Here is an 88,032-nt window from a genome sequence, read left to right as displayed (position 1 = left end):
CCGTGAAGCTGGCAGCCAAGCGATTGGCCAGCGGCGAATGGTTGATCGTCATGACCAACACCGCCAAACCCAAACGTGCGCTCCAGCTCTATCGGCGACGCTGGGGGATCGAATGCTTGTTTGGCGATGCCAAGGCCCGCGGCCTCAACCTGGAAGATACCCACCTGACCGATCCGGCCAAGATCGAATTGCTGGTAGTCATCCTGACGCTGGCGATGACCTGGGTCTACAAAACCGCGACCGCCACGATGGGGTTGCGCTCCATCCCCCGAAAGGCCCATGCCCCCGAAAGGCCCATGGCCGGCGCCAGAAATCCTGGTTCCGCACCGGCCTCGACGCCCTGCGCAACGCCCTCATCTATGCCCCACACGACGCCGCGACATGGTGGGCCCAGAGCTGTCCAAAACGCCGCTCGGCCACCTGAGTCGTGTACCGTGATTAGCGCCTGCCCAGGAACCGGGAACATGCCCACCGAGACGGCCGCAGCCTTCACCAGCCGCGCCGGCCGGCCGAAAGCGGCCGCGAAGCGTGTCCCGATCTCGCCGCAAATCGATCCGGACGTTCTGGAAACCTTCAAGGCGACCGGACCTGGCTGGCAGACACGCATGCACGATGTCCTGCCCGAGGCGGCCCGGACGCGGAAGGCCGCCTGAGCCCTACTCCCCCCACCGCAACGCCGCCGCCGCCGCCAGCGTCCCGACCACCCCGGCCACCAGGCTGAGCGCCCCGAGGATCGCCAGCGGCGTCGTGAACGGCACGGTCCCGCCCAAAGCCGCATCCGCCGCCGAGACGCCGAAGATCAGGGTCGGCACCATCAGCGGCAGCACCACCACCGCGAGGATCAGGCCGCCGCGCCGGATCGAGGCGGTGAGCGCCGCGCCGACGGCGCCGATGAAGGTCAGCGCCGGGGTGCCGACGAGGAGCGTCAGGCTGGTGGCCGCCATGCCGGCAGGGCTCAAGGCGACGAGGAGCCCGAACAGCGGGGTGGCGAGCGCCAGCGGCAGGCCCGTGGTGAGCCAGTGCGCCGTGACCTTGGCCAGCACCAGGAGTTCGAGCGGGGCGGGGGCGCCGGTGAGGAGATCGAGGGAGCCGTCCTCCTCGTCGGCCTGGAACAGCCGGTCGAGGCCGATCAGGGTCGCCAGCACCGCGGCGATCCACAGGATTCCGGGGCCGATCCGGGCCAGCAGGTTGAGGTCGGGCCCGAGGCCGAACGGCACCAGGGCGACGATCATCAGGAAGAACACCAGGGACAGGGCCCCCGAGCCGCCGATGCGGCCGGCGAGCCGCAGGTCGCGGGCGACCACCGCCAGGAAGGCGCGACCCATCAGACAGCCTCCGCGAAGGGATCGGCGGCGGCTTCGGACCGGCCGGTGCGGAAGGCTTCCACGGACAGCTCCCGGGCGTCTCCTAAGCCGAGCGCCTGGTGAGTCGCGGCGATGACGAGGCCGCCTTGCGCCAGATGCCCCCGCATCAGCCCGGCGAGCGCGGCTTGGGAGGCGACGTCGAGGGCAGCGGTGGGCTCGTCGAGGAGCCAGAGCGGCCGCCGGCAGACGAGGAGCCGGGCGAGCGCGACGCGCCGGCGCTGGCCCGCCGAGAGATAGCCCACCGGCAGCCCCGCGGCGTGGGCGAGGCCCAGCCGGGCAAGCGCCTCGCGGGGGGCGAGATCGGCGTCTCCCAAAAGGTCGCGGGCGAAGGCGAGGTTCTCCTCGGCGGTCAAGGCGCCCTTCAGCCCGTCGCGGTGGCCGACGACGTGGAGGCATTCGGGGAGGGTGCGCTCGCCCACCGCCTCGGCCCTGAGGCGCCCGGCCTCCGGCCGCAGCCGCCCAGCCAGGATGGCGAGCAGCGACGATTTGCCGGCCCCGTTGCGGCCGGTGACGGTCAGCGCCTCGCCGGCTTCCAGGGTGAAGGACAGGCCGGCGAAGATGCGGCGGCCGGAGCGCCGGCAGGCGAGGTCCTCGGCGATCAGGCGCAAGGGCAAGGATCCACGGACAGGGGTCTCCGACTGGGGGGCGAAGCGGGGAGGGCGGTCCGCGTTTACGCCATGGCTGCCCCGGCGAGAATGACCGATTGCGCCGCCGACAGACCCGTAGCGGCCAGTTTCGAAGTGTTCTATACGCATCCCCGGCTGCGCCGCGCGACCTTCAGAGGCGTCCAAACCGTCCTTCGCGCATCCCAGTCCGGGCACCCCCGGGGCGGCGCGCGCACCGTCCGATTCCCGCCTTCAGGCGTGGGCGGGCGGCTAACGGGCGCGTTCCTTGCGTCAAGCAGGACCGACCCCGCAGCGCATCCGGCCGAACACTTTGGAGTGGCGCAGGCCCTGCCTGTGCCGTGTTCGACAACCCCTCGCGAGGACCACGCCGTGGCATCCATCGACAGCTTCAAGGCCCGCCAGACCCTCCAGGCCGGCGCGAAGACCTACACCATCTACTCGATCCCCCAGGCCGAGACGAATGGCCTGCCGGATGCGAGCCGCCTGCCCTTCTCGATGAAGGTGCTGCTCGAGAACCTGCTGCGCTACGAGGACGATCGCTCGGTCCGCAAGGCCGACATCGAGGCCGTGGTCGGCTGGCTCCAGAACCGCGGCAAGACCGAGGTCGAGATCGCCTTCCGTCCCGCCCGCGTGCTGATGCAGGACTTCACCGGCGTGCCGGCGGTGGTCGATCTCGCGGCGATGCGCGACGCCATGGTGGCGCTCGGCGGCGACCCGCAGAAGATCAATCCGCTCGTCCCGGTCGATCTCGTCATCGACCACTCGGTCATCGTCGACGAGTTCGGCACCCCGAAGGCGCTGGCCGACAACGTGGCGCTGGAATACGAGCGCAACGGCGAGCGCTACACCTTCCTGAAGTGGGGCCAGTCGGCCTTCGACAATTTTTCCGTCGTGCCCCCGGGCACCGGCATCTGCCACCAGGTCAACCTCGAATACCTGTCGCAGACGGTGTGGACCAAGCCCTTCGAGGGCACCGAGGTGGCCTACCCGGATTCGCTCGTCGGCACTGATTCGCACACCACGATGGTCAACGGCCTCGCCGTGCTCGGCTGGGGCGTCGGCGGCATCGAGGCCGAGGCCGCGATGCTCGGCCAGCCTTTATCGATGCTGATCCCCGAGGTCGTCGGCTTCAAGCTGTCGGGCAAGCTGCCCGAGGGCACCACCGCCACCGACCTCGTGCTCACCGTCACCCAGATGCTGCGCAAGAAGGGCGTGGTCGGCAAATTCGTGGAGTTCTACGGCCCGGGCCTCGACGACATGTCGGTCGCCGACCGCGCCACGATCTCCAACATGGCGCCGGAATACGGCGCGACCTGCGGCTTCTTCCCGGTCGACCGGAAGACCATCGACTTCCTGAAGGTCACCGGCCGCGCCGACGACCGCATCGCCCTGGTCGAGGCCTACGCCAAGGCGCAGGGGATGTGGCGCGACGCGACCACCCCGGACCCGGTCTTCACCGACACGCTCGAACTCGACATGGGCGACGTGAAGCCCTCGCTCGCCGGCCCAAAGCGGCCCCAGGACCGGGTGCTCCTCGACGGCGCCAAGCCCGGCTTCGCCCAGTCGATGGAGACCGAGTTCAGACGAGCGGCCGACATCGCCAAGCGTTATCCGGTCGAGGGCGCGAACTTCGACATCGGCCACGGCGACGTGGTGATCGCGGCGATCACCTCCTGCACCAACACCTCGAACCCGAGCGTGATGATCGGCGCCGGGCTGCTGGCCCGCAACGCGGTCGCCAAGGGCCTGCGCTCCAAGCCCTGGGTGAAGACCTCGCTCGCCCCCGGGTCCCAGGTCGTCGCCGAGTACCTGGAGAAGGCCGGCCTGCAATCGAGCCTCGACGCGCTCGGCTTCAACCTCGTCGGCTTCGGCTGCACCACCTGCATCGGCAATTCGGGTCCGCTGCCGGCGGCGATCTCGAAGTCGATCAACGACAACGACGTGGTGGCCGCCGCGGTACTCTCGGGCAACCGCAACTTCGAGGGCCGGGTGAACCCCGACGTGCGGGCGAACTACCTCGCCTCGCCGCCGCTCGTCGTCGCCTACGCGCTCGCCGGCTCGATGCAGGTCGACATCACCACGGAGCCCCTCGGCACCGGCTCGGACGGCAAGCCCGTCTACCTGAAGGACATCTGGCCCTCCACCGCCGAGGTCCAGGCCTTCATCGAGGCCAACATCACCTCGACCCTGTTCAAGTCGCGCTACGCCGACGTGTTCGGCGGTGACCAGAACTGGAAGGACGTCGAGGTCACCGAGGCCGAGACCTTCGCGTGGAACGGCGGCTCGACCTACGTCCAGAACCCGCCCTACTTTGTCGGCATGGAAAAGACTCCGAAGCCGGTGGAGGACGTGGTCAATGCCCGCATCCTCGGCCTGTTCCTCGACTCGATCACCACCGACCACATCTCGCCGGCCGGCAACATCCGGGCGGCGTCTCCGGCGGGCCACTACCTGCAGGAGCACCAGGTCCGGGTGCAGGACTTCAACCAGTACGGCACCCGCCGCGGCAACCACGAAGTCATGATGCGGGGTACCTTCGCCAACATCCGCATCAAGAACCAGATGGTGCGCGACGAGTCCGGCAACGTGGTCGAGGGTGGCTACACCCTCTACCAGCCGTCGGGCGAGCGGATGTTCATCTACGATGCCGCGATGCGCTACGAGCAGGAGGGCACCCCGCTGGTGGTGTTCGCCGGCAAGGAATACGGCACCGGCTCGTCGCGCGACTGGGCGGCGAAGGGCACCAAGCTGCTGGGCGTCCGCGCGGTGATCGCCGAGAGCTTCGAGCGCATCCACCGCTCGAACCTCGTCGGCATGGGCGTGGTGCCGCTGGTGTTCCAGGGCGACACCTCCTGGGCCTCGCTCGGCCTGAAGGGCGACGAGACCGTGACGATCGAGGGCCTGGCCGGCGAGCTGAAGCCGCGCCAGACGCTCACCGCCAAGATCACCTCGGCCGACGGCTCGGTGAAGGAGGTCCCGCTGACCTGCCGCATCGATACGCTCGACGAGCTCGAGTACTTCCGCAACGGCGGCATCCTGCCTTACGTGCTGCGCCAGCTCGCGGCGTAGGGATTGGTCCTCTCCCCACGGATGACAGCCGGAGGGAGAGGTTCCGGACACCCGGGGGCCCGTGACAGGGTCCCCGGGAACCGCCACCACGACGGGGGCCTTTCCGGCGGGAGAGGCCCCCTTCCTGTTCTCGTGAGAGCCTGCGATGAGCCCGGACGACAAGATCAACGGCCTGACGACGCTCTCGGCCCGCCACGGCGAGATGATCGCCCGGCTCTCCGAGGCGCAATCCGACGTCGCCGCCAAGCAGGTGGCCCTGCAGATGGCGGTGCGCTTCGTCGCCGGCATCCTGCGCGGAGTCGATTCCGACCATTACCGCCACCAGCTCGGCGGCTTCCTCGCCATGCTGGAGGACGCGCTGACCCGCGAGGACCCGGATTCCGACCTCGCCCGGCGGGTGCTCGACACCGTCAAGGCGACCCTGGAGCCGGAGGAGACCGAGGAGGAATAGTCCCCTCGCGCGATCACGTCTGCGCGAGACGATGGTGCGGCGACGCCGGCGCGAACCATAACCGGGCGGGGTTCCCGCGCATCGCGAGCCCCTGTTCGGTCCCCGGAGTTTCCATGACCCTTCTCAGGACGATCGCGGCCGCCGGCCTGACGCTCGCGGCCGGCGCTCCCTTCGGCGTCGCCCGGGCCGCCCCGCAGGTCGAGCGCCTGCGCGGCACGATCGAGCGCGTCGAGGCGGACGCGGTGACCATCCGTACCCGTGCCGGCACGACCGAGACGGTGCGCCTCGCCCCCGGGACGCGGGTGTCGCAGCTGGCGCCGGCGAGTCTCGACGAGGTCAAGGATGGCAGCTTCATCGGCACCGCCGCCAAGGCCGGCGCCGGTCCCGGCGATCCGCCGGTGGCCCTCGAAGTGCTGATCTTCCCCGAGGCCCTGCGCGGCTCCGGCGAGGGCCACTACCCCTGGGACCGCCTGCCGGACGGCGCCGCGAGCGGCCCGGTCGAGACGACGATGACCAACGGGACCGTCAAGGCACCGGAGGTCGAGACCACCATGACCAACGGCACCGTCGCGGGCGGCAAGGCTGCCGGCGGCGGCACCGGTCCCCGGACCCTCACGGTCTCCTACAAGGGCCAGACCCTCGCCGTCGCGGTGCCGCCGGGCACGCCGATCGTGACGCTGGAACCCGCCGACCGGGCCGTGCTCAAGCCCGGCGCCAAGGTCTTCGCCGCGGCTGTCCGCGACGGCGACCGGCTCGAGGCGCGCAGCATCTCGGTCGGCAAGGACGGCCTGACGCCGCCGATGTGAGGCGCAGACCGGAGGGACGAACGATATCCGGACGATTCTTCCGGACATCGTATCGCCGGCCCGGGACGGCGGAGCTTCGCTCCGCGCGCCTGAGCGAAGCCGATTTCCGCATCGCTCGGACATCGTATGACGCAGGAGAACCGCCGATGGCGGCCCCGTGCCACCGCGCGGGGCCGCTCTTGCTGCAGGGAAATGCCTGAAAATCGGGCGCAACTGCCTCGCCCAAGGCGCGTTGTTCCTGTCGAGCCGGTGTTTCGGCGCGATTTTTCACCCCGCGCGGTCCCCGATCCGCGCTCCGAGTCTCGTCGCTGTCCTTGCTGGAGCCGGGATTTTTCCCTGTTGGCGCGCCATGAAGCTGATTCCGAGCAATCACGCCGCGAGCTTCGGCCAGACGCATACCACTGCGTCATCGCTGGCGGATGCATTGCTGCTGGCCAAGCTCGGACACGACTTGCGGGCGATGTACACCACCGTCACCGACGAGCCGGTGCCGCAGGAACTCGACGCCCTGGTCGAGCGACTGTACGCGGTGCTGGGGGACGAGCCCCAAGGACAGCTTTAGAACACTGGCCGGGCCGCGGCAGGATTCCGGTTCTGTTCGCGATGCGGAGCGCGTGACTGTACCGCGGATGCGACAAGCCGTGCGAACGGGTCGGCCCCGCGCGATCACGCCTTGAGTGCGGGCGCGAAACAGTGTGGGGTGCGCGTCCCGACGCCAGACCCCCTGCCTCATGCCTTCGCTGACCCGCACCCGCCTCGCCCTTCCGCTCGCCCTCGCCCTCGCGGTGCTCGGCGGCGCGCCCGGCGCGGGGGCCGCCACGCCGCCCGCCCAGCCCAAGGAGGGGCCGGGCGGACAAGCCTACCTGGCCGCGACCGTGGTGAAGCGGGCCCTGGGCCGGGCCGGCGCGGTGACCCTGGCCTATTACGGCAACGGCGCCGCCCCCGCTCAGGGGAGGCCGGTGGCGGTGATGCTGCACGCCTGGGGCGCCGTGAACCCTCAGGCCTACGGCTCCTGGATCGAGCACCTCGCCCGCTCGGGCTACCTGGTGCTGTTCCCGCGCTTCCAGGAGGTGGGCCGCACCCGGCCGGTCGATGCGAGCACCATCGCGGCGAACCTCGTCAAGGACGCGCTCGCCGAGCTTGCCGGCGACCAGGAAGCCAAGCCCGATACGGGCCGGGTGGCGCTGATCGGCCACCTCGCCGGCGTGCCGCTGGCCGCCAACCTCGCGGCGCACGCGCGTGAGACCGGCCTGCCGGTGCCGCGGCTGATCTTCGGCGCGATGCCGGGCGGCATCGCCCGGGACGACAAGGCCCGCGGCATCGCGCTTCACGACCTCAACGCCATCGACCCCGCCACGCTGATCGTCACGGTGATCGGCGACCGCGACGCCCGGGCCGCCGACATCGCCGCCCGCCGGGTGATGCGTGAGGCGAGCGCGGTGCCGGTCGACCACAAGCTGATGGTCCGGGCGCTCTCGGACGATCACGGTTTCCCGGCGCTCTCCGCCACCCTGGCCTCGCCCGCCGGCGGAAACCCGGCCTACGACTTGGGCCAGATCAAGCTGCCCACCCCGGACCCGAAGCAGAAGCCGGCACCGTTCAAGTGGTCGGCCGACATGACCCTCACCGGCGAGCAGACCGTGCTGGTCGGGCAGATCAACGGCGCCGGCACGGACAGCCTCGATTACCTCGCCTACTGGAAGACCTTCGACCTCGCGGCCGCCGCGGCCTTCTCGGGCCAGACCGCCACGAGCCTGAAGAGCAACCCGCGCTTCATCGACATGGAGCGCTGGAGCGACGGCTGGCCGGTGCGCCGCCTCTCCGTCGAGACCCCGCGCCCGCCGGCCCCGGCAAAGCCCGCGGCGGCGAACGCGGCTCCGCCCGCGGCGCCCGGCAAGCCCGCGGCGAAGCCGGGCGCCCCGGCTCGGGGGCAGTGAGCGGGGGGTGAGCGCGGGACGGAGGACCTTGTCGCCCGGGTCGACGCTCCAGCGCCGTCATCCCGGGTCCCGGCTGCGCCGAGCCGCGGGATGACGTCGAGGGGAGAAATCCCGTCGACGAGATCACGATATGACGCGTCATAATCAACAAGACCGGAGGAACCCCATGAAGCTGTTCTACGCCAAGACCTCGCCCTTCGTCCGCAAGGTACTGGTCGTCGCCCACGAGCTGGGGCAGTTCGAGCGGATCGAGCTGCTGTCGGCGGCCGCCCACCCGATCAACCGGGACGCCACCATCCGGGCGCAGAACCCCCTCGCACAGGTGCCGACCCTCATCCTCGACGACGGTACGGCGTTGGCCGACAGCCGGGTGATCTGCGAGTATCTCGACCATCTGGGGCAGGGTGGGTTCTTCCCGGCCCCCGGCCCGGCCCGCTGGACGGCGCTCGCCGCGCAATCAACCGGCGACGGCCTGCTCGATGCGGCCCTGCTCTGCGTCTACGAGACCCGGGTGCGCCAGGAGGGCGAGCGCTCGCCGGCCTGGGTCGCCGGACAACGCGAGAAGATCGTCGACGCGCTCGGGCGGATCGACGCCGCGGCGCCCGGCTTCGGCGAGCGGGTCGACATCGCCACGATCACGTATGGCTGCGCCCTCGGTTACCTCGACCTGCGCCTGCCCGATCTCGGCTGGCGCGAGCGGGCGCCGGCGGCGGCGGAGTGGTACGCCACCTTCGGCGAGCGCCCGTCGATGCAGGCGACGCGGCCGGAATGAAGGACGGAACCGGCTGAAAGGATAGCTTGGCTTCACGCGGAGGATCGGACTGACTGACGGAGTTGGCGCGGCTCTTGCTCCGCCCGTTCCGTCCTCGACCGTGGGCCCTACGCCCGGGAACGACGTCTCATGAACGATTTCGTCGCGCTCCTCTCCGCCGCCCTGACCTTCTGCCTCGGCTATTGGGCCGCCGGCCTGGCGATCCGCCTGGCGGTCCGGTCCGGCCTCGGCCACGCTCATCTGGGGGAGGGCAGCCTCGCGCAGGTCGTCCTCGCGCTCGCACTCGCGCTCGCCGCCCGGCGGTGGATGCGGGGCGCGGCCGTCCAGGCCTGACCGGCGGGTCACGCCGGCCATCCATGCGGGCCGAGACTGGCGGCCCTGCTTTGCCGCCCGTTGCACGGACCCGGCATTTCTCGCGACTCTCCCGCGATCAGGGAGGCCGGGCCATGTCGACACGCCTGCTGAGGAAGATCGCGATCGTGTTCGGGGCGGGCTCCGCCGGGACCGGCTGGGGCAACGGCAAGGCCGTGGCCGTGGCTTTCGCCCGGGAGGGCGCCAAGGTGATCTGCGTCGACCGGGGGCTCGCCGCCGCCGAGGAGACGGCGCAGATCGTCGCCGAGGAGGGCAACGAGGCCGTGGCGCTCTGCGCCGACGTCACCGATTACGACGCGGTGGCGAAGGCGGTGGCCGCCGGCGAGGCCCGCTTCGGCCGCATCGACATCCTGCACAACAATGTCGGGCTGCCGGAGGCCGGCGGCCCGGAGGATCTCGACGAGGAGACCTGGCGCCGGGCGATCGAGGTCAATGTCGGCGGGGTCTGGCGCACCTGCAAGGCGGTGCTGCCGGGAATGCGGGCGCGGCGGTCCGGCGCGGTGGTCAACATCTCGTCGGTGGCGTCCGTGCGCTGGACCGGAGCGCCGGCCTTCGCCTACGCAGCCGCCAAGGCGGCGGTGAACCAGGCCACCGTCTCGGTGGCGATGCAGTATGCCCGCGACGGCATCCGCGCCAACGCGATCCTGCCGGGCCTGCTCGACACCACCCTCGCCGACGAGTGCCGCGGGGCCGGCACGCCCGAATCCGGCCGCGACCGCCGGGTGCCGCTCGGGCGCCTCGGCGAGGCCTGGGACATCGCGCACGCGGCCGTGTTCCTCGCCTCCGACGAGGCCCGCTTCATCACCGGCGTCTGCCTGCCTGTGGATGGCGGCCAGAGCTGCAGCATGGCGGCCCTGGCCTGAACCGCGCCGGTAGGGCCCCAGCCTGCGGAAACAATGTGGCCGAAGCGTTACAGCGCCGGACCAAGCGCACCCTGCCGCCAAGCTCGGCTTTCGGACCCGGGCGGCGAGGGTTAGTCTCTAGGGTATAACTGCGCGGCGTGATCCGGACGGGTCCGCCTCGCGCCGCCGGGAGTCGGCCTCCGGATTCCTCCAGACGGGGGTTCCGCGGAACCGGCTTCGCGCGATCCGGGAAAGCGACCGAATGCGGACGACACTCAGGGCTGCCTTGAACGCGCGGGCCGCCCGCCGCGTCGCGGCCATGGCGGGTTTGGTGGCGCTGGCGGGCTGCGCCACGCCGGTCCTGACCCAGACCGGCCTGCTGACGCGCTACGATCACCTGACATCGAGCGAGGCGACCGCCACCAAGTCGCGGATCTTCATCGACAAGGCGGCGATGGCCGGGGTGCGGACCGTCCGCATCATCCCGACCACCTTCACGGCGGCGGTCTCCGGCCCCGGGGTGACCGATCAGGAGCGCCGGGTCGTCGCCAACGCCGCCGACCGGGCGCTCTGCTACGAGCTGTCCCTGCGCTACGACGTGGTCTCGTCCGGCCCCGCCGATCTGACCGTGCGGGCGAGCATCACCCGGGCCGGCCTGACCAACGTGCCGGCCTCGGGCGTCGCGGTCGGCGCTTCGGCGGCGATCACCATCGCCGCGCAGGTCGGCGTCGGCTTCGCCGACACGATCGGCAAGGTGCCGGTGCCGCGCCTGCCGATCGGGCTCGGCGACCTCACGGTCGAGGCCGAGGCCCTGGATGCCCGCCGCCAGCAGCGCGCCGCGATGGTGTGGGCCGGGGGCGCCAACTCCTTCACCAACCAGGCCCGCTTCTCGCCCGTCGCCGACATCTACGACCTCGCCGGCGATTTCGGCCAGGATTTCGGCTCGTACCTCGCCACCGGCGAGGATCCGTTCGAGTCCGAGCTCACCATCCCGACCTACGAGCGCATCCGCGTGACGGCGCTCGGCGAGATGCCCCGCGACCCCGATTGCCAGGCCTTCGGCCGGGCGCCCGGCATCGACGGCATCATCGGCGATTCCTTCGGCCTGCCGCCGGACTGGACCGACAGGGGACCGACCGCCGGGCGCTGACGACGACGACCGGCTCGCCCGCGCCGACGACAAGGCCCGCCACGGAGAGGTGGCGGGCCTTTCGCGTTCGGCAATCCGCGGGGGCATCCGGCCCGCCAGAAGCGGGCCGGGCTCCCGGATCCTAGAAGTACGACTTCAGCGGGCCGCGCCGGCGCACATCGAGCGTGGCGCAGTGGAACGAGCCACCGAACGGACCGTAGGACAGGAACGGCGTCGGGATCGGGTCGAAGCCCCAGTCCTTGAGCGCCTTGATCAGCGTCGGCTGGCTCGCATCGACCACGATCTTCTTCTCGTCGATGGCGAGCACGTTGATCGAGGTCCAGGGCGAGCACATCGAGATCTTGCTCATGAAGCCCTCGACGGGGTCGGGGCGGGGCGCGATCAGCACGTCCCACTTCTTGAGCACCGCCGGCAGCTTCTCGACGTCGATGTAGTCGGGGTTGACCAGCACCTTGCCGGGGGCGAGGGGCATGAACGACGAATCGATGTGCATCGGCTGCGGGCAGCGGCTCTCGATCTCGTGGATGCGGAAACCCGGTCCGAGGTGGCGGCGCAGCCACTCGATGCCCATCAGGTTCGTGACGTTGGAGCGGGTCACGAACAGGTCGCGGCCGCAGCGCACGAAATCGGCCGCGTCGAAGACCGGCTCGAACTCGTTGACCGTGAACTGCATCGGCTCGCCGGCCTTCAGGTTCGGCACCCGGTAGTCGTAGTTGTAGAGGTCGTCGGTGAGCTGCGGCCGCGGCGCCGAGGTCCAGCGCGCGCCGGCCCGGAAGTATTCCTTGAACAGCGAGCGGTAGGCGTCGCCCTCGAAGTAGCGCGAGCGCCAGCACATCGGGCTCTCGATGATCTCGTCGCCGATCACCAGGTACGGATCGCGCGGGCAGGCGACGCAGAAGCCGCGCGAGGACCAGCGCGGCGCCTTGAACTTCTTCGAGAAGTCGACCGAATCCGGGCGGCGGATCTTCACGCCCTCGCCGGCCAGGATCTTGATGAAGCCGTCCAGCTCCTGCTGGGCCAGCTTCTTCATGAACTTCGGGTACTTCCAGCCGGAGGCGAGCCGGTAGAACGGCTGGGCGGCCCGCGGCAGGTTGAAGATCACCGTCAGGTGATGGGTCGGGATCGTGGCGCCGTCGAGCGAGCCGACGATCACCTCCTCGAGGGGATCCCACTCGTTCCAGGCCATGACCGGCGATTGTGGCGCGGGCGCCCGGCCGGCGCCGCCTTCCCCGAAGGAGGTCAAGTCGTGTGCGGCCAAGTTGTGCGCGGCAGTGTCGAGCGCGCCGCGCTCGGCCTCGAAGGTCGTCTCCCGATCCATGCCTCGTCCATCCCCTGACGGCCGTCGCGAGCGGCCTTCTCTCGCGCGCATCCGAGCCTCGCCGACCGGGTCCGGTGGGCAAGGAAGCTGCGCCATAACATAAGCTTGCGGCGATGCTTGAGTGGGCTCGCCGGGCCGGTGGAACATGCCGGTTTCGCCGGCACTGTGTCCGGGCGGTGATAGACAGCGCCCACCAAAGCTGCAACGTGCCGGGATGCAACGGCAGTGCTTTGTTTCACCTCCGTTGCCGGAATGGCGCGCCTCCGGGGTCGCTGCCGCTGCGACAGAAAGAGGGTCATGAAGCGACTGACGACACTGGGCCTGATCGCCGGCCTGTGCACCGTGATCGGCCTGTTCGTCTCCTCGGGGCCGGAGGCAGTCGCGGCGGCCCTGTGGGCGTCCGGCTGGGGCGCGGTACTGGTCGTCGTCGCGCGCTTCGTGGCCGTGGCCTGGGCGGGCCTCGGCTGGTGGGTGGTGTTTCCCCGCGGCGAGAGGCCGCTGCTGCGCGCCTGCGTCAGCGTGCGCTTCGTGCGCGAGGGCATCAACACGCTGCTCCCCGTGGCGCAGGTCGGCGGCGACCTGATCGGCGCACGCCTCCTCGCACAGCACCGGGTCCCGGGCGCGCTCTCGGGCGCCTCCACGCTCGTCGACCTGATGGTGCAGGCGCTCACCCAGTTCCTGTTCACGCTGGCCGGCCTCGGCATCCTGGTGGCCCTCGGCGGCGACGGGCCGATCGTCCACTATGTGGGCCTGGGCCTCGTCGTGGCGGCGCCGGCGCTCGTGGCCTTCTATCTGGTGCAGCGCCGCTTCGGGCAGAGCCTGCTCCAGGCTGCGATCAACCGTTTCGCCGGCGGGCGCGAATGGCGGATCTTCGGCGCGGTCGACGTGCTGTTCGAGCGCCTGCGCGGCCTCTACGCCGCCCGCGGCCGCATTCTCACCGCCATCGGCACGCATCTGCTCGGCTGGGTCATCGGCACCTTCGAGGTCTGGATCGCGCTGCGCTTCATGGGCTACGAGGTCGGCTTCCTCGAGGCGATCGTGATCGAGAGCCTGGCGCAGGCCGTGCGCGGCGCCGCCTTCGCGGTGCCGGGCGCGCTCGGCGCCCAGGAGGGCGGCCTGATCGCGCTCTGCGCGGTGTTCGGCATCCCGGCCGAGGCGGCGCTCGCCCTATCGCTGATCAAGCGGCTCGCCGACCTCGCGGTCGGCCTGCCGAGCCTGATGCTCTGGCACGCGATGGAAGACGGCAACGCCGAACAAAGCCGTCGTCCGGTCGCCGGGCTCGGCGCGGCCCTGCGGGCGTATATCCGCCCGCGCAGTCCCCACTTGCGCCCGGCTCACGAGCCCGCCTTCGGCTACGCCGCGGCGCCCGCTGACGGCAAAGGAGAGTGACCTGGTGCAGACCCGACGCGACATCCTGCGCAGCCTGACGATCGCCGGCCTCGTGCCGGCCGCGCTGCCGGCGCTCGCTCAATCCCCCGCCCCGGCGGGCGGGGAGGGCGACCCGGCGGTCGCCACCGTGCGGCGCATGACCGACGCCCTCGAGGCGGCGCTGAAGGCCGGCACCGTGCGCGAGCGGGCCGAGATCCTGTCCGGCCCGATGCAGCAGACCTTCGACCTGCCGGCGATGCTGCGCCTCGGCGTCGGCACCCGCTGGAAGGACATCCCGGCCGAGAAGCAGCAGGAGCTGATCGCGGCCTTCGGTCCCTACCTGGCGGCGACCTACGCCACCCGGCTCGGCGCCGCCAGCGGCAGCACCTTCGCCATCGACCCGAAGAGCGAGGCCCGCGGCCAGGGGCGCATCGTGCACGTCACGGTGACCGACGGCAGCGGCGACACCTCCCCGGTCGACTACGTGCTGAACGCCGAGAACCGCATCACCGACGTCTTCCTCCAGGGCACGGTCAGCGAGGCCGGCACCCTGCGCACCGGCTTCTCGGAGCCGCTGCAGGAGGGCGGGGCCGACGCCCTGCTCGCCCACCTGAAGAAATCGACCGAGACGATGCTCGCGGCCCCGGCCCCGAAGGCCAAACCCTGACATCCGCGGTCCGGCGGCCCCCGGGGGCCGTCGGCCGATGCCGGCGGCCGCCCGATCCTCCGACGGATCCCCGACCGGCCGCCGGACGGCCTCACCACCACAAGACAGCCCGCCGCGCATAGCGCCGCCAACTCTCCTCCCAGGGATCGCCCCTCGCCATGGAATGGACCTGGATCTCCGCCCTGCTGCTCGTCCTGGCGCTCGCCGGATGCGTCTACGGCCTGACGACCGCCTGGCTCGCCGGGCGTCTCGCCCGCCGCCCGGTGCCGCGGCTCGCCCCCGATGCCGTCCGTCCGTCGGTGACGCTGCTCAAGCCGCTCTGCGGCGACGAGCCGAACCTGCACGCCAACCTCACCACCTTCTGCAGCCAGGCCTATGCGGGCGCCGTGCAGGTGATCTTCGGCGTCCAGACCGCCGCCGACCCGGCGATCGCCGTGGTGCACCGGCTCCAGGCCGAGCACCCGTCCTTGCGCATCGACCTCGTGATCGACGCCCGCCAGCACGGCGCGAACCGCAAGGTCTCGAACCTGATCAACATGGGCGGCCTGATCGCCCACGAGGTCGTGGTGCTGGCCGACAGCGACATGGTGGTGGCGCCCGACTACCTGGAACGCCTCGTCGCCGAGCTGGCCCAGCCGGGCGTCGCCGGCGTCACCTGCCTCTACCATGGCGTCCCGGCCAATCGCGGCGTGTGGGCCCACCTCTCGGCGCTCGCCATCGACACGCAGTTCCTGCCCAACGTGCTGATGGGCACGTCCCTGGGCCTCGCCGATCCGTGCTTCGGCTCGACGATCGCGTTCCGCACCGAGCTGCTCGCGCGCATCGGCGGCTTCGAGGCGATCCGCAACGACCTCGCCGACGATTACGCCCTCGGGGCGGCTTTGCGGGCGCAGGGCGGCCTCGTGGCGATCCCGAGCTTCACCATCGGGCACACCTGCGTCGACACCTCGCTCGCCGGCCTGTGGCGGCACGAGACCCGCTGGAACCGCACCATCCGCAACCTCGATCCGGTCGGCTATGCCGGCACGCTCGTCACCCACGCGGTGCCGCTGGCGCTGATCGCGGCGTTGCTGCCGGATGCCGGGGTTTACACGCTCGCCACCGCGGCCCTCGCGCTCGCCTGCCGGATCGTGCTGTGCGCGCGGATCGAGCGGGCCTTCGGCCTCGAGCCGCACCCGTACTGGCTGTTGCCGATTCGTGACGTCCTGTCCTTCGCCGGCTTCGCCTGGTGCTTCGTCTCCGGCGCCGTGACTTGGAAAGGTCATGATTATCGGGTCGTTGCGGACGGCACGCTGATCCCGGAACCCGGCCTCGCCCGCGAGTCCGGCGCTCCCTCGACTTGAAAACTCATCGGGCCGCCAAGCGGCCCCACCGGCCGCGTCCGCGGCCTCCTCTCCTCAAGAGACGATCCTCCCGATGATGCGGACCCTCTTCCTCCAGGCCCCCACCTTCGACGGCTTCGACGGCGGCGCCGGCTCGCGCTACCAGGCCAAGCGCGAGATCAAGTCGTTCTGGTACCCGACCTGGCTCGCCCAGCCGGCCGCCCTGGTGCCGAACTCCAAGCTGATCGATGCGCCGCCGCACGACATCAAGCTGCCGGAGATCGTGGCCCAGGCCAACGATTTCGACCTCGTGGTGCTGCACACCTCGGTGCCGTCGTTCAAGTCGGACGTGAAGACCATCGAGGCGCTGAAGGCCGCCAACCCGAAGCTGATCGCCGGCCTGATCGGCGCCAAGGTCGCGGTGGACGCCGCCGGCTCGATGGCCCAGGCCCCGGTGGTCGATTTCTGCGCCCGCAACGAGTTCGACTTCACCGTCAAGGAGGTCGCCGACGGCGTGCCGATGGCGGAAATCAAGGGTCTCTCCTACCGCAACGCCGACGGTGTCGTGGTCCATAACCCGGACCGCGAGATCATGACCGACATGGACCAGCTGCCGTTCGTGACCTCGGTCTACAAGCGCGACCTGGAGATGGAGAAGTACTTCATCGGCTACCTCAAGCACCCCTACATCTCGTTCTATTCGGGCCGGGGCTGCAAGTCGCGCTGCACCTTCTGCCTGTGGCCGCAGACGGTCGGCGGCCATACCTACCGCACCCGCTCGGTCGCGCACGTGATCGAGGAGATCAAGTACTGCCTGAAGGAGTTCCCGCAGACCAAGGAATTCTTCTTCGACGACGACACCTTCACCGACAACCTGCCCCGCGCGGAAGAAATCGCCCGCGAGCTGGGCAAGCTCGGCGTGACCTGGTCGTGCAACGCCAAGGCCAACGTGCCGCGCGAGACCCTGAAGGTCCTGAAGGAGAACGGCCTGCGCCTACTGCTGGTCGGCTACGAGTCGGGCAACCAGCAGATCCTGCACAACATCAAGAAGGGCATGCGGGTCGAGGTCGCGGAGAAGTTCACGCAGGATTGCCACGATCTCGGCATCGCCATCCACGGCACCTTCATCCTCGGTCTGCCGGGCGAGACCAGGGAGACGATCCAGGAGACGATCGCCTTCGCCAAGCGGATCAACCCGCACACCATCCAAGTCTCGCTCGCCGCGCCCTATCCGGGCACCTTCCTGTACAAGCAGGCGGTCGAGAACGGTTGGCTCGACAAGGACAACGCCGAGCTGGTGGACGAGAACGGCGTGCAGATCGCCCCGCTGCACTACCCGCACCTGTCCCACACCGAGATCTTCAACTCGGTGGAGGAGTTCTACAAGAAGTTCTACTTCCGCGCCCCGAAGATCGCCTCGATCGTCAGCGAGATGGTGCGCTCGCCCGACATGATGAAGCGGCGCCTGCGCGAGGGCGTCGAGTTCTGGCACTTCCTGCGCGAGCGCCAGGGCGTCGCCAAGAAGGCGGCGTAATCGCTGCAGAACCGTTCCCCGCTTGAGAGCGGGCGCGAGCCTCCCCGTCCGGCCGGACGGGGAGGCTCTTTCGCGTCAAGAGACCGAGCATGAGCACATCTGAGACCGCCAAGCGCCTCGTCGTCACCTCGGACGATTTCGGCCTCTCGACCGAGGTCAACGCGGCGGTGGAGCAGGCCCACCGCGAGGGCATCCTGACGGCGGCGAGCCTGATGGTCTCGGCACCCGGCGCCGCCGATGCGGTGGCCCGCGCCCGCGCCCTGCCGTCCCTGCGGGTGGGCCTCCACCTCGTGATGGTCGAGGCCTGGCCGACCCTGCCGGCTGCCGACCTGCCCGACCTCACCGACGGCGCCGGGCTTTTGCGGGCCGACCAGGCGAAGCTCGGGCTCGACCTGGCGCTGAACGTCCGCGCGCGGCGCCAGCTGGCAGCCGAGATCCGGGCGCAGTTCGAGGCGTTTCGCGCGACGGGGCTGCCCCTCGACCACGTCAACGCGCACAAGCACTTCCACATCCACCCGATCATCGCCGGGATGGTTCTCCGCATCGGGCGCGACTACGGGATGCGGGCGATCCGGGTGCCGCGGGAATCGCGCGAGGCGTTGCGCCGCGCCGAGCCCGGGGCACGCCTCAGCCTTGCCCTCGACACCGCACCCTGGGCGGCCCTGCTGCGCGCCCGGGCCCGGCGCGCCGGCCTCCTGACCCCGGACGGGGTTCTCGGCCTCGCCTGGTCGGGGGCGATGACGCCGGCCCGGGTCGAGGGCCTGCTGCGTCACCTGCCGGACGGGCTGACCGAGCTCTACCTGCACCCGGCCACCGCGGGCGGCTTCCCGGGCGAGGCGCCGGGCTATGCCTACGCGGCGGAGCTGGCCGCCCTCGTGGCGCCCGGGAGCCGGGCGGCGCTGGCGGCATCGGGCGCGGCGACCGGCGGATTCTCGGATTTCGCTCGCTGAGTCGCCACCGGCTCGGGTACCGATGGGGCAGGGCCGGGCACGCGGCCCGCTCTCCGGGAGCCTCCGCCCATGCGCCGCGCCAAGACCTCGTCCCGGACCCTCAAGTCCTCGACCCGGGCCCTGAAACACGCGGGCCTCGGCGCCTGCCTCGCGCTCGCCCTGACCGCGCCGGCGCAGGCGGCCGAGGTCACGCTTCTGACCACCGGTGCCTACAAGCCCGTGGCGGCGGCGCTGGTGCCGGCTTTCGAGCGACGCACGGGCCACCGCGTCGCCATCCGCAACGAGACGGCAGGCGCCGTAGCGCAGGCGATCCGCGACGGGACGCGGGCCGACCTCGTGGTGCTCACCCCGGGCGGCCTCGACGCGCTGATCCGCGACGGCCGCCTCTCCGGGGCGCCTCCGGTGCCGCTCGCCAAGGTCGGGATCGGCGTCGCCATCCGCGACGGGGCGTCCGTGCCCGACATCGCCACGGTAGACGGCTTCCGCGCGGCGCTGCTGCGGGCGCGAAGCGTGGCGATGGTCGATCCCGCATCCGGCGGATCGAGCGGGATCTACCTCGCGGGCCTCTTCGAGCGCCTCGGCATCGCCGATCGGATGAAGGCCAAGCTCGTCCTGGTGCGCGGCGGCCTGGCCGCGTCGCGCCTCGTCACGGGCGAGGCGGATCTCGCCCTCCAGCAGACGAGCGAGCTGCTGGTCGTCGAGGGGGCACGCCTCGTCGGCCCGATCCCGGCGGAGCTACAGAACGAGACGATTTATGCCGGGATCGTCCCGGCGGGCGCGGCGGAGGCCGAGGCCGCGTCGGCGCTCCTGCGGGACCTCGCCGGTCCCGGGGCCGCGCCGGTCCTCTCCGAAAAGGGCATGGCGCCGCCCGGCCCGTGAGGCGCTGGCGGACCCACCACACTTTTCCCCGCCGCCCCCTCCTTGAAACCGTACCCGCGACCCCGCATGTAAATGTCGTTCACATTCACATCCTGCGGGAGATCGTGACGTGTCGTATTCCTCTGCCCCCTGGTCGAGCGGCCGCGCCTGCCGCAATGGCCCGTTCCCGCGCCGCTCGCTCGAGATCGGCGCGATCGTCATCGGTTTCATCTATGCGTGGCCGTTGGCCGCGGCCTACGTGGTGTGGAAGCTCATGGGATATCCGGCCCTGAACGAGATGAAGTCCTTCGCCGAACGGTCCTTCCGCACTGGGTTCCCGGGCTTCTCGGGCTTCGGCGCGGCCCGCCACGACAGCGGCAACTGGGCCTTCGAGGAGTATCGCCGCAAGGAGATCGAGCGTCTCGAAGAGGAGCGCCGCCGCCTCGAGGAGGAGAGCCGCGCCTTCACCGAGTTCGTGGACGAGCTCAAGCGCGCCCGCGACCGCGAGCAGTTCGACGCCTTCATGGCCCGCCGCCGCGCCGGCTCGAACTACTGACGCGGGGGTCCCGCTGCCCGGTCGATGGGCGGCGGGCGCCTTCCGCTTGAGCTTGACGGGCCGAATCGCCCGGGTCTACGCTCCACCAAGTCAAGCACTCGACAGGCTCTCCGCGGCCCCCGCGGGGAGCCTTCTCCGTTGAAGGACGGCGCGGCCGCATGACCAGTTCCAACCGCTCGACGCATATCCGGCTCACCTCGCATCCGGAGCCGGGCGCCGCCCGCTGGCCGATCCGCTGGGGCGCCGCCGACCCGCGCGAGCGGGGGCCGATCATCGGCACCGTGACCAACCCGGCCGACCGCAACGTGATCGGGGCCAATGGCGGGGCCTATTCGCTCTACCGGGCGCTCGCCATCGCCGGCCGGGCGATGAATCCGCTCGCGCGGCCGGACCTCACCAACACCCATCCGGTGGTCGAAATCGGCCCGCACCCGCAATGGGCCGACCCGGACAGGATCGTCTCGCTCGACCCCTGGGGCCATAAGCCCGGCGAGGTGTTTCGCGATGCGATCACCACCGGCACCGACATCCGGCCGACCATCGCGGTCACCAAGGCGCGGCTGAGCCTGCCGGAGATCCTGGCGGCGATGGGCGCCCATCGGCTGGCCGCCGACGGCACGGTGCTGCACACCACCGGCGACATCTCGGTCACCAAGATCGCGGTCGATCCGGTCTGGTACCTGCCCGGCGTCGCCGCCCGCTTCGGCACCAGCGAGACGGCGTTGCGCCGCACCCTGTTCGAGCAGACCGGCGGCATGTTCCCCGAGCTCGTCACGCGCCCCGACCTCCAGGTCTTCCTGCCGCCGATCGGCGGCTGCACCGTCTACGTGATGGGCGACGTGGCCGGCCTGTCCGATCCGCGCCGGCGCATCGCCTGCCGCGTCCACGACGAGTGCAACGGCTCGGACGTGTTCGGCTCCGACATCTGCACCTGCCGGCCCTACCTCACCCACGGCATCGAGGAATGCGTGCGCGAGGCGCAAGCCGGCGGCACCGGCGTCATCGTCTACAACCGCAAGGAGGGGCGGGCTCTCGGCGAGGTGACCAAGTTCCTGGTCTACAACGCCCGCAAGCGCCAGGAGGGGGGCGATTCCGCCGCCACCTATTTCGAGCGCACCGAATGCGTCGCCGGGGTGCAGGATGCCCGCTTCCAGCAGCTGATGCCGGACGTGCTGCACTGGCTCGGCATCCGCCGCATCGACCGGCTGATGTCGATGTCGAACATGAAGTACGACGCCATCACCGGATCGGGCATCGAGGTCGGCGAGCGGGTGCCGATCCCGCCGGAGCTGATCCCGCCGGATGCCTCGGTGGAGATGGAAGCCAAGAAGGCGGCAGGCTATTACGCGCCCGACGGCACCGCCGAACACCTCGACGCCGTGAAGGGCCGCGACCTCGAGCGGTTCTGACATCGCCGACGGTCGCGCGAACGATTCCTGGAGATGCCCGTGCCTGAGTTTTCGACCGCCCGCAGCCTGCTCTCGGCCCGGGCGGTGCGCGCCCGCGCCGAGACCCTGCTCCAGGCCGGGCTCGACGGGCGGCTCGACCATTTCGTGGTCGATCTCGACCGTCTGGGTCCTTGCGCCGACGCGGTGGTCGAGACCATCCGCGAAGCCTATCCGGACCTCGCCATCCCCTACCATGCCCGCTGGCGCCACTTCTCGGTCGGCGGGTTCGAGCGCTGGGGCTCCCTCGTCCATGCCGCGCCCTTCGAGGACCCGGCGGAGCAGGCCCGTGCCGCCTTCGACCTCGTGGTGGTGAGCGTGCTCCTCGATGCCGGCGCCGGCCCGACCTGGCGCTACGAGGAGGGCCGCACCGGCGAGACCTATGCCCGCTCCGAGGGGCTGGCGGTGGCGAGCTTCGACATGTTCGTGTCCGGGCTGTTTTCCTCCGCGCCCGAGGACCCGTTCCGCGCCGATGCCCGCGCCCTGGCGAGCCTGACCGAAGCCGAGCTCGCCGACGGCTTCCAGGTCTCGCCGACCAACCCCCTCGTCGGCCTGTCCGGCCGCACCGCGCTCCTCAACCGCCTCGGCCAGGTCGCGGCGGCCGATCCCGAGGGCTTCGGGCCGGATGCCCGGCCCGGCTTCCTGTTCGACCGCATCAAGGCGAGGGCCAAGGACGGCGAGGTGGCGGCCGAGACGGTGCTGGAGGTGCTGCTGACCCATCTCGGGCCGATCTGGCCCGGGCGCATCGTCCTCGACGGCGTCGATCTGGGGGATACCTGGCGCCATCCGCTCGCCGGCGGGGCCGGGCCGGCGGAGGGGCTGGTGCCGTTCCACAAGCTGTCGCAGTGGCTGGCCTATTCGCTGCTCGAGCCGCTGGAGGAGGCGGGCCTGACCGTCACCGGCCTCGATGCGCTGACCGGCCTGCCCGAATACCGCAACGGCGGCCTGTTCCTCGATACCGGGGTGCTGGCGCTTCGCCGGCCCGAGGAGGCCAGGCAGGCCCACGCCGTCGATTCGCGCCTCGTCGTCGAGTGGCGGGCGCTTACCGTGGCGCTCCTCGACCGGCTGGCGCCCCTGGTGCGCGAGCGGCTCGAGATCGAGGATCCGGCCGAGCTGCCGCTCGCCAAGGTGCTGGAGGGCGGCACCTGGGCCACCGGCCGGCGCCTGGCCAAGTCCTTGCGGCCGGAGGGCGCGCCGCCGCTGGCGATCGCGAGCGACGGCACGGTATTCTGAGTTCAAGTCGAGTGCGCGAGGCGAGTGCGCCAGTCGCGTGCGATCGTGCGAGTGGGTTCGTGACCAAGGAGACGGCGATGCAGGGTGCGGGTGCGCGCGGGGAGACGGGGGTGGCGCCGGTGACGGTGGTCGATCACCCGCTGGTGCAGCACAAGTTGACCCTGATGCGGGACAAGGCCCGCTCCACCAAGGGCTTCCGCCAGCTCCTGAACGAGATCGGGATGCTGCTCGCCTACGAGGTCACCCGCGACCTGCCGCTGGAGCCGGTCGAGATCGAGACCCCGATGGTCAAGATGCAGGGTTCGCAGATCGCCGGCAAGAAGCTCGTCCTGGCACCGATCCTGCGCGCCGGCGTCGGCTTCCTCGACGGGATGCTGTCGCTCCTGCCCTCGGCCCGCGTCGCCCATGTCGGGCTCTACCGCGATCCGGACTCGCTCGAAGCGGTGGAATACTACTTCAAGGCCCCGTCCGACCTCGCCGACCGCACCGTGCTGGTCCTCGATCCGATGCTGGCGACGGCGAACTCGGCCGTCGCCGCGGTCGACCGGCTGAAGGAGCGCGGCGCCCGCGACCTGCGCTTCGTCTGCCTGCTCGCCGCGCCGGAAGGGATCGCCAAGTTCCAGGGCGCGCATCCCGACGTCCCGGTCTGGACCGCGGCGATTGACAGCCATCTGAACGAGCACGGCTACATCCTGCCGGGCCTCGGGGATGCCGGCGACCGGATGTACGGGACGCGCTGACCCCTTGCCGGTCGCGCCGCCCCGCGGCAGGTAAGGGGCCACACCCCGGCAACACGGAGCCACCCCATGCCGTCGATCCCCGCCACCATGCGCCAAGTCCGCTTCAACGGGGCCGGCGGGCCGGAGGTGATCGGGATCGAGACCGTGCCGGTGCCGCGCCCGGGGCCGGGCCAGGTGCTGGTGGAGGTCGTGGCGGCCGGCGTGAACCGGCCCGATTGCCAGCAGCGCGCCGGCAAGTACCCGCCGCCGCCCGGCGCCACCGAGGTGCCGGGGCTGGAGATCGCCGGCCGCATCGTCGCCCTGGGCGAGGGCGTCGCGGATCTCGCCGAGGGCCAGGAGGTCTGCGCGCTGACGATCAGCGGCGGCTATGCCGAGTACTGCCTCGCCGACGCGTCGCTGTGCCTGCCGAAGCCCGGCCCGCTCTCGCTCGTCGAGGCGGCGGGCCTGCCGGAGAATTACTGGACGGTCTGGACCAACGTGTTCGAGCGCGGCCGCCTGCAGAAGGGCGAGCGCTTCCTGGTCCATGGCGGGTCGAGCGGCATCGGCTCGACGGCGATCCAGCTCGCGAAGCAGTTCGGCGCCACGGTCTACGCCACCGCCGGCTCGGCGGAGAAATGCGCCTTCTGCGAATCCCTCGGCGCCGACCACGCCATCAACTACCGCGAGGCCGACTTCGCCGCGGAGGTGAAGCGCCTGACCGACGGCAAGGGCGTCGACGTGATCCTCGACATGGTGGGCGCCGCCTATCTCGAGCGGAACGTGAAGTCGCTGGCGCTGGAAGGGCGGCTCGTCATCATCGCCTTCCTGCAGGGCTTCATGGCGGAGAACCTCAACCTGACCCCGGTGATGATCCGGCGCCTCACCGTGACCGGCTCGACCTTGCGCCCCCGCACCGTCGCCCAGAAGGCCGCCATCGCCGACGGCCTGCGCCGGGAGGTCTGGCCGCTGCTGGAGGCCGGGACCGTCAAGCCGGTGATCCACGCCACTTTCCAGCTGGACGAGGCGCGGGCCGCGCACGAGCTGATGGAATCGAGCGCCCATCTCGGCAAGATCATGCTGCTGACCGGCAAGTAGAGCCGGACCGGGAGCGCCCGCGACATCCGGGCGTGCGAGGAACCTCGGCCGATCGGTGACGTTGGCACCACGACACCGATCATCGCCCGGCCTATCCGCCGGGCCCGCAAGCGAGGTTCCCCATGGATCCCAACCGCACCGTCGAGACCCCGACCGCGGCCCGCCAGGGCGCGAAGGGCCGCCCCGTCCTCTACGTGCTGCTCGGCAGTCTCGCCCTCCTGGCGATCGCCATGGTCGGCTTGCTGAGCTGGAACGGCGCCAACTCGCCCAAGGACTACGCCAGCCAGAGCCAGGATGCCTCGCGCCAGCAGATCACCGGCTCGGCCAATGGCAGCGGCGGTACGTCGTCGTCCAACAGCGCAGCCGTGCCGGCCGGCAACCCGGCCTATCCGAGCCCGGCGGAGCCGAAGTCGACCGGCTCGACCAACGCGAAGTAAGGGTCAACGTCCGATGCGCGAAGGGCCGCTTCTCGGGAGGGAAGCGGCCCTTCGCCGTTCCGGACCCCCGATCGGCACGGGAATGTGATCCCCGCCGGCATCGCGCTGTTCGTAGGGTGTCGGGAGGTTGCCAGGGTGGAGCCGTCGCGATGCGACGCTTGATGAAGTTCCTTCACACGATGGGAGCCGTCGGGCTGATGGGCGCGATGGCGTCCCTGGTCGTGATGCTGGGTGTGGTTCCACCGCCATCTTCGGCACTCGCCGGCTACGCCCTGATGCGCGGGGCGATGGCGGCTGTGGCGACCTGGGTGTTCCTGCCGTCGCTGGCCCTGATGCTGGTGGCGGGCCTCTTGGCGATCGCGCTCAACCGGGCGTTCCAGAACGCCGGCTGGGCCTGGGTGAAGCTCGCCACCGGCGTGCTGATGTTCGAATACGGTTTCGTCGGCGTCCAGGGACCGATGCAGCTCGAGGCCGACCGCGCGGTAGCCGCACTGCTCGGCCGCGTCGATCCGGCAACATTGGCCGGGTCGCTCGGAGCCGAGCGCGGGACCTTGTGGGTGCTGCTGGCGATCGCGACGCTGAACGTGGGCTTAGGGGTCTGGCGACCGCGCATCATGCGGCGGCCGCAAGCCCGGGCCGAGGCGGTGCCTCAACGGGTCGGCACCGGCTCCGCGCCGCGGTAATCGTAGAAGCCGCGCTTGGTCTTGCGGCCGAGCCAGCCGGCCTCGACGTATTTCACCAGGAGCGGGCAGGGGCGGTATTTCGAATCGGCCAGGCCCTCGTAGAGCACCTGCATGATCGACAGGCAGGTATCGAGGCCGATGAAGTCGGCGAGCTGGAGCGGGCCCATCGGGTGGTTGGCGCCGAGCCGCATCGCGGTGTCGATCGAATCGACCGAGCCGACGCCCTCGTAGAGGGTGTAGATCGCCTCGTTGATCATCGGCAGCAGGATGCGGTTGACGATGAAGGCCGGGAAGTCCTCCGACACCGTCACGATCTTGCCGAGGCGCTTCACGAAGGCCTTGGCCGATTCGTAGGTCGGATCCTCGGTGGCGATGCCGCGGATCAGCTCGACGAGCTGCATCACCGGCACCGGGTTCATGAAGTGGATGCCGATGAAGCGCTCGGGCCGGTCGGTCGAGGCGGCGAGCCGGGTGATCGAGATCGACGAGGTGTTGGTCGCCACCATCGTCTCGGGCCGCAGCGACGGACACAACGCGCTGAAGATGCTGCGCTTGATCGCCTCGTCCTCGGTGGCCGCCTCGATCACGAGGTCGCAAGGGCCGAAATCGTCGAACGAATCGACCGCGATGATGTGCTCGATCGCGTCGCGGCGCTGGCCCTCGGTGATCGCGCCCTTCGAGACCTGGCGCTGCAGGTTGCCGTTGACGGTGGCCAGCCCGTTCTTCAGGCGCTCGGGATCGCGGTCGTTCATCCGCACGTCGAGCCCGGCCAGGGAGCAGACATGGGCGATGCCGCTGCCCATCTGACCGGCCCCGATGATGCCGACCGTCTTGATCTCGATGCCCATCACACCCTGCCTTCTCGCCGCGCCGATCCCCGAGCGTTCCTACCATCGCGGCTTCGCAGATGCGAAGGGTTCCAGCGAAGCCCGGCCCTTTGTGCCGCTCCCCGCGCGCCGCGCAGGGAGCGATGGTCCTTACCGGTCGCCGTCAGCCCTTGGCCTTGGCGATTTCCTGCTGGAGGTCCGGCACGACCTGGAAGAGGTCGCCGACCAGGCCGTAATCGGCGACCTGGAAGATCGGCGCTTCCTCGTCCTTGTTGATGGCGACGATGACCTTCGAGTCCTTCATGCCGGCGAGGTGCTGGATCGCCCCCGAGATGCCGACCGCGACGTAGAGGTCCGGCGCCACGACCTTGCCGGTCTGGCCGACCTGCCAGTCGTTCGGGGCGTAGCCGGCATCCACCGCCGCGCGCGACGCGCCGACCGCGGCTCCGAGCGAGTCGGCCAGCGGCTCGATCAGCTCCTTGAACTTGTCGGCCGATCCGAGCGAGCGGCCGCCCGACACGATGATCCGGGCACCCGCCAGCTCAGGACGGTCGGACTTGGCGATCTCCTCGCCCTTGAACGACGACTTCGCCTCGGGGGCGGCCGCCGCGGGCGCGGCCTCGACGGGAGCGGCTGCGCTGCCCTCGGGCGTCGCCTGGAAGGCGGCGGTGCGCACCGTGATCACCCGCTTGGCGTCGGTCGCCTGCACGGTCTGGATCGCGTTGCCGGCGTAGATCGGCCGCTCGAAGGTGTCGGGGCCGACCACCTTGATGATGTCCGAGATCTGGGCGACGTCGAGGAGGGCGGCGACGCGCGGCAGCACGTTCTTGCCCTCGGTCGAGGCGGCGGCGATCACGGTGTCGTAGGCGCCGGCCAGCCCCGCCACCAGGGCGGCGGTCGGCTCGGCGAGGAGGTGGTCGTAGGCGGCGTCGGAGGCCACCAGCACCTTCTCGACCCCGTCGAGCTTGGCGGCGGCCTCGGCCGCGCCCTGCGCGTCGGCGCCGACCACGAGGGCGTGGACCGGAGCGCCCAGTTGCTTGGCCGCCGTCAAGGCCTTGGTGCTGGCGTCCTTCACGGCGCCGCCGGCATGCTCGACCAGCAGGAGGGTGGTCATGGCGTGTCGTTCCTTCCTGTCTCAGGGATGCCCGTGCGTCCTCGTCAGAGGACGCCGGCCTCGACCTTCAGCTTGTTGACGAGTTCGGCGGCGCTGGCGACCTTGACGCCGGCCTTGCGGCCGCCCGGCTCGACGGTCTTGAGCACCTTGAGACGCGGCGCGACGTCGACACCGAGCGCCTCCGGCTCCACCGTATCGAGGGGCTTCTTCTTCGCCTTCATGATGTTGGGGAGCGACGCGTAGCGCGGCTCGTTGAGGCGCAGGTCCGTCGTGACGATCGCCGGCAGTTGCAGGTTCAGGGTCTGCAGGCCGCCGTCGATCTCGCGGGTCACGTCGAGGCTGCCCTCGGCCACTTCGAGCTTGAACGCGAACGTGCCCTGCGGCCAGCCGAGCAGGGCGGCGAGCATCTGGCCGGTCTGGTTCGAATCGTCGTCGATCGCCTGCTTGCCGAGGATGACGAGATCCGGGCTCTCCTTCTCCACCAGCGCCTTGAGGAGCTTGGCGACGGCGAGCGGCTCGACGGCGGCATCGGTCTTGACCAGGATGCCGCGGTCGGCGCCCATGGCGAGCGCGGTGCGGATCGTCTCCTGGGCGGCCTGCGGGCCGATCGAGACCGCGACGATCTCGGTGACCTTGCCCTTCTCCTTGAGACGGATCGCCTCCTCGACGGCGATCTCGTCGAAGGGGTTCATCGACATCTTGACGTTGGCGAGCTCGACGCCCGAGCCGTCCGGCTTGACCCGGATCTTGACGTTGTAGTCGACCACCCGCTTGACGGGCACCAGGACCTTCATGATCGTCGCATCCTTCAGGACGGAGAGACGATCGCGGCCGGGCCCTCCCTCGGCCGGTCCGCGATCATCCCCGATATGCAGCAAGGTGCGCGGACCGTAACGGCCGATTTTCCGACTTGTCAACGCAGCCGGAAGGCGGCTCCCCCAGCGTCCGGCGCGGGGCTCGGCGGGGAGGCCGAGCCGCGGCGGTCCAGGCGCGCGGCGGCTCGGCTGCGGGTGCTCGGGTGCGGATCTCCAGGGGCGGTTCTTCAGGTGCGGGTCTTGCCGGGCACCCACAGGACGTCGGCGGCCCCGCCGTCATTGGCGATCCGGGCGGCGACGAACAGGAAGTCGGACAGGCGGTTGAGATACTGGATCGCCACCGGCGACACGATCTCGCCGGGCGTTCCCGCGAGCGCCACCGCCAGTCGCTCGGCCCGGCGGCAGACGGTACGGGCGAGGTGCAGGGACGCCGCCGCCGCCGATCCGCCCGGCAGCACGAAGGAGCGCAAGGGGGAGAGGCCGGCATTGAGCGCGTCGATCTCGCGCTCCACCCGCTCGACCTGCGTCGCCACGATCCGCAGCGGCTCGTAGGACAGGGGTTCGCCGGTCTCCGGGGTCGCGAGGTCGGCACCGAGATCGAACAGGTCGTTCTGGATCCGCCCGAGCATCGCGTCGAGGTCGCCCGTGGTGTGCAGACGGGCGAGGCCGAGGCAGGCATTGGTCTCGTCGACGGTGCCGTAGGTCTCGACCCGCAGGTCGGCCTTCGAGCGGCGTGCGCCGCTGGCGAGCGCCGTGGTGCCGGAATCGCCGGTGCGGGTGTAGATGCGGTTGAGGACGACCACGGGCAGGCTCCCTTCGGCGGGCGCGCCCGCTCCGGCGGCGAGTTCTAGAGCAGTGCCCGATCGCGTTGCAATCGGACGCTGCTCCAGGCCTTTGGTCCAGCCGCATTTCCTGCGACGAGCCGGTACCCTCTTTCCCGGAAGACGCTCCCGCGTCGCCGCGCCGGCCCTCGGGCCGCCGTCAGAAAGTATAGGCGATCTTGCCGCCGAAATTGGTCAGGCCGCGATTCGTGACGCAGAGGCCGGCATTCGACATATGCTCGATCGTCGCCATCACGCTCCAGTGCTCGGTGAGGCGGAAGCCGACCGCGGCCGCCTCGCGGAACAGCGGCGAGCAGCCGAGCGCGTTGTAGATCTTGGGCACGTCGGCCTTCGGACCGGTATACCCGTTATGGAAGCCGGCGCCGAAGAAGCCCTCGACGAAGATCCGGTCGGTCACGTCGAAGGTCCAGGTGGCGCCGAGATAGGCGTAGCTGGTGCGGCCGTCGAAGTTGTAGCTGCCGCCGACGGTCGGGCGGGGGATCAGGGCATTCCAGAGCCGGTCGGCCACGGTGACCGGCCTGGCGAACAGAAACTCGCCGTTAATGTTGCTGGTGTTCTTCTCGTTGCTGCCCGGATCCTGGGCGGAGCCGCCGATGCGGAACTCCGATACGATGCTGAGGGGCTGGACCGGCGGAGTATAGGCCGGGACCGGGGCCGAGAGATCGGCGGCCTGTGCGGCCGGCGCGGCCAGGACGGCCGTCGTGACGATCGCCGCAGCGAGGCTCGGAAGGGTTACGCGCATCTGTCGAGGGGTCCACCGCCCCGTTGCTGGGGCGGGGCGACCCTAGACCCCGGCCGCGCGTCTCGTCTCGCCGCACGATCCGTCTCAGCGCGGTTTTCCACTCCCTGCGACCACCCCGCCACAGTCTCGCAGCGTCAGCCGCCGCGCCACCACAGCACCCCCATGATGACCAGGATCGCGACGAACTGGAGCACCACCCGCAGCCGCATCAGGCGCTGCGAGACGCTGGCGCTGCCGCCGCGCAGCATGTTGGCGAGGCCGAGCAGCAGCACCACGGCGACCGCGAGACAGGCGATGAGGACGATCGTGTTGGTGGACATCCGGCTTCGGGGGCTCGCGAGGGGGAACGGCCTGATAGGGCGGAACCGCCTCGGGCGGGGAGGCGGCCCCGCGCCGCAGGAGATGCCCGGCGCCGGTGACGGGACCCCGACACGCCGATTCGAGATCATGGTTAAGTCAATATTGCGCGCGGTATCCCGAGTTATTGTATTGTTTATATATCATTTGACCTATTAGTGTTGCTCAAAAGCGATGGACGCATCGAGCATGGCATGGTTACCTGCAACGGCTCGGGCACGCTCTCCTCCGGACCATGACGGGATCGACTGATCGAGCGCCCCAGAAAGACGATTCTCCCGGCCGACCCGGCACCGGCGGCCGCACGATGCTCCCTATAGTTCAGGAATGACTCGCGTGAAGTCCTCACTGCTCGCGGCCGGCGGCCTGTTGATGCTGGCGGGCGGCGCCTTCGCCGCCGACCTGCCGCGCCGCATGGCGCCGCCGGTCCTCGCCGCGCCCCCGGCCTTCACCTGGACCGGCTTCTATGCCGGCGTGAATGCCGGCGGTGCCGTGGGCGGCGATTTCCGGGCGCAGACGACGGCGCCGCGTCCCGCCGCGCTCCCGGCTTCCCGGGCCGAGGCCTCGGCCACCGGCTTCGTGGCGGGCGGCACCGTCGGCTACAATTACCAGTTCACGCCGAACAACGGCCTCGTCGTCGGCGTCGAGGCGGATGCCGGCTATTCCGACATCCACAACCAGTTCCGGGTCGCCGTCGGCACCGGCCGCTCGGCCGAGGGCGGCCTCCACACCGACACCTACTTCGCCACCATCCGCGGCCGCGTCGGCTATGCCTGGGGGCCGCTCCTCGCCTACGCCACCGGCGGCTGGGGCTTCACCGAGATCGGCGTGCGCGGCACCGCCACGCTGCCGGGGCTCGTCGCCCCGCTGGCGTTCAACGCCACCGTCCCGGTCGACGGCTACACCGTCGGCGCCGGCCTCGAATATCTCATCACTCCGGCGATCTCGGTGAAGGGCGAGTACCTGTACTCGGATTTCAGCCGCGACATCCGCTTCCGCGCGGTCGGCACCCAGTTCGGCGTGCGCACCGGGCTCGAGACCCATCAGCTGAAGATGGGCCTCAACTACCACTTCAACCTGTTCAACTGACCGGGATCGGCGGGTGGCACCGCCCCCCGCCGATCCCGGACGACGGCGCGGTCGCCACGGGCCGCGCCGTCGTCCTGTGATCGGGCCGCTCAGTTCCGCCGCAGCAGGCGCTCGAAGTAATCGAGCTCCTCCGCCGGGCGGCTCGGGTCGCCGAGCTTGCGCCGCAGTTCCTCCAGGATGCGCCGGGCGCGTTCGACGCCGGATTCCTCGGCGGTCGGCACCCGCACCCGGCCGTCGGAGAAGTCGCGGCTGCGCGTCGGGCGGCCGAGGGGGTCGCTGTCGCGGGCGCCCTGGCGGCCGGGCTGGTTCGGGTTGCCCTGGCCCTGCTGGCCGTCGGCCTGCTCGCCCTCGCCGTCCTGACCCATCTGCTGCATCTGCTGGGCCATGCCTTGCGCCCCGCGCTGTATCCCCTCGAGGGCGCGGCCCTGCGCGTCGACGGCGGAGCCGTCCTGGCCCTGGCCGATCGCGTTCTCGGCCTCGCGCATCGCCTGCTCGGCATCGGCGAGGCCCTGCTCGCCCTGCATGCCGAGTTCCTTCATCCGCCGCTGCAGGTCTTCCAGGCGCTGGCGCAGCGCCTGCTGGCGCTCACCCAAGCCTCCCTGTTGCCCGCCCTGCTGCTGGCCGCCCTGCTGGCCGCGCTGTCCCGGCTGCTGGCCCTCGCCCTGCTGCGGCTCGCCCCCGCGCTGACCCTGCTGGCCGCGCTGGCCCTGACCCTGCTGCGGCTGCTGGCCGCGATTGCCGAAGCGGCGCTCCTGGCCCTGGCGGAAGGTCTCGTCGCGCAAGCCCTGCTGCTCGCGCGCCATCGCCTCGAGGTCCTGCATCTGCCGGTTCATCTCGCGGGCGGTGGGATCCGACATGCGCGAGTTGGGCTGGGCGGTCTGCAGGTTCTCCAGGATGCCGCGGAGCTGGTCGAGCAGGCGCTGGGCCTCCGCCACGTCGCCGCGCTTCATCGCCTCCTGCATCTGATCGAGCATCTTCGACAGGTCGTCGGGCGTCACCGTGCGGTCGGCCTGCCGGCTCTGCTGCCCGGGATTCTGCGGGTTCTGCTGCTGGCGCTGGGCGAATTCCTTCAGGAAGCGGTCCATCGCCTGGCGCAGCTCGTCGGTGAGCTTGGCGATCTCCTGGTCGGAGGCGCCGCGGTCGATCGCGTCCTTCAAGCGCTCCTGCGCGGCGCGCAGGGCCTTCTCGGCGTCGGAGAGGTCGCCCTCCTCGATCTGCAGCGCCATGGCCCAGAGGAGGTCGGCCACCTCGGTCAGGTCCTCGTCGCTCCGCGCCGCCTGCAGGCGGCGCGCCGCCTCCTTGAGACCGAGGAACACGCCCCATTGCGGGGTGAAGCGCTCGGGCGCGATCAGCAGCGCGTCGAGGGAGGTCTCGACCCGGGCCCGGCCACCATCGGGATCGAGGACAAGGCGGCGGCGTTCCTCGGCGAGCGCCCGCGCCAGGGGCTTGGTGAAGAAGCGGCCCGGCAGGGTGATCGCCAGCGGCGCGGAGCGCCCCTCCTGGCCCGCCTCGTCCTTGGCCACCAGGGTCAGCAGCACCTTGGCGCCGGCCCAGGGGCTGTCGGTGAGGTCGATCAGGGTGCGGGTATCGCCGGTTCCCTGCGCGTCCGCCGGCAGGCTCAGGGCCAGGCGCGGCGGCGGTACGAGGGTACGCCCCTTCGTCTGCGGCTCGACCACGGCTTCCGCCGAGGCGATGCCGTAATCGTCCTTCGCCCGGTAGAGGATCGTGAAGGTGCCGCGTCCATTGGTCTCGGGGTTGCCCGCGAAGGCGATCTCCGGCGGCTTGTCGGGGATGGTCTCGATCGTCAGGCGATGACTGGTGGCGAAGCCCGTCTGCACCGCGACTTCGGCGGTGCCGCCCGTCAGCGTGAAACGCTCCTCGCGCAGGTCCTGCCGGGCCGGCGCGGTGGCGGGCAGGGCCTTGAGGCCGGCGCCCGGCGTCACCGTGGCGTCGCCGGCGCCGGCGATGCGCACCACCAGCGTCGCGTTCACCGGCGCCCGCAGGCGCTGGCCGGCCTCCGCCAGGGTCACGATCAGCGGCGGCATCCGGGTGTAGAGCGGCGGGTCGATCCAGCCGTCGACCCGGAAGGCGGGTACCGCGGCGGCCGGGCCGCGCCAGTCGAAAGCGGCGCGCAGGCGGTCGCCGGCCTCGGGGCCGGCCACGAAGGCGCCGGCCACCGCGGCGAGGATCGCGCCGGCACGCAACGCAAAGGGATCGCGCCGGGCCATCCCGGGGCGGGGCCCCGAGACCTTGAGGCGGGCGACCGTCGCGGCGGCGCGGCGGCGATGCAGGTCCCACAAGGCCCGGGCGCCGGGATCGTCGTGCCCGAGCGCCAGCGTGTCCTCGAGGGCGCGGGCCGGGCGATGGCTCAGGCCGGCATCGCGGTCGATGCGGGCGAGCGCCTCGGTCCGGGCGATCCGCCGCAGGCGCAGGAGTGGAAACAGGGACGCGACCAGGGCGAGGCCGAAGACGGCGACGCCGACCATGCGCAGGGTCGGCCCAGCATCGAGCCACAGCCCGAGCCAGGAGGCGGCCAGGAAGACCAGCACGACCGCGAGGCCGCGCCACAGGATCGGCCAGGCCCGCTCCCACAGCGTCACCCGCCCGGCGCGGGTCACCAGCCGGTCGAGCCCGGCGCGCACCGGATCGGGGCGGCCGTCGGCTGCGCCCCTCTGGGCGGGCGTGCTCCGCGCTGTGTCCGGCTCGGCCTTCGTCATGCCCTGCTCCCGAAACCCATCCTGGGATGGGCACAAGCGGGCAGGCTAGCATGCCGACCCGGCCGGGCCAGCGGGTCAAATCGGCTCAGGCGCTCCGGTCGTCGCGCCGCGGCGCCGGGGCGTGATCGACGCCGCCGACCTGCCGCGCCGCCGCCTCGCGCAGGGGCTGCACGGCACTGCGGGTCCGGGCCAGGGCGGCCTGGTTCTCGGCGACGATGCGGTACGCGCGCTCGACCACGGCCTCGGCACGGGCGAGCAGGTTGCCTTGCAGGTTGCCTTGGGGCGCCATCGCGTGGGGTCCTCCCGATGTCATGCCGGGACGCTAGACCGGGAGGACTGCCCGTCTCGTTCGGAAAATCCGTCGGATTTTAGCGATCGGCGCACCTCGCATCAGGCCGACAGCCACTCCGGCACCCGGTCGAGCCCGATCAGTTCCTCATAGGAGAGCCGCGGCCGGATCACCGCGTGGTCGGCCCCGCGCACCAGCACCTCGGGCACGAGCGGCCGGGTGTTGTAGGTGCAGGCCTGCACCGCGCCGTAGGCGCCGGCGGACATCACGGCGATCAGGTCGCCGGGCTTCACCTCCGGCATCTCGCGGCCGAGCGCCAGGTAGTCGCCGCTCTCGCAGACCGGGCCGACCACGTCGGCGGTGAGGCGGGCGGCGTCGGGCTTCGGCTCCGTCACCGGACGCAGGGCGTGGTAGGCCTCGTAGAGGGTCGGGCGGATCAGGTCGTTCATGCCTGCGTCGACGATGACGAAGGTGCGGCCCTCGCCGTGCTTCACGTACTGCACCCGCGTCACCAGCACGCCGGCATTGCCGGCGATCATCCGGCCGATCTCGAAGACGGGCTTCAGGCCGAGCGGCTTGAAATGCGGCCGCAGCACCGCCGCGAAGGCGGCCGGGTCCGGCGGGGGCGCGTTGTCGTCGCGGTAGGGGATGCCGAGGCCGCCGCCGAAATCGACGTGGTGGAGCGTGTGCCCCGCCGCCATCAGGTCGCGGGCGAGGCCGCAGAGCAGGGCGGCGGCGTTGTCGTAGGGCGCGAGGTCGGTGATCTGACTGCCGATATGCATGTCGACGCCGGAGACCGACAGGCCGGGCAGGGTCGCGGCCCGGGCATAGACCTCGCGGGCCCGCGAGATCGGGATGCCGAACTTGTTCTCCGACTTGCCGGTCGAGATCTTGGCGTGGGTGCGGGCGTCGACGTCCGGGTTGACCCGGATCGAGACCGGCGCCGTCATGCCCTTCGAGACCGCGACCCGGGAGAGCAGCTCCAGCTCGGGCTCGCTCTCGACGTTGAAGCACAGGATGCCGGCCTCGAGGGCCGCCGCCATCTCGCCCTCGGTCTTGCCGACGCCCGAGAACACGATCCGCTCGCCCGGCACGCCGGCGGCGAGCGCCCGGCGCAACTCGCCCTCCGATACGATGTCCATGCCGGCGCCGAGGCGCGCCAGGGTGGCGAGCACCGCCTGGTTCGAATTCGCCTTCATGGCGTAGCAGACGAGGGCGTCGTCGCCGGCGAAGGCCTCGGCGAAGACCCGGTAATGCCGCTCCAGGGTGGCGGAGGCGTAGCAGTAGAACGGGGTGCCGACCGCGCCCGCGAGCCGTGCCAGGTCGACGTCCTCGGCGTGGAGCACGCCGTCGCGGTAATGGAAATGGTGCATGGCAGGGTAACCTGGGAGGCGACCGACGTCCGGGCGCACGAGGCGCCGTCTACACGAAAGCGCCGGGGCTTTGCACCCTTCCCCTTCGCACCCTCCTGCCGCAGCGTCACAGCAGCGGGTCGAGGGGGAACGGGCCCTTGGGGATCACGTAGCCCTTGCGGCGCCGGGAGGAGGATTCGGTCGGGGCGGGGATCCCGGTCGGGGCCGCGACGGCGGAGGCCGGCAGCTCGTCCTCGGGGTCCGGGGCGGACCCGCCCGCCTGGAGCCCGACGCCGCCCGGCAGCGTGTTGACCGCGGCGTTCCCGCTCTTCGGCCGGCTGGTTCCGGCCGCGCCCCCGGCCTGGGGCTGGACGGCCGGCGCCGCGGCGGGCGGCGGCTCGAGCGGACCGCGGCGGCCGCAGGCGGCGGCCGAGAGGGCGATCAGGCCGAGGAGGACGAGAGGTCGGGTACGGAACACGGGCACAATCCGGGCACAAGCGTGGCGGCGGCACCATAGCGGTCCGCACCGCGCGAGGCGAGCCCGGCCGCACTCCGCGAGAAGAGGCCACGCCCCCCGCGAAGAGGCTACGCCCCGTGAGAAGAGGCCACGCCCCGGCGAGGCGAAGCGATGGGCCTGCGAGGCAAGGCCCGGAGTGTCGGCGGTTGCGCGGCATTCGAGCGCGGCCGTTAAGGCGGCGTTGGCGCGTGGACCGGGAGAGTATGATGCGGGCGCCATCCCGGAGGCCCGCCGATGCCCGGCCGACACACCGCCTGGACAAACGCCCCGCCGCCGGAGCCGGGTGGAGGATGCGGCAATCGTTTCGCTCGCCAATCCGTTAATGAACGGTTAAGCTTATTGCCGATCGCCGCGTCGGCTTCCGTCGCGTTTGTGAGTGTCCCGTGAGCCTTTCGACGGTGCGGCTGCACCAGCTCCTCGTCGCCGCGGCTTTCCTGGTGCCTTGCGTCGTCCTGCTGGGCGCGGCGTGGTGGAACCGGGCCGAGGTCCTGCGGGAGGAGGACAGCGCCGTCGTCCGTACCGCGGCGGTGATGCACGAGCACGCCTCGAAGGTGTTCGACACCGCCGAGCTGGCGATGGACCGGGTCGACGACTACATCTTCGACCGCAGCTGGAGCCAGATCTCGGCGAGCGCCACCGGCGGCTTCCTGGCGAGCCTCAAGGCGCCGCTGGCCCAGGCCCGGGCGGTCTGGGTCGTCGATCCGCGGGGGCGGATCGAGGCTTCGAGCCGCGCCGGCGACCTTGGCCGCGACCTTTCGGAACGCGACATCTTCTCGGTCCACCGCCCGCGCGACATCGGCATCTATGTCAGCCCCGCGGTGCGGGAGGCCGACGGCTCGACCGCCTTCATGGTGAGCCGCCGGCGCTCGACCGATGACGGCCGCTTCGACGGCGTGATCGTGATCGCGCTGGGCACCGAGTATTTCGCCCGCTTCTACGCCGAGATCGCCGCCCCGACCGATCACCGGGCGATGCTGGTGCGCGCCGACGGCGCGATCCTGGTGCGCGAGCCGCCGGGCCCGGAGGTCGACGAGCGGCTGGCGCCGGCCGATCCGCTGCTGCGGGCGATCCGCGCCCGGCCGCAGGGCGGCACGGCCTCCGGCACCCCGCCCGGCGAGGGCGAACGGCTCTATGCCTGGCGCCGCATCGGCGACTATCCCGTCGAGGTCGCGTTCTCGGTCGAGACCGCGATCGCCCTCGACCGCTGGTACGACAACTTGCGGGTCTACGGCCTCGTCGCCACCGTCTCGGCCCTGACCCTGGTGCTGATGGCCTGGCTGGCGCTGGCCCGGGCCCGGGCCGAGCAGCAGGCTTTGTCCGACCTCAAGCGCGAGCACGCCCAGCGGATCGCCGCCGAGAGCCAGCTGCGCCAGGCCCAGAAGATGGAGGCGGTGGGCCAGCTGACCGGCGGAATCGCCCACGACTTCAACAACCTGCTGGCGGTCATCACCGGCTCCCTGGAGCTGGTCCAGCGCCGCGTCGCCCGGGGCGATACCGATGTCGGCCGCTTCATCGCCGGCGCCCTCGACGGGACCGACCGGGCGGCCAAGCTCACGCACCGGCTCCTCGCCTTCGCCCGCCAGCAACCGCTGGAGCCGCGCCCGACCGATCCGAACCGCCTCGTCGCTGGCATGGTCGACCTGCTGCGGCGGACGCTGGGCGAGACCGTGCGGGTCGAGACCCGGCTGATGGCCGATCCGCCGGCGGTGTTCGTCGACCAGAACCAGCTCGAGAACGCGATCCTGAACCTCGCGGTCAATGCCCGCGACGCGATGCCGGGGGGCGGCCGGCTCGCCCTCGAGATTGCGCACGGCACCCTCGACGACGGCACGCCGGGGGTCTCGATCACGGTGCGCGACACCGGCACCGGGATGCCGCCCGACGTGGTGGCCCGCGCCTTCGAGCCGTTCTTCACCACCAAGCCCCAGGGGCGGGGCACGGGACTGGGGCTGAGCCAGGTCTACGGCTTCGTCACCCAGTCGGGCGGGCGGGTGCGCATCGACAGCCAGCCGGGGCAGGGCACCGCCATCGAGCTGACGCTTCCGGTGAGCCGGGACGGCGTGCCGGCCGAGGCGGCGGGCCGGTCGCGCCTCACGGCGCCGAACCCGGGCCGGGCGGTGCAGACCGTGCTGGTGGTGGAGGACGACGCGGCGGTCCGGCTCGCCAGCGCCGAGACGATCGGCGAACTCGGCTACCGCGCCCTGACGGCGCCGGACGGGGCGGCGGCGCTCGCCACCCTCGACGGCGAGCGCGAGGTGGCGGTGCTGTTCACCGACGTGGTGATGCCGGGCATCGACGGGCCGACGCTGGCGGCGGAAGCGCGGCGGCGGCGGCCCGGCCTGCGGGTGATCTTCACCACCGGCCATCCGCGGGACGAGGAGCAGGACGGCCCCCGGCCGGCGCCCGGCGAGACGGTCTTGCGCAAGCCCTTCACCATCGAGGCCCTGGCCGAGGCCCTGGACGCGGCGACCGCGGCGGCCGCGAGCCGGGCCGAGGCCTCGGCCTGAGACGCCGCGGCCCGGGCGCGTCCCCGCCCGGCCGGACCCGGGATCCGATTACTTGCGAGTCTGCTCGTAGTAGTCGATCGCCCGCTTGCAGTTGACCGAGATTTTCTTCATGTTCTTCTCGAAGCAAGCCTGCACCTCGGGACCGTCCGGCGGCAGGTTGCCGCAATAGGTCATATAGTCACCGGTGCAGTACTTCTTCAGATTGGGGTCGTCCCGCTGGGCCAACGCCGGGGCGGCGAGCAGCGTCAGGCTGCCGGCAGTCAGGAGAGCGAGCGACATCGGCCTGAGCATCATGTCTGTCGAAGCCTTGCAGAGGGTGGAAAGTTGCAGCGACATGGCCCGAAACCGGCGACCTGACAAGGGTCGCGGGGCGACGCAGGCGCGCCCATGGCATCGGCGCCATACCTGCCGGACGATCGCGCCGGGCAAGAAACCGTAACACCGGCAACCCCTTGCTCCGTGTTTCCAGGATGTGTCCGGGTCGGCGGGTCGCAGCCGCCGGTGTGCCGGCCCGCCCGCGATGTGCCCTGCGGCACATCGCGGGCGGGCGTCATCCTGCGGAGGCGGGCGTCGGGGTCTGCATCGGGGTCGCCGGTGGCATCCGGGGCTCCGCCCGGCCATGAGCCTGCATCAGGGCATCGGCCACCTCGGCGATCCGTCGCTCCAGGACCGCGTTCTGCGCCGCGACCTGCCCCGAGGGCGGGGCGCCGGCATTCCGCAGGGCCTCGCGCAGCCGGACGATCTCGGCCTGCGCCGCCTCGGCCTCGGCGGCGTGGCGGGCATTGAGGTCGGTCAGCGCATCCTCCAACGCCTGGATCTGCTCGCGGGCGGCGCTGGCGACGCTCTCGCCCGCCTCGGCGACGCGGCCGCGGGCCGCCCGCGCCTGCTCCTCGGCGACGCCCCGCGCCGCCTGCGCCTCGGCCTGACCGCGGCTGACGGTCTCGACCTCGGCCCGCAAGGCGGCGAGATCGGACAGGGCGCGCTGATAGGGGCCTTCCAGCGCCCGCATCGCCTCCTCGGCCGCCGCCCGGGCGGTGCGGGCCTCGGCGAGGTCGCCCTGCACCTGGGCGAGGCTGCCGCGGGCCTCGACGAGGTCGCGCTCGATCTCGACGAGGCGCGCGTCCCGGCGCTCGATCTCGGTCGCCAGCGTGCCGAGGCGCACGGTGGTCCGGCCCAGCTCCTCCATCCCGGCCCGCCGGGCGGCCTGCGCCTCCTCGACCCGCCGCTCGAGCTGGCGCTCGCGCACCGCGAACTCGGCCCGCAGGTGATCCTTCTCGGCGGTCAGCTCGACGATCGACATCGGGTAGAGCGCCTCCAGCCGGCGGCGCACCAGGCGCTCGGCCCGGGCGTTGAGCGCCGGCAGGACCAGCAGGGCGCACAGGCTGGCGCCGAGGAACCCCAGCGCCGCGAACATCAGGGATTCGATCACCCGGGCGATACTCTCTCGGCATCCGGGCGGGGAGGCCCCGCACGGACGGTTGCAACGGTCGACGACTCGGTCCCGGCCCCGGCCGCTCGCGTGGTCAGGGCCGCCTTTTCGCCGCGGCCGGACCCTGCCACGGGACGGCGGCGAGGACCAGCGTGGCGGTAAGCGCCGGGATCAGAACGGGTTCCAGGTCGGCGAATCGGTGAATTTCAGGTACCCGACATTGATGCCGAAGCGCGCCCCGACCCCGGCGCGGATCGGCACCACCACGATGTTGTCGGCCGTGACCGCCGACATGCCGAACCCGCCGACCACGTAGGCCGAGCCGTCCATGCCGACGAAGCGGCGGTAGAGCGCGTCGACCCGCGGCAGGTTGTAGATCAGCATCATGCTGCGGGCGCCGTCGCCGCCGACGTCGAAGCCCAGCGACGGGCCCTGCCAGAACACCTTGCGCTGGCCGGCATTGCGGGTGAACAGCGTGCCCTCGCCGAAGCGCACGCCGCCGATGATCGCCCCCGACGCCTCCTGGCCGAGGATGTAGCCGTTCGGCTCGCCCCAGCGGCGCGTCGCCTCCTGCACCGTCAGGGCGAGGCCGCGCGAGACCGAGCCGAAGAACTGGTGACCCGAATCGATGATCTCCCGCGGCTGGAACGTGCCGGGATCGCCGGGCCCGCGCCCCTGCGCCGCGGCGGGCAGGGCGGAGAGCGCCAGCGGCGCGGCGAGGAGGGCCGCGAGGGCGCGCCGGCGCGAGAGGCCGGCGGTCGGCAGGGCGGTGATCTGCGGCACCGGGATCTGCCGGACCTTGGGGGCGCGGGACCCGGGAGCGGAGGAGGCTGAGAGCATTCGTTAGGCATCCCGGCTTAGAAGGTCCTGGCCGAACCCGGTGAGGCCTGACGCCGCCGGGCCCCGGCGCGGACGGGCGGCGGGATGCCACAGATGCTGCGGATATGGGCAAGATTCGGTTAACGCGGCGCGGCCTGCTGTCGCTTCTGCCCACCCTGACCGTCCGGCCGGTCCGCGGCGAGACGCCGCTCGGCGTGGCGGTCCTCTACGCCGCCGATCCGCTGACCGGGCTGGCGCTTCGCGGCTTCGACCCGGTCTCCTACCGTCTCGGGCCCGAGCCGCTGCCCGGCTCCCCCGAGCACGAATTCACCTGGTCGGGCCTCGTCTGGCGCTTCACCGGGCCGGCGAATCGCGCGGCCTTCGCGCGCGACCCGGAGACCTACGCCCCCCGGCTCGGCGGCTGCGACCCGGAGGGCGTCGCGGCCGGCCGCCCGGTCGAGGCCGATCCCCTGGTGGCGGCCCTGCGCGAGGACCGGCTCTACCTGTTCCGCGATCCCGGGCGCCGGGCGCGGGCAACATCCACGCTCCTCGACGCCGCGGAGGATCGCTGGCCGGCGTTGCGGCGCGACGCCACGCTCGGCGACTGACGCGTCAGCCCCGTTTCGGGCTCGTGGCCGGCAGCACCGCGCGGCCGGCCTGGGACGGATCGCCGAAGGCCGCGAAGGGGCCGTTGCGGTACTGGCCCGGCCGGCGGCCGTAGCCGAAGGCGCGCCCGTCGGGGCCGATCAGGCAGCCGCCGGCCTGGGTCAGGATGTGGTCGCCGGCCGCGGTGTCCCACTCCATCGTCGGGCCGCAGCGGACGTAGACGTCGCCCTCGCCGCTGGCGAGGAGCCCGAATTTCAGCGCCGAGGAGACGCCGCGCCGCCGGCCGACGGGCAAGCCCGCCAGGCAGGCCTCGTCCGCCGCCTCGCCGTGGCTGCGGCTGACCAGGGCCGTCATGCCCTCGACCGGCAGCGGCCGCGCCGCGACCGGCCGGAAGGCGCCGGGACGGCCCTCGACGATCGGCGCCTCGACGGCCCCGGCACCGGCGGCCCAGACCCGGCCGAGGGCGGGGGCGGCCAAAGCCGCCGCGACCGGCCGTTCGCCGGCCACCAGCGCGATGTTGACCGTGTACTCGCCGGTGCCCTTCAGGAAGTCCTTGGTGCCGTCGAGGGGGTCGACCAGGAAGAACAGGGCGGCAGGGGCGGCCTCGGCGGCGGTCTCCTCGGCGATCACCGGGATGCCGGGCCAGGCCTGGGCCAGGTCGGCGACGATCTGCGCCTCGGCGGCGAGGTCGGCCTGGCTCGTCGGCGAGCCGTCCGGCTTGAGGTGGTGGCGGCAGCCGCCGCGCTCGTACTGCCTCAGGATCACGCCGGCGGCGGCGGCGATCCCGGCGAGCCGGAGCGCGATGGCGTCGCGCTCGGAAGGGCCGGGCACGGTGTCGAGTGCCAGGGTCGGTGTCATGGCCCGTCATGCCCGGCGGCGCCGGATTTGTCGATCCGTCGAAGGGCGTGACGCGCGCGGGTCAACTGATCAAGTCGCCTTTTCAAACAGCCGCGCGGCGGCTATCGGTGCCGGCAAACCGTGGCGGGAGCCGCCGCGACTCGATTCGAACCCGGCCCCGCGGAGCGCAGCCCATGACCACCGTCACCCTCGACGCCCTCGACCTCTCGGCGCTGCTCTGCTCGCGGGTCTGCCACGACGTCATCAGCCCGGTCGGCGCCATCGTGAACGGCCTCGAGGTGCTGGAGGACGAGGACAGCGCCGAGATGCGCGACTTCGCCCTCGACCTGATCCGCAAGAGCGCCCGGCAGGCCTCGGCCCGGCTGCAATTCGCCCGCATCGCCTTCGGGGCGGCGGGCTCGGCGGGCGCCAGCATCGACCTCGCCGACGCCGAGAACGTCGCCCGCGGCATGTTCGGCGACGAGAAGACCCAGCTGACCTGGAGCGCGCCGCGCGCCCTCTTTCCGAAGAACAAGGTCAAGCTGCTCCTGAACCTCGTCGTCATCGCGGTGACGGCGATTCCCCGCGGCGGCGTCATCGACGTCGCGGTGACCGGGGAGGGCGATGCACCGCTCTTCGTGCTGACCGCCAAGGGCGCGTATGCGCGCATCCCGCCCCATGTCGAGAAGCTGATCGCCGGGGAGCCGGAGAGCGGCACCGTCGACGCCCACGCGATCCAGCCGTTCTATGCCGGCCTCGTCGCCCGCGCCGCCGAGATGGGGGTGCGGTTCTCGATCCAGGGTGACACGGTGACGATCCGGGCCGAGGCCGCCGCCGCCGAGCCCGAGGTGCAGCCGGAGGCGGGCGAGGACGATAACGCCATCTAACCCCGCGACCTAACTCTGCGTCTCCCGGGCGGGGCGGACACCTCCCGGCGTTCCGTCCCGCGCGTTTCTGCTTCGACTCACTTCCCCGGATGCGGGTTCTTCGCACCCATCCCGAGGTTTTTCACCGGCCCGGCACCAAACATGACCGTGGCCGCGCCACTGTGATGATTTCCGGCAACGGATCTTAAAGGCTCGCATGGCACCGTCACACGGCGCAGAGATCCTGCGTGGATCGACGAGTGGCCGCGATGGACGATTTGTTGCGTGAGTTCCTGACAGAGACCGGCGAGCACCTGGACACTGTCGACCTCGAACTCGTCCGGTTCGAGCAGGATCCCAACAACCAGACGATCCTGCGGAATATCTTCCGCCTGGTCCACACCATCAAGGGCACCTGCGGCTTCCTCGGCCTGCCGCGCCTCGAGGCGCTGGCGCATGCCGCCGAGACCCTGATGGGCAAGTTCCGCGACGGCATGCCGGTGACGAGCCCGGCCGTCAGCCTGATCCTGCAGACCCTCGACCGGATCAAGCTGATCGTGGCCGAGCTGGAGCGCACCGCCGCCGAGCCGGTCGGGATCGACGAGGACCTGATCGGCGCCCTGGAACGCATGTCGGAGGCCCCGGCCCCCGCGCCCGAGCCCGTCGCCGCGCCGGCCCCCGCGACGGCCAGCGGCAACCTGGTGCCGCAGATCCTCGAGCGGGCCCTGAAGCCCGGCGAAGTCTCCCTCGACGATCTCGAGCGCGCCTTCCGCGACACGCCCGGCCCCGATCTCGACGCCGACTTCCAGGCCCCGGCGCTCCACGCCCCCGCACCCGCCCCGCTGCCGGCGCCCGAGCCGGTGCGGCCCGAGCCGGCGCGCGCCGAGGCGCCCGCTGCCGAGGCCGAGGGCACGCCGGTCAGCAAGGTGCAGACGATCCGGGTAAACGTCGACACCCTCGAGCACCTGATGACCATGGTGTCCGAGCTGGTGCTGACCCGCAACCAGCTGCTCGAGATCGCCCGCCGGCACGAGGACGGCAACTACAAGGTGCCGCTGCAGCGCCTGTCCCACGTCACCGCCGAGCTGCAGGAAGGGGTGATGAAGACCCGCATGCAGCCGATCGGCTCGGCCTGGCAGAAGCTGCCGCGGGTGGTGCGCGACCTGTCGTCGGAACTCGGCAAGAAGATCGACCTGGTGATGCAGGGCGCCGAGACCGAGCTGGACCGCCAGGTGCTCGAGGTCATCAAGGACCCGCTCACCCACATGGTGCGCAACTCGGCCGATCACGGCATCGAGTCGGGTACGGAGCGCAAGTCCGCCGGCAAGCCCGAGAAGGGCACGATCCGCCTCAACGCCTTCCACGAGGGCGGCACGATCACGATCGAGATCGCCGACGACGGCAAGGGCCTCGACCTGCAGGCGATCCGTCGCAAGGCGGTCGAGCGCGGCGTCGCCACGGAGGCCGAGGTCGAGCGGATGACCGACGCCCAGGTGGCGAAGTTCATCTTCCATGCCGGCTTCTCCACCGCCAAGGCGATCACCTCGGTCTCCGGCCGCGGCGTCGGCATGGACGTGGTGAAGACCAACATCGAGCTGATCGGCGGCACGATCGACATCCAGACCCAGCTCGGCCGCGGCACGACCTTCACGATCAAGATCCCGCTCACCCTCGCGATCGTCGCCGCGCTGATCGTCTCGGCCCGCGAGCACCGCTTCGCGATCCCGCAGGTCTCGGTGCTGGAACTGGTCCGGGTGCAGCCCGGCACCGACCACACCGTCGAGCGCATCAACGGCTCGCCGGTCCTGCGCCTGCGCGACCGCCTGCTGCCGATCGTGCCGGTGGCCGGCATGCTCGGCCTCGATGCGGCGGACGCTCCGGCCTCCACCGACGAGGGCTTCGTGGTGGTGAGCCAGGTCGGGCGCCAGCGCTTCGGCATCCTGGTCGACGGCGTCTTCCACACGGAGGAGATCGTCGTGAAGCCGATGTCCTCCAAGCTGCGGCACATCCCGCTCTTCTCGGGCAACACGATCCTCGGCGACGGGGCGGTGGTGCTGATCATCGACCCGAACGGCGTCGCCCGGATGGTCGGCTCCGGCACGGCGACCGGCCAGCAGGGCGAGATCGAGGCCGAGGCCGAGACCGAGGGCAGCGGCGCCGACCAGGCGGTGACGCTGCTGGTGTTCAAGGGCGGCGGCGACTCGCTCAAGGCGGTCCCGCTCTCGCTCGTCACCCGCCTCGAGGAGATCGACGCGGCCAAGATCGAGTGGGTCGGCGGACGCCCGCTGATCCAGTATCGCGGCCGCCTGATGCCGCTCGTCCCGGCCGATCCGGCGCAAGCCATGAAGCGCGAGGGCGCCCAGGCGCTGGTGGTGTTCTCGGACGGCGAGCGCTCGATGGGCCTCGTGGTCGACGAGATCGTCGACATCGTCGACGAGGTGCTCGACGTCGAGCTGGTGCACGAGCGCTCCGACCTGATCGGCTCGGCGGTGGTGCGCAACCGGGCGACCGAGATCGTCAACATCGCCCATTACCTGCCGCTCGCCCACGACGATTGGGGCCAGCCCTCGCACCGCGCGGTGCCCCAGGCCCCGAGCGTGCTGCTGGTCGACGACTCGGCCTTCTTCCGCGAGTTGCTGACGCCGGTGCTCAAGGCCGCGGGCTTCCGCGTGACGCAGGCCGGCGACGCCGACGAGGCCCTGCGCCATCTCGGCGGCGAGGGCCGGGTCGATCTCGTGGTCTGCGACCTCGAGATGCCGGGCCGTTCGGGCTTCGACCTGATCGAGGCGATGCGGAAGAGCGGCGGGCGCCTCGCGGCGATGCCGGTGGTGGCGCTCGCCGGCACCATGGCGCCCGACTCGCTCGCCCGCGCCCGGGCGCTCGGCGTCGCCGATTGCGTGGCGAAGTTCGACCGCTCCGGCCTGGTGGCGGCGGTCAACGAGATCGCCGGCGCCCCCCTCGACGCCGCGGCCTGACGACCGCGATGCCCCCGGACGCGGCCATCGCGTCCGGGGCGCCCTTGAGCCGCCCGACACGCCCTCCCGATCCCGAGCCTCCGCCCATGATGGCTGCCAACACCAACACCGCCGGGACTTCCGCGCCCGCCACCGGCGAGACCACCGACTACGTCACCGTGCTGCTCGGCGACGAATTGTTCGGCCTGCCGATCGACCGGGTGCACGACGTCTTCATCGCCACCAACCTGACCGACGTTCCCCTGTCGCCGCCGGAGATCAAGGGCCTGCTCAACCTGCGCGGCCGGGTCGTGACCGCCCTCTGCCTGCGCCGGCGCCTCGGCCTGCCCGACCGCACCGGCGACGGCCGCAACATGGCGGTCGGCCTGGAGCATGGCGGCGAGGCCTACGGCCTGCTCGTCGATCAGGTCGGCGAGGTGATGAAGCTCGCCGCCGATACCTACGAGCCGAACCCGGTCCATCTCGACAACCGCTGGCGCGCGGTCTCGCGCGGGGTGCACCGCCTCGACGGCCGCCTGCTGATCATCCTCGACGTCGAGGCGGTCCTCGCCTTCGGCGACGAGCGGCCGGCCGCCAGCGCGGCCTGAGCCCCGGGGGCCGGACGGCAAGGACCGCATGGAATGAAAACCTTCCTGATCGTCGACGACTCGGCGGTGATCCGCAAGGTGGCGCGCCGGATCATCGAGGGCCTGGGCTTCCGGGTCGCGGAGGCCGAGGACGGCCGCGAGGCGGTCGAGCAGTGCCGCTCGGCCATGCCGGACGCCGTCCTGCTCGACTGGAACATGCCCCACATGGACGGGTACGAGGTCCTGCGCGCCCTGCGGCGGCTGCCCTCGGGCGACCACCCCAAGGTGCTGTTCTGCACCATCGAGAACGACGTCGCATCGATCGCCCGGGCGCTGCATGCCGGAGCCGACGAGTACATCATGAAGCCCTTCGACCGGGACATCATGACCGCCAAGCTCCAGGCGGTAGGCCTCGCCTGAGGTCTACCGCGCAGTGGACCTCGCCTGAGGCCCACTGCGCCGTCAGCCTCGCCCGAGGGGCCGGCCCGCACGACCTCTAGAACGCCCGAGACGCCCCGGCCATGGACCGGGGCCCGATCCCCTCAAGGCCCGCCCCGCGGCGCGCCGACCGAGATACGCCATGGCCGCATCCGCCGCGCCCTCCACCCCGTCCCCGAGCGCCGGACCGCGCATCCGCGTCCTCGTCGCCGACGATTCTGTCGTGGTCCGCGGCCTGGTCTCGCGCTGGCTCGAGGAGGCGGGCTGCGAGATCGTCGCCACCGCCTCGAACGGCCGCATCGCCCTCGACGCCCTCGACCGGGTCCAGCCCGACATCGTGCTCCTCGACATCGAGATGCCGGAGCTCGACGGCACGCAGGCGCTGCCCCGGATGCTGGCCAAGCGCCCCGGGCTCCAGGTCGTCATGATGTCGACCCTGACCCAGCGCAACGCCGAGATCTCGCTCCGCTGCCTGGCGCTCGGCGCCATCGACTACCTGCCCAAGCCCGAGGGCAACCGCGGCGTCACCACCCAGGCGAGCTTTCGCGAGGACCTGGTCCAGAAGATCCGGATGCTCGGCGCCGACCTGCGCAACCGGCCGCGGGCGCGTCCGGCCGCGCCGGTCGAGCGACCCGGCCTGCCCGGGCGTCCCGCCGTCGCCGCGCCGCCCCCCCCGGCCCGTCCGGCTGCCGCCCCGGTGAGCGTGCGCCCGCGCCCCCTGCGCACCAGCCCGCCGCGCTGCCTCCTCGTCGGCGCCTCGACCGGCGGTCCCCGGGCGGTGGGGGAGGTGCTGGAGGGCATCGGCGCCGCCACCCTGAAGCGCATACCGATCCTGATCGTCCAGCACATGCCGCCGGTCTTCACCGCGGTCTTCGCCGAGCATCTCGGCGCCCGGATCGGCTTGCCGGCCGCGGAGGCCAAGCACGGCGAGCCGGTGCGTCCCGGCGTCGTCTACGTCGCCCCCGGCGGGCGCCATATGGGCCTGTCCGGCACGGCCGCGGAGGCGGTGATCCGGCTCAACGACGGCCCGCCGGTCAATTTCTGCCGGCCGGCGGTCGACGTGATGTTCCGCGACGCCGCCGAGGTCTACGGCGCCGCCACCCTGTCGGTGGTGCTCACCGGCATGGGCTCGGACGGCACCAAGGGCGCCCAGGCCCTGGTCGAGGCCGGCGGCACGATGCTGGCCCAGGACGAGGCGTCCTCGACCGTCTGGGGCATGCCGGGCAGCCTGGTCCGGGCCGGCTACGCCCACGAGATCCTGCCGCTCTCCGCGATCGGGCCGGCCCTGCGGACGGCGATCGCCGGGCCGAATGCCGGCCTGAACGGTGGACACTGATGCGCATCCTGCCACGGATCCGGGGGAGGATGCCGCGTCGATGACCGAGACCGAGTTCGATTTCCTGCGCTCCTACCTCAAGCAGCGCTCCGGCCTCGCCCTGACGGCGGAGAAGCGCTACCTGGTGGAGAGCCGCCTGTCGCCGGTCTGCCGGCGCTTCAACCTCGCCGGACTGCCCGAGCTGGTCGGCTGCCTGCGGCTCGCCCGCGACGGCGCCCTCGAGCGCGCGGTGGTCGAGGCGATGACCACCAACGAGACCTTCTTCTTCCGCGACCGCACGCCGTTCGACCTGTTTCGCGACGTGCTGCTCCCCGGAGCCCTCGCGGCGCGGGCGAACCAGCGCCGCCTGCGGATCTGGTGCGCCGCCGCCTCGACCGGCCAGGAGCCGTACTCGCTGGCGATGCTGCTCGCGGAGGCGGCGCCCCGGCTCGCCGGCTGGCGAATCGAGATCGTCGCCACCGATCTCTCGACCGAGGTGCTGGAGAAGGCCAAGCTCGGCCTCTACAACCAGTTCGAGGTCCAGCGCGGCCTGCCCGTGCAGCTGATGCTCAAGCACTTCACCCAGGTCGGGGAGCAGTGGCGCATCGCGGAAGCCCTGCGCCAGATGGTCGATTTCCGGCCCCTCAACCTACTGCAACCGTTCGAGCAGCTCGGCACCTTCGACATCGTCTATTGCCGCAACGTGCTGATCTATTTCGACACGCTGACCAAGGCCGACGTGCTGCGCCGCATCGCCGACCAGCTCGCCCCCGACGGCGCGGTGCTGCTCGGCGCCGCCGAGACGGTGATCGGCATCACCGAATCGCTGGTGCCCGACCCCGAGCATCGCGGCCTCTACCGCCACGGCCGCGCCGCAGCGCCGGTGAGTCTCGGCGCGCCGACCGCCGGCACGGCGGTCCTGGGAGGGCTGGCGCCGGCAAGCCTGCGCTGGGCGGCGCGCTGAGGCGCCGTCCGCGCCTGCGCGGACGGATCCGGGCCCGCCCACTCACAGGCCGGCAGGCGCCGCCGTGACGATGCGCCCCGACGCATCGTTTCCCCAGCTTTCGCGCGGCGAGGGCGGAGCCGGGCTCGGCGCGCGCGACGTCCGAAAGCCCTGCGCAAGGCGGGCAGGGAAGGATGCTCGCGATCCCGAGCAGCGCCCCCGATGCCCGGGCCCCGCCATCCCCATCTTCTTCCACGCTCGCCCGACACGGGCCGCTCGCGGCGATCGTCACGGGCGACCGACGCCGACAGGACCGGCTCCCGCCCCGTGATCCCCGGGCCGCGCGAGCGGAGCCCGGCATGGAGGGTCGCCGGCCCTCCAAGCAGGTGGGAGAAGCCGGGCGAGTGCGGGACACCGCGCCGACGGCGCTGCCGCCCGCCTTCCGGCGGGACACCACATCGACGGCGCTGCCGCCCGCCTTCCGGCGGGCATGGGCCACGCACCCTCCAGAATCCGTCCACCCACGAAAAAACCCCGCCGGAGCGGGGTTCTTTCGTCGTCCGGTCCTGGGGGGGCCGGTCTTCAGACCGCGATGCGATCCTCGGCCTCGCTCGGCTCGCGCAGCACGTAGCCGCGGCCCCACACCGTCTCGATGTAGTTCTTGCCCTGGCTGGCATTCGCCAGCTTCTTGCGGAGCTTGCAGATGAAGACGTCGATGATCTTCAGCTCGGGCTCGTCCATGCCGCCATAGAGATGGTTCAGGAACATCTCCTTGGTCAGCGTGGTGCCCTTGCGCAGGCTGAGGAGCTCCAGCATCTGGTACTCCTTGCCGGTGAGATGCACCCGGGCGCCCGACACCTCGACGGTCTTCTGGTCGAGGTTCACGATCAGGTCGCCGGTGGTGATCACCGACTGCGCGTGGCCCTTCGACCGGCGGACGATCGCGTGGATTCTCGCGACCAGTTCATCTTTGTGGAAAGGTTTGGTGAGGTAATCATCGGCTCCGAAGCCGAGGCCCTTCACCTTGTCCTCGATCCCGGCCATGCCGGAGAGGATCAGGATCGGGGTCTTGACCTTGGCCACCCGCAGGGAGCGCAGGACCTCGTAGCCCGACATGTCGGGCAGGTTCAGGTCGAGCAGGATGATGTCGTAGTCGTAGAGCTTCCCGAGATCGACACCTTCCTCGCCGAGATCGGTCGTATAGGTGTTGAAGTTCTCGGACTTGAGCATCAATTCGATGCTCTGCGCCGTGGCGCTGTCGTCCTCGATCAGAAGTACCCGCATCTCAGGTCCCCAAGCCCTGGCCCTCAAGGGTTAAGGCAAGCCCCCGCCGCCCGCTTCCCACCGGCCCGTGGGAAACGCCCGTTATCTTCCGAACCGCGACGCTATGCCTGAACGGTTAACAAACCCTGTTCCCGTCCCGCAAGCGGTAAGAAAACCGCGAGGCGGGCAGGTCCCTTGCGGGCTGTCGTTCCGTTCCGGTCGAATCGCGGTAGCATACCGTGATCCCGCTCCTGGGGTGCATGCCTAATTGGCTCATGCCAACGAGGCCCGCCCGCGATGTTGCGCCCGTGCCACGCGCCCGGAGAACCTCCGGGAGCCCGACCCGGATCCCATGCGCCTCAGTGTTAAGGAGAGGGGTAAATGGTTCGTTGATGGAATCCGGCAATGGCGACGGCACGAAACGGGAAAGCGCTTCGTATCAACAGGATGCTGCCGTGACCGGTGCGGGGCGGTTCGAGGCGGCCCGCGCCGCGCTCGCCGGCGTGGAGGAGGTCGAGACCTTCGGCCGGGTGGTGGCGGTGCGCGGCCTGCTGATCGAGGTCGCCGGCCCGGTCGCGGCGATGCGCCTCGGCGGCCGGCTCGACGTCGTGGTGAACGAGGCCGCCGGCACCGCGGTGCCCTGCGAGATCATCGGCTTCTCCGGTCCCCATGCGCTCGCCATGCCGTTCGGCTCGCTCCAGGGGGTGCGGCGGGGCTGCCCGGCCCAGGTGCGGGCGGACGGCGCCGGCGCGATCCGCCCGAGCCCCGCCTGGCTCGGCCGCGTCGTCGACGCGCTCGGGCGCCCGATCGACGGCCTCGGGCCGCTGCCGCAGGGCCCCGTGCCCTACGGCCTCCAGGCCGATCCGCCGCCCGCCCATGCCCGCCGCCGGGTCGGCCCGCCGCTCGATCTCGGCGTGCGCTGCATCAACACGTTTCTCACGATGTGCGCCGGCCAGCGCATGGGCATCTTCGCCGGCTCCGGCGTCGGCAAGTCGGTCCTGCTGTCGATGCTGGCGCGCTACACCGCCGCCGACGTGGCGGTGATCGGCCTCGTCGGCGAGCGCGGCCGCGAGGTGCAGGAATTCCTCCAGGACGATCTCGGCGCGGCCGGCCTCGCCCGCTCGGTGGTGGTGGTGGCGACCTCCGACGAGCCGGCGCTGATGCGCCGCAACGCGGCCTACGTCACCTTCGCGCTCGCCGAGTATTTTCGCGATTCCGGCGCGCAGGTCCTGTGCATGGTCGATTCGATCACCCGCTTCGCCATGGCCCAGCGCGACATCGGCCTCGCCGCCGGCGAGCCGCCGACCGCCAAGGGCTACACGCCGACCGTCTTCTCCGAATTGCCGCGCCTCCTGGAGCGGGCGGGCCCCGGAACCGGGGAGGGGGCGATCACCGGCCTGTTCACGGTGCTGGTCGAGGGCGACGACCACAACGAGCCGGTGGCCGACGCGGTGCGGGGCATCCTCGACGGGCACATCGTCATGGAGCGCGCCATCGCCGAGCGCGGCCGCTACCCGGCGATCAACGTGCTGCGCTCGGTCTCGCGCACCATGCCGCGCGCCTGCGACCCGGAATTCCTGCCCGTGGTGCGCCGCGCCCGCCGGGTGCTGTCGACCTATGCCGACATGGAGGAGCTGATTCGCCTCGGCGCCTACCGCCCCGGCAGCTCGCCGGAGGTCGACGAGGCCATCGGCCTGATGCCGGATCTGGAGGCTTTTCTGGGGCAGGGTAAGGAAGAAGCAACCTCCATCCGCGAGGGTTACGAACGCCTCGCCGCGATCGTCGGCGGGCCGTGAGGGCCGGTCGCGCGGCCCGCCCCGCGGCCGCGTGACGGCGCGAGGCGGGCGCAAAGCTCGGCCGCATGCCGCTGGCGGGAGTAGAGTACCAATGAAGTCGCGGGACACGCTCATCCGGCTGCGCCGCTTCCAGGCCGACGAGAAGCGCCGCAAAGTCGCGCAAATCGAGGCGATGATCGCCGATTTCGCCCGCATGGCCGCCGATCTCGACCGCGAGATCGGCCAGGAGGAGCAGCGGGCGGGGATCTCCGATCCGGCCCATTTCGCCTACCCGACCTATGCCCGCGCCGCAGCGCAGCGCCGCGATAACATCCGCCGCTCGGTCGAGGACCTCGACGTCCAGCTCGCGGCGGCCAAGGCGGCCCTCGCCGAGGCGTTCGAGGAGCTGAAGAAGGTCGAGATCCTCGACGACCGCGAGCGCACCAGCGAGCGCGCCGCCGAGAACGCCCGCGACCAGGCCAGCATGGATGCGATCGGGCTGGGCCGCGCCCGGGCCTGAGCGAGGCCGAAATCCGCGTCGCGACAGCGATCCAGCCGGATCGCCGGAAGCGAATCGTTCGGATTTCGTCTCACGCCCTACTCGGACAGGAGCGGGATCTGCCCGGCTGCATCGCGGGGCAGGTCACCCGTCAGCCTCGGATCCGGCGTCACCTCGATCGCCCGGGCGTAAGGCCGAAACCCCGAGCGCCGGTAGAACGCCACGGCGCCCGGATGGTCGAGGGTGCAGGTATGCACCCACAACCGTCCGATCGGCCGGGCGAAGGCGCGGCGCAGGGCCTCGTCCATCAGGCGCCGCCCGCGCCCCCGGCCGACCGAATCGGGCACCAGACCGAAATAAACCAGCTCCGCCTCGCCGGGCCGGCGCCAGTCGAGTTCGATGAGGCCGATGTCGCGCCCGTCCTCGGTAAGGGCCAGGGCCTCGACGTCCGGATCGCGCAAGATCGCCAGGAGCGCGTCGTCGGTCATGCGCGCGCGGCCGAACCACAGCCAGGATTCCCCGACGGCGCGGTAGAGCGCCCGGTAGCGGGCGACGTCCGGGCCGATGACGTCGAGCGGCAGCGGCTCGCCCGTGGGCAGGGCAGGGGACCCGGACAGCGGTCCGGCCGGCGGCTCGCGCATCTCCAGGTAGGTCACCACCGTGGCGACATGGGTCGGCGGAACCGGGGTGTAGCCGTCGAGGCACAGGCGCGGATCGTCGGTCGGGTGATCGCTCACGGCGGCATCGTCTCCCTCGAGAAGGCAGGCCGCGAGGGGGCGGGCCCGTTTCCCGTCTGTCAAGCTTTGTCGTGCGACCCTGCCGCGATGCGCGCCCCCTGCGCCGTTCGGACGACTGGGCGGACGGGGCGTGGCCGTTAGATAGAAGCCGGGCCGATTGCGGGACGGTTGAGAGGCACGACCATGCACGACGCATCCGCGCGGGACCGGCGCCGCTTCTCGGTCGTCACCGAGCCCCGCGCCCAGGTGACGCGCCGCATGATCGAGCGACGCGACGGGCCGGCCCTCGAATGGATCGAGGCGGAGCCGGCCGGCGAGCCCCGCGGCGCGCCGCTCCTGTTCGTGCACGGCGCCTTCGGCGGCGCGTGGATGTTCGAGGAGATCTTTCTCCCCCACCTCGCCCGGCGCGGGCGCCGTGCCGCGGCGGTCAGCCTGCGCGGCCACGGCCGCAGCGGGGGCGGGCGGGACCTGCGCACCGCCTCGCTGACCGACTACGTCGCCGATCTGGCGCTCGCCGTGGCGCAATGGGGCGAGCCGCCGGTGCTGGTCGGGCATTCGCTCGGCGGATTGCTGGCGCAGCGCCTCCTCGGCCGGGCCCCCCTGCGCGGCCTCGTCCTCATGGCCTCCCTGCCGCCCGAGGGCCTCGGCGTCGTCGGCCCGCGCATCGCGATGACCGATGCGGGGTTCTGGGTCGAGGCCCTGGCGGGTTCGCTCCTGCCCGGCCGCGAGCCGGCGGTGGCCCTCGCCCGGCACTGGCTGTTCTCGGAAGGCCTGCCGCTGGAGCGGGCGCAGAGCTACGCCGCCCGGATGTCGGCGGAGAGCCCGGTGGCGCTCGCCGAGGCGCATTGGCCGGCCCTGCCGCTCTCTGCGGCCTTCGCGGGCGTGCCGGCCCTGGTGCTCGGCGGTGCCGACGACCGCATGATCTGGCCGGCGACGACGTGGCGCACCGCGCTCTATCACGGCGCCGAGCACCGCTCGGTGCCGGGCATCGCCCACTTCCTGCAGCTCGATCTCGGCTCCGAGGGCGTGGCCCGCCTGCTGCTCGACTGGCTCGACCGGCGCGGCGCCTGAGGCGCCCGCCGCCGCGGAGCCGGCACGAAACCGTCACGATCCCATGACAGGAGGGGCCCGCCGGTGCGGCGCCGTCCTTGCGGTCGTACGCAGGGTCGGGCAGAAGCGCGCGCGAGAGATAGGGGACGCGACGGGACCGCGATGAAGAAGATCAAAGATTTCATCTGGCCGGTCATCGGCCTCGGGGCCGTCGTGGTCTCGGTCTACCTGCTGTGGCACCTGCTCAAGGGCCTGTCCTTCGCCGACGTGAAGGCCAGCCTCGCGGCGATCCCGCCGCACCGCTACGCGCTCGCCGTCGCATCCACCCTCGTCGCCTACGGCGCGCTCGCCTGGTACGACCGGATCGCGCTGCTGCATCTCGGCGTGAAGGGCATCTCCTGGATGTTCGTGTCGGTGTGCTCGTTCACCACCTACGCGCTGTCGCACAATATCGGCGCCTCGGTGTTCTCGGGCGCCGTGGTGCGCTACCGCGCCTACACCTCGAAAGGCCTCACCACCGCCCAGGTGGCGGTGCTGGTGGCGCTCTGCTCCTTCACCTTCGGCCTCGGCACCGCCTTCCTCGGCGGCCTGGTGCTGGTGCTCGAGCCGCAATTGCTGGAGCGCGTCAGCTCCCTGCTGCCGCCGGTGCTGGCGAGCCCGACCACCGCCCGCCTCGTCGGCTTCGGCCTGCTCGGCTTCGTCGCCCTCTACGTCATCGGCTCGATCCTGCATTTCCGGCCGCTGCACATCCGCTCGTTCAAGATCGAGTATCCGCGCCCCAACATCATGGCGCGTCAGCTGGTCGCCGCGCCGCTCGAACTGCTGGGCGCCGCCGGCATCATCTACTTCGCGCTGCCGGAGGCCGGGAATCCGGGCTTCCTCGTGGTGCTGGCGGTGTTCCTGGCCTCGTTCTCGGTGGCGCTGGTCTCCAACGCGCCGGGCGGCATCGGGGTGTTCGAACTCGTCTTCATCACGGCGATGCCGGACCTGCCGAAGACCGACGTGCTCGCCGCCGTCCTGATCTTCCGTCTGTTCTACCTGCTGGTGCCGTTCGCCCTGGCGATCGGCGTGGTGCTGCTGTTCGAGCGCGGCCGCCTCGCCGACACCCTGCGCAACAAGGCGCAATCGCCCGACACTGTGCCGCCGCCGCCGGTCGACGGCCCCGGCATCACCCCGGACCTGCGCGACGTGCGACTGCACGACACGAAGGTGCGCAAGGCGGTATGAGCCGCGCCCGCCTGCGCCGCGCCGGGCTCGGTCTCAGCACCCTGCTCGGAATCCGGCCGGGCGGCTTCCTGATCCCGTACCGGCACGCCGGTGCGGCGCGGGCGGAGGGCTACCCGGCCCTTCGCCCGATCTTTCTGGAGGCCGAGCCGGCCTTCCGGGCGGTGCTGGCCGCGATCGAGATGCAGGCCCCCGCTCTCGAGCGCATCGCCGCCGGCGGTCCGGGCCTCATCGGCGCGCGGCCGGCGCGCTTCACGCAGGACTGGTTCCCGCGTCTCGACGCGGCCGCCGCCTACGCCCTGGTGCTGCGCGAGCGGCCCGCCCGCATCGTCGAGATCGGCTCGGGGCATTCGACCCGGTTCCTGGCTCAGGCCGTTCACGACGGCGGCCTGCCGACCCGGATCACCTGTATCGACCCGACGCCGCGCGCGCCGCTCGCCGGGCTCCCCGTGCGGCACGAGGCGCGGCTGTTCGGGCCGCAGGACGCGGACGACGCGGCCTCGCTCGAACCCAGCGACATCCTGTTCATCGATTCGAGCCACGTCGCGATGCCGGGTACCGATGTCGATCGGCTCGTCCTCGACGTGCTGCCGCGCTTGCGCGCCGGCGTGCTCGTGCACATCCACGACGTCTTCCTGCCCGAAGCCTATCCGGCTTCCTGGGCCTGGCGCGGCTACAACGAGCAGTTGGTGGTGGGTGCGCTGCTCCAGGGTGGCGCCTGGGCGCCGCTCTTTGCCAGCCGCATCCTGGCCGGCCGGCCGCTCGATGGCGTCCTGGCGCGCCTGCCCCTGCCGCCCGGGGCGTTCGAGACCAGCCTGTGGCTGCGCAAGCGCTGAGGGGATTCGCGCCGATCCGTCGAATGCGAGCGATCGGTTGAGGCGGCGGGTTAACGCGTGCCGACGATCATTCCCCGCATCCGGTGGAGCGGGGTGAGGGTGATGCGCACAGGTCTGGTGGTCGGGCTCATCGCCGTGGGGATCGTCGCCCTGGGGATCGTCGCAGCCGCGAACCCCGCCGAGGCGCGAGGCCGGCGCAGCGGCGTCTTCTTCGTCGGCCCGAGCCACGCCGCGCCGGTGGCAGCCCCCGTGGCCCGCGCCCCGGAGACGCCGCGGATCCGCACGGCGGCGGCCGGCGAACCGGAGCCGATGACGACCGGGACCACCGCCCCGGTCGCCGCCGCGCCGGCCGCGCGGCAGGAGGCCGCCCCGGCGCCTGCCCCCGCCCCGGTACGGCCGTGGTGCACCGGCCGGGTCTTCGGTTCCGGCGCGGGCTTCTGCGCGATCAACTAGTCGGGGCGGACAGGCGCTCGACGTTGTTGCGGACGTGCTCGCGGTAGCGGTCGATCACCGCCTCCGGCGTGCCGCCGCCGAGCAGGGTGCCGGTCGCCTCGAGGGCGGCACCGATCTTCTCGCTCACCATCCGCTGCGCCTCGACCTGGCCGGCAAGGCCGCCCCAGGCGATCTTGACCATCCGCAGCTCGATGACCTTCTGCGATTCCATCGCGAGCATCGCCGTCGCGTACCAAGCGTCGAACATCCCGGTCTCCTTGAGCAGGGGGGCGGTCGGCGGTCCGGAGCGGGGCGCCCCGGGCCGTGGCGGCCGGCCCCGGTCCACGGGGCAGGCCTCATCGCCGCGGCACCCGTATGGGTGCCGAAGGGCCGTGTCGTCAGGCGGCGCGGGCCCGGGGCGGCACGAAGGCCGGGAACCGGCCCATCCGGCGGGCGAGGTCGGTCCAGCAGGCGAGCGCCGCGTCGAAAGCCCGGCTCACCTCGGCCGCCTGGATCTGGGCGAGATCGCCCGGCGTGCGGGCCGCGAGAGCCGCCTTCCAGAACGCCACGGCGGCCTGACCCTCGCCCTGCATGAAGGCGACCAGGCGGCCGTTGATCTCGATGAGGCCCTGCATTGCCGCGAGGGGGATCTCCTCCCCGTCGGAAGCGGGCTGCTCCGGCGTCTCGGACGCCGCCTCGGGCTGCGGCGCGGGGGCAGGAGTCCGGTCGTCGAGATCCGCGGCGGCAGGCACGGCCACGTCGGAAGCCGACGCGTCGGCGACCGGTTCGGTGACGGACGCTCCGTCGGTCGGAGCGACGGGCTCGCCGGCGGCCGCATGGGCGACCGGATCCTGCGCGACCGGCTCCTGGACGGCGGCCTCCGGGAGCGCGGGCTCGGTCTCCGAAGCTTGATGCTCCTGGGCGTCCGGGACGGTCCCGGCCGCCTGCGCGGATGGCGCCTGCATCACAGGCTCCTCCATGAGGGGCTCCTTCGCCGCGGGCTCCTCCATGGAAGGCTCCTTCACGGACGGCTCTTCCACCACGGGCTCGTCGGCGCTTGCGACCGGCACCCCGGCGTGAGCCTCTTCCGGTACGGCCTCCGTCTCGGGGCTGGTCGCGGACCCCGCGGACTCGATCGCGTCCGAAGCGGCCACGGCCTCGGGCTCGTCGATGACGGATTCGGGGGCGGTCTCGCCGGCCGGGATCTCGCCGGTCTTGGTGCTGTCGACCGGCCGGGCCGCCGGGCGGGCGGCGGGACGGCGGGGCGGCTTGCGGGTCTTGTCGATGCGGCGGGTGGTCATGGCTCGGCCTCCTCGGAGTGGCGGGCGTCGCGTCCCTGGCGCGTCACCCGGGGGCGGCCGCCCCCACCCGATGCGGGGGCGAGCGCGCAGGGCCGGAGTCCGGCAGGCTCGTCCGGGGTACCGACCGCACGGCGCGGGCAGGGCCGTGCGGCCCGCCCGGCGCATCGTGCGCACCACCGGTCTCGTTCGACGGTGTCGCGTCCCGGCAGGGGGCGGCATTGCCCGGCATCGGCTCGGCGGGCCGGGCTCCCGCCCCGCCGGACCGGCCGCGATCGTCGGGTTGCGGGGCCCGGCAGGCCGCGTCCCCGGCGGCGGCGAGTCCCTCGGGGCCTCGCCGCCGTCGGGCCGGCTTGCGCCGTCGCCTTACGACTTGGCCTGGGCCTTGTTCAGGTCAGCCTTGATCGAATCGGACAGGGTGGCGAATTCCTTCGCCTGGCTCTGCAGCGCGCTCATCTGGTTGCGCATGTACTCGCCCTGGAGTTCCAGCGCCTGCTTGACGTCGGTGGTGCGCACCAGCTTCTCGGCGAGGTCGAAGGTCGCGGAAGCGTGCTGCTCGGTGTAGTCGAAGCCGCGGGCCACCGCCGTCCCCATGCCGGTCTGCGAGGTATGGGTCGAGGTCTGCACGGTCTCGGCGAGCTTGCGGGCGGTGCCCAGGAAGGTGCCGAACGCCGTCCGGGCATTCTGCACGCCCTTCTCGGCGAAGTCGCGCATCTCGGTCGGGATCTCGAAGGGCTTCTGGGTGCTGGTCATGGGGGCGTTCCCTCTGGCAGTCGCGACGCGCGCCGCCCGTGAGGTTTTGTGCGACGCAGCAATCACGATGCTGCAACGCAATGCGCGAGTCAACGGGTTGCGCGCAGCCCAGCCTTGCGGATGACCGGCGCGGCGCTACTGCGTGAGCCGGAACTGGGCGATCGAGCTGCCGATGCTCTGGAAGGCCGGCTTGAGGTCGTCCGCCGTGATGACGTTGTAGAAGAAGCCGTCCTTCGTCGCGCAAGACTTCAGCATGTCGGCATTTCCATCGATCACCCGCACCGTGTAGATGGTGATGCCGGCGGCCTTGGCGGCGTTGCAGGCCGAGAGCGTGCGGGCATCGATGACGCTCGCATTGACACAGCCGGAGAAGAGGTCGGCGAGCCAGTTGCCGGTGCAGACGCTCTTCCAGCGGTTCTGCGTGTTCTGACCGTCGGTCAGCACGATCATGATCTTGCTGACCCGGTCGTTGGCGAGGCTCGTCGCGGTGGCGAGGGGGCCGTAGGGCGTCAGCGCCTCCAGGCCCCAGGCCACCCCGATGGTGACGTTGGTGTTGCCGCCGGCCGTCATGCCGTCGATGGCGGTGGCCAGCGTGCCGTAATCGGTGCCGAGGGGGCGGATCGGCGCCAGCGTCGGCCGGCCGTTCTGCGTCGTCGCGCAGGTGGTCGCCGGATAGGCGTCGGCGCCGGTGGGCTCGGTCGCCGGGACCTGCACGTCGTAGGGCTGGTCGCGGTCCGTGATGCAGCCCTGCCAGCTGGCGGCGCTCGTGGTGCCGGTCTTGGTGTAGTTGAGCCAGCCCGCGGCGGAGACGCTCGTACCGAGATTGACCTGGGTCGAGAACGGGATCAGGGCGACCTTGGCGTCGGCGCGGCTGACCACGACCTTGTCGAGATAGGTCAGAAAGTCCTTCGCCGCCTGCTTGAGGGCCGGGAGCTTGCCGGCATCGTTCATCGAGCCGGTATTGTCGAGCACGAGCGCGATCTCGACCGCCTTGCCGCCGGACATCGCCTGCGACGTGCCGGTGACCGCGAGCGGGCCCGGATGCATCAGGCGCCCTAGGGTCATGTCGACCTGCGCGGTGGCGCTCACCGTGACCAGGGTGCCGGAGCGGGTCGGCGTGAAGCTCGTCACCGTCACGCCCGCCTGGGACGGGAAGCTGGCATCGAAATAGGCCCGGGCGCGGGCCTGGAAGTCGGCGTCGGACTTCAGGGTCGGCGCCTCGCGGATCACCGCCAGCACCGCCGCGTCGGTGGCGGTCTGGAGCTTCGCCTGGATTCCGGCGCTGCGGGCATAATCCACGCCGGCCCCGACCAGGAAGGTCACCGGGATCATCGCCAGCGCCATGATCACCGCGACGCTGCCGCTGCGGTCGCGCCGGAAACGCACGCACAGCCGCTTCATGGAAGGACGGCCTCCTGACCCCGATCGCCTTGCTCTAACAAACAAGACCTAACATGTAGGAGGTTAAAGGAATCGCGCCGCTATCCGGCATTGCGAGACTTCGCCGGTCATACTTCGTTAGGGTTTCTCGCTGCGCGCCGCGGCAATAGGCCGTTAACGAAGACTCGCCATACTCGAAGACAGTCGTGTTCCCGGGTTCGGGACATCCTGGCCGTCCTGCGGCGGCCTACCGAGTACCTGACGAGGACTGCCGATGCGTACCCTGCGGTTCCGCCCCAACCCCGCCCTCCTCGCGGCCGGCATTCTCAGCCTCGGCACCCTGTCGGGCTGGGGCGCCTACGCCGTCTCCTCGTCGGGCAAGACCGCGCTCCGCGCCCAGCTGGCGGAGACCGAAGGCCAGCGCGACGCGCTCGCCGCGCGCTTCAAGCAGTTCCAGGACGTCGAGGCCGAGCTGCGCGATCGCCAGGCCAAGATCGCCGCGGCCCGGGACGAGATCGCCCAGCTCGGCACGACCCGCGACAAGGCCAAGGCGCAGCTCGCCGCCACGCAGCGCGACCTCGCCTCGCTGACCAAGCGCCTCGACCAGGCGAAGGACAAGGTGACCCAGACCGGCAGCATCACGCCGGCGGCGGCGGCTGAGCCGGCGAAGAAGCCGGCCCGGTAAACCTCGTGTCCGGTGGCGGACGCGCGGGATCACGCCGGACAGAACCCTCCTATTCGCACCTCGGGACGAGGTCGCGGATGGGCTGGAGTTCGGGAAGGGCCGGTCGGCGTCACGCCGGCACGCAATCGCGTTCCAGCTCTTGCGCCCGCGGATGCTGGAGCGCCGTCTCGGCCTCTCGGCGCGACAGGCTCTCGACCAGGGCGGCCCAGCGCATCCCGACCTCGTGCCAGACGGTGAGGCGACCCGCCTCGTCGTAGCGGCGCCAGCCGCAGCGCGACGCGCCGTCGGCGCCGACCTCGTCATAGGTCTCGTAGCGGGCCACCAGCCGGTCGCGCCGGTCGTATTCCCGGTGGAACCAGCAGATGCCGAACACCCGGCCGCCGCGGCCGAGCATTCCGTCGCTCTCCAACCGGTGTCCGCGCGGAATGCGGAAGATCGTTTCGAAGGCGGGGGGCGCGCAAGGCATCGGCAGTCTCCGTCGCGGGTCGGTCGAGGGAGCGGCGCCGAGAAGCGGGGGGACGCCAAGTCGAGGATGCGCGACAGCCGAGGACCGGCCCGGTCGCGGCCGAGCCGGTGACGGATCAGGCTCCGGGAGGACTCCCGGAGATCGCGCGTTATTTATTCCTAGGCAATTTGTGCGCTGCAACCATCCGGGGGTCAAGCCCGGATGATGCGCAGCGGGCGCGGCTCCCTCGCGGACGCTCGGGCGCCCGCGTCAGCGCCGGGTCGTCATCGCGTCGTCCTCATTGTCCCTTGGCGGCGATCGCCTCGGCCCAGGCGACGGAGCGGCGGGCCATCGGGATGTGCTGGCGCTCGAACATGCGGCCGTTGATCTGGATCGCGCCGCGCTTGGCGTTCTCCGGCCGCTCGAAGGCCTCGATCACGCTGCGGGCGACCGCGACCTCGGCCTCGGTCGGCGCGAAGGCGGTGTTGGCGAGCGTCACCTGGCTCGGATGGATCAGCGTCTTGCCGTCGAAGCCGAGCACCCGGGCCTGCTCGCATTCCTCGCGGCAGCCGTCGAGGTCGGAGAAGTTGTTGTAGACCCCGTCCAGGATGGTCAGGCCCTCGGCCCGGGCGCCGGCCAGCGCCGTCATCAGCCACGGCATCATCGGGGCGCGGCCGGGGACGATCTGCGTCCAGGTGTCCTTGGCGAGGTCGTTGGTGCCGAGCACGAAGCAGGTGAGCCGGGTGCCCGGATTGCGCCGCGCCGCGGCGATCGCCTGGATGTTGAGGATCGAGGCCGGAGTCTCGATCATCGCCCAGATCTTGATGCCGGCCGGCGCGTCGAGGGCCTCCAGCCGGTCGGCGATGCTCTCGAGCACCGCCGGGGAGGAGACCTTCGGCATCAGGATCGCGTCGGGCCGCGCCTCGATCGCGGCGCGCAGGTCCGCCTCGCCCCAGGGGGTCTGGGGAGCGTTGACGCGGATGATCAGCTCGCGGTCGCCGTAGCCGCCCTGGCGCACCGCGGCGCAGACCTGCTCGCGCGCCACCTCCTTGGCGTCCGGCGCGACCGCATCCTCGAGGTCGAGGATCAGGGCGTCGGCCGCCAGCGTGCGCGCCTTCTCGAGGGCGCGCTGGTTCGAGCCCGGCATGTAGAGCACGCTGCGGCGGAGGCGGAGGTCGATCATCGCGGACGTTTTCCTTACGGTCGTCCCCCTTGCTTAGTGCAGCGCCCGATCGCAGTGCAATCGCGCGCCGCATTGCGGCGCACCCCGACCCCGCCGCCTACTCGGCGGCGATGCGCCGGGGGCCGAGATCGAGGGCGGCGTGGCCGAGGGTCCCGGCCACCGCCGTCAGGGTGTGGGACAGGGCGTCGAAGCCGGGACGGGGCAGGAGCTTGCGCTCGTCCATGTAGAGGGCGCGGTTGACCTCGATCTGCAGGGCGTGGCGGCCGAGCGCCGGCTCGCCGTAATGCTCGGTGATGAAGCCGCCGGCATAGGGCTTGTTGCGCACCACCCGGAGGCCGTGGGCGCGGAACGCGGCCTCGGCGCAGTCGATCAGGTCCGGCGCGCAGGACGTGCCGAAGCGGTCGCCCAGCACCACGTCGACCGCCGGTCCCTCGTCGCGGGCGAGGCTGGTCGAGGGCATCGAGTGGCAGTCGATCAGCACCGCGTGGCCGAAGGTCCGTGCCGTGCGCGCCACCAGGTCCTTCAGGGCGCGGTGGTAGGGCTTGTACAGCTCCTCGATGCGCGCCAGCGCCTCCTCGACCGGCAGGCGGCCGCGATAGATCTCCTGGCCGTCCGCCACCACCCTGGGCACCGTGCCGAGGCCGCCCGCCACCCGCATCGAGCGGATGTTGACGAAGGGCGGCAGGCGCCCGTCGAACATCCGCGGGTCGAGCTCGTAGGGCTCGCGGTTCACGTCGAGATAGGCCCGCGGGAAGGCTGCCTGCATCAGGGGGGCGCCCAGGGCGACGACGGGCGCATAGAGCCGGTCGACGAAGGCGTCCTCCGAGCGGCGCAAGCCCACCGCGTCGAGCCGCGAGGCGGCGACGAAGGAGGCCGGGTAGACCGCCCCCGAATGGCCGGTGTTGTAGACGAAGGGCAGGGTCTGCCGCTCCGGCTCATCCACCCGGAAGGGCGGCGCGAACAGGCTGGCGGGAGAGACTCGGCTCATCCGGCCGCCCGGGGCAGGGGGCCGAGGGATACGCGATAGGCGGGAGGTGGTCGCACCGTCATCCGGCTAATCTGGCGTCCCGGCCCGGGCCTGTCCACTGCCGCGAGGGGGTGTGGCCCCGGCGAATCCCGCAGGGGGCAACCGCCCTCCGGGCGGCCGGCGTCAACACTCTGTTTACCAAGCGGCCGCTTTATGGAATGAACGCTCCGAATCGGTATCCGGGACTTTCGTTCATGAAGATCCTCCTCGCGGAAGACGACAACGACATGCGTCGCTTCCTCGCCAAGGCGCTCCAGAACGCGGGCTACGACGTGGCCTCGTTCGACAACGGGCTCTCGGCCTATAATCGCCTGCGCGAGGAGCCGTTCGAGCTCCTGCTCACCGACATCGTGATGCCCGAGATGGACGGCATCGAGCTGGCGCGCCGCGCCACCGAGCTCGACCCCGACATCAAGGTGATGTTCATCACCGGCTTCGCCGCGGTGGCGCTCAACCCCGATTCGAAGGCCCCGAAGGACGCCAAGGTCCTGTCGAAGCCGTTCCACCTGCGCGAGCTGGTGACCGAGGTCGAGAAGCTGATGGCGGCGTGACTCCCCGCTGGCGGCGCATGCCCCGGGCGCCTATATCGGGCGCTCCCTGGAGCCTCGCGCGAGCCGACGGATGCAGCCGGTCACGATCTACACCACCAGCTGGTGCCCCTATTGCTCGGCGGCGAAGTCGCTGCTGCAGGAGAAGGGCGTCGCCTTCACCGAGATCGACGTCGAGGCCAGGGCGGGCGCCCGCCGCGAGATGACCGACAAGGCCGGCGGGCGCACCAGCGTGCCGCAGATCTTCGTGGGCGAGACCCATGTCGGCGGCTGCGACGACCTCTACGCCCTCGACCGCTCCGGCCGCCTCGACCCGCTGCTCGCCGGCTGAATCCCTCCGCCCCCTGGCGGGGCGCGGCGGTTCGGGGCTATGGTTCCGGGACCCCTCGGAGTTGCAGCCCATGACCGCTCCCCGCTTCGTCGCCGCCTGCGTGCAGATGCGCTCCGGCCGCGACCCCGCGCAGAACCGCGACGCCGCGGTGGCGGGCATCCGCGAGGCGGCGGAACGCGGTGCGCATTACGTGCAGACCCCCGAGATGACGTCGCTCCTCGAGCGCGACCGGGAGAGCCTGTTCCGGAAGATCCGCGAGCCGGAGCACGATTCGACCCTCGGCGCGCTCCGCGACGTCGCCCGCGAGCGCGGGGTGGTCGTCCATGTCGGCTCGCTCGCCGTGAGGAACGGCGACAAGGTCGCCAACCGCGCCTTCGTGATCGACCGCGAGGGCGCGGTCCTCGCGGCCTACGACAAGCTCCACCTCTACGACGTCGATCTGCCGAACGGCGAGAGCTACCGGGAATCCGCCACCTATACCGGCGGCGCCCGGGCGGTCGTCGCCGACCTGCCCTGGGGCCGGCTGGGTGTCGCGATCTGCTACGACGTGCGTTTCCCCGCCCTCTACCGGGCGCTGGCCGAGGCCGGGGCCGAGATCCTGTCGGCGCCCGCCGCCTTCACCCGCCAGACCGGCGAGGCGCATTGGCACGTGCTGCAGCGCGCCCGGGCGATCGAGACCGGCTCGTTCATGATCTCGGCTGCGCAGGGCGGCCGGCACGAGGACGGGCGCGAGACCTACGGCCATTCCCTCATCGTCGATCCCTGGGGCCGGGTGCTGGCCGAGGCCGAGGGCAACGCCCCGGGCGTGATCCTGGCCGAGATCGACATGGCACTCGTGGCGGATGCCCGCGCCCGCATCCCGGCCCTGCGCCATGCCCGGCCGGTGACCGTCGAGGTCGCCCGACCTTAGGCCGCTTCTCAGCGGACCGGAATTCCGCCACATGGGACAGGTCATCGGAGGTCCGCAGCGTCGCACGGACCTCGCCGCCGCGCGCCCGACCACCGATATCCCGATCCATGATCCGCTACGCCCTGTCCTGCGATTCCGGCCACAGCTTCGAGAGCTGGTTCCCGTCGAGCGATTCCTACGATGAGCAGGCGCGGGCCGGCCTCGTGACCTGTCCGTTCTGCGACAGCCCGAAGGTCGCCAAGCGGATCATGGCGCCGTCGCTGGGCCGTGCCGCGACCCTGCCGGCCCCGGTCGAGGCGCCCGCCGCTGCGACGCCGGGCGTGCCGGCGGCACCCGCGGAGGCCCCGGTCAGCCTCGTCGCCGAGCCCGAGCGGCAACTGCGCGCGATGATCCGCGCCCTGCACGAGCACGTCGCCCGCACCGCCGACCATGTCGGCGCGGACTTCGCGGCCGAGGCGCGGCGGATGCATTACGGCGAGACCGAGCAGCGGGCGATCTACGGCGAGGCGAGCCTCACCGAGGCGCGCTCGCTCCTGGACGAGGGCATCGCGGTTCAGCCGCTGCCGGCCTTGCCGGACGATCGGAACTGAAGGGCGGTCGATCGAACTGGCGCACAGGCCGACATCCCTCCACGCCAGCCCGGAGGCCCGCCGCAGGCGAGAACCCGGGGTCGATGACAGCCGACGAGTTCCGGAACAGGCTGAGCGCGTCTCACCTCACCCGGCATCTCCGCCGTTGCGGATCCCGGGTTCCGCTGCGCGGCCCCGGGACACTCGCCAGGATCACCGGACCGGGATGACCGGGCCAAGACCGCCAGGAGGGTGGCAGGGCCGGTGCGCAGAGCGGTCCGCCGATAGGGCGCTCATTGCTCGTGCGCGTGTCAGCTTGCCAGAAGCAGCACCGACCTTTCGGCAGCCTCCAGCACCGCCTCCGCCACCGGCCCGAACGCCGCCCCCTCGCCGGCGCGGCGGGTGACGCCCATCACGACGAGGTCGTGATCGCCGGCCCTCGCCTGACGCAGGATCGCGCGCTCCGGCGTCCGGGTGGCATGCAGTTCAGTCCGCACCCGCAAGCCGGCCTGCTCGGCGAGATCGAGCACCTCGCGGAGCGCGACCGCGTCGCTCTGGCGCGGTCCGGCGAGACGGCGCCCGACCCCGTTGCCCTCGGACAGGAACAGCACCGTCAGCGGCGCGCCCGCGCCCCGCGCCAGGGTCACGGCGATCTCGGCGCCGCGGCGGGCGGCCTGGGTGCCGTCGACCACCGCCAGCACCGAGAGGGCGGCGCGCTCCGGGTCGGCGCGGTGGGCGCCCCGCGCCGCCGCCACCGCGAGGGGACCGTCGAACCGTTCCGCCGCTCCGGCCACCGCGTCGGCGAGGCCGCCCTCCGGCGCCACCGTCGGGTCGATGCCGACGATCAGGAGGTCGTAGCCCTTGGCGGCCTCCTCGCGCACGGCCTCCGCCGCGGGCTCGGGCCGCGCGAGCTCGGTGACCTCGACCGCACCGGTCTCCGGGTCCCGGGCTTCCTGCCGCGCGCCTTCCGCCGCCTGCGCCACCGTGCCGGACAGGACCGCATCGTCCGTCGCCTCGCCCCACCGGACCACCGTCACCGGCATCCCGCGCGAGCCGGCGACGAGCCCGGCGATCCGGGCGGCGAAGCGCCCCTTCGGCCCGTCATCGGCGGCGACCAGCAGGCGCTCGAGGTTGGCGACGAAGCCGCGCTCCTCCGCCGCCTCGTGCTCCAGCCGCTCCTTCTCCTCGCCCTTGAGCGGCAGGCGGTGGAGGGCCCAGCGCAGGGTGGGAGGCATCGCCAGGGTGGTGATCAGCGCCATCGCGACGATCATCGTGAACAGGTCCTGGCTCAGCGCCCCCATGCCGAGGCCGATCGAGGCGACGATCACCTCGGTCGAGCCGCGGGCATTCATGCCGCAGGCGAGCGCCAGGGATTCAGGGCTCCGCAGGCCCCCGAGCCGCCCGCCCGCGAAGGCGCCCGCGAACTTGCCCAGGCTCGCGATGGCGATGAGCCCGAGGGTGAGCAGCAGCAGGTGCGGGTCGCGCAGGATGGTGAGGTCGGCGCTCAGGCCCGCGAGGCCGAAGAAGATCGGCGCGAACAGGGCGGTGACGACGCCGCGCAGCTGCTCGTCGATCCGCCGGGTCAGGATCGGCGACTGGCCGACCAGCAGCCCGGCCACGAAGGCCCCCAGCACCGTGTGCACGCCGATGGCTTGCGTGATCAGCGCCATCACCCCCATCAGCACCAGGATCGCGGTGATCACCGCGGCCTCGCTGCGCAGCGAGTCGTTGGCCCAGCGGATCAGCCGGAAGACCAGGCGGCGCCCGACCGTGAGGCTGAGGGCCAGAAACACCAGGGTGCCGGCGAGGCTGCGGCCGACCGCCCACAGGTCGATGGCACCGGCCTGGGCCAGGCTGAAGATGACCGCGATGATCACCCAGCCGATCGTGTCGTCGATGATCGCCGAGGCGACGATGACCTGCCCGACGTTGCGGCGCAAAAAGTTCATCTCGCGCACCACCATCGCGACGATCTTGACCGACGAGATCGCGAGGGCGGTGCCGAGGAAGAGCGCCGTGACGAGGCGAAGCTCCGGATGCGGCAGCATCGCCTCGGGCAGGAACCACCCGAGCAGGAACCCGCAGGCGAAGGGCACGGCCACGCCGGTGACCGAGACGCTGAGCGCCGCACGCCGGACCTTGCGCACCAGGGCGAGGTCGGTCTCCATGCCGGTCATCAGCAGCAGGAGCAGGATCCCGAGCTGGGCGATGCCGTCGAGGAGCGCCCGCTGGTCGCGGCCGGGTGGAAACAGCCAGTGTTGCGCCTCCGGCCACAGGGCCCCGAGGAACGAGGGGCCGAGCAGGATGCCGGCCATGAGCTGGCCCATCACCGCCGGCTGGCCGATCCGCAGCATCGCCTCGCCGAGCAGGCGCCCGACGGTGAGGAGCAGCACGATCTGGACGAGGAGCACCACCTCGGACGGGCCGCCGGCCGCGCCGATCCCGGCGGCCTGCGCGGTGGCGGCGCTCGCGACGAACGCCAGGGCGGGGAGGGCGGTCCTCAGCCCGCCGAAGAGGGGCGACGAGGGCGCCGCGGGGCCGGTCTGTCGCGCTGTAATCTGTCGGCCCCTTCCGGTCGTGCGAGCGTCAACAGGAGGGTGCTACGCCGGTTCCGAACGGATCACCGGGCTGAGGCGAACCGCGCGGCCCCCGGCCGGGGGTGATGGGGCGGATAGGACCTCCCGAGGCGTCGGCGCGCCAGGCGCGGGACGTCGCCGGTCGTCGGCTCGGAGCCCCGCGCGCCCGCCCGTCGGTCGATCCGAACGACGAGGATTGCGGCGAGCGCCGCGCTCACCAGGCCGACCGTCAGGGCGGCGAGTCCGGCGGCGGCCGGACCGTCCTCGATCAGGAAGGTCGCCGCCGTCAGGCTGCCGCCGATCGCCGCCGTCAGGGTGAAGAACATCGTCTGGCTCCCGCATGCCGGGAGGAATGCGTCAAAGCCGGGCCGGTTCGTCCGACCCGCCGCCATGGTGTGCGGATCCTGAACGACATTGTGGAAAGCCGGGTGAGACTCTTTCTTAGGTGTCAGCGCCTAGTCTCGGCCGTGGTCAACCGTTCCTGAGTACCCGGCCGTGTCCCTGCGTACCAACCTCACCCTCGCGGCGATCGCGAGCCTCGGCTTCGCCGCGGTCTGCGCCGTCTGCTCGGCGCAGCTCGACCGCGAGCCGCCGCAGCTCGTCGCCGTCGCGAAACCCGCATCGCCCCTCGACGAGCCGGTCACCACCGGCTCGATCGTGCCGGCGCCCCCCGCCGCCAAGGTCGCTCGTCTGGCGAAGGTCGAGCCGAGACCGGAGCCGAAGAAGGATACCAAGAAGCCGAAGCCCGAGCCGGCCCTCGATTCCGAGCGCCTGGCGGCGCTGCTGGCCGAGCCGACGGTGATGAAGCCGAAGCGCTGAACCGCCCTCGGAGCCTTGTCCGACGACGTGGATCCCGCTGCGTCGAAGACCCACGCGACGGGATCGAGGACCGAAAAACTTTCGATCGCGCCGCGACCGGATGAGGCTCTACCGGCCGCGCAGGGCCCGCAGCGAGGCGGTCGCGGCCAGGGCCGCTAGGGCGAGCGAGATCAGGGCGTTGTAGCCGGCGAGCGAGATTCCGAGGAAGCGCCAGGCGGCGGCCGTGCAGTCGACCGGGCGGGTGGCTTCGAGGGATTTCAGGAAGTCGTTGACGCCGGCCGGCGCGGGTCCGGCACCGCCGCCGCAATCGCTCGGGCCGGGCCAGAACCCCCACTCGGCTCCGGCATGGTAGGCCCCGAGCCCGGCCCCGACCAGGAAGACGATCGCCACAAGCCCGAGCAGCGCGCCCGAGAGGCGGCGCGGCAGGAGAAGGGCGGCGGCGAGCAGCGGCAGGGCGAGGTAGTAGGGCTGACGCTCGGTCAGGCAGAGCTTGCACGGCACGTAGCCGAGGCCGTGCTGGAAGATCAGCGCACCGCCCACCGTGGCGGCGGCGCCGACGAGGAGCAGCAGGGCCGCCGGCCGGGGCGCGGTGAGGCGCCGGACGAGGACGTGAGCCGGAAGGGCATGAGCCGGAAAGGCCTGGGCCATGGACGTGCCTTCAGAACAGGTAGCGGAATCCGACGAAGCCGAGCACGCAGACCGCCCCGAACACCGCCGCCACGGCGTTCAGGTGCCGGTCGAGCACGGTGCGGATGCCGACGCCGTAGCGGCCGACGAGGCCCGCCAGGATGAAGAAGCGCAGACCCCGGGTGATCAGCGACAACACCACGAACCAGAACAGGTCGTAGCCGGCGAAGCCCGACGTGATGGTGACGAGCTTGTAGGGGATCGGGGTGAGGCCCTTGAGCAGGATCACCCAGTGGCCGTAATGCGCGTAGGCCTCCCGGAAGGAGTCGGCGCCCTTGTCGAGCCCGTAGAGGTGGAACAGCCAGGCGCCGAGCGAATCGTAGAGCAGCGCCCCGATGGCGTAGCCGGCGACCCCACCCGCCACCGAGGTCAGCGTCGCGATCAGCGCGTAGGTCCAGGCCTTCTCCGGCCGGGTCACCGCCATCGGCACCAGCATCACGTCCGGCGGGATCGGGAAGAACGAGCTCTCGGCGAAGGAGACCGCGCCGAGCGCGTAGGGGGCCGAGGGGCGCGCGGCGAGCGCGAGGATCCACTCGTAGAGGCGGCGCAGCATTGGTCTGGGAGAGCCCGTCTGATGAGGTGGGGCTCTTTGAGCACAGGATTGCGGCGCTGGCGAGAGCATCGGCGGCCACAGCGCCGAACGGACGACCGCCCCCGAAACGAAGGCGTGCGCGAAGCAGAACGTACGGCCGATCGTCGAAGCCCGGGTACGGAGACAGTCCGGACCGGCGCCATGACTCGGCCGAAAGGATTAAGCCCTTGCGCGAAAGCGGGTTTCTGCTTGACGAAACTGCGCGAATCCGTCCGATCCCCGAAACGACCGTCGTTCATCGATCGCGTCGAGTGTCCGCATCGAGTTTCACCGAGGCCCCGCGTGATGCCGCCCCTGCGCCCCATCCTCATCGCCGCGCTCATCGCCGCGGGCGCCGCTCCCGCCGCGGCCGACGATCTCGTCGCGCGCTGGCAGCGCGCCGATGCCGCCTGCGCCCTGCCGGTCTCGCCGCTGGCCGACCAGGCCTGCGAGGACCGCGACCGCTACGCCACGACGTTGCGCCGCCAGGGCTGGTGCGAAGCGCGCGCCACGACCGCCTACGATCATTGGGGCTGGCAGCGTTGCGCGCCCGCCGCGACGGCCCGGGTCACGCCCCGGCGCCGGGCCCGCCCGCACGCCTGATTCGTCCTGCAAACGGAGGATGCTCCGGCTCCCGGGGCGGTTGTAGGGTTGCGGCCTCTGGACCTCGACTCTCAAGCCCCGCCCGGCCCCCGCCACGGCGGGGCTTTTCTCGCGGCGCGAACGAACCCTCCCCCGCAGCAGAGGGGGAGGGTTTTCTCGCAGGCCCTGGACGATCGATTTCACGTGAGGCGCCGCCCGCCGAAGCGAGCGGCCAGACGTCCTACACCACCCGCAGCAGCACGTGCTTCTTGCGGCCGAAGGACAGCTTCACCACGCCCTCCGGGGTCACGTCGCCGGCGCCGATCACCGCGCGCTCGTCGGTGACCGGCGCGTCGTTGACCTTGAGCCCACCGCTCTTGACCTGCCGGCGCGCCTCGCTGGTCGAGGGGACGAGGGCCGCGTGATCCGGCCCGAAGGCCGAGAGCACGCCCAAGCCCGCCTCGATCGCGGCGCGGGGCACCTCGACGGTCGGCAGGCTCTGGGCGAGCGCGCCTTCCTCGAAGGTGCGCCGCGCGGTCTCGGCGGCGGCATCCGCCGCCTCGCGGCCGTGGAGGAGGGCGGTAGCCTCGGTCGCCAGCACCTTCTTGGCTTCGTTGATCTCCTGGCCGCCCAAGCTCTCGAGCCGCGCCACCTCGGCGAGGGGCATCAGGGTGAACAGGCGCAGGAAGCGGCCGACATCGGCATCCTCGGTGTTGCGCCAGAACTGCCAGTAATCGTAGGGGCTCAGCATGTCCGGGTTGAGCCAGACCGCGCCCGAGGCCGTCTTGCCCATCTTGGCGCCCGACGCCGTCGTCATCAGCGGGCAGGTCAGGGCGTGGAGCTGCGGCGTGCCGAGGCGCCGGCCGAGATCGATGCCGGTGACGATGTTGCCCCACTGGTCCGAGCCACCCATCTGCAGCGTCACGCCGTAGCGGCGGTTCAGCTCGGCGAAGTCGTAGGCCTGCAGGATCATGTAGTTGAATTCCAGGAACGACAGTTCCTGATCGCGCTCCAGCCGCAGCCGCACGCTGTCCATCGACAGCATCCGGTTGACCGAGAAGTGCCGGCCGATCTCGCGCAGCATCTCGATGTAGTTGAGCGTGGTCAGCCACTCGGCGTTGTCGGCCATCAGCGCCGCGTTGGCGCCGGTGCCGAAATCGAGGAAGCGCGAGAAGGTCTTGCCGATCTCGGCCTTGTTGGCCTCGATCTGGTCGAGAGTCAGGATCTTGCGGCTCTCGTCGCGGCCCGACGGGTCGCCGACGCGCGTGGTGCCGCCGCCCATCAGCGCCACCGGCTTGCCGCCGGTCGCCTGGAGCCAGTGCAGCATCATGATCGACAGCAGGTGGCCGATATGCAGCGACGGCGCCGTGCAATCGTAGCCGACATAGGCCGTCAGCCGGCCCTCGCGGGCGGCCTCGTCCACGCCCGCGAAATCGGAGCATTGGTGGACGTAGCCGCGCTCCAGGAGGACGCGGAGGAAGTCGGAACGCGGCGCGAAGTCGGTGGGCGCGGCCATGGAACTCTCGATCAGTCTCGTGAAGGCAATCTGCCGTGGGCTCGGCGACAGCGCGGCGCCGCCATGCTAGCTCCGTCGGATTCGGAACGGGTCGGTCCATAGCAAAGCCGGCCCCGAAAGGCACGGGGGCGATTCGGCATGACGATGCGGCGGGCGATCGGGCTGATGAGCGGCACCTCCCTCGACGGCGTCGACGTCGCGCTCATCGAGACCGACGGCGAGACGATCCGGGTCGAGCGCAGCCATAACGGCTACCTCGAGCCCCTGGGGCCGACGGGCTACCGCGCCTATTCCGACGACGACCGGGCGCTGCTGCGCCAGGCCCTCGTCGATGCGGAAGCCGTGACCGAGCGCAGCGAGCGGCCGGGCTGCCTGGGCGCGGCCGAGGAGCTGGTGACGCGGCTGCACGCCGAGGCGGTGGAGAATTTCCTGGCCGAGAACGGCCTGACCCCCGCCGAGATCGACGTGATCGGCTTCCACGGCCAGACCGTGGTGCACCGGCCCGACCAGAAGATGAGCGTGCAGATCGGCGACGGACGGGACTTGAGCCGCCGCCTCGGCATCAAGGTGGTGTCGGACCTGCGCCACGCCGACATCGAGGCGGGCGGGCAGGGGGCGCCGCTGGTGCCGGTCTTCCACCGGGCGCTGGCCCAGGCCTCGGGCTTCACCGAGAGCCTCGGCATCCTCAATATCGGGGGCGTGGCCAATGCCACCCTGATCGCCCGGGACGGCCGCATCCTCGCCTTCGATACCGGCCCCGGCAACGCGCTGATCGACGACTGGATGCGCGAGCGCACCGGCCACGCGCTGGACGACAACGGCCGCACCGCCGCCCGCGGCCGGCCCGACGAGCCGCTGCTGGCCTGGCTCCTGATCCACCCGTTCTTCTCGCGCCGGCCGCCGAAGTCGCTCGACCGCAACTGGTTCTCGCACAAGCTCGCCGGCCAGCTCTCGACCGAGGACGGCGCCGCGACGCTCACCGCCTTCACGGCGCGGGCCGTCGCCCGCGCCCTCGACCACGCCTCCGACCCGCCGGTCCGCTGGATCGTCGCCGGCGGCGGCGCCCGCAATGGCGAGTTGCTGCGCCAGCTCAACTACCACCTGCGCGCCGAGATCACGACCGCCGACGCGATCGGCTGGTCCTCCGCCTTCCTGGAAGCCCAGGCCTTCGCCTACCTGGCGGTGCGCTCGGTCGAGGGGCTGCCGATTACCTTCCCGTCGACGACCGGCGTGCGGGAGGCGATCGGCGGCGGGGTGCTGGCACGGCCGGACGAGTGACCCCGTCGCGCCGGGACGGCGCGACGGCGCGCGCGCCTGTCCGGTGCGGCACCGCAGGACGTTGCACGGACCCCGTCCCCGCCGCTAAGCGGGCGCGCATGAGCAGCACCTCCACCCTCAGCCTCGCACGCCCCGCGGCCTCCGTCGCGGCGGCCCCCCGGCCCCGCCGCGCGGTGCGGACCTGGCTCTTCGTCATGGCCGCCCTGGTGGTGGCGATGGTGGCGGTGGGCGGCGCGACGCGGCTGACCGGCTCCGGCCTGTCGATCACCGAGTGGAAGCCCGTCACCGGCGCGATCCCGCCGCTCTCGGGACAAGCCTGGGCAGAGGAATTCGCCAAGTACCAGGCGACGCCGCAATACCGGCTGCTCAACCAGGGCATGACCCTGTCGGAATTCCAGTTCATCTATGGTTGGGAATGGGGCCACCGGCTGCTCGGCCGCCTGATCGGCTTCGCCTTCTTCCTGCCGCTGCTGTTCTTCTGGTGGCGCGGCCAGCTCGACCGGCGCCTGTCCGTCAGCCTCCTCGGCCTCGGCCTCCTCGGCGGCCTGCAGGGGGCGGTCGGCTGGATCATGGTCGCCTCCGGCCTGCAGCCGGGCATGACGGCGGTGGCTCCGGTCAAGCTCGCCCTGCACCTGACGCTGGCGAGTGCGATCTATGCCGGCCTCGTCTGGCTCGCCTCCGGCCTCGACCGGCGGCGCGACGAGGCGGTGCCGGCGCGTGTCTCCGGCACGGCGCTCGCCCTGATGGCGCTGGTGCTGGTGCAGATCGCCCTCGGCGGCCTCGTCGCCGGCTCGAAGGCGGGGCTCACCTACAACACCTGGCCGCTGATGGATGGCGGGCTCGTCCCCGCAGGCCTGTTCTCCGGCTCGCCGTGGATCGAGAACTTCGTCGACAACGTCACCCTGGTGCAGTTCAACCACCGGCTCACCGCCTACGCGCTGCTGATCCTCGCGGTTCTCCACGCCGTCGACGTCCGGCGCACCCTGCCGGGCACCGGCGCGGCGCGGCGGGCCACGGCGCTCGTCGGCCTCGTCGCCGCGCAGGCGGCGCTCGGCATCATTACGCTGCTGCTGGTCGTACCGCTCTGGGCGGGCCTCGCCCACCAGGTCGCCGCGATGCTGGTGCTCGGCATGGCGACCGCCCATGCCCGACTCTGCCGCGCCCCCGCCCGGGCGGCCTTGCGGGCGGTCTGAGTGTCGCGGGAACGTTCGTCCCACGTTCATGCTTCCGCTTTAGTCTCGTTCGACCGGGAGGCCGTCTCCCGGAGTCGCGGAGCGGAGGCCCGATGTCTGCGCAGGAGCCAGCCCTGGACGTACCCTCAGCCCTGAACGCGCGCTTCGCGCCCGACGGGCGCCCCTTGAGCCTCGCCTGGACCTACACGCCCCGCGAATTGATGGCGGACGGCGTCGTGCACGTGGTCGGCGTGAGCCTGGGCGTGATCGGCGCCCTGGCGCTGACGATCAGCGCCGCCCTCTCGAACCTCGCCGTCTCCGAGAAGATCGCGGTCGGCGTCTATGCCGCCGGCCTGGTGGCGATGCTCGGTACCTCGGCGGCCTACAACATGTGCCCGGTCGGCCGGCTGAAATGGCGCCTGCGCCGGGCCGACCACGCCACCATCTTCCTGATGATCGCCGGCACCTACACGCCACTCGTGACCCTGGTCGGCACCGACAGCTTCGCCTTCGGGCTGCTCGGCGGGATCTGGCTCGTGGCGGTGGCGGGCGCCGCGGTGAAGCTGACCCTGCCGGGACGCTTCGACCGGCTGGCGATCGCGCTCTACCTGGCCTTGGGCTGGAGCGGCATCATGGCCTACGAATCGGTGATCGCCGCCCTGTCGCCGCCGGCCCTGTGGCTGCTCGGCGCCGGCGGCCTGCTCTACTCGCTCGGGGTCATCTTCCACGTCTGGCGGCAATTGCCGTTCCAGAACGCGATCTGGCACGGCTTCGTGCTGGCGGCGGCCGCCTGCCATTACGGGGCGGTGTTCCGGAGCGTGCTCGACGCGGGGACGTGAGGGACACGCGATCCCCCCCGGTCGAGTACGATTGCGGGATCGGTCAGTGGCCGGGTCGGAGCCGGGCTCGGGTCAGAGCCGGGCGGACCGCGTATCGCCGCTCAGGGCGAGCCGCACGCCCAGGCCGACCATCACGAGACCGGTGAACCGCTCCTGCCAGGCGATCAGGCCCGGATGGCGCGCCAGCCATCCCCCGATGCTTCCGGCCCCGACTGCGACGGCGGCCAGCACCGTGAAGCCGGACAGTTTCTGGATGCCGCCGAGCAGCAGCAATTGCGCGGCCACCGGCCAGCCGTTCGTCGGATCGACGAATTGCGGCAGGAAGGCCAGCATGAACATCAGGGGCTTCGGATTGGTGAGGTTGCTCACCATACCTTCGCGCAACGCGGTCCAATCCGACACGGGACCGGCCGCCCTGGCCGACACGTCGCGCTGCCCGGCCCGCGTGAGGATCCTGATCCCGAGCCACACGAGATAGGCCGCGCCGGTCCAGCGCAGGATCGCGAAGGCGACGGGGGATGCCTGCATGAGGGATGCGACGCCCAGCGCCAGGAGAGGCAGCTGGACGGCAGCGGCCAGGATCGTCGCGCCGGTCGCGGCCAGCAAGGCGACGCGGCGCCCCTGGCCGACCCCGCGCCCGAGAATGAGCAGCATATCCGGCCCGGGCGACATCTGGAGAGCGAGGACGGCGACGTAGAACGTCGCAAAGGTCGCGAGGCTGATCATCGCTCATGCGGACTTTTATGGATCGACGATCCATCCTGTCCCAGCGTCATGCCCGCTGCAAGCCAGATACGACGCCGCAATCCTTGTCACAGCGGCATCGGGGCAATTCCATGTCAGCCCGAACAAAGTCCCTGGCAAGGAGAGCGGATGCCGATCGAAGGCAGGGATGGACGGCAGCAGCGCGCGGCGGAGCCACGCGCGACCGGAGATGCCGACTATCCGGGCAACCGCTCTAGAACGGCGTGTAATCCCCGCCATCCGTGATCGTGTCGAGCGCCCGCTCGATCGACGTCACGGCGTCCAGCACCATCTGCACCGTGCGCTCGGTCTCCCCCCGCGGCCGGCCGAGGAAGGCGGCGCGGGCGCCGATGTCGTGCAGCTGCTCGGCGATCGTCACCAGATCGGAGACGACCGACGCGGTGGCGCGGGCGGCGGCATCGGGCGCCGGACGCGGGCGCAGCAGGGGAACGACGTTGCTCATCGGCCCGGACTCTCGCGCAAAGCTCCCGACTCCGCCAGCCGGAGAATCGCAGCCCTCCACACATTCCGCCGAACGCGGCGCGGGGGGCACAGGGGAGGGGTTTGCGGCGGTGGGCGGCGCCCGGCGCCTTGACGGGCGGTCGGGAGCCGGGCACCCCGGAAGCTCTGTCAGCGCCAGACGCCCGGCAACGGCGCCCCGAGTGCAAGACGCCCGAGAGAATCAGGACCGATCCATGCGTTTCCTTCGTGTCGCCGCGGCGCTCACCCTCGCGGGCCTCGCCGCCGCCTGCACCAGCGCCGGCGACCCGCGCGGCACCGGCCTCGCCGAGACCTTCGACACCAAGAACTACGTGCGCTCGAACGACACCAACGGGACGCAGCGCCGCCCCGACGTCAACCGTGCCTTCACCCAGCCGTCGATCCCGAGCATCTCGAACCGCGGCTTCTGACCGAATCGGGCCCGGCGGCCAGCCGCCGGGCCTCCGCTCTCAGCGCCCGCGGAACAGCGGGTGCTCGACCTTGTCGCCCGCGTGCAGCCCGAGGCGCGCGGCGGTGCCGGCATTGAGCTCGAGCACGCCCAGCACCGGCTCGCCCGATTCGATGGTGCGGGTCGAGAGCGGCTCGGTATCGCTGGCGATGCGCGCCACCGTGCCGTTGGGGCGGATGAACAGCATGTCGAGCGGCAGGTAGGTGTTCTTCATCCACATCGCCACCGGGGCGTTGCGCTCGAAGTCGAACAGCATGCCGCGATCCGGCGCCATGGTACGGCGGAACATCAGGCCCTGAGCGCGCCCGGCATCGTCGCGCATCACCTCGACCTGGAAGGTGTGGCGGCCGGAGCGCGAGACGATCGTCAGCGGCTCGAACGGGCCGTCGGCGAGGGCGGCCGACGGCGCGAGCGCCGGCAGCAGCAGCAGGACGAGCGCGGCGAGGAGGCGGCGCGGCGAGGCGGCGAGGGGCCGTGCGAGGCGGAGCGACATGACGCGTGAGCTAGCGCATTGTCCGACGAAAGGGATGGGAATTCACCGCCGGAAACACCGGCGAATCCAAAATGTGACCGGTCCCCGGCCCAAACGAGGGGATCAATGGGAGGAGGGCGGCCCCGCTTCGGTCAGCAGGCGCACCTCGGCGGCCATCAGGCCCTTCGAGCCGTCGCCGTAGCGCACCATGACGTGCTCGCCGGGCTTGAGCTCGGCGATGCCGTAGCGCCGGAGGGTCTCCATGTGGACGAAGATGTCCGGCGTGCCGTCGCCACGGCTCAGGAAGCCGAAGCCGCGCAGGCGGTTGAACCACTTCACGACCGCGGTCTCGAGCCCGCTCGTCGGCACCACGGTGACGTGGGTGCGCGGCATCGGCAGCTCGGCCGGGTGGGTCGCCGTCGTCTGGTCGAGGGAGATGACCCGGAAGGCCTGCCAGCCGCGGGTGCGCTGCACCGCCTCGACGACGATGCGGGCGCCCTCGCTGGCGCTCTGGTAGCCGTCGCGGCGCAGGCAGGTGACGTGGAGCAGCACGTCGGCCGCGCCGCTATCCGGCACGATGAAGCCGAAGCCCTTGGCGACGTCGAACCATTTGATGCGGCCGCTGACCTCGACGAGTTCGGTCGGGCGCTCCGCTGCGGCGTCGAGCCCGGACCGGATGTCGCGCGCGCTCTCCCCGAACGCGCCCGCCAGCCGCTCCCCGGCCGTGGCTGAACCGTACTCGTCCGACATCGTAAGCAACCCACTCGAATCGCGTCGCGCGCTTCCCCATCAGATTAACGAAGTCATGACTCCGGGGAAGCCCAAATCCGCCGAGTTGAGACTCCTCCCGGGTGATGTCCCTCACCGAATTCGCCTCCCTGCCGCGCATTCTGCAATCCCGGGAGGCAGGTTCCGAGGGCGCCGCGCTTCGGTTGTGGCGCGGAAGGGGGATCCGCGTCCCGCACTGCGCGTTTTCGCCGCAGGGGCGGGCAGGGGCGTCGGCCTCGGCTATGAGGGCGCCGGGAGACCCTCTTGCGTCACCCGTGTCCGAGCCCGCTTCCGGAGAGCCGCGATTCAGACCCCGATGCCCCCCGCGACGCCCCGCCGCCTCGCGCTCGTCGATCTCGCCCGCGGCGTCGCCCTTGCGGCGATGACCCTCTACCACGTCACCTGGGATCTCGGCTTCCTGCGGCTGACGCCCGAGAACGCCGCCCTCTCCCCGGTCGGGCGCGCGGCGGCGCACGGCATCGCCGGCAGCTTCCTGGCGCTGGTCGGGGTGAGCCTCGTCCTGGCACGGGGCCGGGGCGGCTGGCGCCCGTATCTCGCGCGGCTCGGGCGCATCGCCCTCGCTGCGGCGGCGATCTCGCTCGCGACCTTCTGGCTGTTTCCCGGCGCCTGGATCTTCTTCGGCATCCTGCACTGCATCGCCCTGTCGAGCGTGCTGGCCCTGCCGGCGCTGGCGGCGCCGCTGCCGGTGGTCGGGCTCGCGGCGGCCCTTTTCCTCGCCGGACCGACGCTCGCGGCGCTCGCCGGCGCGCCGGCCTTTCTCGATGCGCCGGGGCTGCTGTTCCTCGGGCTCGGCGCCACGGTGCCGACCTCGAACGACTACGTACCGCTCTTCCCCTGGTTCGGCTTCGTGCTGGCGGGTGTCTGCCTCGGCCGGCTCGGGCGCGGGCGGCTCGCGGCCTCGCGGCTCGGGGCGTGGGCGCCGCGCAGCGCACCGGCGCGGGTCGCGGCGGCGGCCGGGCGGCACAGCCTCGCGGTCTATCTCGTGCACCAGCCGCTGCTGCTCGGGCTGCTCTACGGGGTCGCGGCGCTCACCGGGCCGCATCCGCGGGCGGGGGAGGCGTCGTTCCTGCGCGAGTACCGGGCGAATTGCGCCGAGGCCGGCGGCAGCGCGGCGGTCTGCCGGGTGGCGGCGCGCTGCGTGCTGGTGCGACTGCGCGGCGAGGGCCTGTGGCGGGCGGGCGACGGCTACACGGCGGAGGAGCAGGCCCGGGCGATCACGGTGTCCCGGGCCTGCTTCCGGGAGGCGGGCGGGGGCTGAAAGCCCCGACCCGATGCCCGGGCGATCGGTCCTCGGGGATCAGTCCTTGGCGCGCTCGACGTAGGAGCCGTCCGCCGTCATCACGACGATGCGGGTGCCGGTGCCGATATGCGGCGGCACCAGGGTCCGGATGCCGTTCGACAGGGTGGCGGGCTTGTAGGACGAGGAGGCGGTCTGGCCCTTGGTCACCGGCTCGGTGTCCGTCACCTCGAGGGTGACGCGCTGCGGCAGCTCGAGCGCCAGCGGCACGCCGTTATGGGTCGAGAGCATCACCGCCATGCCCTCCTGGAGGTAGGGGGCCTGATCGCCGATCACGTCCTCCGGCACCGCGAGCTGCTCGTAGGATTCGGGGTTCATGAAATGGTACCCCTCGCCGTCGCTGTACAGGAAGGTGTGCTCCCGGTCCTCGACATAGGCGCGCTCGACCTGCTCGGTGGTGCGGTAGCGCTCCGAGACCTTCACGCCGTCGGTGATCCGGCGCATGTCGAGCTGGGTGACCGGGGTGCCCTTGCCGGGGTGGATGTTCTCGGCGGAGAGGATCACGTAGAGCCGGCCGTCCTTGTCGACGACGTTGCCTTTGCGGAGTGAGCTGGCGATGACCTTCGGCACGGGGCGAATCCTGACCTGGAAGCGTTGACAGAGAGCGGCGGCGTCCGCCAAGCCGCGCACGTTCGCGCGCCGCGCCGGCAGAGGATGCCTTCCGGCCCGCCCTATCGCATCTCAGGCGCGACCGCCAGTCGCCCGCCACCCGATCGATGTCCGCACCATGACCTCCGCCACATGACTCGCGCCTCGCCCTGGTGGGCCCCCCACGTCCATGCCGACCGCCGGCCGCGGCTCCTCGCGCGCAACCGCGTCGTCGCAGCGCTACGGGCCTGGTTCGCCGAGCGGGACTTCGTCGAGATCGAGGCCGCCGCCCTCCAGGTCTCGCCCGGGAACGAGGCGCATCTGTCCGCCTTCGCCACCACGGCGATCGGGCCGGACGGGCTGCCGCACCCGCTCTACCTGCACACCTCGCCGGAATTCGCCTGCAAGAAGCTCCTGGCGGCGGGCGAGACGCGGCTGTTCAGCCTCGGCCCCGTCTACCGCAACCGCGAGCGCGGGGCCCTGCACCAGCCCGAATTCACCATGCTCGAATGGTACCGGGCGGGCGAGACCTACGACAGCCTGATGGGCGACTGCGCCGCCTTGCTGGCGCTGGCCGCCGAGACCGCCGGCGCCAGGAGCTTTGCCTGGCGCGGGATCGAGGCCGACCCGTTCGCGGCGCCGGAGCGGCTCACCGTGGCGGAGGCCTTCCGGCGCCATGCCGGCATCGACCTCCTGGCGACGGTGGCGCCGGATGCCGGGACCGACCGGCCGGCGCTGGCCGCCGCGCTCACGCAGGCCGGCCTCCGCACCGCCCCCGACGATACCTGGTCCGACCTGTTCAGCCGCGTCATGGTCGAGCGGATCGAGCCGGCGCTCGGCCGCGGCCGGGCGACGATCCTGTGCGAGTACCCGATCCCGGAAGCCGCGCTCGCCCGGCCGAGCCCCGCCGACCCGCGGGTGGCGGAACGCTTCGAGCTCTATTGCTGCGGCGTCGAACTCGCCAACGCCTTCGGGGAACTGACCGACGCGGCCGAGCAGCGCCGGCGCTTCTCCGCCGAGATGGACGAGAAGGAGCGCGTCTACGGCGAGCGCTATCCTCTCGACGAGGACTTCCTGGCGGCGCTGGCGCAGATGCCGGAGGCGAGCGGGATCGCGCTCGGCTTCGACCGGCTCGTCATGCTGGCGACCGGCGCCCGCCGGGTCGACGAGGTGATCTGGACGCCGGTCGCCGACCATCCCGATGCCCAGGGGGCCCGGTGAGCGGGTCGATCCGCAATGCGGCCGGGCTCGCGGAGAGCGGCCTGGTGCCGGCGGAGCGGCTCCCGGCCCTCGAACGGGTGGCGGCGCGCTACGCCGTGTCGATCACCCCCGAGATCGCCGGGCTGATCGCCGACGCGGATGACGGCATCGGCCGCCAGTTCGTGCCGCGGGCGGAGGAACTGGTCACCGCCCCCGAGGAGCGGGCCGACCCGATCGGCGACGAGACCCATTCGCCCCTGCCCGGCATCGTCCACCGCTACCCCGACCGGGTGCTGCTCAAGCCCCTCCACGTCTGCCCGGTCTATTGCCGCTTCTGCTTTCGCCGCGAGGTGGTGGGGCCGGAGGGGCAGGGCAGCCTCACCGACGCGGAGCTCGATGCGGCCCTCGCCTACATCGCCGCCCGGCCGGAGATCTGGGAGGTGGTGGTCACCGGCGGCGATCCCCTGGTGCTGTCGCCCCGGCGCCTCGGCCGCATCGCCTCCGGCCTGAGGGACATCCCGCATGTCCGGGTGCTGCGCCTCCATACCCGCGTGCCGGTGGTCGATCCGGGCCGGGTCGACGACGGCCTGGTCGCGGCGCTGAAGCGCTTCGAGGGCGCGGTGTTCGTGGCGCTCCACGCCAACCATCCGCGGGAATTCTCGGGCAGCGCCCGCGCGGCGATCGCCCGGCTCGTCGATGCCGGGATCCCGATGGTGAGCCAGTCGGTGCTGCTCGCCGGCGTCAACGACGATTCCGACACGCTCGCCGCCCTGATGCGCGCCTTCGTCGAGAACCGGGTCAAGCCCTATTACCTGCATCACGGCGACCTCGCCCCGGGCACCGGCCACCTGCGCACCACGCTCGATCACGGCCAGGCGCTGGTGCGTCGCTTGCGCGGCCGGGTCTCGGGACTGGCGCAGCCGACCTACATCCTCGACATCCCGGGCGGATACGGCAAGGTTCCGGTGGGCCCGGGCTACCTGACCGGCGGCCCGGCGGGCTGGACCGTCGCCGACCCGACGGGCCGGGAACACGCCTACCCGCCGATATCGGAGGAGGAGACGCCATGCGCAGGCTCTGGGGACGGCTGAGCTCCGTCAACGTGCAGAAGGCGGTGTGGGGACTCGAGGAGCTGGGGCTTGCTTACGAGCGGGTCGAGGCCGGCGGCGCCTTCGGGCGGGTGCGCGATCCGGACTACCTGGCGCTCAATCCCAACGGCCTCGTGCCGGTGATGGAGGAGGACGGCTTCGTCCTCTGGGAATCGAACGCGATCCTGCGCTACCTCGCCCGCGGCCACGGCGCGGGGAGCCTGTGGCCGGAGGATCCGCGGGACGCCGCCCTCGTCGACCAGTGGCTCGACTGGCAGGCGACCCGCTTCACGCCCGCGACCCGGGACGCGTTCTGGCAGACCGTGCGCATGCCGGCCGAGCAGCGCGACCCGGCGGCCATCGACCGCTCGGTGGCGGCCTCGGAGGAGTGCGCGGCGATCCTCGACGCGCACCTGATGGGGCGTCCCTTCATGGTCGGCGACCGCTTCACCGCGGCCGACATCGCGGCCGGCGCCGCGGCGCATCGCTGGCTCCACCTCGACGTGCCGCGCGTCGAGCGGCCGGCCTTGCAGGCCTGGTACGAGCGGATCAGGGCGCGGCCGGCGGCGGGCGCGGCGCTGCCGCCGTTGAGCTGAGCCTCGGCGAGGGCCATGCATCCCGAGGCGTGGCCGCCCGGCCCCGGATCGGCTAAGCCGAGTTCGCAGAGGCGGCCGCCGGTTCCGCGATAAAAATCTGCGGCGAGACAAGAACCTAGGCGGATGAGGCGTTGGCCTGCCGACGCGAGTCTGCTTAGGTCTCGCCCCGTCCCTTTTCCCCACACGCCCCCGAAGGCCCGATGCCGCTCGACAAGACGCTCCTCGACGCCCTGCAGGCCGTCACCACCGCCACCCTCACCACGGTGCTCCTGAAGAAGGGCATCCGCCGCTGCTGGATGCGCGGGCCGATGCCCCGCTTCGCCGCCGGGCAGCGGGTGGTCGGCCCGGCCTTCACCTTACGCTTCGTGCCGGCCCGCGAGGACCTGGCGACGCCCGAATCCTGGTCGAGCCCGACCTCGACCCGGGCGGCGATCGAGGCGATGCCCGAGGGTTGCATCGCGGTGGTCGACGCGATGGGGGTGCAGGATGCCGGCATCTTCGGCGACATCCTGTGCGCCCGGATGAAGAAGCGCGGCGTCGCGGCGCTCGTCACCGACGGCGTCGTGCGCGACGGCGAGGGCGTCGACGGCACCGGCCTGCCGGTCTGGTGCTCCGGCGTGGCGGCGCCGGCCTCGGTGTCGGGCCTGACCTTCGTCGGCTGGGGCGAGCCGGTCGGCTGCGGCGGCGTCGCGGTCTATCCAAATGACATCGTGGTGGCCGACGGCGACGGCGCGGTGCTGATCCCGGCGGCTTTGGCCGAGGAGGTGGCGCTGGCCGCCGTCGAGCAGGAGCGCCTCGAGCTCTGGATCATGCGGGAGGTCGACAAGGGCGTCGCCCTGCCGGGCCTCTATCCGCCGAACGCCGAGACCCGCGCCCGCTACGAGGCCGAGACCAGCAAGGCCTGATCCGAGCCCGAGCCGGGACGATCCCGGTGTTCTTCGTGCTCTCGAAGGTGCTGTGGTTCCTCACGGCACCGTCGAACCTGCTCCTGCTCCTGGTTCTCGCCGGGGCAGGGCTCGCGGGTTCAGGACGTTCCTTGCGCTGGCGGCGCCTCGGCCTCGGGCTCGTCGCCGGCGCCGGCCTCGTCCTCCTGGTCGGCGGGGTCTCGCCGCTCGCCTCCCTGGTCTTCGGCCCGCTCGAGAACCGCTTCCCGGAATTCCGCGACGACGGCGCACCGCTCGCCGGCATCGTGGTGCTCGGCGGCGCGGTCGAGACCGGGCTGTCGGCTGCCCGCAAGCAGCTCGTCGTCAACGACGCCGGCGAGCGCATGATCGCGCTCGGCGACCTCGCCCGGCGCTATCCGCAGGCGACGGTGGTGTTTTCCGGCGGCTCCGGCCGGCTCACCGGCGACGGCGCGGTGTCCGAATCGGACATCGTCCGGCGCCACGCCGCCTCGCTCGGCGTCGCGCCGGAGCGGATCACCTACGAGGACCGCTCCCGCAACACCCGCGAGAACGCCGCCTTCAGCGCCGAACTGGTCACGCCGAAGCCCGGCGAGCGCTGGCTCCTCGTCACCTCGGCCTGGCACATGCCGCGGGCGGTGGGCTGCTTCCGGCGGGCCGGCTTCACGGTGACCGCCTACCCGGTCGATTACCGCACCGGGCCCGGCGCCGTCGCGCTCCATTCGACGGCCGGGGACGGGCTGTTCGAGCTGGACGTCGCGGTGCGCGAATGGCTCGGCCTCGTGGCGTACCGGGCGTCGGGCTACACCGAGTCGGTGTTTCCGGCGCCCTGATCCGCCGATCGCGGCAGCGACAGCCGGTAGACCCCGCGAAAATCGTCCGGATCGTCCACCACCTTGCCCTTGCGCAGGATGGCGATGCGGCCCTGCTTCATCAGGCGCACCGCCTGGCGGCGGACCGGCTGCATCAGGGGGCCCCAGCCGTCCGGATGGGGGCCGCCGAGGGCGCGAGCGACCTCGGAGGGGCAGACGGTCTTGTCGGCCCCGCGTTCGGTGACGAGGCGCATCAGGGTGAGTTCGAGCTCGAAATCGTCAGGGATCATCGTGGTCCTGCAGGGCCCGGCGGGCGTCGGAGGCGAACTGGCGCTGCCACATCACGGTGAGCACCATCGCGGTGGTGACGAACAGCACATAGGCGCTGACGAACCACCCGAGATACGCGAGGGCGAAGAAGAACGCACGCTGGCCGCGGTTGAAGTGGCCGCCCGCCACCACGTTCATGGCGGCCGCCCGCCGCGCCGCCCGCTCGATCGCCGCCGGGTCGCCCTCCCGCGGCGGCACCGCGCCGATCAGGATGGCGCCGTAATTGAACAGCCGGTAGGCCCAGGCGAACTTGAAGAAGGCGTAGACGAAGATCAGGGCGAGGCCCGCGACCTTGATCTCCCACACCGCCCGGGTCATCGGCGCGCCGAAGGGCAGGGTGGAGAACAACGTGAGCGCGTCGTCGGCGGAGCGCGACAGGGTCAGCGCGCTCCCCAAGGCGATCAGCGCCGTCGAGGCGAAGAAGGCGGTGCCGTTCTGCAGGGAGGCGTTGATGGTGGTGTCCACCACCCGGTTCTCGCGCACGATCTGCTGGTCGGCCCAGGCGTGGCGATAACGGTTCATCATGCCGTTGAGGCTGCGCTTGCCGCCCGACAGGTGCTCGACCGCGTAGGAATAGCCCCACCACGCCGCCAGGAAGCAGAGGAGGGCGGCGAGGTCGAGGAGCGAGAAGCTGTTCAGGCCCAGATCCGGGTGCATGCCGGGTCCCGTCAGGCGGTCGGCAGGATCTGCACGCCGCGTGCGGCCGCGGCCGCCTCGCCGACCGTCAGCTCCGCCACAGGCAAATCCTGCACCTGCAGATCCTGGACCCGGGCGCCGGGCGGTCCCTCGCGGCAGGCCTCGATCATCGCCGCCACGGCCTCCTCCGGCCCGGCGAGATGCGCCTCGACGCTGCCGTCCGGCCGGTTGCGCACGGTGCCGGCGAGGCCCCGCGCCTCGGCGACGCCCTTGGTCCAGGCCCGGTAGCCGACGCCCTGGACCCGGCCCCGGACGACGATTGCCACGCTGCGCTGCCCGCTCACGATCCTCCGCTCCCCGAATGGTTTCCGACCGGGCGGGGTCTAGAGCATTTCCCCGCGCCAAGGGAGAGGAAAGGGAGAGAAGCGGCGTCAGGCGCTCGCGGCGACGAGCGGGCGGATCGCGGCGACCGAGCGCGGCGCCGGGGCGCGCAGGCGCACCAGCTCGGCGAGCGGCACGAAGGCGTCCGGAGCGGCGCCGCCGACCCGGGTGCCGAAGCCCAGCGCGAAGGAGAGGGTGAGCTTGCGGTCGGGCGCGATGCCGAAGGCCTGGAGCGCGGCCGAGAACGCCTCGCGGAAGCTGCGCACGCCGCACCAGCTCTTCTCCGAGAGGTGAAGCGGCCATTCCCAGTAGCCGTCCGGCCGGCGGGCGCTCAAGGCGTCGCGGTCGATGAAGTAGCCGGTCTCCCGGTGCTCGAGCCCGTCCGCGTGGAGGCGCCAGTCCCGGTTCTCGAACAGCGGGGCAGCCTCGGCCGCGACGTCGTCCAGGCGGGTGGTCTCCATGCCGGTCTCCCCAGGTTCCGCTGCGACGCCGCGCCGCCTCCCGGGTCGGATCATCGTGTGGAACATTTCCGGAACACTGGTCTGATTTGCACAGGCCGTCAACAGGTTTCGGCGGAACTTTCGCGGGGCGGGACGCGGTTGCCAAAGGCTGCCCCGGATGCCACCTCAGCCGGATGAGAGCGAGGAACGAGATGGAGCGCAGCCGCAAGGGGCAGGAGCCGGAGTCCCGGGAGGTGGGATCGGACGTCGAGGCGCTCAAGCGGCTC

The 88,032-nt window shown here is 71.7% G+C and carries 96 protein-coding genes (1 of these 96 cut by a window edge); 56 read left to right on the top strand and 40 right to left on the bottom strand.

Annotated features, from left to right (window positions below; genetic code table 11):
* A partial coding sequence (locus G4G93_RS23905; protein ID WP_165087933.1) for a BrnA antitoxin family protein occupies positions 1 to 653 on the top strand: 653 nt, incomplete at its 5' end.
* A gap of 3 nt (positions 654 to 656) precedes the next feature.
* On the opposite strand, the gene ccmB is transcribed toward G4G93_RS23905, so the two are convergent.
* On the bottom strand, positions 657 to 1,325 hold the full coding sequence (ccmB, locus tag G4G93_RS23900) for a heme exporter protein CcmB (protein ID WP_165087931.1): 669 nt from the start codon (positions 1,323 to 1,325) through the stop codon (positions 657 to 659).
* On the bottom strand, positions 1,325 to 1,972 hold the full coding sequence (gene ccmA, locus G4G93_RS23895; RefSeq protein ID WP_165087928.1) for a heme ABC exporter ATP-binding protein CcmA: 648 nt from the start codon (positions 1,970 to 1,972) through the stop codon (positions 1,325 to 1,327). Before ccmA ends, ccmB begins: the two co-directional genes overlap by 1 nt.
* Positions 1,973 to 2,359: 387 nt before the next feature.
* On the opposite strand from ccmA, the gene acnA reads away from it, so the two are divergent.
* The 9 genes from acnA (at position 2,360) to G4G93_RS23850 (ending at position 11,389) form a co-directional block, all read left to right on the top strand.
* The gene (gene acnA / locus G4G93_RS23890; protein ID WP_165087925.1) at positions 2,360 to 5,059 is read left to right on the top strand and encodes an aconitate hydratase AcnA; all 2,700 of its coding nucleotides are present in this window, start codon (positions 2,360 to 2,362) and stop codon (positions 5,057 to 5,059) included.
* A gap of 145 nt (positions 5,060 to 5,204) precedes the next feature.
* Positions 5,205 to 5,510 (top strand): hypothetical protein, encoded by a 306-nt coding sequence (locus G4G93_RS23885; RefSeq protein WP_165087922.1) that lies wholly within the window; start codon positions 5,205 to 5,207, stop codon positions 5,508 to 5,510.
* 113 nt (positions 5,511 to 5,623) lie between these two features.
* Positions 5,624 to 6,316: a metal ABC transporter permease gene (locus G4G93_RS23880; protein ID WP_165087919.1), complete on the top strand. Its 693-nt coding sequence runs from the start codon at positions 5,624 to 5,626 to the stop codon at positions 6,314 to 6,316.
* A gap of 349 nt (positions 6,317 to 6,665) precedes the next feature.
* Complete coding sequence (locus G4G93_RS23875; RefSeq protein WP_165087916.1) at positions 6,666 to 6,878, top strand: NepR family anti-sigma factor; 213 nt, start codon at positions 6,666 to 6,668, stop codon at positions 6,876 to 6,878.
* Between the two features lie 169 nt (positions 6,879 to 7,047).
* Complete coding sequence (locus tag G4G93_RS23870) at positions 7,048 to 8,253, top strand: alpha/beta hydrolase (RefSeq protein WP_165087914.1); 1,206 nt, start codon at positions 7,048 to 7,050, stop codon at positions 8,251 to 8,253.
* Between the two features lie 166 nt (positions 8,254 to 8,419).
* Complete coding sequence (locus G4G93_RS23865) at positions 8,420 to 9,025, top strand: glutathione S-transferase family protein (RefSeq protein WP_165087911.1); 606 nt, start codon at positions 8,420 to 8,422, stop codon at positions 9,023 to 9,025.
* A gap of 129 nt (positions 9,026 to 9,154) precedes the next feature.
* Entirely contained in the window at positions 9,155 to 9,358 is a 204-nt protein-coding gene (locus G4G93_RS23860; protein WP_165087908.1) for a hypothetical protein, read from the top strand.
* Between the two features lie 113 nt (positions 9,359 to 9,471).
* A complete protein-coding gene (locus G4G93_RS23855; protein WP_165087905.1) occupies positions 9,472 to 10,260 on the top strand; it encodes an SDR family NAD(P)-dependent oxidoreductase in 789 nt (262 codons plus the stop codon).
* A 241-nt stretch (positions 10,261 to 10,501) separates the two neighbouring features.
* Positions 10,502 to 11,389, top strand: a complete 888-nt coding sequence (locus tag G4G93_RS23850; RefSeq protein WP_165087903.1) for a DUF3313 domain-containing protein — start codon at positions 10,502 to 10,504, stop codon at positions 11,387 to 11,389.
* Positions 11,390 to 11,510: 121 nt separating this feature from the next.
* Here G4G93_RS23850 and G4G93_RS23845 read toward each other — a convergent pair whose 3' ends face one another.
* A complete protein-coding gene (locus G4G93_RS23845) occupies positions 11,511 to 12,575 on the bottom strand; it encodes an amidinotransferase (RefSeq protein WP_246736979.1) in 1,065 nt (354 codons plus the stop codon).
* 429 nt (positions 12,576 to 13,004) lie between these two features.
* Here G4G93_RS23845 and G4G93_RS23840 point away from each other — a divergent pair, with 429 nt between their 5' ends.
* From G4G93_RS23840 to G4G93_RS23780, 13 genes are all read left to right on the top strand, one after another.
* Positions 13,005 to 14,096 carry a lysylphosphatidylglycerol synthase domain-containing protein gene (locus G4G93_RS23840; RefSeq protein ID WP_165087897.1) on the top strand — a complete coding sequence of 364 codons (1,092 nt, stop codon included), beginning with the start codon at positions 13,005 to 13,007 and terminating at the stop codon, positions 14,094 to 14,096.
* Between the two features lie 4 nt (positions 14,097 to 14,100).
* The gene (locus tag G4G93_RS23835; protein WP_312892247.1) at positions 14,101 to 14,742 is read left to right on the top strand and encodes an ABC transporter substrate-binding protein; all 642 of its coding nucleotides are present in this window, start codon (positions 14,101 to 14,103) and stop codon (positions 14,740 to 14,742) included.
* Positions 14,743 to 14,900: 158 nt separating this feature from the next.
* Positions 14,901 to 16,085 carry a bacteriohopanetetrol glucosamine biosynthesis glycosyltransferase HpnI gene (gene hpnI / locus G4G93_RS23830; protein ID WP_165087894.1) on the top strand — a complete coding sequence of 395 codons (1,185 nt, stop codon included), beginning with the start codon at positions 14,901 to 14,903 and terminating at the stop codon, positions 16,083 to 16,085.
* Between the two features lie 76 nt (positions 16,086 to 16,161).
* Positions 16,162 to 17,598, top strand: a complete 1,437-nt coding sequence (gene hpnJ, locus G4G93_RS23825; RefSeq protein WP_165087977.1) for a hopanoid biosynthesis associated radical SAM protein HpnJ — start codon at positions 16,162 to 16,164, stop codon at positions 17,596 to 17,598.
* A gap of 89 nt (positions 17,599 to 17,687) precedes the next feature.
* Complete coding sequence (gene hpnK, locus G4G93_RS23820) at positions 17,688 to 18,548, top strand: hopanoid biosynthesis-associated protein HpnK (RefSeq protein WP_165087891.1); 861 nt, start codon at positions 17,688 to 17,690, stop codon at positions 18,546 to 18,548.
* A 69-nt stretch (positions 18,549 to 18,617) separates the two neighbouring features.
* On the top strand, positions 18,618 to 19,427 hold the full coding sequence (locus tag G4G93_RS23815) for a molybdate ABC transporter substrate-binding protein (protein ID WP_165087888.1): 810 nt from the start codon (positions 18,618 to 18,620) through the stop codon (positions 19,425 to 19,427).
* A gap of 109 nt (positions 19,428 to 19,536) precedes the next feature.
* Positions 19,537 to 19,962, top strand: coding sequence for a DUF2852 domain-containing protein (locus G4G93_RS23810; RefSeq protein WP_165087884.1), 426 nt, complete (start codon positions 19,537 to 19,539; stop codon positions 19,960 to 19,962).
* Positions 19,963 to 20,120: 158 nt separating this feature from the next.
* Positions 20,121 to 21,371 (top strand): GTP cyclohydrolase II, encoded by a 1,251-nt coding sequence (locus G4G93_RS23805; RefSeq protein ID WP_165087881.1) that lies wholly within the window; start codon positions 20,121 to 20,123, stop codon positions 21,369 to 21,371.
* A gap of 39 nt (positions 21,372 to 21,410) precedes the next feature.
* The gene (locus G4G93_RS23800) at positions 21,411 to 22,640 is read left to right on the top strand and encodes a URC4/urg3 family protein (RefSeq protein ID WP_312892246.1); all 1,230 of its coding nucleotides are present in this window, start codon (positions 21,411 to 21,413) and stop codon (positions 22,638 to 22,640) included.
* A gap of 77 nt (positions 22,641 to 22,717) precedes the next feature.
* Positions 22,718 to 23,380, top strand: a complete 663-nt coding sequence (upp, locus tag G4G93_RS23795; RefSeq protein ID WP_165087974.1) for a uracil phosphoribosyltransferase — start codon at positions 22,718 to 22,720, stop codon at positions 23,378 to 23,380.
* Between the two features lie 66 nt (positions 23,381 to 23,446).
* Positions 23,447 to 24,454, top strand: coding sequence for an NAD(P)H-quinone oxidoreductase (locus tag G4G93_RS23790; protein ID WP_165087876.1), 1,008 nt, complete (start codon positions 23,447 to 23,449; stop codon positions 24,452 to 24,454).
* 122 nt (positions 24,455 to 24,576) lie between these two features.
* Positions 24,577 to 24,891 (top strand): hypothetical protein, encoded by a 315-nt coding sequence (locus tag G4G93_RS23785; protein WP_165087873.1) that lies wholly within the window; start codon positions 24,577 to 24,579, stop codon positions 24,889 to 24,891.
* Positions 24,892 to 25,040: 149 nt separating this feature from the next.
* Positions 25,041 to 25,574: a hypothetical protein gene (locus tag G4G93_RS23780; protein ID WP_165087870.1), complete on the top strand. Its 534-nt coding sequence runs from the start codon at positions 25,041 to 25,043 to the stop codon at positions 25,572 to 25,574.
* Here G4G93_RS23780 and G4G93_RS23775 read toward each other — a convergent pair.
* From G4G93_RS23775 to G4G93_RS23750, 6 genes are all read right to left on the bottom strand, one after another.
* A complete protein-coding gene (locus G4G93_RS23775) occupies positions 25,541 to 26,422 on the bottom strand; it encodes a 3-hydroxybutyryl-CoA dehydrogenase (RefSeq protein WP_165087867.1) in 882 nt (293 codons plus the stop codon). The two genes, G4G93_RS23780 and G4G93_RS23775, sit on opposite strands and share 34 nt — an antisense overlap.
* 142 nt (positions 26,423 to 26,564) lie before the next feature.
* Positions 26,565 to 27,515: an electron transfer flavoprotein subunit alpha/FixB family protein gene (locus tag G4G93_RS23770; protein ID WP_165087865.1), complete on the bottom strand. Its 951-nt coding sequence runs from the start codon at positions 27,513 to 27,515 to the stop codon at positions 26,565 to 26,567.
* Positions 27,516 to 27,559: 44 nt separating this feature from the next.
* Positions 27,560 to 28,309 (bottom strand): electron transfer flavoprotein subunit beta/FixA family protein, encoded by a 750-nt coding sequence (locus G4G93_RS23765; RefSeq protein WP_165087862.1) that lies wholly within the window; start codon positions 28,307 to 28,309, stop codon positions 27,560 to 27,562.
* Positions 28,310 to 28,557: 248 nt separating this feature from the next.
* Entirely contained in the window at positions 28,558 to 29,133 is a 576-nt protein-coding gene (locus G4G93_RS23760; RefSeq protein ID WP_165087859.1) for a cob(I)yrinic acid a,c-diamide adenosyltransferase, read from the bottom strand.
* A 178-nt stretch (positions 29,134 to 29,311) separates the two neighbouring features.
* Positions 29,312 to 29,914, bottom strand: a complete 603-nt coding sequence (locus G4G93_RS23755; protein WP_165087856.1) for an acyloxyacyl hydrolase — start codon at positions 29,912 to 29,914, stop codon at positions 29,312 to 29,314.
* Positions 29,915 to 30,048: 134 nt separating this feature from the next.
* Positions 30,049 to 30,234, bottom strand: a complete 186-nt coding sequence (locus G4G93_RS23750; protein ID WP_165087853.1) for a twin transmembrane helix small protein — start codon at positions 30,232 to 30,234, stop codon at positions 30,049 to 30,051.
* Positions 30,235 to 30,607: 373 nt separating this feature from the next.
* Here G4G93_RS23750 and G4G93_RS23745 point away from each other — a divergent pair, with 373 nt between their 5' ends.
* Positions 30,608 to 31,360, top strand: a complete 753-nt coding sequence (locus G4G93_RS23745; protein WP_165087850.1) for an outer membrane protein — start codon at positions 30,608 to 30,610, stop codon at positions 31,358 to 31,360.
* An 89-nt stretch (positions 31,361 to 31,449) separates the two neighbouring features.
* Here the strand turns inward: G4G93_RS23745 and G4G93_RS23740 are convergent, their stop codons facing one another.
* The 4 genes from G4G93_RS23740 to lptM all read right to left on the bottom strand — a co-directional run bounded on the left by G4G93_RS23740 (position 31,450) and on the right by lptM (position 36,196).
* The gene (locus G4G93_RS23740; protein ID WP_165087848.1) at positions 31,450 to 34,077 is read right to left on the bottom strand and encodes a TIGR02302 family protein; all 2,628 of its coding nucleotides are present in this window, start codon (positions 34,075 to 34,077) and stop codon (positions 31,450 to 31,452) included.
* An 85-nt stretch (positions 34,078 to 34,162) separates the two neighbouring features.
* Positions 34,163 to 34,366, bottom strand: a complete 204-nt coding sequence (locus tag G4G93_RS23735) for a hypothetical protein (RefSeq protein WP_165087845.1) — start codon at positions 34,364 to 34,366, stop codon at positions 34,163 to 34,165.
* Between the two features lie 101 nt (positions 34,367 to 34,467).
* On the bottom strand, positions 34,468 to 35,739 hold the full coding sequence (gene lysA / locus G4G93_RS23730; RefSeq protein WP_165087842.1) for a diaminopimelate decarboxylase: 1,272 nt from the start codon (positions 35,737 to 35,739) through the stop codon (positions 34,468 to 34,470).
* A 106-nt stretch (positions 35,740 to 35,845) separates the two neighbouring features.
* A complete protein-coding gene (lptM, locus tag G4G93_RS23725) occupies positions 35,846 to 36,196 on the bottom strand; it encodes an LPS translocon maturation chaperone LptM (protein WP_312892244.1) in 351 nt (116 codons plus the stop codon).
* A gap of 422 nt (positions 36,197 to 36,618) precedes the next feature.
* On the opposite strand from lptM, the gene G4G93_RS23720 reads away from it, so the two are divergent.
* The gene (locus G4G93_RS23720; protein ID WP_165087839.1) at positions 36,619 to 38,742 is read left to right on the top strand and encodes a hybrid sensor histidine kinase/response regulator; all 2,124 of its coding nucleotides are present in this window, start codon (positions 36,619 to 36,621) and stop codon (positions 38,740 to 38,742) included.
* A 48-nt stretch (positions 38,743 to 38,790) separates the two neighbouring features.
* Here G4G93_RS23720 and G4G93_RS23715 read toward each other — a convergent pair whose 3' ends face one another.
* From G4G93_RS23715 to G4G93_RS23705, 3 genes are all read right to left on the bottom strand, one after another.
* Positions 38,791 to 39,036, bottom strand: a complete 246-nt coding sequence (locus tag G4G93_RS23715) for a 3',5'-cyclic-nucleotide phosphodiesterase (protein WP_165087969.1) — start codon at positions 39,034 to 39,036, stop codon at positions 38,791 to 38,793.
* 256 nt (positions 39,037 to 39,292) lie between these two features.
* Positions 39,293 to 40,171 (bottom strand): hypothetical protein, encoded by an 879-nt coding sequence (locus tag G4G93_RS23710; protein ID WP_165087837.1) that lies wholly within the window; start codon positions 40,169 to 40,171, stop codon positions 39,293 to 39,295.
* A 171-nt stretch (positions 40,172 to 40,342) separates the two neighbouring features.
* Positions 40,343 to 41,011 (bottom strand): DUF1134 domain-containing protein, encoded by a 669-nt coding sequence (locus G4G93_RS23705; protein ID WP_246736966.1) that lies wholly within the window; start codon positions 41,009 to 41,011, stop codon positions 40,343 to 40,345.
* Positions 41,012 to 41,115: 104 nt separating this feature from the next.
* On the opposite strand from G4G93_RS23705, the gene G4G93_RS23700 reads away from it, so the two are divergent.
* Positions 41,116 to 41,598 carry a hypothetical protein gene (locus G4G93_RS23700; protein ID WP_165087834.1) on the top strand — a complete coding sequence of 161 codons (483 nt, stop codon included), beginning with the start codon at positions 41,116 to 41,118 and terminating at the stop codon, positions 41,596 to 41,598.
* Positions 41,599 to 41,602: 4 nt separating this feature from the next.
* Here the strand turns inward: G4G93_RS23700 and G4G93_RS23695 are convergent, their stop codons facing one another.
* On the bottom strand, positions 41,603 to 42,454 hold the full coding sequence (locus G4G93_RS23695) for a 3'(2'),5'-bisphosphate nucleotidase CysQ (RefSeq protein ID WP_165087832.1): 852 nt from the start codon (positions 42,452 to 42,454) through the stop codon (positions 41,603 to 41,605).
* Positions 42,455 to 42,627: 173 nt separating this feature from the next.
* On the opposite strand from G4G93_RS23695, the gene chpT reads away from it, so the two are divergent.
* The 6 genes from chpT to G4G93_RS23665 all read left to right on the top strand — a co-directional run bounded on the left by chpT (position 42,628) and on the right by G4G93_RS23665 (position 49,557).
* Complete coding sequence (chpT, locus tag G4G93_RS23690) at positions 42,628 to 43,320, top strand: histidine phosphotransferase ChpT (protein ID WP_165087830.1); 693 nt, start codon at positions 42,628 to 42,630, stop codon at positions 43,318 to 43,320.
* A 248-nt stretch (positions 43,321 to 43,568) separates the two neighbouring features.
* Positions 43,569 to 46,274: a hybrid sensor histidine kinase/response regulator gene (locus G4G93_RS23685; RefSeq protein ID WP_165087828.1), complete on the top strand. Its 2,706-nt coding sequence runs from the start codon at positions 43,569 to 43,571 to the stop codon at positions 46,272 to 46,274.
* Between the two features lie 86 nt (positions 46,275 to 46,360).
* The gene (locus G4G93_RS23680) at positions 46,361 to 46,861 is read left to right on the top strand and encodes a chemotaxis protein CheW (RefSeq protein WP_165087826.1); all 501 of its coding nucleotides are present in this window, start codon (positions 46,361 to 46,363) and stop codon (positions 46,859 to 46,861) included.
* Positions 46,862 to 46,894: 33 nt separating this feature from the next.
* Positions 46,895 to 47,260: a PleD family two-component system response regulator gene (locus tag G4G93_RS23675; RefSeq protein ID WP_165087824.1), complete on the top strand. Its 366-nt coding sequence runs from the start codon at positions 46,895 to 46,897 to the stop codon at positions 47,258 to 47,260.
* Between the two features lie 160 nt (positions 47,261 to 47,420).
* Positions 47,421 to 48,614, top strand: coding sequence for a chemotaxis response regulator protein-glutamate methylesterase (locus G4G93_RS23670; protein WP_165087821.1), 1,194 nt, complete (start codon positions 47,421 to 47,423; stop codon positions 48,612 to 48,614).
* 40 nt (positions 48,615 to 48,654) lie between these two features.
* Positions 48,655 to 49,557, top strand: coding sequence for a CheR family methyltransferase (locus G4G93_RS23665; protein ID WP_165087820.1), 903 nt, complete (start codon positions 48,655 to 48,657; stop codon positions 49,555 to 49,557).
* Positions 49,558 to 50,118: 561 nt separating this feature from the next.
* On the opposite strand, the gene ctrA is transcribed toward G4G93_RS23665, so the two are convergent.
* Complete coding sequence (ctrA, locus tag G4G93_RS23660; protein ID WP_165087817.1) at positions 50,119 to 50,820, bottom strand: response regulator transcription factor CtrA; 702 nt, start codon at positions 50,818 to 50,820, stop codon at positions 50,119 to 50,121.
* 434 nt (positions 50,821 to 51,254) lie between these two features.
* On the opposite strand from ctrA, the gene fliI reads away from it, so the two are divergent.
* Positions 51,255 to 52,595 carry a flagellar protein export ATPase FliI gene (fliI, locus tag G4G93_RS23655; protein WP_312892241.1) on the top strand — a complete coding sequence of 447 codons (1,341 nt, stop codon included), beginning with the start codon at positions 51,255 to 51,257 and terminating at the stop codon, positions 52,593 to 52,595.
* Between the two features lie 91 nt (positions 52,596 to 52,686).
* Entirely contained in the window at positions 52,687 to 53,094 is a 408-nt protein-coding gene (gene fliJ, locus G4G93_RS23650; protein WP_165087812.1) for a flagellar export protein FliJ, read from the top strand.
* Positions 53,095 to 53,171: 77 nt separating this feature from the next.
* Here fliJ and G4G93_RS23645 read toward each other — a convergent pair whose 3' ends face one another.
* Positions 53,172 to 53,810, bottom strand: a complete 639-nt coding sequence (locus G4G93_RS23645; RefSeq protein WP_312892240.1) for a GNAT family N-acetyltransferase — start codon at positions 53,808 to 53,810, stop codon at positions 53,172 to 53,174.
* 183 nt (positions 53,811 to 53,993) lie between these two features.
* Here G4G93_RS23645 and G4G93_RS23640 point away from each other — a divergent pair, with 183 nt between their 5' ends.
* From G4G93_RS23640 to G4G93_RS23625, 4 genes are all read left to right on the top strand, one after another.
* Positions 53,994 to 54,881: an alpha/beta fold hydrolase gene (locus G4G93_RS23640; protein ID WP_165087809.1), complete on the top strand. Its 888-nt coding sequence runs from the start codon at positions 53,994 to 53,996 to the stop codon at positions 54,879 to 54,881.
* A 141-nt stretch (positions 54,882 to 55,022) separates the two neighbouring features.
* Positions 55,023 to 56,087: a lysylphosphatidylglycerol synthase domain-containing protein gene (locus tag G4G93_RS23635; protein ID WP_165087806.1), complete on the top strand. Its 1,065-nt coding sequence runs from the start codon at positions 55,023 to 55,025 to the stop codon at positions 56,085 to 56,087.
* Positions 56,084 to 56,920: a class I SAM-dependent methyltransferase gene (locus G4G93_RS23630; RefSeq protein WP_165087803.1), complete on the top strand. Its 837-nt coding sequence runs from the start codon at positions 56,084 to 56,086 to the stop codon at positions 56,918 to 56,920. Before G4G93_RS23635 ends, G4G93_RS23630 begins: the two co-directional genes overlap by 4 nt.
* Before the next feature lie 102 nt (positions 56,921 to 57,022).
* The gene (locus tag G4G93_RS23625; protein ID WP_165087801.1) at positions 57,023 to 57,373 is read left to right on the top strand and encodes a hypothetical protein; all 351 of its coding nucleotides are present in this window, start codon (positions 57,023 to 57,025) and stop codon (positions 57,371 to 57,373) included.
* Here G4G93_RS23625 and G4G93_RS23620 read toward each other — a convergent pair.
* The 4 genes from G4G93_RS23620 to G4G93_RS23605 all read right to left on the bottom strand — a co-directional run bounded on the left by G4G93_RS23620 (position 57,366) and on the right by G4G93_RS23605 (position 60,804).
* The gene (locus tag G4G93_RS23620) at positions 57,366 to 57,620 is read right to left on the bottom strand and encodes a hypothetical protein (RefSeq protein ID WP_165087798.1); all 255 of its coding nucleotides are present in this window, start codon (positions 57,618 to 57,620) and stop codon (positions 57,366 to 57,368) included. The two genes, G4G93_RS23625 and G4G93_RS23620, sit on opposite strands and share 8 nt — an antisense overlap.
* A gap of 130 nt (positions 57,621 to 57,750) precedes the next feature.
* Positions 57,751 to 58,653: a hypothetical protein gene (locus G4G93_RS23615; protein WP_165087796.1), complete on the bottom strand. Its 903-nt coding sequence runs from the start codon at positions 58,651 to 58,653 to the stop codon at positions 57,751 to 57,753.
* A 363-nt stretch (positions 58,654 to 59,016) separates the two neighbouring features.
* Positions 59,017 to 59,403 (bottom strand): phasin, encoded by a 387-nt coding sequence (locus tag G4G93_RS23610; protein ID WP_165087793.1) that lies wholly within the window; start codon positions 59,401 to 59,403, stop codon positions 59,017 to 59,019.
* 135 nt (positions 59,404 to 59,538) lie between these two features.
* Complete coding sequence (locus G4G93_RS23605) at positions 59,539 to 60,804, bottom strand: pilus assembly protein (protein WP_165087790.1); 1,266 nt, start codon at positions 60,802 to 60,804, stop codon at positions 59,539 to 59,541.
* 253 nt (positions 60,805 to 61,057) lie between these two features.
* Between G4G93_RS23605 and G4G93_RS23600 the strand changes: the two genes are divergently transcribed.
* Positions 61,058 to 61,468 (top strand): hypothetical protein, encoded by a 411-nt coding sequence (locus tag G4G93_RS23600; RefSeq protein WP_165087788.1) that lies wholly within the window; start codon positions 61,058 to 61,060, stop codon positions 61,466 to 61,468.
* A 109-nt stretch (positions 61,469 to 61,577) separates the two neighbouring features.
* On the opposite strand, the gene G4G93_RS23595 is transcribed toward G4G93_RS23600, so the two are convergent.
* The 3 genes from G4G93_RS23595 to G4G93_RS23585 form a co-directional block, all read right to left on the bottom strand.
* Positions 61,578 to 61,862, bottom strand: coding sequence for a hypothetical protein (locus tag G4G93_RS23595; protein WP_246736965.1), 285 nt, complete (start codon positions 61,860 to 61,862; stop codon positions 61,578 to 61,580).
* 349 nt (positions 61,863 to 62,211) lie between these two features.
* Positions 62,212 to 63,096, bottom strand: coding sequence for a CoA ester lyase (locus G4G93_RS23590; protein WP_165087782.1), 885 nt, complete (start codon positions 63,094 to 63,096; stop codon positions 62,212 to 62,214).
* A 97-nt stretch (positions 63,097 to 63,193) separates the two neighbouring features.
* The gene (locus G4G93_RS23585; RefSeq protein WP_165087780.1) at positions 63,194 to 64,084 is read right to left on the bottom strand and encodes an N-formylglutamate amidohydrolase; all 891 of its coding nucleotides are present in this window, start codon (positions 64,082 to 64,084) and stop codon (positions 63,194 to 63,196) included.
* A gap of 233 nt (positions 64,085 to 64,317) precedes the next feature.
* Here G4G93_RS23585 and cpdR point away from each other — a divergent pair, with 233 nt between their 5' ends.
* The 4 genes from cpdR to G4G93_RS23565 all read left to right on the top strand — a co-directional run bounded on the left by cpdR (position 64,318) and on the right by G4G93_RS23565 (position 66,502).
* Complete coding sequence (cpdR, locus tag G4G93_RS23580) at positions 64,318 to 64,674, top strand: cell cycle two-component system response regulator CpdR (protein WP_048427828.1); 357 nt, start codon at positions 64,318 to 64,320, stop codon at positions 64,672 to 64,674.
* A gap of 70 nt (positions 64,675 to 64,744) precedes the next feature.
* A complete protein-coding gene (grxC, locus tag G4G93_RS23575; protein ID WP_165087777.1) occupies positions 64,745 to 65,002 on the top strand; it encodes a glutaredoxin 3 in 258 nt (85 codons plus the stop codon).
* 70 nt (positions 65,003 to 65,072) lie between these two features.
* Complete coding sequence (locus G4G93_RS23570) at positions 65,073 to 65,912, top strand: carbon-nitrogen hydrolase family protein (protein ID WP_165087774.1); 840 nt, start codon at positions 65,073 to 65,075, stop codon at positions 65,910 to 65,912.
* Between the two features lie 107 nt (positions 65,913 to 66,019).
* The gene (locus G4G93_RS23565) at positions 66,020 to 66,502 is read left to right on the top strand and encodes a DUF1178 family protein (protein WP_165087771.1); all 483 of its coding nucleotides are present in this window, start codon (positions 66,020 to 66,022) and stop codon (positions 66,500 to 66,502) included.
* A gap of 290 nt (positions 66,503 to 66,792) precedes the next feature.
* Here G4G93_RS23565 and G4G93_RS23560 read toward each other — a convergent pair whose 3' ends face one another.
* Together G4G93_RS23560 and G4G93_RS23555 are read right to left on the bottom strand one after the other, a co-directional pair.
* The gene (locus tag G4G93_RS23560) at positions 66,793 to 68,985 is read right to left on the bottom strand and encodes a cation:proton antiporter (RefSeq protein WP_165087960.1); all 2,193 of its coding nucleotides are present in this window, start codon (positions 68,983 to 68,985) and stop codon (positions 66,793 to 66,795) included.
* 116 nt (positions 68,986 to 69,101) lie between these two features.
* Complete coding sequence (locus G4G93_RS23555; protein ID WP_165087768.1) at positions 69,102 to 69,383, bottom strand: hypothetical protein; 282 nt, start codon at positions 69,381 to 69,383, stop codon at positions 69,102 to 69,104.
* Between the two features lie 169 nt (positions 69,384 to 69,552).
* Here G4G93_RS23555 and G4G93_RS23550 point away from each other — a divergent pair, with 169 nt between their 5' ends.
* Entirely contained in the window at positions 69,553 to 69,876 is a 324-nt protein-coding gene (locus G4G93_RS23550) for a hypothetical protein (RefSeq protein WP_165087766.1), read from the top strand.
* Positions 69,877 to 69,984: 108 nt separating this feature from the next.
* Here the strand turns inward: G4G93_RS23550 and G4G93_RS23545 are convergent, their stop codons facing one another.
* A complete protein-coding gene (locus G4G93_RS23545; protein ID WP_165087763.1) occupies positions 69,985 to 70,524 on the bottom strand; it encodes a disulfide bond formation protein B in 540 nt (179 codons plus the stop codon).
* Between the two features lie 10 nt (positions 70,525 to 70,534).
* Positions 70,535 to 71,116: a YqaA family protein gene (locus G4G93_RS23540; protein WP_165087760.1), complete on the bottom strand. Its 582-nt coding sequence runs from the start codon at positions 71,114 to 71,116 to the stop codon at positions 70,535 to 70,537.
* Between the two features lie 324 nt (positions 71,117 to 71,440).
* Here G4G93_RS23540 and G4G93_RS23535 point away from each other — a divergent pair, with 324 nt between their 5' ends.
* The gene (locus G4G93_RS23535; protein ID WP_165087757.1) at positions 71,441 to 71,737 is read left to right on the top strand and encodes a hypothetical protein; all 297 of its coding nucleotides are present in this window, start codon (positions 71,441 to 71,443) and stop codon (positions 71,735 to 71,737) included.
* Positions 71,738 to 71,957: 220 nt separating this feature from the next.
* Here G4G93_RS23535 and tyrS read toward each other — a convergent pair whose 3' ends face one another.
* Positions 71,958 to 73,232 carry a tyrosine--tRNA ligase gene (gene tyrS / locus G4G93_RS23530; protein WP_165087754.1) on the bottom strand — a complete coding sequence of 425 codons (1,275 nt, stop codon included), beginning with the start codon at positions 73,230 to 73,232 and terminating at the stop codon, positions 71,958 to 71,960.
* Positions 73,233 to 73,370: 138 nt separating this feature from the next.
* On the opposite strand from tyrS, the gene G4G93_RS23525 reads away from it, so the two are divergent.
* From G4G93_RS23525 to trhA, 3 genes are all read left to right on the top strand, one after another.
* Complete coding sequence (locus G4G93_RS23525; protein WP_206289971.1) at positions 73,371 to 74,510, top strand: anhydro-N-acetylmuramic acid kinase; 1,140 nt, start codon at positions 73,371 to 73,373, stop codon at positions 74,508 to 74,510.
* A gap of 98 nt (positions 74,511 to 74,608) precedes the next feature.
* On the top strand, positions 74,609 to 75,703 hold the full coding sequence (locus tag G4G93_RS23520; protein WP_165087751.1) for a COX15/CtaA family protein: 1,095 nt from the start codon (positions 74,609 to 74,611) through the stop codon (positions 75,701 to 75,703).
* Positions 75,704 to 75,795: 92 nt separating this feature from the next.
* Positions 75,796 to 76,521 carry a PAQR family membrane homeostasis protein TrhA gene (gene trhA / locus G4G93_RS23515; protein ID WP_165087749.1) on the top strand — a complete coding sequence of 242 codons (726 nt, stop codon included), beginning with the start codon at positions 75,796 to 75,798 and terminating at the stop codon, positions 76,519 to 76,521.
* A 72-nt stretch (positions 76,522 to 76,593) separates the two neighbouring features.
* Here the strand turns inward: trhA and G4G93_RS23510 are convergent, their stop codons facing one another.
* On the bottom strand, positions 76,594 to 77,247 hold the full coding sequence (locus G4G93_RS23510) for a LysE family translocator (RefSeq protein ID WP_165087746.1): 654 nt from the start codon (positions 77,245 to 77,247) through the stop codon (positions 76,594 to 76,596).
* 232 nt (positions 77,248 to 77,479) lie between these two features.
* A complete protein-coding gene (locus G4G93_RS23505; protein ID WP_109959306.1) occupies positions 77,480 to 77,728 on the bottom strand; it encodes a hypothetical protein in 249 nt (82 codons plus the stop codon).
* A 232-nt stretch (positions 77,729 to 77,960) separates the two neighbouring features.
* Between G4G93_RS23505 and G4G93_RS23500 the strand changes: the two genes are divergently transcribed.
* Positions 77,961 to 78,176: a hypothetical protein gene (locus tag G4G93_RS23500; RefSeq protein ID WP_165087743.1), complete on the top strand. Its 216-nt coding sequence runs from the start codon at positions 77,961 to 77,963 to the stop codon at positions 78,174 to 78,176.
* 39 nt (positions 78,177 to 78,215) lie between these two features.
* On the opposite strand, the gene G4G93_RS23495 is transcribed toward G4G93_RS23500, so the two are convergent.
* Entirely contained in the window at positions 78,216 to 78,707 is a 492-nt protein-coding gene (locus G4G93_RS23495) for a DUF192 domain-containing protein (protein ID WP_165087740.1), read from the bottom strand.
* A gap of 102 nt (positions 78,708 to 78,809) precedes the next feature.
* Complete coding sequence (locus tag G4G93_RS23490) at positions 78,810 to 79,436, bottom strand: cold-shock protein (RefSeq protein WP_165087737.1); 627 nt, start codon at positions 79,434 to 79,436, stop codon at positions 78,810 to 78,812.
* Between the two features lie 334 nt (positions 79,437 to 79,770).
* Here G4G93_RS23490 and G4G93_RS23485 point away from each other — a divergent pair, with 334 nt between their 5' ends.
* Positions 79,771 to 80,733 carry a DUF1624 domain-containing protein gene (locus tag G4G93_RS23485; RefSeq protein WP_165087734.1) on the top strand — a complete coding sequence of 321 codons (963 nt, stop codon included), beginning with the start codon at positions 79,771 to 79,773 and terminating at the stop codon, positions 80,731 to 80,733.
* Positions 80,734 to 80,772: 39 nt separating this feature from the next.
* On the opposite strand, the gene efp is transcribed toward G4G93_RS23485, so the two are convergent.
* A complete protein-coding gene (gene efp, locus G4G93_RS23480) occupies positions 80,773 to 81,342 on the bottom strand; it encodes an elongation factor P (RefSeq protein ID WP_165087731.1) in 570 nt (189 codons plus the stop codon).
* Positions 81,343 to 81,513: 171 nt separating this feature from the next.
* Between efp and epmA the strand changes: the two genes are divergently transcribed.
* From epmA to G4G93_RS23455, 5 genes are all read left to right on the top strand, one after another.
* On the top strand, positions 81,514 to 82,581 hold the full coding sequence (gene epmA, locus G4G93_RS23475; RefSeq protein WP_165087728.1) for an EF-P lysine aminoacylase EpmA: 1,068 nt from the start codon (positions 81,514 to 81,516) through the stop codon (positions 82,579 to 82,581).
* On the top strand, positions 82,578 to 83,651 hold the full coding sequence (locus tag G4G93_RS23470) for a lysine-2,3-aminomutase-like protein (RefSeq protein ID WP_165087725.1): 1,074 nt from the start codon (positions 82,578 to 82,580) through the stop codon (positions 83,649 to 83,651). Before epmA ends, G4G93_RS23470 begins: the two co-directional genes overlap by 4 nt.
* Entirely contained in the window at positions 83,627 to 84,244 is a 618-nt protein-coding gene (locus G4G93_RS23465) for a glutathione S-transferase family protein (RefSeq protein ID WP_165087722.1), read from the top strand. Before G4G93_RS23470 ends, G4G93_RS23465 begins: the two co-directional genes overlap by 25 nt.
* 200 nt (positions 84,245 to 84,444) lie before the next feature.
* Positions 84,445 to 85,149, top strand: coding sequence for a ribonuclease activity regulator RraA (locus tag G4G93_RS23460; RefSeq protein WP_165087720.1), 705 nt, complete (start codon positions 84,445 to 84,447; stop codon positions 85,147 to 85,149).
* 26 nt (positions 85,150 to 85,175) lie between these two features.
* Positions 85,176 to 85,979 carry a YdcF family protein gene (locus G4G93_RS23455; protein WP_165087717.1) on the top strand — a complete coding sequence of 268 codons (804 nt, stop codon included), beginning with the start codon at positions 85,176 to 85,178 and terminating at the stop codon, positions 85,977 to 85,979.
* Here G4G93_RS23455 and G4G93_RS23450 read toward each other — a convergent pair.
* The 4 genes from G4G93_RS23450 to G4G93_RS23435 all read right to left on the bottom strand — a co-directional run bounded on the left by G4G93_RS23450 (position 85,949) and on the right by G4G93_RS23435 (position 87,766).
* Positions 85,949 to 86,248, bottom strand: a complete 300-nt coding sequence (locus tag G4G93_RS23450) for a DUF3253 domain-containing protein (RefSeq protein WP_165087714.1) — start codon at positions 86,246 to 86,248, stop codon at positions 85,949 to 85,951. The genes G4G93_RS23455 and G4G93_RS23450 overlap by 31 nt on opposite strands.
* A complete protein-coding gene (locus G4G93_RS23445) occupies positions 86,238 to 86,945 on the bottom strand; it encodes a DUF599 domain-containing protein (RefSeq protein ID WP_165087711.1) in 708 nt (235 codons plus the stop codon). The genes G4G93_RS23450 and G4G93_RS23445 overlap by 11 nt, the downstream gene beginning before the upstream one ends.
* 11 nt (positions 86,946 to 86,956) lie before the next feature.
* On the bottom strand, positions 86,957 to 87,268 hold the full coding sequence (locus G4G93_RS23440) for an acylphosphatase (RefSeq protein ID WP_165087708.1): 312 nt from the start codon (positions 87,266 to 87,268) through the stop codon (positions 86,957 to 86,959).
* 87 nt (positions 87,269 to 87,355) lie between these two features.
* On the bottom strand, positions 87,356 to 87,766 hold the full coding sequence (locus G4G93_RS23435) for a hypothetical protein (RefSeq protein WP_165087705.1): 411 nt from the start codon (positions 87,764 to 87,766) through the stop codon (positions 87,356 to 87,358).
* Positions 87,767 to 87,957: 191 nt separating this feature from the next.
* Here G4G93_RS23435 and G4G93_RS23430 point away from each other — a divergent pair, with 191 nt between their 5' ends.
* On the top strand, positions 87,958 to 88,032 hold the beginning of the coding sequence (locus tag G4G93_RS23430; protein WP_165087702.1) for a hypothetical protein. The gene runs 252 nt beyond the window's last position; 75 of the gene's 327 nt are visible here — the first part of the coding sequence; it begins with the start codon at positions 87,958 to 87,960; the stop codon falls past the right edge of the window.

The sequence above is a fragment of the Methylobacterium sp. DB0501 genome, from assembly GCF_011043735.1.
In the GTDB taxonomy this organism is placed as follows: domain Bacteria; phylum Pseudomonadota; class Alphaproteobacteria; order Rhizobiales; family Beijerinckiaceae; genus Methylobacterium; species Methylobacterium alsaeris.
This window is presented reverse-complemented; position numbering and strand designations above follow the sequence as displayed.

What these genes read in the sequence shown, in the direction of transcription:
- G4G93_RS23770 (WP_165087865.1), bottom strand. Translation starts at nt 27,515, where the DNA reads ATGACCACCCTCCTGCTGGTCGAGCATGCCGGCGGCGCCGTGAAGGAC.
- G4G93_RS23435 (WP_165087705.1), bottom strand. Translation starts at nt 87,766, where the DNA reads ATGGAGACCACCCGCCTGGACGACGTCGCGGCCGAGGCTGCCCCGCTG.
- cpdR (WP_048427828.1), top strand. Translation starts at nt 64,318, where the DNA reads ATGAAGATCCTCCTCGCGGAAGACGACAACGACATGCGTCGCTTCCTC.
- G4G93_RS23445 (WP_165087711.1), bottom strand. Translation starts at nt 86,945, where the DNA reads ATGCACCCGGATCTGGGCCTGAACAGCTTCTCGCTCCTCGACCTCGCC.
- G4G93_RS23595 (WP_246736965.1), bottom strand. Translation starts at nt 61,862, where the DNA reads ATGCTCGGCCGCGGCGGCCGGGTGTTCGGCATCTGCTGGTTCCACCGG.
- G4G93_RS23545 (WP_165087763.1), bottom strand. Translation starts at nt 70,524, where the DNA reads ATGGCCCAGGCCTTTCCGGCTCATGCCCTTCCGGCTCACGTCCTCGTC.
- G4G93_RS23585 (WP_165087780.1), bottom strand. Translation starts at nt 64,084, where the DNA reads ATGAGCCGAGTCTCTCCCGCCAGCCTGTTCGCGCCGCCCTTCCGGGTG.
- G4G93_RS23860 (WP_165087908.1), top strand. Translation starts at nt 9,155, where the DNA reads ATGAACGATTTCGTCGCGCTCCTCTCCGCCGCCCTGACCTTCTGCCTC.
- G4G93_RS23450 (WP_165087714.1), bottom strand. Translation starts at nt 86,248, where the DNA reads ATGATCCCTGACGATTTCGAGCTCGAACTCACCCTGATGCGCCTCGTC.
- upp (WP_165087974.1), top strand. Translation starts at nt 22,718, where the DNA reads ATGCAGGGTGCGGGTGCGCGCGGGGAGACGGGGGTGGCGCCGGTGACG.
- G4G93_RS23555 (WP_165087768.1), bottom strand. Translation starts at nt 69,383, where the DNA reads ATGTTCTTCACCCTGACGGCGGCGATCGGCGGCAGCCTGACGGCGGCG.
- G4G93_RS23460 (WP_165087720.1), top strand. Translation starts at nt 84,445, where the DNA reads ATGCCGCTCGACAAGACGCTCCTCGACGCCCTGCAGGCCGTCACCACC.
- G4G93_RS23780 (WP_165087870.1), top strand. Translation starts at nt 25,041, where the DNA reads ATGCGACGCTTGATGAAGTTCCTTCACACGATGGGAGCCGTCGGGCTG.
- G4G93_RS23600 (WP_165087788.1), top strand. Translation starts at nt 61,058, where the DNA reads ATGCGTACCCTGCGGTTCCGCCCCAACCCCGCCCTCCTCGCGGCCGGC.
- G4G93_RS23705 (WP_246736966.1), bottom strand. Translation starts at nt 41,011, where the DNA reads ATGCTCTCAGCCTCCTCCGCTCCCGGGTCCCGCGCCCCCAAGGTCCGG.
- G4G93_RS23465 (WP_165087722.1), top strand. Translation starts at nt 83,627, where the DNA reads ATGCGCAGGCTCTGGGGACGGCTGAGCTCCGTCAACGTGCAGAAGGCG.
- G4G93_RS23735 (WP_165087845.1), bottom strand. Translation starts at nt 34,366, where the DNA reads ATGGCGCCCCAAGGCAACCTGCAAGGCAACCTGCTCGCCCGTGCCGAG.
- G4G93_RS23535 (WP_165087757.1), top strand. Translation starts at nt 71,441, where the DNA reads ATGCCGCCCCTGCGCCCCATCCTCATCGCCGCGCTCATCGCCGCGGGC.
- G4G93_RS23635 (WP_165087806.1), top strand. Translation starts at nt 55,023, where the DNA reads ATGAAGAAGATCAAAGATTTCATCTGGCCGGTCATCGGCCTCGGGGCC.
- G4G93_RS23525 (WP_206289971.1), top strand. Translation starts at nt 73,371, where the DNA reads ATGACGATGCGGCGGGCGATCGGGCTGATGAGCGGCACCTCCCTCGAC.
- G4G93_RS23750 (WP_165087853.1), bottom strand. Translation starts at nt 30,234, where the DNA reads ATGTCCACCAACACGATCGTCCTCATCGCCTGTCTCGCGGTCGCCGTG.
- G4G93_RS23540 (WP_165087760.1), bottom strand. Translation starts at nt 71,116, where the DNA reads ATGCTGCGCCGCCTCTACGAGTGGATCCTCGCGCTCGCCGCGCGCCCC.
- G4G93_RS23490 (WP_165087737.1), bottom strand. Translation starts at nt 79,436, where the DNA reads ATGTCGGACGAGTACGGTTCAGCCACGGCCGGGGAGCGGCTGGCGGGC.
- G4G93_RS23615 (WP_165087796.1), bottom strand. Translation starts at nt 58,653, where the DNA reads ATGACCACCCGCCGCATCGACAAGACCCGCAAGCCGCCCCGCCGTCCC.
- G4G93_RS23675 (WP_165087824.1), top strand. Translation starts at nt 46,895, where the DNA reads ATGAAAACCTTCCTGATCGTCGACGACTCGGCGGTGATCCGCAAGGTG.
- chpT (WP_165087830.1), top strand. Translation starts at nt 42,628, where the DNA reads ATGACCACCGTCACCCTCGACGCCCTCGACCTCTCGGCGCTGCTCTGC.
- G4G93_RS23845 (WP_246736979.1), bottom strand. Translation starts at nt 12,575, where the DNA reads ATGGCCTGGAACGAGTGGGATCCCCTCGAGGAGGTGATCGTCGGCTCG.
- G4G93_RS23790 (WP_165087876.1), top strand. Translation starts at nt 23,447, where the DNA reads ATGCCGTCGATCCCCGCCACCATGCGCCAAGTCCGCTTCAACGGGGCC.
- G4G93_RS23775 (WP_165087867.1), bottom strand. Translation starts at nt 26,422, where the DNA reads ATGGGCATCGAGATCAAGACGGTCGGCATCATCGGGGCCGGTCAGATG.
- tyrS (WP_165087754.1), bottom strand. Translation starts at nt 73,232, where the DNA reads ATGGCCGCGCCCACCGACTTCGCGCCGCGTTCCGACTTCCTCCGCGTC.
- G4G93_RS23570 (WP_165087774.1), top strand. Translation starts at nt 65,073, where the DNA reads ATGACCGCTCCCCGCTTCGTCGCCGCCTGCGTGCAGATGCGCTCCGGC.
- fliJ (WP_165087812.1), top strand. Translation starts at nt 52,687, where the DNA reads ATGAAGTCGCGGGACACGCTCATCCGGCTGCGCCGCTTCCAGGCCGAC.
- G4G93_RS23715 (WP_165087969.1), bottom strand. Translation starts at nt 39,036, where the DNA reads ATGATGCTCAGGCCGATGTCGCTCGCTCTCCTGACTGCCGGCAGCCTG.
- G4G93_RS23700 (WP_165087834.1), top strand. Translation starts at nt 41,116, where the DNA reads ATGGGCAAGATTCGGTTAACGCGGCGCGGCCTGCTGTCGCTTCTGCCC.
- G4G93_RS23625 (WP_165087801.1), top strand. Translation starts at nt 57,023, where the DNA reads ATGCGCACAGGTCTGGTGGTCGGGCTCATCGCCGTGGGGATCGTCGCC.
- G4G93_RS23510 (WP_165087746.1), bottom strand. Translation starts at nt 77,247, where the DNA reads ATGATCAGCCTCGCGACCTTTGCGACGTTCTACGTCGCCGTCCTCGCT.
- G4G93_RS23500 (WP_165087743.1), top strand. Translation starts at nt 77,961, where the DNA reads ATGCGTTTCCTTCGTGTCGCCGCGGCGCTCACCCTCGCGGGCCTCGCC.
- G4G93_RS23610 (WP_165087793.1), bottom strand. Translation starts at nt 59,403, where the DNA reads ATGACCAGCACCCAGAAGCCCTTCGAGATCCCGACCGAGATGCGCGAC.
- trhA (WP_165087749.1), top strand. Translation starts at nt 75,796, where the DNA reads ATGTCTGCGCAGGAGCCAGCCCTGGACGTACCCTCAGCCCTGAACGCG.
- G4G93_RS23755 (WP_165087856.1), bottom strand. Translation starts at nt 29,914, where the DNA reads ATGCGCGTAACCCTTCCGAGCCTCGCTGCGGCGATCGTCACGACGGCC.
- G4G93_RS23870 (WP_165087914.1), top strand. Translation starts at nt 7,048, where the DNA reads ATGCCTTCGCTGACCCGCACCCGCCTCGCCCTTCCGCTCGCCCTCGCC.
- G4G93_RS23590 (WP_165087782.1), bottom strand. Translation starts at nt 63,096, where the DNA reads ATGATCGACCTCCGCCTCCGCCGCAGCGTGCTCTACATGCCGGGCTCG.
- G4G93_RS23695 (WP_165087832.1), bottom strand. Translation starts at nt 42,454, where the DNA reads ATGACACCGACCCTGGCACTCGACACCGTGCCCGGCCCTTCCGAGCGC.
- hpnI (WP_165087894.1), top strand. Translation starts at nt 14,901, where the DNA reads ATGGAATGGACCTGGATCTCCGCCCTGCTGCTCGTCCTGGCGCTCGCC.
- hpnJ (WP_165087977.1), top strand. Translation starts at nt 16,162, where the DNA reads ATGCGGACCCTCTTCCTCCAGGCCCCCACCTTCGACGGCTTCGACGGC.
- G4G93_RS23785 (WP_165087873.1), top strand. Translation starts at nt 24,577, where the DNA reads ATGGATCCCAACCGCACCGTCGAGACCCCGACCGCGGCCCGCCAGGGC.
- G4G93_RS23805 (WP_165087881.1), top strand. Translation starts at nt 20,121, where the DNA reads ATGACCAGTTCCAACCGCTCGACGCATATCCGGCTCACCTCGCATCCG.
- G4G93_RS23495 (WP_165087740.1), bottom strand. Translation starts at nt 78,707, where the DNA reads ATGTCGCTCCGCCTCGCACGGCCCCTCGCCGCCTCGCCGCGCCGCCTC.
- G4G93_RS23670 (WP_165087821.1), top strand. Translation starts at nt 47,421, where the DNA reads ATGGCCGCATCCGCCGCGCCCTCCACCCCGTCCCCGAGCGCCGGACCG.
- lysA (WP_165087842.1), bottom strand. Translation starts at nt 35,739, where the DNA reads ATGCACCATTTCCATTACCGCGACGGCGTGCTCCACGCCGAGGACGTC.
- G4G93_RS23855 (WP_165087905.1), top strand. Translation starts at nt 9,472, where the DNA reads ATGTCGACACGCCTGCTGAGGAAGATCGCGATCGTGTTCGGGGCGGGC.
- G4G93_RS23640 (WP_165087809.1), top strand. Translation starts at nt 53,994, where the DNA reads ATGCACGACGCATCCGCGCGGGACCGGCGCCGCTTCTCGGTCGTCACC.
- G4G93_RS23680 (WP_165087826.1), top strand. Translation starts at nt 46,361, where the DNA reads ATGATGGCTGCCAACACCAACACCGCCGGGACTTCCGCGCCCGCCACC.
- G4G93_RS23630 (WP_165087803.1), top strand. Translation starts at nt 56,084, where the DNA reads ATGAGCCGCGCCCGCCTGCGCCGCGCCGGGCTCGGTCTCAGCACCCTG.
- G4G93_RS23815 (WP_165087888.1), top strand. Translation starts at nt 18,618, where the DNA reads ATGCGCCGCGCCAAGACCTCGTCCCGGACCCTCAAGTCCTCGACCCGG.
- G4G93_RS23505 (WP_109959306.1), bottom strand. Translation starts at nt 77,728, where the DNA reads ATGAGCAACGTCGTTCCCCTGCTGCGCCCGCGTCCGGCGCCCGATGCC.
- ccmB (WP_165087931.1), bottom strand. Translation starts at nt 1,325, where the DNA reads ATGGGTCGCGCCTTCCTGGCGGTGGTCGCCCGCGACCTGCGGCTCGCC.
- G4G93_RS23605 (WP_165087790.1), bottom strand. Translation starts at nt 60,804, where the DNA reads ATGAAGCGGCTGTGCGTGCGTTTCCGGCGCGACCGCAGCGGCAGCGTC.
- G4G93_RS23740 (WP_165087848.1), bottom strand. Translation starts at nt 34,077, where the DNA reads ATGACGAAGGCCGAGCCGGACACAGCGCGGAGCACGCCCGCCCAGAGG.
- G4G93_RS23865 (WP_165087911.1), top strand. Translation starts at nt 8,420, where the DNA reads ATGAAGCTGTTCTACGCCAAGACCTCGCCCTTCGTCCGCAAGGTACTG.
- ctrA (WP_165087817.1), bottom strand. Translation starts at nt 50,820, where the DNA reads ATGCGGGTACTTCTGATCGAGGACGACAGCGCCACGGCGCAGAGCATC.
- G4G93_RS23520 (WP_165087751.1), top strand. Translation starts at nt 74,609, where the DNA reads ATGAGCAGCACCTCCACCCTCAGCCTCGCACGCCCCGCGGCCTCCGTC.
- G4G93_RS23840 (WP_165087897.1), top strand. Translation starts at nt 13,005, where the DNA reads ATGAAGCGACTGACGACACTGGGCCTGATCGCCGGCCTGTGCACCGTG.
- G4G93_RS23885 (WP_165087922.1), top strand. Translation starts at nt 5,205, where the DNA reads ATGAGCCCGGACGACAAGATCAACGGCCTGACGACGCTCTCGGCCCGC.
- G4G93_RS23620 (WP_165087798.1), bottom strand. Translation starts at nt 57,620, where the DNA reads ATGTTCGACGCTTGGTACGCGACGGCGATGCTCGCGATGGAATCGCAG.
- G4G93_RS23880 (WP_165087919.1), top strand. Translation starts at nt 5,624, where the DNA reads ATGACCCTTCTCAGGACGATCGCGGCCGCCGGCCTGACGCTCGCGGCC.
- G4G93_RS23850 (WP_165087903.1), top strand. Translation starts at nt 10,502, where the DNA reads ATGCGGACGACACTCAGGGCTGCCTTGAACGCGCGGGCCGCCCGCCGC.
- epmA (WP_165087728.1), top strand. Translation starts at nt 81,514, where the DNA reads ATGACTCGCGCCTCGCCCTGGTGGGCCCCCCACGTCCATGCCGACCGC.
- G4G93_RS23685 (WP_165087828.1), top strand. Translation starts at nt 43,569, where the DNA reads ATGGACGATTTGTTGCGTGAGTTCCTGACAGAGACCGGCGAGCACCTG.
- G4G93_RS23665 (WP_165087820.1), top strand. Translation starts at nt 48,655, where the DNA reads ATGACCGAGACCGAGTTCGATTTCCTGCGCTCCTACCTCAAGCAGCGC.
- G4G93_RS23765 (WP_165087862.1), bottom strand. Translation starts at nt 28,309, where the DNA reads ATGAAGGTCCTGGTGCCCGTCAAGCGGGTGGTCGACTACAACGTCAAG.
- G4G93_RS23565 (WP_165087771.1), top strand. Translation starts at nt 66,020, where the DNA reads ATGATCCGCTACGCCCTGTCCTGCGATTCCGGCCACAGCTTCGAGAGC.
- grxC (WP_165087777.1), top strand. Translation starts at nt 64,745, where the DNA reads ATGCAGCCGGTCACGATCTACACCACCAGCTGGTGCCCCTATTGCTCG.
- G4G93_RS23485 (WP_165087734.1), top strand. Translation starts at nt 79,771, where the DNA reads ATGCCCCCCGCGACGCCCCGCCGCCTCGCGCTCGTCGATCTCGCCCGC.
- hpnK (WP_165087891.1), top strand. Translation starts at nt 17,688, where the DNA reads ATGAGCACATCTGAGACCGCCAAGCGCCTCGTCGTCACCTCGGACGAT.
- G4G93_RS23875 (WP_165087916.1), top strand. Translation starts at nt 6,666, where the DNA reads ATGAAGCTGATTCCGAGCAATCACGCCGCGAGCTTCGGCCAGACGCAT.